The organism is Lihuaxuella thermophila (assembly GCF_900110165.1).
Lineage (GTDB): Bacteria > Bacillota > Bacilli > Thermoactinomycetales > Thermoactinomycetaceae > Lihuaxuella > Lihuaxuella thermophila.
Genome location: NZ_FOCQ01000006.1, coordinates 56,362 through 171,704, shown reverse-complemented (window position 1 = coordinate 171,704; position 115,343 = coordinate 56,362). Strand labels below are relative to the sequence as shown.

Sequence of the window (115,343 nt, the reverse complement as noted above, 5' to 3'; positions counted from 1 at the left end):
TTTCGCTAAAGAACTGGAATTTGGGCGGTTTGTTCGCTTGGGAAAAGGGGAGGAGATGACAGGGGGCCGTACCCGTCCCTCCCTTCTTGCAGATCTGTTTGAAGCATTTATCGGGGCTTTGTATTTGGATCAAGGCCTGGACGGAGTGAAGAATTTCCTGTATACCGTTGTGTTCCCCAAAATCAACGATGAATGGCTTTCCCGGATGACCGATGCCAAAAGCCAGCTGCAGGAAATGGTGCAACAGGAACGCCTCGGGCCGTTGGAATACCGGATTGTGGACATCAAGGGACCCGCCCATGACCGCCATTTTGTCGCTGAGGTTTATCTCGATAACAAAAGACTGGGACAGGGATCCGGTCGTTCCAAAAAAGAGGCGGAACAGCGTGCCGCCATGGAAGCTCTGAAACATTGGACAATCAAATAAAGAGAACAGCCACCGCCTCCAGAGGAAACGGTGGTTTTTTCTTTTCACTGCCGGGAAATTCAAGGATAATATAAACGCAATCAGATCTCGTCATGCAAAGGGGAAATCGGATAGTCATGGAAACGATCGCGCCCATTCTGTTTCAACTCTTCTCCCTGGCCGCCATTATTCTTCCCGTAACCGCAGGGGGACTGGCTCTCTACTTTTTATGGAGGATCATGAAAGCGTTGGAGGGAATGCACAAATCATTGGAGATGCTCACAGGGGAACAGAAAAAAGGGGACGAGAGTCAGTCCGTCCACCATTTGAACTGAATGAAAACGGATGGAAGATTTTTATGCAATTGACCAAGCGCAGTCAAGCATGAACGAGGGTAGAAGTCGGATACAAACCAAAAACAGCCACATCTCACAACGAGGATGCGGCTGTTTTTATTTGGCTGAAACATGCCGTCTGCCCGTTTTCCATCGGGGGAAGCAGGATTGGATACCCATGCAAATCCGGAACTGCAAGCAAAAAATGTTTTCTTGATGAGTAATTGTAGAAATTTATCACAAACTAAGTTATAATTGAAAATGAATATCATTGTCCATTGGTTGTTTCCTGATTCATCCAAGATGAGCATAACGTTAACGCATTGTATTTATAGATGAAGGTACCTTAAGGGGGATCAGAGCATGCCGGAGCTCCTGTCGAATGAACTTGAATATCTCCAACAGCACTTTCGGGTCACCACATTGCAGTCTGGTGATTGGCCGGCCTCATGCTCCGTGAAAGATCTGCTGGAGCCGGATTCATGTGAAGCATATTTGACTCATTTGTCCGATCTGCTGGACTCGCCTTCTTTAGTGGTTACCGCTTCCCAGTTTTCCAAATGGTATACCTTTATGGCCGTCCTCCCGGCATTGTATGCGATGAGCGCTTTTAACAAAGGTCTCGATGTTTCCATCGAGAATTGCCATATAGAATCGGGATATCAAAATAACAACTGGACGCCAAGGCTGAAACTTGATAACTGGTCCGCCTTCCGGCCGGAAGGAGACCGTAACGACTGGCGGGAACGGATGGTACGTGCTGTTTTTGCCGAAAACATTGCTAAAGTTTGGCGGGCACTGTCTGCCTGCACGGGTATTTCCCGTATGCTATTATGGGAAAACACCGCTGTCTATGTTTATTGGTTATATGAAAAGAAACTGGCTGAAGCGGATGAACGCACCCGCAGGCGGGCACAGGAAGATTTTCGCTACCTCATTTCCGGTGCGCCTCCGGAGTGTTTTGGTGATTGGATTCAGCCGCTCTCCAAATATTATTTCGAGAAAATGCCTCAACCTGGTTCGGAAGAGCCGATCCGCATGAGGAAAACTTGTTGTCTCTATTATCAATTGGCAGGCGCCGGAGAGTATTGCTCCAATTGCCCGAAAAAGATGCAGGAAGTATCTTGCTCATTACCATCTTTACTTGTGAAATGAATGGAACAATACATAAAACCAACATCTGCTGTTGGTCTTTTCATTTTACGGGATATCATCATGTTCAAATTTAACCACGGAGATTCCGCCCGGCCCCACTTCAAGCGTGATGGTCTCCCGTCCGTACGGCGGATTGTGGGGGCCTTCAAACGTTTCAACCTGGACTTTGACCAGGAAAGCGAAGCCGCCTTGCATCGTTCTTTGGATATCCTTGACTCGCATGTCGTAAATGCCGAAACTTTTCTCGCGTTTGCCATAGTAACCGACAATCGCATCATCGATCGCCCGGATCAGCGTTGTTTTGAACGCATCAGTGATCAGCTTCTCCCTCGATTCGTCGGGTTCAGCCCCGGCGACTCCCGGGAGGCTTAATGTGAACAAGCAAACAATGAGAACAGCAAAACCTATTTTCTTCATACCGCATGCTCCTGATCTTCCTGTTTTTTACCTGTATGGACTCAGTCATTTTTCCGAAGTTATTTTTCCGTTGCTGACGAATGGGTATTCAACAGAATGCGGATGGGGCGGGCCCGGAAAAATTAGTTTTGTTGGCCCGGTGGTTGGTCCCATCTCCATACAATTTGGTTCCATCCATCATGGTTGCGATTTTTGCGTTTGGATCTTTGTCTCGATTTTCTCGAGGAGCATTCTGGCTCTGGCGAGCCACTGTTCATCTATTTCCGCTCCTTCTGTAGGAATGGGTTTGCTGAACTGATTGACCAGCGAACTGAAGACACCAACATCCCCCGACGGATCATTTTTTGTTCTGAATTCATGTTTGATCACGAAGGGTTTGCCCAGTTCCACGATGGCTTTTCCGTCTCCGAGCTCCCCTTGGGCGGCATAGACCGGGATTCGTAAATAGTAGCGGTAGCCATGGTCTTCTTCCCAATCCAAGGGATGGTCAAAATATCCGTGATCATACGACCAGCCACCCCCGAGCACAAATCCTTCAGGAGATAGCATGTCTTGTGCTTTCTGAAAAGTGGTTTGGTATCCTTCAAGCACGGAGTCAATAGGTATCATGATGACAGCCCCTTTTCATGTAAACGATTAGGTAAAATACTCGATGGAAGCCCCGGGAAAAAAACGTTCAATTTGCTCTGTCATGTGCCGGTGCAATGCCTGCATCTGCTCCTTCTGATACACATACTTCACCCGTCCGTAACGTCCCCATTTCTTTTGCCGGTTTTCCTCCTCCATCTCTAATTTTGATTTGGGATACCGCTCTTGGATCACTCTTTTTGCCGTTTGCGTAAAACGGTGGGTGATCAGCTCAAATGTGATCCCTTCGGTATGGGGAAGCGCTTCGCTGAGATGGTTTAGCAATTGAGTGTAATCTTCTTCCCATCCCTGATACACCATCAGCGGTGCGATAATAAATCCCAGCGGGTAACCTGCCTGTGCAACCTTTGTGGCTGCTTCGATCCGTTCATGGAGGGGGGCGGTCGACGGTTCGAAATGGCGGATCACATAATCGGCATTCACACTGAACCGGAAACGAGTGTGCCCGTTGTGGGCGACGTCCAATAAGCTGTCAACATTGGAGAATTTGGTGACGAAACGAAGTCTCCCCAACTCCTGTTTCCCCATAAATTCAATGGCTTTTTTCAGTGAACCAGAGATGTGTTCGATTCCAACCGGATCAGATGTACAAGCTGCCTCAAATCGTGTGATTTCCGGAGCCCGCTCCTGGATATATCTTTTCGCTCTGGCGAAGATTTCATCCAAGTTAACATAAACCCGAATATAAGGCCGATTTCCCATCGTAGTTTGAAGATAACAATAATGGCAATGTCCCATACAGCCTGTAGCCAACGGAATGGCGTACTCTGCGGATGGCTTGGATGGCTCGAATGTCAATGTTTTGCGCACGCCCACCACCAAAGTTTTTTTGGCGATTCGATATTTTTCCAGGTCGTTTTCTCCCGGCAAGTCGGTAATCCGGTTGTGTGATGTAGTCATCCGGACCGGGATCCCAGTATGTTTGTAACGGTCATATAATTCTTTTCCCAGTGGATACTCAAGAGCCTGGGGCTCAAAATAAATCAAATCGGGTTGAAACAATTTCATGAAATTCACCTCAATATAGTTGTCTTCATCGTTGCCGGTAATATTCATGATTGAGGTGGTATCAGAAAACTTGTGGATCATTGATTAAAAATAAGGTCACCCTGTATGTGAAACAAATGGAAATGTTTTCGGTAAGCCGGATGCTGAGCGAGGATGGATTCTTGAATTCATGGAAGAACAGGCAAATGGAGTGAAGGACCGGGGTGATTCTAAGTACGTTTTTCAGCTAACTGCTTTTTTCACAAGACACGCGATAAAATTCGCACTGGCGGCATTTGCTGAGATTGACCGGAAACTCCGTTTCCTCCCCTTGCTCCACCCTCCTCATTATTTCGACGACTTGCAGCAGCTGTTGCTTGAGAGACTCGTTCCAGTAAAGGGTGTAATATCTGTTTTGGTAGCGAATTTGTCCTGTAATTTTTTTGGGACGGTATTGTTTTTCAACCAGATGCATGTAAGCCGCCAGTTGCAATTGATCGCTGTAATAGGGTTGATTGCTTTTGCAAAAACCGGATTTATGTTCCACAATCAGAAACGTCCCATCCGACAGTTTCCAGATCTCATCCGGCTTGCCCCGGATCATGAGTTCCGGATCGCTCAAAACAGTTGCGTCGCCGCTGGTGTCCGAGTAGATGAGAACGGGCGTTTTCTTTCCGGCGATCACGACGGACCCGATAAGGATCAGCAACAAAAAGAGGGCCAGTAACCAGATCATTTGATCACCGTCCACAACAGAACGAGCAGCAGAATCAGGCACAAACCTACCGCTATTGCGATCCACCGATGCAAAGGCGGCTTCACTTGAATGTTCATATGATAGTCTCTTCCTGCCTTCAAGCGGGTCAGTTTTGATGCCTGTTTCTCTTGATCCACTTCTACCGGCCTGTGTTTGTTCAAGCGTGTCAATCTCCATTGTTCGGGGCAATAACCGAACTGACTGATTTCCTTGGCGGTCAGCCACGTTTTCTTCATTCAGGGATTTCCTTTCTGCACAAGTGATATATTCTAATTATACTAAATATTTACTAAAAAATACAGAATATTAAGAAGAAATGGCGTGGGACCTTCTCCAAAAAAAGAGGGAAGTTCAAAAACGAACGTTCCCTCGCTGTCTGCTTCCCCGTATGCAAATGAAACCTGATTTTACAATTCCATTTCTTTCTTCTCCGGCGATTGCTTGACCGGGACAGAGTGTTCTTTGCCGACTTGATCCTTGAACAAGAAAAAGAAGAACAGAGCAATGGCCGCAGCCCCAAGCGCCGGATACAACCAGAACACTTTCCACTCGGAAAGTGCCGCCGTTCCTTGTGAGGTAACGGTTTGGTTAAAGAGTTGACCGGCTATCATGGCTCCTATGTACATGCCGATCCCCTGCGTAAACAAAACCAATAAGCTCTGTGCTTGCCCTTTTACTTTTTCACCAGCCTTTTTCTCCGCATAGATAAAACCGGTGACGAAGAAGAAATCGTAGCAAATGCCGTGCAAGGCGATCCCCAGATACATAAAAGCCGTGATCTCAGCAGGCGCTCCGAATCCAAACAATACATACCGGAGCGTCCAGGCAATCATTCCGACAAGCAGCATGTATTTGACACCCAGGCGGCGGAAGAAGAGAGGAACCAGCAGCATAAAAATGATCTCAGACATTTGACCGATGGTCATCACGCCGCCGACGTTCTGGAACCCGACTGCTGCCAGAAAAGGCGATGTAAATGAATAATAGGCAGATAACGGGATGCAGATGAGCATCGAGCAAATCATAAAGACCAAATAGTTTCGTTCTTTTAACATCTCAAGTGCATCCAGGCAAAGCAAATCGCGCACGGAAAGAGGTTTTCCTTTTGCCGGAGCGGGAGTATGGGGCAGGGTAAAACTGAACAATCCCAGCAAAATCGAAGCAACTGCGGCAATCTGGAAAATAACCGGGTTGTCTGAATAACCGAGCTGTCCGATGATCACGCCGGCCACGATCCAGCCGATCGTTCCGAACACCCGGATCAACGGGAAGTTTTTGGCACCGTCTTCAATATGATGGAAGGCTACGTTGTTTGAGAGGGCCAGTGTCGGCATATAACAGAGCGTATAAATGAAAAGCATCCATAAGAGAGCCGTTTCGTTTCCGGAATGGATCTGGGCCGGAATGATCGCTAATAAAATTCCGCCGACGATATGGAGAAGGCCCAAGACTCTTTCGGAAGCAAAAAACCGGTCAACAACCATCCCCAGGAAAAACGGGGCGATGATGGCGGCAATGGAACCGACGGAGTAAGCGGTTCCGATGATCGAGGACAATCCGTGTTTAGTGAGCACTAAACCCATCGTCGCATACCAGGCTCCCCAGACGAAAAACTGAAGAAACATCATGGTCGAAAGCCGGGTAACCACACGTGAATGTCCTTGCATAGACGGTGTTCACTCCTTTAATTCATGTTTTGTGTTCGTAATGAGATGGATGGTTTTAAGAGGGGGTTAGTTCTTCGCTGGAAATTACTGGATTTTATGGGCCGAAAGTCAGGTCAATCCCAGGTTCCTCCTTGTTCATTATCTATAATCTATATGAATTCATTTTTTTATTTCTATTTCCTCTATTATCGACAGATTTTAATGATGCAAATATCGAAATCTTTATTATAATTTATATCTGAATTGTGTTAAAATTTTGTTGAACATGAATAACATTCAAGGGGAGGGGCAGCCTGTGCGTACAATCAAGGTATTGGGCATGACGCTGATGTCCTTTGTCACGGTCTTCTCTTTATGGGGAAGTGTTGTTGGGGCTACATCTGCTTCTGCATCGGAAAAAGTCCGGGTATGGATCCAAACAGACCATTTGGACAAGCAAGGGCTTATGAAAAAATATGGAAAACGTTGGGATTTTAGGGAAAAAGGGTTTACCACCGATGTAACCCGTCAGCAGTTTGAACAGTTGAAAGAGCGGAAAGATATTCAGATCAGAGAAGTTCATAAGGTTTATGCCCTCGGAAAAGTCAGTGCAAAAGCTACCCGTACTTCAACACCATCCGATCCAACTCCCTGGGGAATTGAAGCGATTTACAATGATTCTTCCATTTCTGCCACGAATGGAGGGGCAGGAATCCGTGTAGCCGTATTGGATACCGGAGTTTATACGGATCATGTGGATTTAGTGAGCAATGTTGAACAGTGTAAAGACTTTACAGCACCGACAGGTTTTAAAAATGGAGTCTGCGAAGATAAAAACGGGCACGGTACTCATGTAGCCGGAACAATTTTAGCCAATGGGGGGGCTGACGGCAAGGGCATTTACGGAGTGAGCCCGGCATCCAAACTTTGGGCATATAAAGTACTTGGAAACAGTGGATTTGGTTACTCTGACGACATTGCCAACGCCATCCGTCACGCCGCTGATGAAGGGAAACGCCTGGGGGTTCATGTCGTTATTTCCATGTCCTTGGGTTCCTCTGCCAAAGACAGCCTGATCGCGGATGCTGTCACTTATGCTTATAATAACGGAGCCTTGGTGGTCGCAGCAGCCGGGAACGACGGACCCAATCCGGATACCATCGGATATCCCGGAGGACTGGTGGATGCCATAGCGGTAGCGGCACTCGAAAATGTACAGGAAAACGGCAATTATCGGGTAGCCGATTTTTCCTCCCGCGGCAATCCCAATACCGATGGTGACTATGTGATTCAGGAACGCGATGTGGAGGTTTCCGCTCCTGGTCGCGCAATCGAGTCTACATGGAAAAACGGCGGGTACAATACGATCAGCGGAACCTCCATGGCAACCCCTCACATCTCAGGGCTTGCAGCTAAAATCTGGGCGGAAAACCCTAGCTGGAGCAATGGTAATCTGCGAGCCGAGATACAAACGAGAGCGAAGAATAATGATATCAATGGCGGGCTTTATGCCGATACAGGAGACGATATTGCTTCCGGATTCGGTTTCCCGCGCGTGAAGTAAGCAGCAGGTTTTGCGAGTCCATCGATGGGCAGGTTGGAATCCATTCCAACCTGCTTCTCTCTGTAGGATCCCACATGGACTCACGGGTTGCTGAAGTTGGATAAAAAATAAGCCCATCCATTGTGCAAATGCAGAAATATCATTGGAGTGATGTTCTGGTTTACTTTCTTATCCGCCAAGACCAGGGCAATAAATAAAAATGTTGGATTGCAGCTTTCCTATCTGTTTATATAAATTATAAAATCATTATATTATAATGAAAATTGAATATAAACTTACATAATGGAAGGGAGATCCATGCATGTTAAAACGCTGGAAGTCAGTCTGCGCGCTGCTTTTCAGTCTGTTCCTTCTTTTATTTAGTGTTGCACCAGTCGTCCAAGCCCATCCTTCTGTCGCGATGAAGCAGTCATCTTCCTCCCCCGTAGCGACCGGAAACGCCGGCATGGTCGTGACCGCCCACCCGCTCGCCTCCAAAGTGGGGGCCGATGTCCTGGCCCGCGGGGGCAATGCCGTGGATGCGGCGGTCGCCATTCAGTTTGCGCTCAACGTGACCGAACCGATGATGTCCGGCATCGGGGGCGGCGGCTTTATGATGGTGTATGACGCGAAAACCAAAAAGGTCTCCATCATTGACAGCCGTGAACGCGCCCCGGCTTCCGCTCATCCCCGCATGTTTTTAGATGAAAACGGGAAGGAGATTCCCTTTGAGATTCGTTCCACCCGGGGTTATGCCGTCGGGGTTCCTGGTACGTTAAAAGGTTTGCAAACGGCACTGAACAAATGGGGCACCCGTCCGATGGCCCAATTGATTGAGCCGGCGATCCGTTTGGCGGAAAAAGGGGTTCCGGTCAATTGGGTGCTGGCCCGGGATATACACGAGTTTCAGGACAGATTGTCCCCGGAAGCCAAAAAAGTGTTCGTGCCTGGCGGTAATCCGCTGAAAGAAGGGGATTTGCTCGTACAAAAGGATCTGGCGAAAACCTTCCGCCTCATTCAGAGCAAAGGGGTGGATGCGTTCTACAAAGGCCCGATCGGCCAAGCATTGGTGAAAGCCGTCAACGAAAAAGGCGGAAACATGCAATTGGCCGACCTGAAGCGGTATCAAGTCACCGAAGATGCCCCCATCTGGGGTGAATATGAAGGATACCGGGTCGCCACCATGCCGCCGCCCAGTTCCGGCGGGGTCACCATGCTGCAAATCCTGAAACTGCTGGACAAAGTCGATGCGAAGGAAAAAGGAGTCCGTTCCGCAGATAAATACCATCTGTTCACGGAAGCGATGCATCTGGCTTACGCCGACCGCGGCGCCTATCTTGGCGATCCCGAGTTTGTGGACATGCCGCTCAAAGGATTGCTCGACCCGCGCTATATTGAAGAGCGGGCGGCACTCATCGATCCGGACAAAGCCAATCCAAATGTGAAGCCGGGGGACCCGTGGAAATATGAAGGACGCACACCGGCCAAAAAAGGAGTGCCGCAAGACCATCGACCCGGCCAAACCACCCACTTTACCGTGGCGGACCGCTGGGGGAACCTCGTTTCTTATACGACCACGATTGAACAAGAGTTTGGAACGGGTATCATGGTCCCCGGTTACGGATTCCTGCTTAACAATGAGCTGACCGACTTTGACGCCATCCCTGGCGGCCCCAATGAAGTCCAGCCCAACAAACGCCCCCGCAGCAGCATGACGCCGACCATCGTGTTTAAAGACGGCAAACCGGTCATGACCGTCGGTTCTCCGGGCGGCTCCACCATTATCGCATCGGTATTCCAGGTGATGTTTAATAAGCTGAGCTATGGAATGAGCTTGAAAGATGCCATTGAAGAACCCCGCATCTTCAGCAGCAGCTACCCCAACATCCGATGGGAGCAAGGGGTTCCCGATGAGGTACGTGCAGCATTGGCCGAAAGAGGCCACAGCTGGGAGTCTTCCCCCACCGAGATCGGAAACGTAAACGCACTCTGGATTGACCACAAAACAGGCAACTATCTGGGTGCAGGCGATTCCTCACGGGAAAGCACCGCCATCGGGTTGAACAGGAGATAGGATAGAAAAAAGCCGGCAGCATGGAAATCAGGGCTGCCGGCTTTCTTTGTTGGGAGAAAAAGTAAAAGGGTGAATATAGATAGGATGACACACAGAAGCTTTTTTTTAATAATTTAAATTTGTACGTTTATTCCATTGCAATTCAGGTCAGGGTATAATCATTATGAGAGTGAAAGGACATCAGCACTTTTTCCGAACACCCATAGCTTCGGCTCAGACCCGGGGGGTGTTCGGAAACCGGAAAAGCCAGTAAAGATAAGCGGTTTGGCGATATTGAGACGAACTGAAGGAGGGATTTTTAATGAAAAAACATGTACTAAAATGGAGGTGTTCGGAAATGAATGTCGAAAGCCTTCTTTATCAAGGGATTTGACACCCGCCGTCTCAAACGAATGCACCTCATTAAGAGGATTGAAACTACTTTCACTTTTGAGATGGACGACAAAGCTGGCGGTCTCAAACGAATGCACCTCATTAAGAGGATTGAAACGCGATTGGAACTTGCGCGGATGTGGCAAGGCCATGTCTCAAACGAATGCACCTCATTAAGAGGATTGAAACCCGCCCATCCCTTGGGAAGGAGTAGAGAATATGGCCGTCTCAAACGAATGCACCTCATTAAGAGGATTGAAACCAATTCTTTGGCGTATCTTACAAACCAGCAACAGCGTCTCAAACGAATGCACCTCATTAAGAGGATTGAAACCATCGGCGGGTATAAATATCGCCCAATGCTGCCGAAGTCTCAAACGAATGCACCTCATTAAGAGGATTGAAACTAACGAAATTTACCTTCAATAATCCGAGCAGTATAAGAGTCTCAAACGAATGCACCTCATTAAGAGGATTGAAACGAGGTTTCGATTGAACTGGAAGGAACCGGACCAGTCGTCTCAAACGAATGCACCTCATTAAGAGGATTGAAACAATCATCCTCCGTATTGTTTATCGTTCCCTCACTCTGTCTCAAACGAATGCACCTCATTAAGAGGATTGAAACTTACGACTCGCCCCGCCGTTTTTCATTTCGCGAGAGATGTCTCAAACGAATGCACCTCATTAAGAGGATTGAAACAATATAGGCAATTGCGATTACTTCCACCGATCCGTCGTCTCAAACGAATGCACCTCATTAAGAGGATTGAAACCATCGTCGCAGTAAAGATCGGGTAAGTTTCCGCGGTTGTCTCAAACGAATGCACCTCATTAAGAGGATTGAAACCCCCTTTTTCTTTTCTAACCCTACCCTTACCCTTACAGAGTCTCAAACGAATGCACCTCATTAAGAGGATTGAAACATAGAAAGAAGGGAAATTATGAGAAAGCAGAAAATCACCTTCACGTCTCAAACGAATGCACCTCATTAAGAGGATTGAAACTATTAGCGTCTATGTGCAAATACGCGGGTTCCGAACGTCTCAAACGAATGCACCTCATTAAGAGGATTGAAACTTTAATCCCGGATACTTTGCCGTCGGTCTATACTCGTCTCAAACGAATGCACCTCATTAAGAGGATTGAAACGAAGCACGTAGGATGCTAGATCCTAAATTCCAAAAAGTCTCAAACGAATGCACCTCATTAAGAGGATTGAAACTGCCGGTCTGGTTCGCAAGTCCAATGTCGCGTCCCATAGTGTCTCAAACGAATGCACCTCATTAAGAGGATTGAAACGAGACTGGTTTTTATTTTTCATCTTCATCAATCGCGTCTCAAACGAATGCACCTCATTAAGAGGATTGAAACAGACGACCGTATCCTTTTTGGTTCCGGTTTTCGAGAGTCTCAAACGAATGCACCTCATTAAGAGGATTGAAACCAGATATATTAACGAGATTAAATTAACGCAGGATCACGTCTCAAACGAATGCACCTCATTAAGAGGATTGAAACCGGGAAACATGGGAGAACGTTGTCACCGTTTGGGCGGTCTCAAACGAATGCACCTCATTAAGAGGATTGAAACGTAGTAGTTTATCGGTTGGACCGGTTAACCAGATCGTGTCTCAAACGAATGCACCTCATTAAGAGGATTGAAACAGGTTAACGGCAACGAACGAAAGGGGAAATGGTAAGTGTCTCAAACGAATGCACCTCATTAAGAGGATTGAAACATCCCCCATTGTTCAAAATAACTTGGCATCGTTAATACCGTCTCAAACGAATGCACCTCATTAAGAGGATTGAAACCTCGATGCGGTTCCTCTATCTCTGGACAGATCGACAGGGTCTCAAACGAATGCACCTCATTAAGAGGATTGAAACAGCTCTGCGATCCGAACGAGGTAGGGCTCCATCACGGTCTCAAACGAATGCACCTCATTAAGAGGATTGAAACTGCGCTTTCCATCTTCTCTTCCATCTGGTCAAGCCTGGCGTCTCAAACGAATGCACCTCATTAAGAGGATTGAAACGCCCATCGTTTTGAAAATCCGGATACCGGATCACCTGTCTCAAACGAATGCACCTCATTAAGAGGATTGAAACGTCTCGGAGATAGCCGAAGGGTGGCTTTTTGCCGGTGTCTCAAACGAATGCACCTCATTAAGAGGATTGAAACTATATTGTCGGAAGAGAATACCTTCCGGCTGGCAAGTCTCAAACGAATGCACCTCATTAAGAGGATTGAAACCGTTCGGAAACCAGACCTTTCAAGGTGGCCGATGTTGTCTCAAACGAATGCACCTCATTAAGAGGATTGTTTTACACATCCGCTCCAACTATCTGCCGGACCTTAGGAAAAATGTCAATCTATGCCCTTAATAAGATGACAATGGTGAACAGGGATTCTTGGAGATTTATGAAGGACAGGTGGTCTTAATAAACGAAAACATCCTAATAAAAAATTCTTTTCGAAAGGAACCACGCAATGAAAAAGCAAGCCCGTGTTGAACGATTGTTTGACATGATTGCCCGTTTGCTGGTTGATCCCGGCCCGCATTCGATCAAGGAAACGGCTCAACGTTACGGAGTGAGTGAGAGACAAATTCGAAAAGATATAGATGTTCTGATTAAGCTTTTAAATGAACCGAATCAAAAAGAGTACATCATAAAAAAACACGGTAAATATGAGGGCAACTTTTCGCGCAGTCTGGCAAGTCTCAACTCCGAAGTGAGACTTTATCTTTTTTTGGCATTAAAACAAGTGGAACCATTGCTTCAGAATGCAAGAGCATACGAGTCATTATTTAAGCATGCGTGTTCGGTATTATCGGAGAATGATGTCAAGTGTCTAAAAGAATGGTCAAGATTTTACCATATCAGCCGGTTTGGTTATCCTAAAAAGCGTTCTCATTTCTATCAATCATTGCATGAAGTGTTTGATGCCATTTTGTTAAGCCAGGTGATCCGATTCACACATAAGAACCAAGTGAAGTACTTAGACCCCTTTATGGTGTATTATACGAAAAGCGTATTTTACATCATCGGGAACCCTTTGTATGAACCAGATTTGGAAAATAATAAGGTTCAACTCCGGCATTACCGACTTGACCGGTTGCAGGAATTAAGGAGGTTAGTTCAATTCCGGTCACCGCTGGAAAAAGAAGGGAAATATCATGAAGTTTTAAGCTTTAAGGAAGAGCAGGCGAAAGTTTATTTGGCTCAAATGTTGGAAGCAGAATCCTATCAAGGACGAAAAGATTACAGATTATATATATTGGACGAAAAAGTATTTGAACGGATCTCCGAAAAAGAATGGCATCGAAATCAGCAAATTACACCGATTCGTAAAAAGATGAACGGCAAATATGTTTACGGTGAAATTCGAATTCCCAGAATCGCCAGCCCTACAGAATTAAAAGAATGGGTTTTAAGATGGGGGAGCGCGATGGAAGTGGTCGAGCCGATTGAATTTAAAAAGGAAATCGAGCAGGAAGTTAAATTGTTATATGAACGAATATATAAGATCGGCCCTTGGAAGTAGTCGGATTGATCCGTTGCTTGAATTTGTAAATCGGAACATCTGGGAGTTCCGATTTTTCTTTTTTAAACATTTACACTGGTTGATCATTGCTTCGATCATTCAGATAATGTTCTCAGGAGGTGAGACGAGATGGAAATCAGAGAGTTTGCTGATCAATTGCTGCTCCGATTTGCTCAGCTGCAGTTTCAGGGGGTCCGCGTGGCGGATGGAATTGCCAAATCATTCAACTATAATCCAGAGCGGAATTTGTTGGATCAATCCATGTGGGATCACATACGGTCAGGTGTGGAAGCCTTTTTGTCTCTGTACGAATTGCTGGAAAAGTACAGGCTCCCCCTGGTTGAAGAAGAGCTGAAAATAGGTCTGGTGGGTTTTGTTTTGCATGATTTGCATAAAGCCGCATCAATGGAAAAAAAGGGATCCAGCGAATACGGTTTATCCCTGCAGGACTTGGAACAAATCGGAAAAATGCTGTGTGAAGATCTCGATATTTCCCCGCCGCCGGCCGAGTTTTTACGAGTGGCAGAAGTATCTTCTTTTTCCAACAAACTGGGTGATTTCAGTTCGCTGTCGGATGAATATAGGTGGACGCATATTTATCACTGGGTGAAGCTCATGGATCGAACGGCTTCTATCACAAGCATTGCCGAGTGCCTGGAGGGGCGCACGGTACATAATTTGCACCATTTGCTGCAACAGCTTCTCCCCCCGAAACTGACAGGCGAGATGAGACTGGAGTTTCACCAACTGCAAGAAATACGCGGTATGCTCACCACTCAGCTGCATAATGGCATGGCTATCATCATGAAGAAAAAAAGCTTCTATCCATGGCTGAGGTTTGGTGACGGGACCCTTTACCTGGCGTTTGAGGCGGATCAGCTTCCTGACAAGGCCGGGCTGATGGATGAGCTGATCGAGCTGTTTTTCCAGTCTATCAACAGCAAAGCAAATGAAGTGGATTCTGAAACGCTTTTTGACCGTTCCACTTTTAAATGCCAGACGCTTGCATTTATGCTTTATTCCAAACCTGAAGATTTTGCCCGGTTGTTTCACCGGCTTTTTCTTAAAGCTTCATCCTCTGGCAAAACGTTTCCCGACGATAAGTTTGATCAGGGAAAGCTGCCTGCCTACGGGGTGAACGATTTAGAATCCCTGTACCGGAAAATGAGGGTCCAAAATCCGCTCGATGAAGATCTCAGGGAAAAGTGGTTTTATACAGCCAGATATTTTGCCGCGCTACAGCGTTTGATCCAGAGATTGGAAAATGTGAATGGAGCGGAAGCCATCACGGCATTAGCTGAACATTTGGGTTTATCGGTGACGGATATCCTCGAAGCCGTTCCCCAATCCATCCAAAGCAACAACCGCAGATTTGACGAAGCGATCTGGCTGGCTTACCGTTATTTAGATTCTGTAACCATTGATGACAAGCCTGTTGCCCATTTTTCCATCGAAGATCTTCGTATAGCAGTGAAAAAAATAGCGGTTGCCTTTCTTAATAAAAAAGTGAGCCTTGAGCGCTCGATTGAAATTGTGGACAAAGAAATGAAATTCCGCCAGGAACTTGTGAACTATTTCAATGAACAACTGGTTCTCTCCTGGGAAAAAAACCGGCATTTGAATTGGATCAACGATAAGGAGCTGCTCAAAAAGAAATCTCGCAGCCAGAAGAATATTTGCAATCTATGCAATCGTCAAATTGAATCGGGTACGGACCAGAAAGTCAGAGCTCCGGTCATACAAGATGATGTACAGGTTTTCAGCAACCGGCTTTTGCCCAAGGAAAAAAACGTTTCGGCATTACACTGGTGCGGGATCTGCGCTTTTGAATACATTTTGCGACAGGTTTTTGGAATGAGCAGTTTGGGGGAGAAAAATTTATCGCGCCGCATCTATCTGTTTGCCGTTCCCTCTTTTCAATTGACAGATGAGTCTCTGGTATACCTTCATGAGGAATTAAGCCATTTCTATGCTACCATTCAGGTTCACTTCAGAAAAGGAAGGACGACGTGGCAGGCTCCGTTTGTGGAAAAAAGGGATGTGCTGATCAGAGAACATATAAGGGAACACTTCAGGGTCTACAGCGAATATTTTCAGCTGGAGATGGCTGAGCGCGGCCGTCCCCCAAGTACAGGGGATTTGTTAAAAACGGGCATGCCCGGAAATGTGATGCTTTTTACCTATGATTGTTACAGTTCCTCTCTTGAACGGACACGGGAAGAAGCGTGGATGAAAGCGATCACCGCCGCCTTATCACTGAACAAATTATACGGATTCCGCATCATGGTGACAGAGAAGCCATTTCTATCTTTATCAGGTGTTCGCGATCTCCGCTATGTCATCCAATTGGATGCTCCTCCCTATAAAGTTGCGCAGTTGCTCGGTAAAGCGGAAGAGAGGGGAACCGTTGATTTTTCCATCCCGATCGAACAGGCAGATGACATGTTGTTTCGTCTTGCTTACTTGTGGGAAATTCACCGGACGGTTCATCCGATTGATTACAACAAGCCTACAGACAAAAGTATTTCCGAGATTTTGCACCAGCTCGAAGTCCATCCGCTCGCAGGGGCCCATTTTTTTAAACGCCATTTGACTGAAGATGCCTATGTTACTGAATCTTTCGTTCATTGCTGCCGGCAGATCAACGGATTTAAAGGAGGTTGCATGATGGGGCTTGCACGGGAAATTGCCTTGGCATCACTGACTCTTTATAAACCCAACACCAGCAGAGAAGGACGGGCTTTCCGATATGAGAACTTGTTCCGAATTGTTGTCAAAGGGATTAAAGAGGGGCGGGATAAGAGTGAGCTTCAAGGCTTAGTAATGAAAAGGCTGGAGCGGCTCATCGGCCAAGGCGGCGGATATGTACCGACTCCCATCGATTCGACAGCAATCGTTCAGTTGGTTGATTTGGTCTATGATGGTTTCTTTCAAAGGGTGTGCAAGGGCAGCTTAGCCAAACTGAATCAAAAAGAAAACCAACTGGCTGATGGCATCTATTTTGAAACTCATCTGGAAAGACAAAAAGAATTTCAAGAAAAAGAGAAAGTAACAGTCTGACAGGAGGAAACCGATATGAAAACGATTCGGGAAAGCTGGAAAGATTCTTTGGTGAAAAGTGTTTTTGACAAACATCTTCTTCAGGAAATACCCAATTCTCCGCAGCGTAATTACGCAAGTATTGTTGTGCTTCGCGAATTTTCTTCTACTGCTGTTTTGACGACAGAAGGACAAGTATTGGATGTGGAGCTCTTAAGAAGCGGGCACAAGCAACATCAGCTGATCTCACGTGTCGTGTTGCAAAAGCGAAAACAGATCGCCCCTGAACGGCGTACCGGAAGGGCATATAACCGGCAGCTGGGATGGGGGGAAAAATGTTCCTACATGAATCAGATGTGCGGAAAATGCCCGGATTGCCTGATTTACGGCTATGCTGCCACCACCGGTGAGGGAGCGCAGCGCTCACGGGTTTTGACAGATTCCGGATTTGCCATTCGTTCCTATGAAGTCATGCAACGTTCCATCACACTCAATGCGATTCAGGATACGACAAAGGGAGGAGTTGCGGGAAGCGCGTTTGCCGAGCGGGAGCATATCCGTCCACAAGTGTTCTTTCCAACCATCGAAACAGCCGTAGATGTAACTCCTAGCGAACTGGTGTATATTCTGCGCAACATTCTGACCACCTCCCGGTACGGAGCGGAAAGCAACCGTCAGGGCTATGTGGAAAACCATGTTGTGGCCTTCATCTTTGGAAATTCCGAGCTTTGCTCCAACCTGTCTTTAACACAAAGGGTTTATGACCGTTTATTCGAACAGAAAAACGAACAAATCCATGAGCTTCCTCTGGATCGTCTCGAAGTGGAAGAAGCTGTGCAAAGCGTATTGTGTGAGCTGGTTGAAGAATCTTATCTCCCCGCTCACTTGTATACCGGAGATGAATTGCAATCCCTGCTTTCCAGCCTTCGCCAACTGTGGCGCAGTGAGGAGGGAAAGAAAGAATGGCTAGAGCAGCTGGAAAAAGATCATCAAACGTATCTGAAAAACCGTTCCAAGTAATCGAAAAAAATTATGCTTACCGTGTACGGATTGAACTGGAAGATTATTTGTTCTTCTCCAGCATGGAAAAGGGGAAGGTCGCAGAGACCGCTCCCCTGATCCATAACTACGCTTTGGCTTATGCCATGGCGTGGGCGAATTCTTTCTATTATCATGAAGCGCAGGCTCCGGCTTATCAGCGCGAACTTCATCCGTTAAACGCTCAGGGCAATTACGTTTATCCGGCTGTTCCCGTTCATGTGACACATCGTGTGATGCAGTATAACACCACAGATGAATCTTTGCTGATGACCCGGGCACAAAGCATGGGCATTCCCAACTGGGGATTTATTAAATGTATCCGGCCCGGTTCCGTTTTTGAAACTTTTGTACTGACTCAAGAGCCCGTTCTCCTTCCTTCGCGCATTCGTCTGGGTAAGTGGATGAGTCAAGCGACGCTCAAGGTGGAGGAAGTGTCGTTAACAAAAGCTAAAAGACGGCATTGTCCTCATATGGTGAATATCCGTGACCTTTCTCGCCTGCCTTATTATTTTTCGGCCATGTACAACGTATTGCCCACCAGGCTCATTCAAGGGGCCGAATGGGAGGAGGATATCGATGGATATCAAGTTTATGATTTGGCTGGAGATCGAAAAGAAACAATCTTTTTGCCTGAAGCGGCATTCTGGCGGGGATAGACCATGATCCGGGTGAAAGAAGAGAAGGCGTTTACTTACGATATACCGTTTGCAGGAAAAATCAAGCCTTATGCCCATCAAGCTGTTCAGCTTCAATTGGTGGAACAAGTATTGAAGGAAAAGAAAAAGGTGGTCATCTGGAATGAAGCGATGACGGGGGCGGGGAAAACTCTGGCCAATTACAGTTATCTGATCCATGATCCAGCCCAAAAAGCTCTCGGTGTCTATCCGGTGAACGAACTGGTCAAAGATCAATTTGTTTCCATCAAAAACAGCCTGCCCCTGACTGAGTGGGATGAAGTGGCTCTCTGGACAGCGGAAGAGTTGAAAAAAACCCGTCAAGCGGGGGAAAGCAAGATCGAACAACTAAAGAGGCTGATGAGCCCTTATCACCGGGCCATTTTGTCCAACCCTGATCATCTCATGTTGATCGCCCAGGAGAGATTATATTCTTTTAAAAAAGGGGAAAGAGCATCGTTATTTTATCAGTTGGCGGAATATACCCTTCAGATTTTTGATGAATTTCACTTGTACGATATCGCCCAGGTTAATTTTCTCGTGCAGTGGATGGCATTACTGGCCGCCGCATCGCCCAATAAACCCTATGCGTTTCTTTTATCTTCCGCTACGCCGAGACAGGAGTTTTTCAGGCTGACAAGAGGTTTAGAGCTTGAGATTTGGAATGTTCAGGAGAAGATAGCGGAGTGGCTGGAAGAAGGGAAGCCGACAGTATATAATGAGCGGACATTTCTCGAATCTCTACAGCTTACCCTTAAACCAAGCCTTCTTCACAACTGGAGAACAGGTGAAGAGATTTTAAATGATTGGGATGAAGTAGAAGCTTATTTAAGCCAGTTCCCTCATGCGAAAGGTTTAATTATCCTGGATTCCATCCATGATGCGCAGATGCTGGCAAAAGCTTTAAGAGAGCAAGGCTATGAAGTGGGAGAAGTACACGGCCTGTCAGATCGCAAACATAGCCGGGAGGCACTGGCAAAGCAAATTACCGTGGCTACATCAACGGTTGAGGTCGGAGTAGATTTTCAAGGGGATATTCATAAAGATTTTCTCCTTTTCGAAGCGCGCAATGCTGGGAGCTTCATGCAAAGACTGGGGAGGATTGGCCGGGGTTCCCGTCACCAACCGGATCCCCCGCTTTATGTGTGGGCATACGTCCCTTCTTATGTGGCAGAGAGGCTGAAGGAACAGGCCGGGGCGGAGATTACGCGCCAAGAGTTGCAACGAATCGTGAGTGATTCTTATCAGTATTATCAGGACTTTTTTCCTTATATCCATAAAGTGGGAGGAATGAACCTGATCCACAGCTATTACCTGCTGAAGAATCATCACATTGAGAAAGAGGAAAATCCGATTCTGGACAATATCAAGCAAGCTGTTGAGGTCATGTATGACGAAGGGTTTGCGGAACAGAACAGACGTTATCATCAATGGAAAAAGGCAAAAATCTTGGAGCCTGTCATCAGCTTTCGGGGGCAAAATACGCTGGAACGTCATCTGTTCCGCCCATATGAAGGGAATCAGGCCAAGGAGGAGCCGGAAACTTTTTATCCGGATCTCTGGTTTTGGGATGAGACATCACCCGGGATGCCGCTGAAAAAATATGACTATCTGTTTGTCCTGCGCCGGAGACATGTTCGCTTCGTCACGAAAGAAGAGATCCTGGAGCGAGTGAACCGTCATTTCTCCGGAGCAGAAAGAGAGGATTATATTGAAGCGTTAAAAAATGACTATGTATTAGGTTACGCCATTGCAATGGGGATTCGCGAAAAGCCGGCCAAGTTATATTGGAAACTCCCGTTAACGGCTGGAAGGCTCATGGGACAGGTGACCCGCGTGGAGCGATTATTCCTGCAATCCACTGACCCGGCATTAAACGAACAATTATCCGACCTCTTTCAATTTCCGAATAAAAAATCCTGGATTGTCTTCATGGTAAATCGTTCTGTCGGTGAACTCACCGATACATTCCGCCTTCCCCCCATGTTTCGTCTCCATTCAGCAAAAACCAGGGAAGGTGCGGATTGGAGCATCGCATTTAATTCTGAAGCCTTTCAATTGTGGAGCATATGGGAGAGAGTAAAAAGCGAGGTGCTGTAAGCTTGGAACCGATGGTAGAGGGTCATGCCATCAACACATATGTCTTTTGTCCGCGGCGCTGTTACTACGAGTATGTGGAAAAGGTTTTTTATCATAATGTTTATACCATTCACGGGAAATTGCTTCATGAACATGTAGATCAATCCGGCCGGGAAAAAAGAGGGGAACGCCATCTTTACCGTTCCCTTTATCTTTCCTCTGAGAGACTGGGTCTTACGCTTCGCTGTGATCTCGTGGAAGAGGACCAAGGCAATCTTTATCCGGTCGAATATAAAAGAAGTCGTCAGGCGGATTGGGAAAATAATCAGTTGCAACTGTGCGCACAAGGACTCGTACTGGAAGAATATTTGCGCAGACCTGTCCCTTTTGGCTATCTGTTTTTTTACGGGTCATTTCAAAGAAAACGGGTTGAATTTTCCGAGACTTTAAGAAAAAGAACAACAGAAGTGATAGAAGAAATACGCCAGCTTTATGAGAGAGAAGCTCCGCCCGCCGGGATTGATGATTGGAATAAGTGTAAAAAATGCAGCATGGTTGATTACTGTTTGCCGTTGGAAAGAAGGAAGCTGAAGGGGAAAGTGTTATGGGAACGTTTTATTTAACAGAGCCCTACTGCTTTATTCGCAAAGAATCTGAAAGACTGAAAATCTATAAAGAAAGATCTTTGGTCAAAGAAATCAGGGTGAATGATTTTTCCCGGATTTATATCCACGACTCTTCCACCTTGACCACGGATGCTTTACTTTTATTGGCCGAGAAGGGAGTCGATGTTGTTTACTTTTCCGGGAACCGTATGGTCGGCCGATTTATCGGTACGGAAAATAAGAATGTTCGCCTCAGAATCGCCCAGATCGAAGCCCATTTGTCAGAAGAAAAAAGTTTGCAGATCGCGCGTCATTTTGTGCTGGCCAAACTGAAAAATACGAGAACAAGTTTACAGCGTTTTGCGCGACGACGGGAACTGGACTTGGAATCTACCGTTCATTATTTGAAACAATCGATGGAACAGTGTTTGAAGGCGGAAAATTTGGAAGAGCTCCGGGGAATTGAGGGGATGGCGGCGAAAAAATACTTTGAAATCTTTCCCGGACTCATACAAAAAAGCGGCTTTTCGTTTCAAGGAAGAAGCAGGCGACCTGCGAAGGATGCCGTCAATGCATTGTTAAACTACGGATATGCTTTGCTCCGTGCGGAAATTACAGGTTCTCTTTTTGCGGCCGGCCTTGATCCGTACATCGGCTTTCTTCATCGGGAAAGGTATGGGCGCGAATCGCTGGCACTTGATTTGATGGAAGAGTTCCGCTCTATTTTGGTGGATAATCTTGTTGTCAAGTTAATCAATCAAGGAGTGATTAAGCCAAACGATTTCGATGATATGCACGGGGAACCCCGGTTGAAAGACCACGCCCGGAAGCGGTATTTGCAGGAATTTGACCAGCGCCGCAAAGATGAAGTGACGCATGAATTGCTGCAACGAAAGATGTCCTACCGAGAGATCATCCACAAACAGGCCATTTTGTTAGGCAAGTTCTTAAAGAATGAAACCGAAGATTATTATCCGTTTTTAGTAAAATAAAGCGGGGGTTCCGGCATGAAGCGGGTCGTCAGTTATGATATCGTCGATGATCGCAGAAGAAATAAAGTGTTTAAACTGTTGAAAGATTATGGTCAGTGGATTCAATACTCCGTGTTTGAAGTAGATTGTGATGAAAAAGATTGGCTAATGTTGGAATTTCGGCTTGCTGCTCTGCTCGGCAAGGAAGATTCATTGTGTGTTTATACTTTGTGCCGGTCATGCAGCCGCAAAGTTTCTTATAAAGGAGAATTACGCTACCGTTTGCAAGAGCAGCAGAACAATATTTTATAGGGAGGACAAAAATGTTCCGATTGAATTTGGTCGTTCGATCCGATTCAAAATTTGGCGGTCCCGGAATTATCACCAGAAGGTTGCATGCGTATATTTTAAAGACCATACAACAAGAAAACCCTCAACTCTCCCAACTCATTCATGACCGCAAGGATCGACAGCTTTTTTCCACCTGTCTCAGCCAGGATGGAATTACGATCCATTCACCAAGTAAAGAGGTCATTCAATGTTTACAACAAAGGTTCGTCTTTAACGATCGGATCGACCTGGTCGATTGGAGCGGGACCATTCAAGAGATTCACTCTCAATTCTTCTCAACAGATGAAGTGTTAAAAAGATTTACGAATAAGTTTACGTTTTACTTTTTAACTCCTGCCACATTTTATCAGTATGGCCATTATTATCCTTTACCCGAGTTCAACCGGTTGTTCTCCAGTGCGGGCAAAGTGTTGGAGATGTGTGAAAATCTGGTTGTTTCCCCCGCGGAAATAGAGGATTTTGCCCGGAAAGTGAGGGTGGAGCACGCCTCTATTAGCACCAAACGGGTTGATTTCGGCAAATTTAAAGTGATTGGCTTTACCGGAACACTGACGATCAACCTCAAAGCGCTGCCTGCCCATGAACAGCACCTAGTATGGAAACTCTCTGTATACGGCTCCATGATGGGGTTTGGCTATAAAACCGCCTGGGGATTGGGGCAAACCAGACTGGAACCGTTTGCCCCAATTCTGGTTTCCGAACACCCATAGCTTCGGCTCAGACCCGGGGGGTGTTCGGAAACCGGGAAAATCCACTAAAGATAAGCGGTTTGACGATTTTGAGACGAACTGAAGGAGGGATTTTTAATGAAAAAACATGTGCTAAAATGGAGGTGTTCGGAAATGAATGTCGAAAGCCTTCCTTATCAAGGGATTTGACACCCGCCGTCTCAAACGAATGCACCTCATTAAGAGGATTGAAACTCATTAAGTTTAAATACAGTTCGTTTAGGAAGTCCGCCGTCTCAAACGAATGCACCTCATTAAGAGGATTGAAACTTTTTGCGTAGCGTCCAGCGTGAGAACCCACTTGCGTCTCAAACGAATGCACCTCATTAAGAGGATTGAAACTTGTCCGTGAGGCCATTGAGGGGTGATGACGATGGCCGTCTCAAACGAATGCACCTCATTAAGAGGATTGAAACGTGAAATATACGTCCATGAGATGGACACAGAAGACAGTCTCAAACGAATGCACCTCATTAAGAGGATTGAAACTGGTAGATGCAGCCGTAAACGCCGCAAAAAATGCGGTGGTCTCAAACGAATGCACCTCATTAAGAGGATTGAAACAATATACTAAAAGTAAATCAAGATCACGAACCGCGAAGTCTCAAACGAATGCACCTCATTAAGAGGATTGAAACGTACTGAGTCTCGAGTACCTTTTGCGGTACGCCGAGTGTCTCAAACGAATGCACCTCATTAAGAGGATTGAAACTGGTCCAGGCTAGCGACAGAGCTTTTACTTTCATGTCTCAAACGAATGCACCTCATTAAGAGGATTGAAACCGTACTCGCGCTGATGATCAGTCGCCGCCTTCTCGGTCTCAAACGAATGCACCTCATTAAGAGGATTGAAACCCGTATCGACCGCTCCGAGGACGACATTCTCTATTGTCTCAAACGAATGCACCTCATTAAGAGGATTGAAACAGCTTGACGATTCTTCCCTCGTGAAAGCGGCAGGCGTCTCAAACGAATGCACCTCATTAAGAGGATTGAAACCTTCCAACGAGTTAGCTGCCTCGATTCGTATAGGAGTCTCAAACGAATGCACCTCATTAAGAGGATTGAAACTTTTCTTGCCGGTTTCCCACTCACCAACAGTTGATGTCTCAAACGAATGCACCTCATTAAGAGGATTGAAACTTTTGAGGATACGCTAACAGAACGGCTAGAGCACGGGTCTCAAACGAATGCACCTCATTAAGAGGATTGAAACGACCACAAAGGGCAACGGTTTAGCCTATTCGGGACGTCTCAAACGAATGCACCTCATTAAGAGGATTGAAACAGAAGAAGCGATAGAATCCGCTATGCAAGGCGCAACGTCTCAAACGAATGCACCTCATTAAGAGGATTGAAACAATAACTTGCGGCGTTTCTTCTTCCTCTTCCGGTTCGTCTCAAACGAATGCACCTCATTAAGAGGATTGAAACTGTTCGTCTTCATCAGCTACCAAGTGCGCCGGGTCGTCTCAAACGAATGCACCTCATTAAGAGGATTGAAACCATATCAGTCACAGGCTCTGGTGACGGTTTCGCTACCGTCTCAAACGAATGCACCTCATTAAGAGGATTGAAACTTTCCTGCGGTTCTTTCATGCTATAAAGACTGGTTGACGTCTCAAACGAATGCACCTCATTAAGAGGATTGAAACTACCGTTTTTACCCCACCGTTGCAACGCTTCTAAACGTCTCAAACGAATGCACCTCATTAAGAGGATTGAAACATTAACGATGAGCCGGATAAAACGTACTACGCAAGTCTCAAACGAATGCACCTCATTAAGAGGATTGAAACGTCAAAAACACGCGGTATTCGGGATATGGCCGCTTTTAGTCTCAAACGAATGCACCTCATTAAGAGGATTGAAACAGGTAATTCCGGGTTTAAAACGCCTACGGGTGTTTCGTCGTCTCAAACGAATGCACCTCATTAAGAGGATTGAAACTGCAGAATCAATTCCGGTTTAGCGATTGCCGGGAAGTCTCAAACGAATGCACCTCATTAAGAGGATTGAAACTGAATGACCGGAGGTAAGATACCTTTAATCCGCTCAAGTCTCAAACGAATGCACCTCATTAAGAGGATTGAAACCCGATTAAAATGATTGACCCACCGGAAGAACAAACAAAACGTCTCAAACGAATGCACCTCATTAAGAGGATTGAAACTAAGTGAAACCTTCCTCAATGATATTTTCCGTCAATACGGTCTCAAACGAATGCACCTCATTAAGAGGATTGAAACTCCACCGTGGCATGATCACAATGTCAGATTCAAGTGGGTCTCAAACGAATGCACCTCATTAAGAGGATTGAAACCGGTTTCAATCCTTCAATCAATGACATGGGCAAAGGTGTCTCAAACGAATGCACCTCATTAAGAGGATTGAAACAAAAAGGTGATCATTGTTCCCGATAACGATGCAGCCGGAAGTCTCAAACGAATGCACCTCATTAAGAGGATTGAAACATCTGATCCCGTGGACGGGTTCACATAGATGGTGATATGTCTCAAACGAATGCACCTCATTAAGAGGATTGAAACATCGAAGCAATGGGGAAAGCATTAAACTTGGCTTTGTCTCAAACGAATGCACCTCATTAAGAGGATTGAAACAACCTTTTGAAACTGTCTAAATTGGTTGTAATAGGGTCTCAAACGAATGCACCTCATTAAGAGGATTGAAACTTCTGCTATTACCCGGACGCACGCATAAACGGCACTGGGTCTCAAACGAATGCACCTCATTAAGAGGATTGAAACCACCGTATGCGCGGTCGGTTCAGCTCTCGCATGCAGTCTCAAACGAATGCACCTCATTAGAGGATTGAGACGAGTAAACCAAGCAGAACAAAATGCAAAACTTGAAGCCTCAAACGAATACTAAACTACAAAAAACTAACAGGACTTGAATAATGGAGTTTGTTTCGCTTGCGTATATGGATAATGATTTCCTCATTTTGGGTGGGGGTCATTAATTCACTAAAACTATAATTCAAAAACAATATTTACATAAAGGCTATTTCCTGGTATTATTTCGTCGAAGAATTAATATCTGTATATTGCTGCTATTGGGGCGATTAAAAATGTATAAGAATAAGTCGTTTATTTTTTTCTATGTTCTTTTACTGGTATTTGTTTTGGCTGGATGCTCTGAGCAATCATCAGAAGAAAAATCTCAAGAAAAAGACTTGCCCAAATTGATGTTTGAGGCACAAACCATCACTTTGGATGGAAAAAATTATACGCTTGATCCACGCTTGCAACTGAATGATAAAAACGGAATAGGACAAGCGGTCGGGCTGATCTACGACACAGCCGTGGTTCATGAGATTAATGGAATTCCGGGTGAGAAGTGGCTGACTGCATCCTTTGAAGGAGAAGGTTTAGTATTTAGGGAACAAGGAAAAGGAGATTTTAATCTGTCCGACTTCGCTCCGGACAGGCTGGAAATACACAGTTTGGAAAACCCGGATCAGGTGACCAAAGAAAAAGTGGTTACTGATCGAAAAGCGATTGATGAACTGGTAAAAACGATCACAGAAAAAGAGCCTGTGCGTGTAGATACATCCGAACTTAAAGATATTCAATTGTTAAAAGAGATCACATTCCAGTCTGATCGTTATCCAAACATAGCGTATCATCTTTCGTACATAGAAAAGAATGGACGGACCTATCTGAGAGAACATGGATTATTTTTAATGGATACCTTGTATGAAGTCAGCATCAATTGGGACTCCTTGCCGTAAGGAATTAATCCCTGTAAACTTCTTTAATCAAGCTAATCTCATATTGAGCCATTTCGCTCTTTATAGGAACAGAATTGATTAGCAGAAGAGGAGCGATTGGCTCATTTTTTATCATTCGTTGATGCAATTATTTATACGCAATCCGGATTTAGTTAACTCCAGCGAAGTAAATGATACGAGAAAATAAAGAGATTTTCAGCTTGGAGTATGAGATTGTTCCCAGATGGATCGCCTTCGTTGAAATCTGTCAAATATAATAAAAGATGAAGGGATCCATATTTCTGACACGATTCCGGGCCAGGGAAATTTTCTCGCGTTCTATTTCGGGGCATCAGGAGTGAAGTGACATTTGGAAGGAAGTGAAAGAAATGATCGACGAGAAACAAGCGGACCAAATGCAGCTGCTGGAAGCTTATCGGAAGTGTTGCCAGACAAGGGACTTGATTCAGGCTGCTTTCGAAAGCGCTTACGAAGGAATTGTGATTACCGATTCCAACGGTTTTATCATGATGATGAACCAATCCTATGCAGAATTTCTGGGTGTGGATGCAAAAGAGGTCGTTGGCAAGCATTGTACGGAAGTGATTGAAAATACGCGGATGCATATTGTGGCGAAAACGAAAGAAGCGGAGCTGGCTCAGGTTCAACGAATCAGGGGAGGGGATATGATTGCGCATCGCATCCCGATTATTCAAGACGGAAAAGTGATTGCGGTCGTCGGAAAAGTGCTGTTTCAGAATGCGCGGGAGTTGCATGCCCTGTCCGCCCACGTTCTTCGGTTACAGAAGGAACTCAATTATTATCAGGGAGAGTTGCTGAAAAGTGTGGGGGCGAAATTCAGTTTCGATGATATTATCGGGAACAGTTCGAAGATTCGGTCGGTGAAGGAAATCGCCAAGCGGGTGGCGGGCAGTGACACCACCGTATTTATCAGCGGGGAAAGCGGTACGGGCAAAGAGTTGTTTGCACATGCGATTCACAAGCACAGTCACCGGAAGTTCGGGCCGTTTGTAAGAGTGAATTGCGCCGCCATTCCGGAAACACTGGTAGAGTCTGTACTGTTTGGATATGAGGAAGGTGCATTTACCGGTGCGATGAAAGGCGGAAAAAAAGGAAAGTTTGAGATGGCGCATCAAGGAACGATCTTTCTGGATGAAATTGGTGAGCTTCCGTTGACGATGCAAGCAAAACTGCTTCGGGTATTGCAGGAAAAAGAAGTGGAAAGAATCGGGGGCATGCATCCCGTCAAGGTGGATGTCCGTATAATCGCTGCCAGTAACCGGGATTTGGAGCAGATGGTGAAGAAAGGACAGTTCCGGCAGGATCTGTTTTACCGGCTTCATGTGGTTTCGCTTCATATTCCTCCCCTGCGGGAACGGCGGGAGGATATTCCTCTGTTGGTCGACTCGTTGCTAAAAATGTTATCGCACGAAATCGGCGTCTATGTAAGCGGAGTGGATGCAGCGGCGATGAATGCATTGATCCTTTACGATTGGCCCGGGAACGTACGGGAACTTAAAAACGTGCTGGAACGCACGCTTCATATGAAAGACGGCGATCTCATTCAGGTGAATCATCTTCCTGTACACGTGGTCAAAGGAGGGACGGGTAACCCTGCCCGCTATTCGCTTAAAGAAGCGCTTGAACAGGCGGAAAAGGAAGCGATTCTGCAGGTGTTAAAAGCCGCCGACAACGATAAAATCCGGGCGATCCAGATGTTGGGCATCAGCAAGTCCAGTTTTTATCAAAAATTAAAGAAACATCAAATCAAAATCTAGTTGAAGAGTTAGTGCGACATCTTTTTTTCTGTTTTTCCATAATTCTGGACTGTAGTCCTGAAATTTGTACCGCATGAAGGCAGAAGAATGAGGGGGTTTCTCTGGCGATACGACTCCTTTTTCCAATCATTTGTACAACTCATGCAATGGTTTCAGCAGAAAATCCTTGGCACTGAAATTGCATATTTGTCTCGTTAGAAGGAATCCGGCTAAAGCCGCAGACATCCGATATTGAAAGCGCTTAAAAACCAGTCGAAGCGAAGGAGGCAAATAGCAATGGCAGTATTGGGTATTTTTCTGGCCCTCGGATTACTCATGTTCATGGCTTATCGGGGTTATCCTGTGATTTTATTTGCACCGATTTTTGCTTTATTGGCGGCCGTATTATCGGGTCTTCCGCTTTTACCCACTTATACGGAAGTGTTTATGGTCAAAACAGTAGGTTATGTGAAGCTCTATTTTCCGATCTTTTTGTTAGGGGCCATCTTTGGAAAGGTGATGGATGACAGCGGGGCCGCGCGTTCGATCGCTCGCGGACTGACAGAACGCTTTGGGAGCAAGCAAGCGATTTTGGCCGTTGTCTTGACTTGTGCGGTTCTGACCTATGGAGGCGTGAGCTTGTTTGTCGTCGCTTTTGCTGTTTATCCGTTTGCAGCTGCCTTATTCAGGGAAGCGAATATCCCCAAACGTTTGCTTCCGGCCACAATCGCTTTGGGATCGTTCACCTTTACGATGGATGCTCTGCCAGGGAGTCCCCAGATTCAGAATATTATTCCTACCACGTATTTTAAAACCACTTCTTTCGCCGCGCCGACCATCGGAATCATAGGTGCTTTATTGGTGGCAGGCGGAGGCTTGTGGTGGTTAAACCGCCGCAAAAATCGATTGGTTGAGAGTGGTGAAGGCTACGGCGACCATACGATCAATGAACCGGAGATGATCGAAGGTGAAAAACTGCCGCCCATCTGGTTGTCCATCACTCCGTTGTTGCTGGTTTTAGGAGGAAACGCGCTTTTTACCTATGTCGTCCTGCCGGGATGGTATCCGGAATCGCTGCTCAAACAGTACGAAGGCCTGCAGATTGACAAAGTATTGGGGGTGTGGGCATTAATCCTGGCGCTGGTGGTAGGAATTGCCTTTGCGCTGGCCCTTCAATGGGTCTACCAGAAAAAGGATGAGAAAGAGGCGGGAACCGGTAAATCGAAAAAGTCGTTGGCCAACACATTGACCGCAGGTGCTGTCGGATCGCTCCTCGCGATCATGAATACCGCTTCAGAAGTGGGCTTTGGGAATGTGATTGCTGCTTTGCCAGGCTTTAAAACGATCGCCGATTTCCTTCTGTCCATGAAAACCAGCCCGCTGATCTCAGAGGCCTTATCGATCAATATCCTGGCCGGAATTACCGGTTCTGCTTCGGGTGGGATGAGCATTGCTTTAGATACGATGGGAGCCAAGTATTTATCGTGGGCGGTGAGTGCCGGGATCGACCCGGAGCTGTTGCACAGGATTGCCTCCATGTCAGCTGGGGGAATGGATACCTTGCCGCATAACGGGGCGGTCATCACCTTGCTGGCCATCTGCGGATTAACCCATCGTCAGTCTTATCCGGATATTTTTGCGATTACGGTAATCAAAACATTGGTGGTTCCGATTGTGATTGCCATCGCCTTGTTGACCGGGTTAGTGTAAGAATTTTTCAGAAGAGATACGATTGCAAATCATGCGGAAAAATGGAAGGAATGATTCCTTTGAACAAAACAGATCAAATGGTCTATCCCGTTTCCATGTCATGGGAGGAGTCATACCTTTATCAATTTATGAAAAAACATGAAATGAACCAATTGGATCAGCTATATGAAGCCGCTCAGAATCATCCTTCCTGGTTTTGGGGCGAAATGGAAAAAGAGGTCGGATTGACTTGGTTTCAACCCTATACAAAGGTAATGGACGACTCGCGCGGCTGGGCTTGGACCCGTTGGTATGTGGATGGAAAGATGAATGTGGCTTATGATGCGGTTGATAAGCATGCGCTGGGTCAAGCGGCCTCCAAGCCTGCGCTCCTCTGGGAAGGAGATGGCGGAGAAACCCGGATGATTTCTTATGCCGAACTCTACCGGGAGATCAATCGTTTTGCACACGGTCTGAAAAGGTTAGGGATAGCCAAGGGAGATCGTGTGGTGATGTATCTCCCGATGGTTCCCGAGACCGTCGTCGTCCTCTTAGGGGCGGCCAAAATCGGGGCGATGGTGGTTCCGGTTTTTTCGGGATATGGGGCCGAAGCGGTCGTGACCAGAGTTGTGGACAGCCAGGCCAAAATATTGGTAACGGCTGACGGTTTTTTCCGTCGCGGCAAAGAGGTTGCGATGTTACAGGAAGCGGTCCGTGTGGCTGAGAAGTGCCCGTTTCTGTCACATGTAGTAGTGGTCAGCCGCATCGGAAAGGCTGGCATCGAAGCAGGACCGATCAACCCGCACTGTCCGGTTCGGCTGATTCCCTACGATATCCTGCTTCAGGATCAATCGGATACCATGCAGGCCGAATGGCTGGACAGCGAAGATCCATGCCTGCTGATCTACACATCGGGAACCACAGGCAAACCGAAGGGAACCGTCCATGTACACGCCGGATTTCCGTTGAAAGCGGCACAAGATTTAAAGTTTGCTTTTAATTTCGGCCCGGATGATATCCTCTTTTGGATGACCGACATGGGTTGGATGATGGGGCCTTGGATGGTATATGGAGCGTTGCTCCTGGGGGGGACCGCCGTTCTGTTTGAAGGAACCCCGGATTACCCCCGGTTCGACAGGTTATGGGAGATCGTGGAAAAATACCGTGTCACTCACCTCGGGGTATCCCCTACCGTGATTCGTTCGTTGATGCCGCATGGAAGTGAATGGGCGGACAAGCATGATCTTTCTTCCCTGAAGGCATTCGGCTCGACCGGAGAGCCATGGAATCCGAAACCGTGGTTGTGGCTGTACGAAAAAGTAGGCAAAGGAAAATGCCCCATCCTGAACTATTCGGGCGGAACCGAAATTTCCGGCGGAATTCTGGGCTGCCTTCCGGGCCTCCCGCAGAAACCTTGTTCATTTAGCGGGCCGATTCCCGGCATGGTGGTAGACATTGTCGATGGGCAGGGTGAACCGGTCAAGGGATCGGTAGGTGAACTGGTCATCAAAAAACCCTGGCCCGGAATGACTCGTGGCTTCTGGCAAGATCCGGACCGGTATGAACAGGCATACTGGGATCGTTTCCCCGGTCTCTGGGCGCATGGGGATTGGGCGAGAACCGATGAAGACGGTTTCTGGTATATCGAGGGACGGAGTGACGATACCTTGAAAATTGCCGGAAAACGGGTCGGACCGGCGGAATACGAGTCGTTACTGGTCTCGCATGAGGCCGTGATCGAAGCGGCAGCCATTGGAATTCCCGATGAGATCAAAGGGACTTCTGCCGTATGCTTTGTCATCTCTGACGATACCAAACCATCTGCGGCAGACCTGGAAATGCACTTAATGGAGCTGATTGTACAAAAATTAGGGAAACCGCTGAAACCGAAAGCCATTTATCGCGTCAAGGAACTACCCCGGACGAGGAACGGAAAAATTTTGCGCAGGGTGATTCAATCCGCTTATCTCGGGAATGAGGCAGGAGAACTCTCTTCGCTGGAAAATCCACCATCGGTGGAGGAGATTCGCATGCTGGGGAAGCAGATCAAACCAACGTGAGATGAAGCCTGGTTTAGACAAGATTTACTGTTCGCCTCAATGATATCAATTGCTTGATTCTGTTTGAAAACCATGCACGTCTTCCTGATGAATTTTGAACAATAGCCTGGAGGAGTTTTTATGGTCCAAAACAAAGTGGTACTGATCACCGGGGCGGCTCGCGGGATTGGGTTTGAAATCGGAAAAAGATTTGCCGAAAACGGTGCAAAAGTGGTGTTAACGGATTTAAACGAAGAAGGAGTTAAAAACGCGGCACAACAAATAAGCGCCAAAGGTTTCGAGTGTATCGGGCTGAGAGCCGACGTCACCAAGGAAGAAGATATCATCGATGCGATCCATCAAACCATTGCGAAATATAGCAGACTGGATGTTCTGATCAATAATGCGGGACTTCAATATGTTTCGCCGATTGAAGAATTTCCCGTCGAAAAATTTGAGCTGTTGACCAAAATCATGCTGATCGCTCCATTTATCGCCATCAAACACGCCTTTCCCATCATGAAAAAACAAAAATCCGGCCGCATTATTAACATCGCTTCGATCAACGGCCTGGTCGGTTTTGCCGGAAAAGCCGCCTATAACAGCGCTAAACACGGAGTGATCGGTCTGACAAAAGTAGCCGCGCTTGAAGGTGCAGAGGACGGGATTACAGTCAACGCCCTGTGTCCCGGTTATGTAGATACTTCACTTGTCCGAAATCAGCTGAAAGAGCTGGCCAAAACGAGAAACGTTCCATTGGAAAAAGTATTGGAAGAAGTGATCTATCCCCTGGTTCCGCAAAAACGTTTGCTTCAAGTGGAGGAAATCGCTGATTATGCTTTGTTCCTGGCCAGTGATCAAGCAAAAGGAGTAACCGGGCAAGCCGTTGTGATTGACGGCGGATATACAGCACAATAATGAAAAGAATGCAAAAAAGCAACATCCGCTGATGATCTCTATTGGGCGATGTTGCTTTTTTCCTTGATCACACACACCTCTTATTCCCTATGATCGAAGGATTTGGGATATTGCGGCCAGGTGGATGCCATGAATGAGCTGGAGGATCTCCTGTGGTGTTTTTGAGATAAGTAGCATTCTCCACAAGCGGTGAGTGAATGAGGCGTCAGACGAGGGAGGGATGTTTTTTTCTCGCGAGTCTGACCTTTTTTTGTTTTCCGGAATGTTTGTTGCCTATTGTTTCACCTTGATCTGCCATCCGTTTAGGGTGATGAATTGGCAGATACAGAAAGGAGACCGGATAAATCATTTTCTCTTTGTCATGGGTATGAACAATTATTTACGGTTCACATCGCATTTTATGATATTAACTGTTTGAAAAATTTAGTTTTTCTTGTACATATTTACTGAAATTCCGGCGGAGAACGGGGATGGGGGTGACAGAACCAAAAAACTGGCTCTGGTGAGACAGGTTGGTACATGGACAAGCTTGGTCTGATCAGCAGCAGCAAATGTTTTAACGCTGCACCTAACCGGCACATTTATTTCTGCCTGTTCCGATTTCCCTGTTTGAGTCATTCCCAATGCGATGCAGAATATGACTTTCATTTTTAAATAAATTTAATCATATGATTATAAATATTACTTGAATTGGGCGAAAATATTGTTTATAGTACAAGATAGGTAGATACAACTATATGTATATACCAATTGACGGGATGAGAGGTGAGAGCGGTGTAGGGGATGGAAAACAATTCACGATGGGGTCATCCGTCCATTTCGATTGGTTTGATTTTTTTGAATCAAATGAATGTACTGAGAGCGGCTTGTGATGATACCAAAAATGGGGAGGAAATCAAAATGTGGATGACAAGGGCACATTCCAAATCTATGTCCAGGAAGACGTTAGCCATGGCCTTGGCTCTGGTGCTTCTGATCGGCATTCTGCCCGCAGGTGTTTTTGCAGCCTCCGGGTGGGCACCCAATGTTGCCTACAAAACAGGTGACATCGTCACTTACGGCGGCAGTACTTATAAGTGTCTTCAATCTCACACCTCACTTCCCGGCTGGGAACCCCCGAATGCTCCGGCTTTATGGTCACTGCAATCGCCCGGCGGCGTGGGGGATACCCAGGCGCCGTCTGCTCCGGGCAATCTGGCGTCTCCTTCCCAAACAGCCAGCAGCATTTCGCTCACCTGGACAGCTTCCACCGACAATGTGGGCGTAACGGGATATGATGTTTTCCGCGGCACTCAAAAAGTGGGATCATCCACGGCCACATCCTATACAGACACCGGTTTGACCCCTGACACTTCCTATACCTACACCGTTAAAGCCAGAGATGCCGCCGGAAACGTGTCAGCCGCAAGCAATGCTCTGACTGTGAAAACCAAAGCCGGTGATGGCGGCGGAACTCCCGGCAAAAAAATCGTGGCTTACTATCCCGGCTGGGCCACCTATGGGCGCAACTATCAAGTGATGGATATTGACGCTTCCAAAATCACCCATCTCAACTACGCATTTGCCAATGTTGTCAACGGGGAAGTAGTAGTCGGCGATACTTATGCCGATACGGACAAGTTTTTCCCCGGTGACTGCTGGGACCCGGGTTGTAAACGCGGAAACTTCAATCAGCTGACCAAGTTGAAACAGAAATATCCTCATCTGAAAACGCTGATCTCGGTGGGCGGCTGGACTTGGTCGGGCGGCTTCTCCGATGCTGCTTTAACGGATGCATCCCGTACCAAGTTTGCCGACAGTGCGGTTCGTTTCATCCGAACATGGGGCTTTGACGGTGTCGACATCGACTGGGAATACCCTGTCAGTGGCGGATCGCAGAATGGCAGGCCCGAAGATAAGCAAAACTTCACCCTGTTGCTCCAGAAACTTCGCGAAAAACTGGATGCCGCCGGCCGTGAGGACGGCAAACATTATCTGCTCACGATCGCATCCGGTGCGGGACCGACCTATCTGCAAAATACGGAATTGGGCAAAGCGGAAGACTATCTCGACTTTATCAACATCATGACTTACGATTTCCACGGCGGATGGGAAAAGACCAGCGGACATCATGCACCGTTATACGCCGATCCGGCAGACCCATTCCCCAATAAAGCCACCTTTCATGTCAACGCTGCGGTTGAAGGACACCTCCATGCAGGTGTTCCGGCTTCCAAAATCGTTCTGGGCCTCCCCTTCTACGGGCGCGGATGGACAGGCTGCAGCACGGCCGGCAACGGTCAATACCAGTCCTGCACGGGAACACCGCAAGGAACATGGGAAGCGGGCGTATTCGACTTCTCCGATCTGGAAGCCAATTACATCAACAAAAATGGATATACCCGCTATTGGAATGATGTATCCAAAGTCCCCTATCTCTTCAATCCGTCAAACGGTACCTTCATCACTTATGATGATGTCGAGTCCATTGGTTATAAAACCAGCTTCCTGAAAACAAAAGGCCTTGGCGGTGCCATGTTCTGGGAGTTAAGCTCGGACCGCAACAAAACCTTGCTAAACAAAGTTTATAACGATTTAAAATAAGCGTTTTCAAGATGAATCCCTGTCAGCAACCCCCGGGGCGGTTTGCCCCGGATTTATTTTAGAACGATTCAATCAGAAGAAAAAAAGAACAACCTTCAGTGGTTGTTCCCGATCATTTTCGTACCCCTTCACGCTAGACCCGCTTATCTCCCCCGGAGATCCGGACAGGGCATTTACCTGTAAACGGAAGCACACCGCGCAATTGCTTCGCCAATGTTTTCATCTGTTCATCCGTGATGGAGTAAGCAGCGATCACTGTGGTATCCCGGGACATGAGCTGTGCATCATACGGGTCCCGCAGCATCACCGCGATCAGAGGATAGCGGTTTTGTAGATGGTTTATCCAGCGGATCTGGGCAGGAAAGCGATGGGCATTGACCGTACAAAAAACAATCAGATCCCGGTCCTGGGCCGCCTCATTCAGCCGGGTGGGATCCCATTCTTCCTCCAGGTCAAACTCCACCAGGCGGACGTCCGGAAAGAATTCACGCAAACAGGGGTACAGGCGGTTTTTTTGTTCTCCGCTTGTATCCGCCTCAGTCAGGTTCCGCGGACGGGGCATCATCAGCAACATCCGGGCCTGGCGCTCCACAGGTAAAAGCTTGTGCGGATCGCGCAGCAGCGTGACGGACCGTTCGCTTATTTTGCGGGAAAGGTGACGGCTGTCTTCTACCGGTTTTCGCCTGTTTCGGTTATATTCGATCATTTTTTGTTTAAAAAGCAGAATTCTTGCCACAGACTGATTGATTCGTTCCTCTTTCAGCTTTCCGCGTTTCCATGCGAGCATGAGGTGGTGAAACGCTTCCTCGATCGACGATCGACCATCATGAATATATGCAATATCTCCGCCGGCCAGGATAAATTGCAACACTGCTTCCCCCGCGGAACGGGTTCCACGGATCGCTCCCATTGCCAAATCGTCGGAAATGACCAGTCCCCCATATCCCATCTTCCCGCGCAGCAGACCGGAGATCACTGTTTTGGACAGCGAAGATGGCCGGGAATCCAACTGTGAAAAAATGACGTGGGAAACCATTACCGAATCAATGTGGCGGCTCACCATTTGTTGGAAAGGCAAAAACTCTGTCCGGTAGAGAGTGGGCAAATCCGTATCATTGATTGCAAAACCTGAATGAGTATCTGTTTTTGTGTTGCCATGGCCCGGAAAATGCTTGGCGCAGCTTGCCACTCCACCCAGGCGGACTCCTTCTGCATAGTTGAGGCATTGCTCCCCGACCCGGTGAGGATCGTCTCCGAATGAGCGCACTCCAATCACCGGATTGTTGGCTTCCAGGTTGACATCCGCCACGGGTGCCAGCAGATGGTTGATCCCCATCCCGGACAGCTCCCATCCGACCACCTGTCCCTGGGCCCGTGTTAACTGTAAGTCATCGGCGGCGGCCAGCGCCATATTTCCCGGGAACTCCGTCACCAGCGAGCCGAACACGCTCAAGGTGCCCGTTTCCTGGTCGGCGGAAAAAATGACGGGCAGCTTTAAGCTGTTTTCTTCATAGGCTTGTTGAATGGATGTGGTGAGGTTCTTCACTTGTTAGCGGCTCCGGATATTCGGCCCGTTGATGCGATAACCTGCAATCGGATACTCGGTCAGGAACGCGCGAAAGTCATCCGAAAGCTCTGTCCCTTCCGCTTGTCCGACCAGCATTTGACCTATTTTTTGTTTTAATGCCAGGGACTCTAATTGCTTTTGGATCAGCTTGTTCATATGGTTGACACCCTCTTCGGCTTATCCTTTGACAGCTCCTGATGTGAGGCCTTTCACCACTTGTTTTTGGGCCAACAGGTAGATAAGGAGGACCGGGATCAGCGTAAGTGTCACCGCAGTAGCCAGCAATCCGTAGTCCGTCCCTGAGTACTGGCTGCTGATCTGGGAGAGAAGCACGTTGATCGGCCGAACTTCCGCCTGTGGAACAAAGATGAGGGCCGAGAACAAATCGTTATAAGACCATAAAAAGACAAAGATGCCAGCTGTGGAGAAAGCCGGTTTGGAGACAGGAACAATCACGCGCGAAAATACTTTCCAGCGGTTGCATCCATCCATGATGGCCGCTTCTTCCAATTCCTTCGGAATCGTGACCATATAAGAAGAGAGAACTAGGATGGTGAAAGGCAGGAAGCCTGCCGTGTGGGGCAGAATCAGGGCCCAATAGGTATTGAGCAATTCCAGTTTTCTCAAAATCTCGAAAACAGGGGCCACGGTTGCAAAAGCCGGGATCAGCAAGCTGGCTGCCAGCAAGGTTTGAATCAAACCCCTGAGGTGAAATTTGAACCGCGATAAGGTGTAGGCGGCCAATCCGCCGAACAGTAAGGTGAAAAAAACTGTTCCGCCTGACATGATCAAGCTGTTCAGATAGCTTTGACCGATATCGATCTGTTGAAAGGCTCGTTCATAGTTTTGCAGTGTCGGGCTGGCCGCCAGTGAAAATGAATCGGTAATCACTTCGTCTGACGGCTTGAATGAATTGTTGATAACCCAGAACAACGGATAAATGGTGGTCAAAGACCATGCAATTAAAAGGATATAAGTGACCATTTTCAACAGTTTGGAACGGGTGAGCGTCGACTGGAGTTTTTCCCACGGTGTTTGTTTGGTGACCATTCCTTTTCCCCCCATCCGGTCAGTAACTCACTTCTTCTCTTTTCAACAGCTTGTTGGCCATGACGGATAAAATCATGCCCAGGATGACGATGAACACCGCGATGGCAGAGCCGTATCCCCAGGCGGAGCTGACAAAGGTTTTCGTATACATGTACGTTCCGAGCACTTCCGAGGAGTTCACCGGCCCTCCTCCTGTGATGATGTAAACGAGCTCAAACACTTTCAGCGAACCGGTGATGGCCAGGATGATACACGTTTTGATGTCGCTCCAAATGAGCGGGAGAGTAATATACAATGTTTTTTTGATACCCGTCAGACCTTCCATATGAGCCGCTTCATAAAAATCATCCGGGATTTTGGAAATGGCGGTGAACAGGATGACAAAATAAAAGCCGACATACTGCCAGATCGTAGGAATTGCCACTGCGATGAGCGAGCTTTCTTCAGTGATCCACAATACTTTTTCATAGCCGAATTTCGTCAGCAGCTGGTTTAATAATCCGTTATCGTAGTTATAGAAAAGAGTAAACATGAGGCCGATGGCCGTCGCAGAAATGGCAACGGGGAAGAAAAAAGCGGACCGGAAAAAATTTGTGCCAAATTTGACCGAATCAACCAGTACGGCTAACACAATGCCGAGCCCCACCTGAAAGATAATCGCATAACACATGATTTCCAGGGTATTCAAAGTGGCCATCCGCACAACTTCATCCCCGGCCAGCTGGATGTAGTTTTCCAGGCCGATAAATCTGGATGTTAAGTATCCGTCCCAATAAAAAAAACCTTTATATACGCTGCGCAAAAAAGGGTAATAGAGAAATGTACCTGTCAAGATGATGGTCGGCAGAAGGAACAAAAAGATATATCCCTTGTCACTTGTTTGAACAGATCGTTTCATGTTTTTTTCACCCCGATCCATAACAAAGCTTCTTTTGCCTCCGGGTGGATGAAATGAAAGCTTTGCCGTTTTGGCAAGGCTTTCATTCAACTGTCGGAGTTCATTGTTGCCTTGCCTGCTTCTCCACCTTGAATGCCGCTTCCAGAACCTCTTTGGCCGTCTTTTTATCCTGAACGATATATTGAATGTTTTTCCGAATCTCGGTAAACGCTTCCGGTGAGATTTGTGCATCGATCGGCAAGCTGAGGGAGCTGGCTTCTTTCACCATTTTGTGTCCTTCCGAGGCCAGCGGAGACAATCCGTCCACCTGCACATCAGCAGCCGGGACCCCGCCGTTGGCTTCGGCAAATTTCCTGATCATCTCTTTGGTGGTCAAAAACTTGATCAGTTCAAGTGCCATCCCTTTTTTCGATTCATCTTCATAAGATTTTTTGCTCAGGTAATAACCGGAGGTGAACCCTGCCACCAGGTCTTTGGGTTGCGCTTTGCCGCCGGGCATTACCGGGAAAGGAATCACACTGGTATTTTGTTTATCCTTGATCTGGCCGACGGTCCAAGATCCGTTCACCATCATGGCTGCCTTTTTGTTCACAAACAATTGCACAGCGTCTGCGTCTTTGATCGTGTTGGCATCCCTGGGAAAGGCATTCATTTTGTAAATCTCTCTCAACTGGTTTAAACCTTGTTCCCAGGTTGGGTCCACTCCGTTTTGAAAAGCTGAATTGTGGCCATGTGCACCCCCTGCCGACAGAATGAAGTGTTCAATCAGGTAGAAGGATTCATCCATGGAACCGGCAATGGGAATGATTCCGTTTTGATTAAATACTTCGATGGCCCTCACAAACTTATTCCAGTCGGTGGGGAGCTCCACATTATATTTTTGGAACAGGTCTTTATTCACAAACAAACCTTCATAAAAACCGGTAATGGGGAAGGCGTATATGTTTCCATCCTTTTCGGTCACTTGCTGTTTGACATTTTCGGTAAGGACGGAACTCCATTCCGGGTCTTTCGCCATCAGATCGTTCAGCGGCAGAACGGCCCCCGATTTGATGATGGACGCTGCGTCCGCTCCGGTAAAGAAGAAGGTGACGTCCGGTTCGTTTCCGGAGGTGAAATCCGTCTTCACTTTTGTGCGGAAAGGGTCACCCGTGGCGGTCATCGACTCATCGATGATTTCCACGTTGGGGTGCTTCTTTTTAAAATCTTCCAAAGCTTGTTGATACACTTTGGTTGCCGGGTCAGTCCCCGCAAACATGGTCACAACCCGCAGTTTGATCTTTCCTCCGTCACTGCTCGCCGTACAGCCTGTTGCCGCAAAAACGAGGGATAAAATCATCATAACGGAGACAACTACACTCCATTTTTTACTTAAAGGCCTGATCACCATTTCATACCCCTCTTGTACATCGAATTGTATTAATGTCTATACCAATATTACGAAAAGGAATTAATTTCTGTCAATACTAAAAATAAACGCTTTCATTTAAAAACGGAAAATGTAAAATTCTCATTTCCATCCTGCCGTTTGGCTGAGTCCCATGGATTCCGGACAGCGGAAGAGACCTTGTAAAACAACAGCCCTTCGGGAAGACTCCCCGAGAGCGCAATCTGCAGTCCGCCTTTTGCGTTAGCTGTTATAATACCCGGTAGTTTCCGATGGACGACTTGTGATGGGCAGATGGAACCTGCACATTGGAAACGCCGTTAACCAGATTCACATCCATCGCCTGATAGAAGGCATTTCCGGTATCCGCGATTTCCCAGACGCCCAAAATCACGTGGTAGCCGCTGCGGTCCGTCGGGACGTTGCATGTATGAGTTACGGTATTGGGCGGCCTTTTTCCGCCGTCGTAGTAATGACAGAACAGCTCCAGATCAGCGCGTGCCAGCGGTTTGTCAGGGTTCCATCCCTTCCTGGTAATGTAATATTTCCATTCTTTTGTGGCGTGCGGGGCCGTGAGATACCATTGGAAGGTATTGTTTCCTCCCCGGATGTTCACTTTATGCCAGCGATCGGCCGTTTGCACGTTCAGCTCCGGGAAACGGCTGGTACCGGCAAGCTGGCCATCCGGAGGACCGGATTGGGGGAAAGATCCCGGTCCTTCTACGCTCTGTGGCTCCCACCGGATCTGGCCGCAGTCCTTGTTCAGGCCCTGTTTGCACAAATACGCACGGCTCGCTGGTGACTCGATATAGCCGTGAGCAGAAGCGCTCTCCGCAAACACCAATGTACAGGCTCCAACCAGCAGCATCATTCCGCAGGAAACCATCCACTTGCACCAGAAGCTTCGTTGTGCCATGATCAGGCCTCCTTCAGAGATAGAAGTAAAATATTCGATCTATGATCAGCTTAATCTTTATTTGTAATATTGTCTATACAACAGGACATTATTAAATTATTAAATATTCTTGGTTGCCAGACGTTTTTCGTGTTGATCGTCCGGCTGGTTGAGTTGGGAAAAAAGCGGGCCCATGCCTGTGGCACTAGCCCGCCGCTCCGACCGGTCACGGAGTCAGCTTCGGAAGGCTGGGGATGGTTTGGCTGCAGTCACCCGCCAGCGGCAGGTTGCGGCAGACGTATTGTCCGGCGGTGTTTTCGGTGGCTGCTCCGGTCGGGGCCGGCTGATGGACGCGTTGCTTCCAGAGTTGCCAGAGCATGAATCCGTCATAGGGTTTTCCCTTGTTTTTGATGTACTTGACCAGGGTTTCGACATTGTAGTACTGTGTGGCAATATTGTTCTGTCCGGTCAGCATATCGGCATCGTATACGGTGCCGGGCGGAGCTTCCACTTCCAGCACCGCTCCCCCCGAACCCTCGGGAGCGATCTCCATGCCGATGTTGATCGGGCCGTCGTAGATGGCGCGGTAAGACTCGTACCCTTCGCGCGGATCATAGTAATCGCCTGCGTCGTAGGACATCAGGTTGATAAAATCGATCTTGTCTCCGTGATCTTTCATAACCCGGTACATCGTCCCTCCGAACGGGGAACCCCATTGCACTTTTCCTTCCTCAAACGGTGTGCCCTTAACGTAATAGGCGCCGGTGGACCAGCCGGCAATGGAGATTTTCAGATTGACCCCGCGCGCATGGATCTCATTGTAAAGGCTGGTGATGATGCCGGCAATTTCCCCGTCCTTCGTGCATCTGAAGTTGGCGGAATCCAGTTTGTTGCAACTGCTGCTGCTGGACTCCCAGTCAATGTCGACCCCGGATGCTCCCAGATCAAGCGCCAGGTCGACCACGTGCGCTGCGTTGAAGCCGGACCACTGGCTGTCCTGGCTGTAGGCCCAGCCGCCGACGGAAATCCAGACTTCCGTGCCCCGTGCCTTCAGTGCCGCGATGTTGTGGCGCAAGTCCTGGGCTTGTTGGGGAGTGAATTTTTTCTGCCCTGTGTTGGTTGTCGCGCCTTCGACGAACTCAAAGCCGGCAATGGCTTGGTCGAACGCATAAGATCCTTTTTGATAGGCCGTGTCAGGTCGGACGAAAGCCAGGTTCACATTCGTGATGTAGTTGGGAATATTCTCCGGTTTCAGGTCGTAGATGCTGGTGTTCCACGTGCTTGCGTAGGCCACGTATCTCCGCGTGACCTCCTTGGAATCGCCCGGCAGGGTGGTGGCGCTCACCTGGTTGCTCGCCGGGGAAACGTTACCGGCCGCATCTTTGGCTTTCATGGTAAATGAATAGGTGGTGTTGGACGCCAAGCCGGTGACGGTCGCCGTGGTTCCGGTGACGCTCGAGGCAAGGGTTCCGCCGCGGTAAACATCATATCCCGTCACACTCACATTGTCGGTGGACGCACTCCAGGAAAGCGAAACGCTTGAATTGGTGGTTCCGGTTACCTTTAAGCCGGCCGGAGCAGAGGGAGCTTCTGTGTCGACCGGTCCGCTGCTGCAGTCACCGATCGTTTTCCACGGACCCCATTCGCCGCTGAGATCGGGCCGGTCCCCCTGTGTCCACCATTTGGCCTCATAGATTTTACCGTTATAAGAAACACGTGCCCCGGCCGTGTAGGCAGTCGTCGCGTTCCATGCCGGTTCCTGGCAGGCTGCTGTGGCCGCATTGACGGTGGAGGCGTTTGTGCTCATCCATGCCGGAAACAAGCCGGACAGGAGTATGGCAATGAGCAGAACGGCAAACGTTTTCCGCTTTCGTTCATTCCTGCTGTTCATGGATCCCTCTCCTTCGTTCGGTGATTTTCACCTGAAAGATGTGAGACAGACAAAAGCGGATGCCCCCTGGTGGATATCAGTATAATTATTCGTAAATAATAAAATTTTCTATCTAATTGTATTCTACTTGATGGTTGTAGAGTTGTCTATACCAATTTTTTTTGAGAACCACCACCTTGTTCAACTTGAATCACATAAAATCAAAGGGATACAACGCAAAACAAAAACTTAACAGCCCGTCCATCCTGAATTGATCTTGTTGTTTTTATATTGAAGTTGTAAGCAAAATGGAGATAAAGGGAACAGGGGAGCGATGAAAAAAAGCCGCATTTTAAGTTGTTGATGGTAATGATGTCAATGGCTCCCTTAGCGGCCTGCGGCCCAGAAACCGGGGGAGGGGTAAAATAGACTTTCAGGGGAGTTAATCTTTTAGATCCTTGCGAACGGGAAAACCCCTAAACTTTAGTTATGGGGATGATAGCGAGCTGTAGGCGAGGGAGGGGGATTTACCCCCTCGCGCCTGGCCATCTTTGCTCTCTTTTTTGCTCCTTTGATTAAATAAATATCTTGATCTGTCTTATATTTGTTTTAAAATTAGCGATAGGTGATGAATTTTGATAAAATGTTCAAAGTAATCGAAATGCCGTATATGACTGCACATATCGTAAAATTGCTACCATGACTCTTTAGGTAAGGTGAAACAACGATGACAGCATTGGAAGCGCAAAAACAGGCAAAAAAATGGATTTATATCTGTTTTTTGATGCAATTCGGGATTATTCTCTATTGGGAGATCACCCAGTACGTGGACCTTTTTCCGTTTAATGATGTGGCCGGCTTGGATCTGCGGGAAAGTTTGCGGGCCAGTTATGCCAATGATATTCCGAAAATCGGCATTATCCTTGTGTTATGGTTGTGCCTGCGCTGGATGACCCGGCCGTGGTATCTGTTTTTATTCGCTTCTTCTCTCATTTACTACATCGTGTTCCTGGGAATCCAGATCAGTATCTGGTGGCCGCGCTACATCGTTGGGGCCACCCCGGAACAGCTGAAAGAGTATAATGAGAAATTTGCCCATACGATTAAAATTCTTCCCACGTTCGGCAATCATGTGGCGGTCGATTTGCAGCACAACATTTTGCAGTTATGGACGCTGGCGATCATCATTGTCATGTTTCTCGCTCTCAAGAAACTGTTTCAAGCGAAAAGCCGTGTCGATGGTGTTTTGTTGCACCAACAAATAGAAAATGCCTGATGCAAAAGAGCCGGGGATGATTCCACGGCTCTTTTGACGGTTTGGGGGATGACCGGAGAGGTATTAAAGCGGAACATGCTTTAAAAACCAATCTGCCGCCAGCTTCTCCACAACAGGTAAATGATCCCAAAAGCCATGCCCCGCTCCGTCAATGATTTCTAACCGGGATTCTTTGGGCAGCCAGTGCATTCCCTGTTTGGTGATTTCACATAAACGGCGTTCCTCTTCATCGGCGTTCCCGTGGATCATCAATACGGGGCAGCGTACATGTTTCAATAGTCGCTCCTGATTTTCACATTCAAAATCCAACAGCATCTGCTTGTCGATGATGACGGGTCTTAAGCGCTTGACCCGATGCTCTGTAATATAGCCTTTCTCCTTTAACTCTTGCATTTGTTCTTTTGTAAAATATTCGTTCCAATTGTATTGGATCGGACCTGTGGTCCCCCCTGTCAACACCATCGCGGAAATCTGAGGGGTGTAACAGCGCAAGCAGACTCTGGTACCCAGACTGTTTCCGAAGAGGGCGAGATGGACATAACCGATGGATTTCACAAAAGACATGGCGGAGTGGAGATCATCTGCTTGTTTGGCAAGGGTGATCCGGTCATCGTCGCTTTCACCGCAACCGCTGAAATCAAAAGCCAAGACATTGTATCCGAGCTGTTGAAAAGCATGTGCAAACCTGTCAAACCGGCCTTGGGAAGATTTATCAGAAGTGAAGCCATGACACATGATGATCATGGATGCAGAAGAAGATCGGTACAGGTGTCCGGCCAGAGTCAGATTCCGGGAATTCTTAAATGTTACTCTTTCCATGGTTCTCCCCCCGTGTTTCCATGGCATTTTCCTGCTATTATACCAAACTGTATGTCCGCATCCGCCTGACAACCATAAAACCGATGAGGAGACTGGGTAAAAAATGATGAGTTCAATTTGTCAGTTCTCTTCTGCTCCCGGGGAAGGACGGGCGGGGGATGGGTGACTGGCCCATTCTGTGCGGACAAATGCACTGATCGCAAGAGCCTACATAATATGAAGAGAAAAAAGAAGGAGGTTAAGCTATGTATTATTACGATGATCAATATGTAAGTCAATTTCCTCAACCACAATATCCCCCAGCTTTTCCGCCGCAATTTACAAATATCCCGCAAAGGGTATCGGCCCTGGAAGCAACCGTGCGCCAGCTCAACAGAAGAATCAATAACCTTGAAAGAAGGGTCCTCGTCTTGGAGAGACGTATATTGCGCTTGCGGGAAGAAGGAATTGAGTCCGAAGATATGTAAGATGATTTGCCTGCTGATCGATGAAGCACCCGTCGGGTGCTTTTTTCCTTGAAGATGGAGGGATGATGTTTCATTGGATTGAAAACGGAACCCGCTCCTCAGTTGTAAAGAAACCCGTCCATCTGGTTGAGGGACGGGTGATCTGTGACAGGGATTGCCGGTTTAATCCACTTTTCCGCCAATGATCTTCCAGTTGTGGTCCACCTCGGCGTTGACCGTTCCCTTTTCGCGGATGTAGTTGGTGATGAGCTCGGAAATTTCAATATTGATATCCTTGATGACCGGTTTGCCGGCAAACATGGGGTAACCGCCGCCACCGCCGGCACGGTAATTGTTCAGAGCCACGTCATATTCTTTGTTCATATCCAGCGGCTGTCCGTTCATGTCGGTCAGCTCGACGATCCGTTCTCCTTCCGGTTTGGATACGTCAATCGTGTATTTGATTCCTTCCCACATGTCGTAATTGTAGTGCTGTTCTTTGGGAGTGATGAATTTGGGATTGACTTCCACCGGTTCCGATCCGTTGTTCTGCTTAAAGTAGGTGGTGGTCTGCTCCAGGGCTGCTTTGATATCCTGTCCTTTGACGCGGATCACTTTCAAGGTGTTGGGATAGATATAGGTACTTAAGATATCCCGGGTGGTCACGTTTTCCGGGAGTCCCGGAACGTTGTTGTCAAAGAGGGCAGTAGAGGAGATGGACGCTCCGCTGGCTTCCATTTGCACCCGGTTGATAAATTGGATCAAGGCGTTGTCATGTGTGCGCATATAATGATGGTCATGGACGGTCAGATCCCCGTTGATTTTCCCCACCGGCCGGTCTAGAAAGGCCTGGGTCTTTTCTTCATAGGAGCGGATGAGCTCCATGACTTCCGGATCTGCTTCAACTGTGGAAGCTTCCAGGAGCTTCGCTTTTTTATCGGCAACGACCCAGCGGCCTTTTCGTTTCTCCAGTTTCATATCCACCACTGACAGGTGGCTTCCCCATTTGTTTGGCTCGGTAATCAGTACCCCGTTGACCCGTACATCAGCAAGGGGCGTGTGCATATGACCGGCCAGGATGGCATCGATTCCATCCACCTGGGTTGCCAGTTGGTATACCTGGTTCTCACCGTCCGAATGGGGGAGAGGGGTGATTGTGCCGTCCGCCTCTTTTTTGTGTTCCAGCCCGCCATGATAGGAAACGAAGATCACATCCGCTTTTTCTTTTTTCTTCATGATCGGGACCCACTTTTTGGCTGCTTTCACCACATCGATAAAGTCCAGGTGAGCGATGTTTTTCGGATCTTCCCAGTTGGGCACTTTCTGCGTGGTGAGGCCCAGCACGCCGACGCGCAGGCCGTTTTTCATCTTGATGATCTGATAAGGCTTGGTATAGACTTGATCCGTTCCTTTTTTCAGTGTATTGGCGGAAAGCCAGGGGAAACGGGCTTCGCTTCTGGCTTTTTCCATCACCTGGGGTCCGTAGTTGTATTCATGGTTTCCGATGGCCATGGCATCATATTTTAAAGCATTCATCGCCAACATCATCGGATCGACGGGCTTGTTGTCGATGCGGGCATGGTAATATTCCATCGGGGAACCCTGAATCGTGTCGCCGCTGTCCAGGAGCAAGGCTTCCGGATTGCGTTGGCGTACCTGTTTGACCAGCGTTGCGATCTTGGCCAGGCCGTGGTGGGCCGGGGAATTGTCCGTATAATTGATGGGCGTGATATACCCGTGCAGATCGCTGGTCGACATGATGGTCAGCTGGTAGCTTTGCCGGTTCTTTGCTTCCGCATGAAACAATGGATAGGTGATGATGCACGAAATACACACAAGAATGGATAGAAGGGCAATCAAAAAAACTTTTCCCTGAGACACACAGAGACCTCCTCTTCAGCAAAAATGGCATGTGGCATTATCAGTCTACATAAAAGGAGTATGAAAAAAAAGAATTTTTTTCTAAGGCGAAACAGAGGGAAATCATATTGCTGAGTGAATTTTAGGCGGCTTTTGTCTGCAACAAGGAAATCTTTTATCCTTTTTTGAATAATTACCAGCATATGGTGCGGCTATGGGCTGATGGTGGAAGTCGGGTTCTGAATGGAAGATCCGCAATGTTGTTCCAAGTTGCGTTTTTGCGTATCGGGAGTCTCTCTTTTTCGCTGTTCTTTATGATAAAATATATAAGTTCACTCACTTGAAAGGAGGGTGGAAGCATGTATCTGAAACGATTGGAGATGATTGGTTTCAAATCGTTCGCCAATCGGACGGAATTGGAGTTTGTGCCGGGGATCACCGCTGTTGTCGGGCCGAACGGGAGCGGGAAAAGCAATGTCACCGACGGGATCCGCTGGGTGCTCGGCGAGCAGAGTGCCAAGTCGCTCCGGGGAGCCAAGATGGAGGATGTCATCTTCGCCGGCAGCGATTCGCGCAAGCCGGTCGGGTATTGCGAGGTCTCCATTACCTTTGACAACACGGAACGGCGTCTCCCGGTTGATTATACAGAAGTAACCGTCACCCGGCGGGTCTACCGTTCGGGGGAAAGCGAATATTTCCTGAACAAACAGGCGTGCCGCTTGAAGGATATCCATGAGCTGTTCATGGATACGGGAATCGGGAAAGATGCCTACTCCATGATCGGACAGGGAAAAATCGACGAGATCCTCAGCACGAAATCGGAGGACCGCCGCATGATCTTTGAAGAGGCGGCAGGCATCGTCAAGTACAAGACGCGCAAAAAAGAAGCGGAAAAGAAGCTGGATGGAACGGAACAAAATCTGTCCAGGATTCATGACCTGATCCACGAGCTGGAATCTCAGGTGGAGCCGCTGGCGGAACAAGCGGAAAAAGCGGGGGAATACAAAAGATTAAAAGCGGAACTTCAGCAAGTGGAAGTGGGATTGTACGTACATAAGATCGAAACGCTCCACGAACAGTGGCAGCAAGCAACCCGGGACGTAAAAAGGCTGACGGAAGAGCAGGTCTCCCTGCAGGCAGAGGTGAGCAAAAAGGAAGCCGCACTGGAGGAGCTGAAGTTTCAGTTACATGACCAGGAACAAGCCTGGGAACAGATCCAGACCGAACTCTTGACCGTGAGCGAAGAGCTGGAAAAAGCAGAAGGCCGGAAAGAGGTTCGCCTGGAACGCACCCGCAACCGCCATGCGGCCGGAATGCAACTGGCGGAGCGCATTCAGCAGCTGGAAGAAGAATGGGTCCGGTTACAGGAGGAAGAGAAGCGGGTTGGAGAAAGGCTGGAAGCAAAAAAGCAGGAGCTTGACCGTGCGGAGCGGGAATTAAGCGCCGCCAGTCAGAAAATGCTGCTCACCGGTGAAGATGCGGAGGAACAGCTGGCAGGACTCACAGAACAATTACAACAGGCGGGCAATCAGCTGGTGGCCCTTCGCAGTGAAAAGCAATATGCAGAGGAACAGCTCAAACAAATCGAAGAAAGAATGCAAGCTTTAGCCTTGCAGGAACAAAAACTCACGGAAGAAAAGGAATCACACGCCGTGCAGGCCCGTGAGATCGCCGAACAATTGCTGGCGGTGGAAGCGGAGTTGAAACAAGCGGCTGAGCAAGTTCGTTCCCTCGCCGGGACGAGGAGCGAACTGGAGCGGGAAGAAAAAGCGCTTGCCGAACGGAGCCGACGGGCTGAGCAAGAGTTAAACCGCCTGCGTTCCCAATGGGAATTATTAAAGGAGATGCAGGCGGAGCATCAGGGTTTTTTCCAGGGCGTGAAGGAAATCCTGAAAGCCAGAGACCGCGGGGTTCCTTCTTTGCAAGGCATTCATGGGGCCGTGGCCGAGCTGATTCACGTGCCTGCCGTATACGAGGCGGCGATGGAGACCGCTCTGGGTGGAGCATTGCAACATCTGGTCTGCCAGGACGAGCAGACCGGCCGCCGGGGAATCGCTTATTTAAAGGAAAAACGCCTCGGACGGGCCACTTTCCTGCCGCTCGATGTGGTGAAGGGGCGCCGGCTTTCTGCCACCGATCTGGCCGGACTAAAAGGTTTGCCGGGTTTTGTGGGCATTGCCGCGGATTTGGTGGAGACGGAGGAGCGTTACCGCCCGTTGGTTGACCATCTGCTGGGACTCACGGTTGTAGCCGAATCACTGGAGCAAGCAAACCGGATCGCCCGGCAGTTACAGTATCGCTATCGGGTTGTTACCCTGGACGGGGATGTGGTCAGTCCTGGCGGCGCGATGACCGGAGGAAGCCGCCAGCCGTCGAAGAGCAATCTGCTCGGCCGTTCCAGACAGCTGGAAGAGCTGGAAGCCAGGATCAAGGCGGCCCAGGCTGCTGCGGAGGAGCTGGCTGAAGAAGTCCGGGAACTGGAACAGCGGAAGCATCGCCTGGAGGAAGAGTGGGAAGAAGTGCGCAGACGCGGGGAAGAGCGCCGCATCAAAGAGCAGGAGCTGCGTGGCCTGGAACGGGAGCTGTCCGTCCGGCAGCGCGCGGTTCACGAAAATCTCGACCAGATCATCCGTGAACAGGAGCAATCATCGGTGAAGAGGGATGCCCTCTCAGATCACTTGCAGGCGTTGGAAAAAAAGACGCAGCAGCTCTTGCGGGAAAAGGAACAATTGGACAGGTTGGTTCAAGAATGCCAGTCCCGTTTAAAGCAACAGGCGATGACCAAAGAAGAAGTGGGCGAGCAAATCACGGAGTGGAAGGTGACCGTTGCCCGCTTGCAACAGGAAACTTCCAACCTCGAAGAAAAAGCGGAGCAGATCCGGATGGACCTGGAGCGTGTGCGGAAGCAAAAAGAGGATGCCGAAGGAGAGCTTGCCAGCCTGGAGCAAGAGCAGGAGATGAATCAGCAGGAGACGGAACAACTGGACGGACAGATTCACCGCTTGCGCCAAAAGAAGGAAGAAATCCAATGCCGGCTCAGCGAAGTGCGGCAAAAAAGGGAAGAGATGATCCGCGAACGGGATGCCGCTGAACAGGATGCGCGGCTGACCCGGCAATACCTGCGCAAACAAGAAGCGGAGCTGAAGAATCAGGAAGTACGGGTCAACCGTCTGGATGTGGAGCTCAATCATCTTCTGCAAAAGCTGGCCGAGGAATATGAAATGAGTTTTGAACGGGCGAAACAGACAGTGACCATGCCTGTAAACCAGCAAAAAGCGGAACAGGAAGTCCGCTCCCTCAAAAGCCGGATTTCCGCCCTGGGTGAAGTCAATCTCGGGGCGATTGAGGAGCACGGGCGCCTGCAGGAACGGCTTCATTTTCTTAAGACGCAGGAAGCGGATTTACTGGAGGCCAAGCAAAAGCTGTATGAAATCATCGAACAGATGGAAACGGAAATGGGCAGACGGTTTGAGGAGCATTTTGAACTGATCCGCTCCGAGTTCCAGCACGTATTTGTCCAGATGTTCGGCGGGGGAAGAGCCGACCTCCACCTGACGGAGCCAAACAATCTGCTGGAGACGGGGATCGAGATCGTCGCCCAGCCCCCCGGCAAGAAACTGCAAAATTTATCCCTGCTGTCCGGAGGAGAGAGAGCCCTGACGGCCATCGCCCTGCTCTTTGCCGTCCTGCGCATCAAACCGGTTCCGTTCTGCGTTCTGGACGAGGTGGACGCAGCCTTGGATGAAGCCAACTTAACCCGTTTCACCCGCTATATGCGCGAATTCGCCAACAAGACGCAGTTCATCATCATCACCCACCGCAAACAAACGATGGAGGGTGCTGACGTGCTGTATGGAATTACCATGCAGGAGTCCGGGGTGTCCAAGCTGGTATCTGTGAAGTTGGAAGAGTATGATGGACAGAGAGAGGTTGCGACAGCACTCGGATAGGAGGAAAGAAAAAGTGAGCTTTTTTAAACGGTTGAAAGAGAGCGTGGCCAAAAAAACCGAGTCCGTGACGCAAAAGTTTATGGCAGGCTTGAGCAAAACCAGCTCCACTTTTGTCGGGGCCGTCAATGATCTGTTCAAGGGCAGGAGCAAAATTGACGAAGACCTTTATGAAGAGCTGGAAGAAATTTTGATTGGCGCTGATGTCGGTGTAAAAACCACCATGGAATTAGTGGAGCGTTTGCGCGCGGAAGTGAAGGAGAGAAAGATCAAGGATCCGGCTGAACTGCAGCCTTTGCTTTCCGAGATGATCGGCGAAATGCTCGCCGGAAACGAAGAACGGAACAAGCTGAACATCAACGAAGACGGCCTCACCGTCATCCTGTTTGTCGGAGTCAACGGGGTCGGCAAGACGACCACCATCGGAAAATTGGCCCACCGCTTTAAAAGCGAAGGGAAAAAAGTGGTGCTCGCCGCCGGGGACACCTTCCGTGCGGGGGCCATCGAGCAGCTGGAAACCTGGGGAAAACGGGTTGGCGTCGATGTGATCAAGCACCAGGCGGGTGCAGATCCTGCCGCCGTGATCTATGACGGCATTCAGGCGGCTAAATCCCGAAAGGCCGACATTCTTTTGTGTGATACCGCCGGCCGGTTGCAGAACAAAGTCAACCTGATGGAAGAACTGAAAAAAATCCACCGCGTCGCTCAGCGGGAGGTTCCCGGTGCGCCGCATGAGGTGCTGATTGTTCTCGATGCCACCACCGGGCAAAACGCTTTGGTTCAGGCGCAGCAATTTGGCGAAGCCGTCAATGTATCCGGGATTGTACTCACCAAACTGGACGGAACGGCCAAAGGCGGAATTGTGATCGCCATCAGCCATGAACTGGGACTTCCCGTGAAGCTGGTGGGCCTGGGTGAGAAAGCGGATGATCTGCAAGAGTTTGATTCCGCTCAATTCCTGCACGCTTTATTTAAAGATGCGATCGAGGAAGAAGAGGCGGAGGCGGCGGAGAAATAACCTATCAAGGAAAATTACTTGACAGCTGCCCTGTTCTCCGCTATAGTATGTATCTGTAAAGGCTGGCGCCTTGACGGTGCATGTGAGGTGACTCCCGTGTTGGAGAAAACCACTGCAATGAACCTTCTCTATGATTTTTACGGCTCGCTCCTGACTGAGAAACAGCGGGCCATGCTGGAACTTTACTATCATGAAGACTGGTCGCTTGGCGAGATCGCCGAACACCAAGGCGTTTCCCGTCAGGCCGTATTTGAAGCCATTAAAAGGGCGCAAGCCACGTTAACCGACTTGGAAGAAAAACTGGGTTTGATGGAAAAGCATCTGAAACGGCAAAAGCTTGCCCAAGAGCTGTTGAAACGATTGGAAACCATGCCGGAAGCCCGGTCGATTGCCGAACCGTATGTAACCCGGATGGTCGATATAGATTAAACGCCGATAGGGGGAGGTGGCACCATGGCTTTTGAAGGATTGTCCGAACGATTGCAAGCCGTCATGAAGAAGTTGCGCGGAAAAGGAAAAGTGACCGAAGCGGACGTCAAAGAGGCGATGCGTGAGGTTCGGTTGGCCCTCCTGGAAGCAGATGTCAACTTCAAGGTTGTCAAGAGCTTTGTCGACCGCGTGAAAGAACGCGCGATCGGACAGGAGGTGCTGAAAAGCCTGACCCCCGGCCAGCAGGTCATCAAAGTGGTGAACGAAGAGCTGACCCAACTGATGGGGGGCGAGCAAAGCAAGCTGGCACAAGCCGGCCGTCCGCCGACGAAAATCATGATGGTAGGTTTGCAGGGTGCCGGTAAAACGACAACCTCCGGTAAGTTAGCGCGCTATTTGATGAAACAAAACCGCCGCACGTTGCTGGTGGCGGGTGACGTTTACCGCCCGGCGGCGATCCGGCAGCTTGAAGTGCTGGGGAAAGACCTGAATGCGCCTGTCTTCTCCCTCGGAGATAAGGAGAGTCCGGTAAGGATCGCCCGCGAAGGGGTGGAAAAAGCAAAACAGGACGGGTTTGACTATGTGATCATCGATACGGCCGGGCGTTTGCATATCGACGAAGCGATGATGGATGAGCTGAAGCAAATCCGCGACACCGTCGAGCCGGACGAAATCCTGCTGGTCGTCGATGCCATGACCGGGCAGGATGCGGTGAACGTCGCCGAGAGCTTCAACCGCGAGCTCGGCTTAACCGGTGTGGTACTGACCAAACTGGATGGGGATACCCGGGGAGGGGCCGCCCTGTCCGTCAAGGCGGTGACCAACTGTCCGATCAAATTCGTCGGTTTGGGTGAAAAAACGGATGCGCTGGAACCTTTTTATCCGGACCGTATGGCTTCCCGGATCCTCGGTATGGGAGACGTGCTCTCCCTGATCGAAAAAGCCCAGGAGGCAGTCGATGCGGAAAAAGCCAAAGAGCTGGAACGGAAAATGCGGACTCAGACGCTCACTTTTGATGACTTTCTCGATCAAATTCAGCAGGTTCGCAAGATGGGGCCGTTGGAAGATATGCTTTCGATGCTCCCCGGTGCGGGCCAGATCAAAGGGCTCAAAAACCTGCAAGTGGATGAGAAGCAGCTGGGGCGGGTGGAAGCCATTATCCGTTCCATGACCCCGGAAGAAAAAATGCATCCGGAGATCATCAATGCCAGCCGTCGCAAGCGGATCGCGCAGGGCAGCGGCACGACGGTGCAAGATGTCAACCGTCTCCTCAAACAGTTTGAGGACATGAAAAAGATGATGAAGCAATTTTCCGCGATGGCAAAGGGCGGAAAAAAGAAAAAACGGGGCTTCCGATTCCCGTTTATGTCATAGATCATCCAAACGAAATCCTGTTTAGGAGGTGAAAGAGATGGCAGTTAAAATTCGCTTAAAGCGCATGGGCGCGAAGAAAGCTCCTTTCTACCGCCTGGTGGTAGCCGACGCCCGCGCACCCCGCGATGGCCGTTTCATCGAGGAGATCGGGTACTACAATCCGCTCACCGAACCGGCTCAAGTGAAAATCGATAAAGAAAAAGCGCTCAAATGGCTGAACAACGGTGCACAACCGTCTGATACCGTTCGCAGCCTGTTCCGCCGTGAAGGCATTTTGCAAAACGGAGAGAAATAATCCTACATCCTGTTTTTCAAGCGTCTGACCGGAGGGTCGAACATGAAAGAACTGATTGAATTCATTGCTCGGTCACTGGTGGATCATCCCGAGCAAGTCAGCGTGAAGGAGCGGGTCACCGAACGGGCTGTCGTCTATGAGTTATCGGTGGCTCAGGAGGATATGGGCAAGGTGATCGGCAAGCAGGGACGGGTCGCCCGGGCGCTTCGGACGGTTGTCGGCGCAGCTGCGTTGAAGGAGAACAAACGTGTATGGATCGACATCGTCTGAGGTTGGGTTCATCGTACCAAAGGGAGGTTGCGGAATGAGAGCTGAATATCTGCATGTGGGACGCCTGACGGGAACCCACGGCATTCGCGGAGAAGTCCGTGTGCTTTCCGATACGGATTTTCCGGAAATCCGCTTTGCTCCCGGTAGCAAGCTGCTTCTTTTGCATGAAAAGCTGCCCGGGCCCCTTTCGTTGACCGTGGAGAAAAGCCGGCCGCACAAATCCGCACTGTTGGTGAAATTTCGGGAATGGGACAACATCAATGAAGCAGAACCCTACAAAGGAGGACAGTTGGCCGTTTATAAAAGCGATCTGGCTCCTGTCAACGAAGAGGAAGGCGAGTACTATTATCACCAGATCATCGGCTGTTCCGTGGTTACCACGGAAGGTGAAGAGCTTGGAACGGTGAAAGAGATCCTCTCTTTGCCGGCCAATGATGTCTGGGTGGTTGATTCCTCGACAAATGGAAAAGAGATTCTGCTTCCCTATATTGATGACGTTGTGAAAGAGGTTGACACCCGGAACAGGCGGATCACCATTGAATGGATGGAAGGTCTGGCATGACGGCGTCCAAAATCCGGTTTGATGTGTTAACCCTGTTCCCGGAAATGTTTCATGGCTTTTTGCATTCCAGTATCATCAAAAAAGCGCATGAAAAGGGACTGGTGGAAACCTCATTGATCAACTTCCGGGATTTTTCCACCGATAAACACCGGACCGTTGATGATACGCCGTATGGCGGCGGAGGCGGCATGGTGCTGAAACCGGAACCGTTGTTCAGAGCGGTGGATCACTTGTTGAACGGTGTGGACACACGCCCGCCTGTTCTGCTCATGTCCCCCCAGGGACAACCTTTTACACAGCGCAAAGCGGAAGAGCTTGCCCGCCATTCCCATCTGATTATCATTTGCGGCCATTATGAAGGATATGATGAGCGGATTCGCCGGCATTTGGCCACAGATGAGATTTCCATCGGCGATTATGTGCTGACCGGTGGAGAATTGCCGGCGATGGTGATTATCGACAGCGTCGCCCGCCTGATCCCGGGTGTGCTCGGCAATGAAACCTCGGCGGCCAGCGATTCGTTTTCCACCGGCTTGCTCGAATACCCGCACTACACCAGACCCGCGGAGTTCCGCGGCTACCGTGTTCCGGATGTATTGCTCTCCGGTCATCATCAGCGCATTGAAACGTGGCGCCGGCAGCAGGCTTTGCGCCGCACCTGGGAGAGGCGACCCGATCTATTAAAAACGGCCCCTCTGACCGAGGAAGACCGCGCGTATTTGCGAGAGCTGGAGAGCCGAGCTGCCCGTGACGAGTAATTGTTTTCAATCAGACCGTATGTTACAATAATCTCCGTTCACTTACCATTCTTCACGAATGGCCGGCGGAGATTTCCTGAAAGAATATTGCCATCCGAAAGGAGGTACGTGTGATGCATCCAATTCTTCGTTCTGTTACCGAAGGACAGCTTCGCCAAGACATTCCGCAGTTCCGTGCGGGTGACACCGTCCGCGTTCACGTGAAAGTAAAAGAGGGACAGCGCGAACGGATCCAGATCTTCGAAGGGGTTGTGATCCAACGTCGTGGCGGTGGCGTGTCCGAAACTTTCACTGTCCGTAAAATTTCTTATGGCGTAGGTGTTGAACGCACTTTCCCGCTCCACTCTCCGCGCATTGAAAAAATCGAAGTGGTACGCCGCGGTAAAGTACGTCGCGCCAAATTGTTCTACCTGCGTAAACTGCGTGGTAAAGCTGCGCGCATCAAAGAGATTCATGAAAACAGGTAATAAACAAGTGTCAAAGGGCTTGGACTTCAAGCCCTTTTGACGCTTGTTTCGTTTTTGGCAGGAGTTGACGGTCAGGTATCAGGAGGTTTCCATGAGCTCGTTTGCTCCGCGTTCAGAGCGATTTGGAAAAAAGAGGAAGTCGTCATCGAGAAAAAAACAAATCTGGGACTGGATCCGAGCTGTTGCACTGGCCGTGGTGCTGGCTGTGATCATCCGATCGTTCATTTTTGAACCTTTTAATGTGTCAGGCCCTTCAATGAGAGAAACGATGCACACGGGAGATCTGGTCATTGTCAATAAGCTGATCTATAAACTCAGGGATCCCAAGCCGGGAGAAGTGGTCGTTTTTCATGCGATTGAGCACAAAGACTACATCAAGCGTGTCATCGCCCTGCCCGGAGAAACCGTCGAGGCCAAAAACAATAAGCTGATGATCAACGGTAAGATCGTTGAGGAGCCATACTTGGATGAGAACACGCGAACGTTGGACTTTAACTTGCGAAAAGTTCCGCCCGGACATGTGTTTGTCCTGGGAGACAACCGTATGGACAGTACGGACAGCCGTGTCATTGGTCCCGTTCCCATCAAGGAAATCATAGGCAGAGCGGATCTTGTCTACTGGCCGCTCCGTGATTTCAAACTTTTGTGGTAGAATATACAAACAACAAGTTGAAACGGGGATAACATAAGGGCTTGATGGTTCAAGAGAAGCTTGGCGATCAAGCTCTTTTCTAAACTTACATAACCATAAACCAGAATCTTTTCCATGACTTTCTACATTAGGTTCGTAAGCAGGTGACAACGGATGAGTATACAATGGTTTCCCGGACATATGGCCAAAGCCCGCCGTCAAGTGGAAGAAAAAATAAAGCTGGTCGATGTGGTTTTTGAGCTGCTGGACGCACGTCTGCCCCTCTCCAGCCGCAATCCGATGATCCATGATCTGGTGAAACATAAACCCCGATTGCTTTTGCTGACCAAATGTGATCTGGCCGATGAACGGGGGAATCAAAGATGGATCGACTACTTCCGTTCCCAAGGAAACGCTGTGTTGCCCATTGATGCACAAACGGGAAAAGGAGTGGGACAAATTCAGCCTGCGGCGGAAACGTTACTCCAACCCCTTTTTGCCGCCCGCGAAAAGAAAGGCATTCGTTCCCGGAAAGTGCGGGCCATGGTGCTGGGGATTCCCAATGTCGGAAAATCATCACTGATCAATCGATTGGCCAAACGGTCGGCGACAGTCACAGGGGACCGGCCGGGGGTGACCAAAGCCCAGCAATGGATCCGGATCGGACAAACCTTGGAACTTTTGGATACACCCGGTATTTTATGGCCCAAGTTTGACGACCCCCAAGTGGGAATGCGCCTGGCTGCCAGCGGTGCGATCAAGGAAGAGATTTTGCCGCTGGAGGAAGTGGCTCTCTATGCGGTCGGATATTTGTCGGAGCGTTATCCCGAACTTTTGGCCGAAAGGTACAAATTAAAGGATCTTTCCGGCTTTGAAGGAGCCGAGTTGATGGCCGAAATCGGCAAAAAGCGGGGTTGCCTGCAAAAGGGCGGGGAGATCAACTTCGAAAAAACAGCGGAAATTATTTTAAATGATTTGCGTTCCGGGCGGATCGGGAGAGTGACCCTGGAACTGCCGGAAGATTGGAAGCGGGAAGAGGGAGAAACGGATGGACAAGACGATCCGGGAGATTAAAGAGTGGTTGCTTCAAGATCCCGTCCTTTCACAGGAAACGATCAATGAACTGCTTGCCGATTCGCGGGCCGGGGTTCGCAAACTGGTTCAGTCCTACCTGAAAGATCAAGAGCGAAAGAAAAAAGAAGCCGCTCGAATCGAATCGATGTGGCGTATCGAGAAGGAATATTGGGCGAAAGGATATCAGACGCTCGCCGGGGTGGATGAAGCGGGCCGGGGTCCGCTCGCCGGCCCTGTTGTCGCAGCCGCCGTGATCCTTCCGCCTGATTTTGATGCAACAGGCCTGAATGATTCCAAACAATTGTCTGCTGATGAGAGATACCAACTCCGGATACGCATTGAACAGGAGGCGGTTTCGGTCGGAATCGGAATGGTGGATGTGGAATACATAGACGAGCACAATATCCTGCAAGCCACCTATCAAGCGATGCGGCTGGCCACTCTGCAGCTCGATCCCGCACCGCAAATGATCCTTGCTGATGCTGTGCAAATTCCCGGTCTGTCCATCCCCCAATTGGGTATTGTAAAAGGGGATTCGCTCAGCCATTCCATCGCTGCTGCCTCGGTCATCGCCAAGACAGTCCGGGATGAATGGATGATCCGGGCGGCACAGAGTTATCCCGAATACGGCTTTGACCGGCATATGGGCTATGCCACATCCGAGCACATCGAAGCTCTGAAAAAATACGGCCCAACTCCCATCCACCGCAGAAGCTTTGCACCTGTTCGCGATTTGCTGGAAGCTTCAAAAAATGGAATCGGCCGCTGACGGGGGGATCATTCAACATGAGAGGAGACCGCCGCAAGGAAGTGGGACAGGCGGGCGAAGACGCCGCATGTAAATACCTGACCGGTCAAGGGTGGACGATTCTCGACCGAAACTGGACAACCCGTTTTGGCGAACTGGATCTCATCGCCAGAGATGGGGAGCAGGTCGTTTTTGTGGAAGTGCGTTCGACCAGCGGAGGGCGGTTTGGCTTTGGCTTTCAATCGGTCGACTTCCGGAAACAGCAAAAAGTACGCCGCTTGGCTTTAGCCTATGTACAACAAAAACGGTTAGAACATTTGCCCATTCGCTTTGACGTGATTTCCGTCCTCCTGAACCGGGAACGAGTTCCGTTGCAGATTGATCATATTGAAGGAGCTTTCTAGGCAAGGAAGCATAAACAAAGACTGCTGGTTCCTGATGTCCAGCAGTCTTTTCGTTGCATTCTCAAATCAATAAATTAAACAATTGCTCATCCTTATTGATCTCGATATAGGGGAATCCTTTTTTCTTCATTCGCTCAATGAGCGGTTGGTAATCTTCTTTGTGTTTCAGTTCAATTCCCACCAGAGCCGGTCCGTTATCCTTGTTGTTTTTCTTCGTGTACTCAAAACGGGTGATATCATCGGTTTTCCCCAGCACATCGTCCAAAAACTCGCGCAAGGCTCCGGCCCGCTGCGGAAAGTTGATGATAAAGTAGTGTTTCAAACCTTCATAGATCAAGGATCGCTCTTTGATTTCCTGCATGCGCTCAATATCATTGTTTCCGCCGCTCACAACACAGACCACGTTTTTCCCTTTGATTTGATCCCTGTAAAAATCGAGCGCGGCGATCGGAAGGGCTCCGGCCGGTTCGGCGACAATGGCATTTTCATTGTACAGTTTTAAAATAGTGGTACAAATCTTTCCTTCGGGAACAAGGATGATGTCGTCCAGGAGTTCCCGGCACACCTGATACGTTAATTCCCCGACTTGTTTGACGGCGGCTCCGTCGACAAATTTATCGATATGGTCCAGAGCAATCACTTTCCCGGCTTCAAAGGAGCGCTTCATTCCGGGAGCGCCTTCCGGCTCCACCCCGATCATTTTTGTCTGGGGATGGATGCTCTTTATGTAGGACGCGATGCCCGCCGCCAAACCGCCGCCGCCGATTCCCACGAATACATAATCGATCGGCTGATCCATATCATTTAAAATTTCCATGCCGATCGTGCCTTGACCGACGATGGTCCGGTAATCATCGAACGGATGGATAAAAGCCATATTCTCTTTCACGCAGCACGCCATCGCCTGATCAAATGAATCGTCAAACGTATCGCCGGTCAGAATCACTTCCACAAACGGTTCCCCGTAATGCATCACCTGGGAGACCTTTTGCCTCGGCGTGGTGGTAGGCATGAAAATTTTCCCCTTAATTCCGAGCAACCGGCAAGAGTAAGCCACCCCCTGGGCATGATTGCCCGCGCTCGCACAAACCACACCCCGTTCCAGTTCCTGTTTGGACAAGCTCCGGATCGTATTGTACGCCCCCCGGATTTTAAATGAGCGCACCACTTGCAAATCTTCCCGTTTTAAATACACATGACAGCCATAGGTTTCAGAGAGAAGCAGATCTCTCTGCAAGGGTGTTTTGACAATAATATCTTTTAACGCTTGATTAGCGATGATGATATCCTCAATTTTCACTCGATTTTGTGTTTTGACCCCGCTCATGACTCGAATCCTTCCTTTGCACCTATAATTAGTAGATTATTTTAACATATGGAGTGTGATTATGGGGACATTTGGCTGAGAAAATTTTGCCGTAATGATTCTACCTTGGCGGGATCACAGAGGAAAAAAGGGGAAACTCCTGGTAACTGTGCCATCAGGAAGTTCAGATTTCCCCGAGCCGGCCGGAGTCAGAATACAGAGGGGCAAGCAAGGGAGATCCTGAATTGGATCAACTTGAACCATTGGACTTGATGATGAAAAATCATCCTATCAATGTGATGCCTCACCTCATGAACAACAACCGAGATGAAGGTCAACACACCTGAGTCTCTGATAAAAAGCACCGTTGCATGTTTCCGGTCAACTCAAATACTTCATTACAAGACGACAAAACCATTCCGCTGCGAGAGGCAATACACTTTCATCAATTTGAAAGCGGGGATGGTGATGGGGATACACAGGCTTGTTCGGATCTCCTGCTCCTACAAAGCAAAAAGCGCCTGGAATTTCTCTTAGATAATAGCTAAAATCTTCCCCAACCATACTGGGTTTCATAACCCCTGTATGTTCAGGACCGAACACCTCTTTTGCCTATATCGAAGAAGGTATATTCGAAGAATTTAAGACCAGATTTGTGGAGCGGACCAAGCAATACCGCGTAGGCGATAAGCTGCTTGAGGATACGGATATGGGCCCGATGATCACCGAAAAAGAAGCGATCCGGGTTGAAAACTGGGTCAATGAGGCACTGGAACAAGGTGCGACCCTGTTATGCGGCGGCAAACGCGAAGGCGCCTTTTATATGCCTACGGTATTAACGGATTTGCCGGCAAGCTGTACCCTTGCCAAAGAAGAAGTGTTTGGTCCGGTTGTCACGTTGTACCCTGTTCGGGATCTGAGTGAGGCGATTCGTGAATCGAACAGTGTCAACTATGGCTTGCAGGCAGGAATTTTTACGCGGGATTTGGAGAAGGCGTTTGAAGCGATCCGACGAATGGATGTCGGTGGCATCATGGTCAACGACAGCAGTGACTACCGGATTGACGGCATGCCGTTTGGAGGAGTGAAAGGTTCCGGTTTGGGACGTGAGGGGATTAAGTTTGCGCTTCAGGAAATGACAGAACCAAAAGTTGTATGCTTCAAATTTTCCAAATAAAAATCAGGGCATGTCGATCGGTGTATGATGACGCGGGGAAAGGGTGATTCTTTTGAAAAATGGAGGACCATCATCGTATAATAATGTGGTTTTTTGGGTTTCCTCGATCACCATTCTGGTTATTGTCATCTTGGGAGCTGTTTCACCTGAAAATTTTGCGAAATACGCCTCCATTTTCTTTGATTTTACTACCATCCATTTTGGTTGGTTTTACTTGATTTCGATGGCATTCTTCGTAGCTTTCTGCCTTTTCCTTGCTTTTAGCCGGTATGGCAGGGTAAAACTCGGGCCTGATCACGAACAACCGGAGTATTCCTTTTTCTCTTGGATCAGCATGTTGTTTGCCGCAGGTTTCGGAGCGGGACTGGTTTTTTGGGGCGTCGCCGAACCGATGACCCATTTTGCCTCCCCTCCTTTTAAAGATGTTGAACCACAGACGGCGGAAGCGGCTCGCCTGGCGATGCGCTATTCTTTCTTCAATTGGGGAATCCATCAATGGTCCGTCTTTGCCGTGGCCGGGCTCGCACTCGCCTATTTTCAATACCGCAAACACAGCAACTCACTGGTCAGTTCAACCTTGACACCTCTAACCGGAAAGCCGGATCGTCGGGTTTTTAAAAATTCGATCGATATTTTGGCCGTTATTGCGACTGTCATCGGCGTCGCCACTTCATTTGGAATGGCTGTCTTGCAAATTAACGGCGGACTGAAATATGTTTTTTCCGTTCCTGATCGCACATGGGTACAGCTTGTCATCATAGCCGTTTTGTTCGCGCTCTATATCACATCTGCGATCACGGGAATCGATAAAGGGATTAAAATTTTGAGCAACATAAATATGGGCATGTGCGTGGCGTTAATGTTGTATGTGCTCTTCGCAGGTCCGACGGTTTTTATCTTAAACGGATTTACACTCGGGATTGGCGATTATATCCAGCATTTTATCGAAAGCAGCTTTTATCTAACCCCTTATGATGGAGGGACATGGGTACGCGACTGGACCATCTTTTATTGGGCATGGGTGATCGCATGGTCTCCGTTCGTCGGAGCATTCGTTGCACGTATTTCCAAAGGACGGACGATTCGCGAATTTGTTTTCGGTGTTTTAATTGTTCCCCCGTTGATTGCCATGGCCTGGATTGCCGTATTTGGGGGAACGGCGCTGCATATGGATTTGTTTGAAAACGCTTCGATTGCCCGTGCGGTCTCGAATGATGTGACAACTGCGTTGTTTGTCATGCTGAATGAACTTCCGTTCGATTCTGTGCTGTCGGTATTTTCACTGCTCCTGATCGCCATTTTTATTGTTACATCTGCTGATTCGGCCACATTTGTGCTCGGTATGATGACATCCAACGGGAACCTGAATCCGTCCATGATTGCAAAAGTGATTTGGGGCTCTCTGATGGCGGGCATTTCCGCTGTGCTCATCATTAGCAGCGGTTTAAAAGGTTTGCAAACGGCAGCTTTAGTTTCCGCTCTTCCGTTTACTTTTATATTGATCCTGATGTGTATCTCGGTTTTAAAAGCTCTGCGCCGGGATTCAATAATGATGGATCAGCAAACGGAGAATTCGAAATCCGAAAATAAAGATGTGCCGGTACGGAAGGCGAAGTTGTCCTGACTGTGCTGAAACGGATTTTGTCAAAAAGTCAAAAAGTACAGAACGAATCAAAAAGAAACGCACGTTTGCCTTGCGTTTCTTTTTGTTTATGGAGAAAACATGGATATCATTTAACATTACGCCAAATGTGTTTGGTAGTCTATAAATAGCTTCGCTCTCAAAAATTTGATTACAAATCGGAGGAGGTTTATTATGTGAAGAATCCAAATTCAAACAAAGGAATGAACAGACGTCATTTGATAAAACCAGGAGTAACGGAAACTGCTTCAACCACATTTGTTTCAACAAATTTATCCCGAAACTCCGCTCCGGCCGAACCAACTGAGCATGCAATGCTTCCAGTCCATTCTAAACTTCAATTTAACCCTGATGGAACGTTTAAAATCGTGCAGTTCAACGATTCCCAGGATGATGGGAACATCGATCCCAGAACTCTGCAGCTCATGGAAAAAGTGCTTGATGAGGAGAAGCCGGACTTGGTTGTGCATAACGGCGACATGATTGCCGGTGGCTGTGATACGCCTGATGAAGTAAGGAATGCCATTGATCACATTGCCCAACCGATGGAAAAAAAGAGGATCAATTGGGTCATTACCTTTGGAAATCATGATGAGGACCATGCCCCGACCAGCGGACTTGATGAGGAAGCGATGCTGGATATCTATCGATCCTATCCACACAATGTCAACCTTCCTGGTGTGAAAGGCATTACCGGAACCGGGAACATGCACCTGTTGATCTGGAATTGCACAGGCGGGAAACCAGTGTTCAACCTGTGGTTGCTTGACAGCGGAAGATGTGCACCGAAAACAATTGCCGGTCAGGATTTTACAGGATATCCCAAGTGGGATTGGCTCCGTTTTGACCAGGTAAGTTGGTATTATGAGACTTCGAAGAAGCTGGAAAGGCAGTTTGGACGCAAGATTCCCTCTTTGATGTTTATTCATATCCCGCTCTGGGAGTTCAGATTTATGTGGTACGCCAGTGTAGATGAGCGGAGAGATGAGAATCATGCCTATGCTGTACAAAAGCACCACATTGTCGGGGAGAGAAACGAAGATGAGAGCCCCGGACCGTTCAACAGCGGTATGTTTGCAGCCATACTGGAGAGGGGAGACGTCAAGGGAGTTTTTTGCGGTCATGACCATGTGAATACCTACGTTGGCAACTATTACGGAGTTTGGCTCGGCTATTCCGGCAGTGTCGGATTCAGAAGTTATGGACTTCCTGGCGCTGAAAAGAACAGGTTGCGTGGTGCCCGGGTCTTCCATCTGGATGAAAACTGCGATGATGTTCTCGTTGAAACACATATGGTTTTTGCCAAAGATTACGGTATCCAGTGAGAGTCTCTAAAGCTGTTGGCAATGAATCCAGTTAACTTTGCCAGCGCATCCGCCGCTTGGCGCCTGATGCGGCCTCTTTCTCCCATTGACGATTTAAGAAAAAAGCCGAAACCTGTCGAAAATTAGCAGGAGTTTTATATTTGGCACTGAAAGTATAAAAGCGGAATCATACCTACATTTACGATGGAGGAAACATCTTTGTACGCGAAGCTGTTAAGTGCCAGTGTGCTTGGAGTTGACGGATTTCTGGTCGAAGTGGAAGTCGATATCAGCAACGGGTTACCCATGTTTGACATCGTGGGTCTGCCCGATTCGGCTGTCCGTGAAGCGAGGGAACGTGTTCGGGCGGCCATCAAAAACAGCGGAGCCAGCTTTCCGCTGCAACGAATTACCACCAACCTGGCTCCGGCGGATGTGAAAAAAGAAGGCTCCGGATTTGATTTGGCAATTGCAATTGGAGTGCTGGCAGCCAGTGGCCAGTGCAAATTTGAGTCAAAAGAACCTATGGTATTGATCGGAGAACTTGCATTGGACGGATCGCTTCGCCCATTATCAGGCGTATTGCCCATGGTGATGGCTGCCAAGGGACGGGGAATTGGACAGGTGATGTTGCCTTATTCCAATGCCACTGAAGGAGCGCTCGTTGAGGGAGTTCAGATTATTCCGGTCCGCTCGCTGCAGGAAGCCGTTCAATATTTCAGGAATGAATGGCAGCCGGGCCCGGTTGAAGTCCATTCGCAGGAAGATGTTCCCTATTTTTCGGTTGATTTTTCCGACGTTCAAGGACAACAACACGTCAAGCGGGCGATGGAAGTGGCGGCAGCGGGCAGCCACAACCTGCTTTTGATCGGGCCTCCGGGCTCGGGTAAAACGATGCTGGCGCGGCGCATCCCCACCATTTTACCGATGTTGACGTTACAGGAAGCGTTGGAAGTGACGAAGATTTGCAGCATAGCAGGGTTGATTAAAGAGAGGGGGCGTTTGATTACGGAACGCCCCTTTCGTTCACCACATCACACCATCTCCACAGCGGGACTCGTAGGCGGGGGAACGATTCCGAAACCGGGTGAAGTGAGCCTCGCTCATCGGGGGGTGCTTTTCCTCGATGAGTTGCCCGAGTTTTCCAAAACCGTACTGGAAGTGTTGCGTCAGCCTCTTGAAGATCACGAAGTCACGCTGGGGCGTGCCAGAGCGGTCCTTACCTATCCGGCCGAATTTATGCTCGTGGCTTCAATGAACCCGTGTCCGTGCGGATTTTTTGGCTACGAAGAAGATCGTTCGTGCACTTGCACACCATACCAGGTGCAACGTTATCGGTCCAAAATCTCAGGCCCTCTCCTGGATCGGATCGATATTCATATCGAAGTGCCGCGAGTCGATTATAAAACACTCTCTTCTTCCTCTTCCGGGGAACCTTCCGAGTCGATCCGGGAAAGAGTGAACAGGGCCAGGGAGATTCAAAGAGAACGATTTACAGGAAAAACATACCTGGCGAACAGCGCGATGAGCACGGCGGATATCCGCAGATACTGCGCCTTGGACCCGGATTCCCGGCAAATGTTGAAACATTCGTTTGATACCCTGGGATTAAGTGCCCGGGCCCATGACCGCATTCTCAAAGTTGCACGTACCATCGCGGATTTGGCGGGGGAAGAAAAGATCCGGGCGGAGCATGTGGCCGAGGCGATCCAGTACCGGGCACTCGACCGGAAGTTTTGGGAATAGATGCCCAAAGAAAGCAGAATAAGATCCGGGGTACACATGAACAGATACAGGCTGTATCCTGGATGATAGGAAGTTTACACAATAAGGGATGCCAATGGATGCAAGGGATGGGGTTTGTGAGAACAAAACGAAAAGGAAGTGACAAAAATTGAGCGGAGAAGAAACGAAACCATCCGTGGAAGATGCACCAAAACGACAAAAGAAACCGATCAGCAAAAACAGGGCCTGGGCATACGTATGGATCGGCGGGGCGCTGGAAATCGTATGGGCTTCGGGTTTCAAATACGAAGCAGTTCCCACGATTGTGGTGGTCCTCTCTCTCCTGGTGAGTTTCGATTTGATCATCAAAGCATCCCAGGTGCTTCCCGTCGGGTCGACTTACGCTGTGTTTACAGCGATAGGCACCATCGGGACCGTTGCGGTCGAAGCAGTATTTTCCCAAGGCATCAGCTGGATGAAAATCTCCCTTGTCCTTTTGTTGCTCCTGTGCATCATCGGATTGAAGCTGACCAGCGGAGAGGGGGAACGAACTTGATGGAATGGTGGCTGTTAATTCTGGCCGGACTGCTGGAAGTGGTCGGCGTGATCGGCATCAAACGGGTGGCGGAAAACGACAACTGGACCAACAACATCCTGATGATCGTGGCCTTTGTCATCAGCTTCCAATTGCTGATGGCGGCAATGAAAACCATCTCGCTTTCCACCGCATATGCCGTTTGGACGGGGATCGGTACGGTCGGTGGAGCCATCGTGGGCATGATTTTCTTCAAAGAATCGAAACACCCCCTTCGCATCCTGTGCATCGCGGGAATCATCGGTTGTGTAATCGCATTGAAGTTCGTGGAATAAACGCTGCTTCAAAAGATTTTCCTTTTCTCCCGGTATGTTCGATCCCCTGGTGGACAGGGAGGAGAAGTGAAATGGGCGACGATCGTGCGAGTGTAACACTCGAAAGCCGTGAATCGGCTGCGTCAGTGAACAAGTTTGTGGTACAAAGAGTTGCTGAAATCGCGCAAAAAAGGAAATAATATGAAGAGAGCCGGCCGGATGAATCCGCTGGCTTTAAATTATTTTTTGGGTAAAATTCATGTTTTCGATTTTAAATGGGGAGATTGTTTTACCTGTGATGAATTTGCTGAATAGTAAATCATCATTGGGTGATTCCTGTTATAAATTGGTCAAATAATACGCAAATGATTGGGCAACTTTAACATAAAACAACGGTAGCGATCAGAAGGGAGATCCACATGAACAAGGACAGACCAAAAAAACAAGCAGATGCGATTCAAAGCAACGATTATACAACGGAATTCAGTTTCGAAATGTTTTCCGAGAGACCGGATCAGCCTGTAACGGATGCAATCAATGAATCGTATTTTCAATATGGCATCGCAAAGGACAGACAAGGGGAACAGGATAGGAAGAAAAATTGAGCGCATTTTCAACTCATTCAAACCATCCGTTGAAGCACTTGTTCTTCTCTCATTCCGACGAATCCAGCTTTTTTGAAAGGATTGAAGTCCGTGAAAAAACTATTTTTCCTTGTAGTTACACTTGCCATGGTGGCTTATTTCGTAAGTGGATGCAGCGGCCGTGAAGGCGATCGGCGGGGTGATCGGGGAAACCCAGGTGGAAGTACTTTGGAAAAGGCGGCCGGTTTCATAATCCAGGCTTGCAGTGAACGCATTTCCGCACATTCATTTTCCGCAAATTTGTAATGCTCCCTTACAATGCACTGTGAAGAAAGTAATGTGGAAAGTACTTGTTATAGACCTCAGAACACCGTATCAAACAGGGACGGATAACGGCAATGGTTTGTTATCATCCCTTTTGAATTGTGGCAACCATCACGTCCGTACTTTTTTGCCTTTACGCGTTAAAAAATATCCCCAACCGATCATCCCGACGGCAACCGCATCAAACAGCAAATCGTAGCCGAGTGGGTTGGCTGCATACTCATTCACATGATGAACTCCCAGCAGATGATGATCCACAATTCCTTCAATCAGATTAAACAGCCCGCCGCCAAGCAGAAACCCACCCCAAAATGTCCGGCGCTGCGGGGGCGCGGTTGGAGGGTCACTATGCAACACCAACAGCGTCGCCACAAACCAGACCGTGGTAACAGCCAAGTGAAAGACTCCGTCACTGACCACCTGATCCGGCTTGGTTCGATACATCACCATACTGTGCCATTGCAACAGTTGGTGAAAGATGATACCGTCAAGCATGCCAATCACACCCACACCAAACAGAAATGCGCCCAAAAAGAGTTTACGCATCCCAACACCTCCTATGAGTAAGTGTGATCCAATCCCTCAACTCTTAATCAGTACCATGAACTCGCTACAAAATGATTTGTATTTCAGGGATGAATTACAGGTCTGTTGATCAAACTAACCCAATAAATCTCTTTATTATGAATGGGGAGTGTTTGGATCATGACGGAAACAGAAATGCTCAATGAGCTTACAAAATTACGTGACGAGTTAAGTGTATTAAAAGACCGGTTATCACATTTGGAAGCGACGGTTACGGAACGAACTCAATCTCAACAAACATACCAACCAACATCGGTGCAGGAACAGTTGGCTCAAGAGATCATGTCTCGGCCGGCCAGGCCTGATCAGTCTACACAATATTCGGGAAGATAATCATTGGGGCCGCTGTCGATCGGAGAAGAGTCTGCGTACAAACTCTGACATAGGAAGACCGGACATCAGCTTATTCGGAGAGTCTCCGGTCTGACAAACCGGAGAAATTGGGATAAAGCCTGTTTGAACTGAACCATATAAACAAAGGATGAATCATATGGAAAAATGGCTGGCTACTATTTTGACGATTATCGTGGCATTGGCTCTTGCAACCGGATGTGGCGGCGGCGGTGGAGATGGCAAAACTCGTGGACACAGTGAGAGTTTACCAACTACCGGAGTCCAGTACGGAGTTGTATAATTCGGTACTTCAGCATGATGACAAACCCCGCTCTTTGATTCAAAAAGAGACGGGGTTTTGTGTATTTCTCAGCTTTGTCCAGTAAAGCCCAAGAACTCAGCTCCTTTTTCGTGAGGAGCAGTTTATACTGCGAATCGGGGGGACTTGGGATGAATAATTTTTGAGTTTTGCTTAAAATCCCACATATACTCTCTTGCGTGTCCGGTCTCCCACGGTGAGTTCGCTCAAAAAACTTTGATAAAGGGAACGGCCTATTTGATGGAACTTGTACATATATTTTATCGATCACTTCTTAAAGGGTTGTTGTCCGTATGATGTACAAAGCCGTCATCCGAATCGTTATGTACATAGCGGGTCTGGTTCTGCAATCATTGGGACTCGCTTTGATGATCGTTTCCGATTTGGGAACCGGTCCCTGGGACGGATTTTATGTGGGGATGACCCGTCATTTTGGTTTATCTGTGGGATTATGGCTGATCATCTTCGGAGTCATCTTTATTATTTTAAGTTCATATTTGATGAAATGCCGGACTGACTTCCTTTCGTTCATGACTGTATTCATCCTCGGTTTGTGTATAGATTTTTGGTTGCAGCTGATTTCTTTTCAACCAGTGGAAGCAGGTGTGAAAGTACTCATTTTTTGGCTGGGGCTATTCGTTACTTCGTTCGGAATCAGTATATACCTGCAGGGAGAAATTGCACTTACTCCTGCTGACCAATTCATGATGGCTCTTTGTGACCGCTTTGGCTTGAGCCTGATGGCCTCCAAATTTTTAGGGGATGCAGGTGCTCTGGTATTTGCTGTCCTGTTACAGGGGCCGATTGGCCTGGGAACGTTGATTTATACCTTTTTAAGCGGTCCGCTGGTACAGTTTTTTACCCCCCGGATGGAAAGGGCCGTCATTACCCGTATAAAAAAGTAAAACATGCAGGGAGCAGTGATCCATCATTTGACGGCTTGGTATGATTTTAGACCGGAAGGGAAATCCTGAAGAGTGGAAAGCAGCTCGGCCGGCCAATGAAAATAGGAAGGAGCATTCACGGTCCGGGCCTTCTCGTTTTGTTCTGACCGTTCCCCGAGGTTTCGACCGGGGACAGCAACATCACTAGGGCAGGTGTACAAGCATATGGAAAACGTTCAAGACTTGAAACAAACACTTTCTTACATCCACTCCGAATTGAACCGCATTGAAACGATGGCGGGAACATTGTCAACCATCGAAAGAGAACATTTTAACAAGCTCACCAACTTTGACCATCGTGAGTTGGTTGACATTGCCGTTGAAGAGCAAAATGCCGCCAGACAGCTTGGGACCATCAAGCAAATGTGTTTGGCAATGGCGCAACAGGTAGAAAGTATCAAAAACGCGCTGGAGCGTGGCGAATGGGGAGGGCGTTCCAAACGTGATGAAACTCATTGAGAGATGGATACGATCCGTGATCAACGAAACGGTAGATGAAGCGATTACACGGGTCATCCGGGATCAATACATAGAAAACCTGTTTGAAATGGTGCCTGTCACGAAGAAGGTAGGCCTCACCAACCTCATGGAGATTACCATGCGGGCCAATCAAGGAACTCCGGTTTCCCGCCCGCTGGGAAGCCCTGTTCATTTGTCCCCGTGGGAGAAGATCCTGTTTAATCCCGTTCACCTCTTCCGTTTTCCCACTCCTGAAAACGTCGGGATCAGCACATCCGTCACGATCGGACGCCGCGCCAGAAAACCGATGACCCTTTCCATCCCCATCATGATTGCCGCCATGTCCTTCGGCGGAGCATTGAGCAAAAAAACCAAAGTAGCCTTGGCCAAAGCCGCCACTGCCGTCGGCACGGCCACCAATTCCGGAGAAGCGGGCCTCTTGAAAGAAGAACGGGAAGCAGCCAGCCTGTTCATCGGCCAGTACAACCGGGGGGGATGGATGAATCAGCCCGACAAATACAAGCTCCTTGATGCGATTGAGATTCAATTGGGACAAGGCGCTCAGGGTTCATCCCCTCAACGGACCGCCGCCCACAATATCGGGGAAGATTTCCGGGAGGTTTTCGGGTTGCGCGAAGGGGAAGACGCCTGGATTCATTCCCGATTGCCTGAAGTCAACTCCAAGGAAGAATTTATCCGGTTGGTCAGGCGGCTCCGCGATGAAACCGGCGTCCCGGTCGGCTTGAAAATAGCCGCCACGCATCATCTCGAGCGGGAATTGCAGATTGCGTTGGAAGCGGGAGTTGATTTTATCACGGTGGACGGGGCTGAAGGAGGAACGCACGGAGGAGCGCCCATTCTGCAGGATGATGTCGGTTTACCTACCTTCTTTGCGGTGACACGGGCATCGGAGTTTCTGGCCAGAAAAAGAGCTGTTGGCGATGTCAACCTGATTGTCACGGGAGGCCTGGTTACCCCCGGGCAAATGCTGAAGGCCCTCGCCTTGGGAGCGGACGCTGTGTACATCGGCACCGCGGCCCTGATGGCACTGGTAAGCGAACAGATGGTGAAAGCCACTCCCTTTGAACCTCCTACCAGTTTGCTCGTTTACACGGGAAAAATGACGGACCGACTGGATGTTGATCAAGGCGCGATGAATCTGGTTCGGTATTTGAACGCTTGTGTGCGTGAAATGGAACTGGTTGCCATTTCCCTGGGTAAAACCGCTCTGGCCGACTTGACCAAATCGGATTTGTGCACCATCGACCCGTTTATTGCCAAGGCGACGGGCATCCAGCTGGGTTATGTCGCCCCTGAAAACCAGGATCGTTTCTTCGAGGAGACCCAAATGGTGTTTGGTGATTTCCAATTGCAAGTGAATGAGCAAACATCCATACCGCTGCAATGAGAAGTTGAGTGAAGAGCGAGCGGCTCATCTGAAGGAGTATCCATTTGGCAATACTTCACCTCCTTTTTCCGCCGGGGCCTAATTCAGGCCTCTTTCATCTTGTCAAAAGGTTCATGCATTCAGAAATTCTGGTTTCAAATACCTGTTGTCACTGTGATGGCTGACTTGGTGGAAAACCAAAGTGAACCGATCCATGCCAAGATTCCATACTGTTAACGGAAGGGAAGTAATCCAGCCATGTGGAGGTGAACATAGTGGAAATTAGCAAAATCGACACATTTCCATTGTTTTGCCGATTAACAAAACCTTACGGTGATGCAAATGGATATAAATATTATCGGTCCTGTTACTTATTCCGCATCACAACCCAATCGGGAATCGAAGGATGGGGGGAAGTTGTCGACTGGCTTCCAACCCTGGATGTTGGGTTTCGTGAACGGATCATTCCATTTTTAATTGGAAAAAAAGCAACGCAAAAAAATAAGCTGGTTCATGTCATAAAAAAGTGGAACCAGAGAATCGCATCCGGGGTCAGCATGGCTTTAACCGAAATCATCGCCAAGTCATCCCGGTTATCCGTCTGCGATTTATGGGGAGGATCGTGGAGGGATCAAGTGCCGGTATATGCTTCCTTTCAATCCTACAGCGAGGATGCGGACTGGATGAATCACTCTCTGCATCTGGTAGAGCAGAGTGTCCTGGACGGGTATAAACAGGTCAAAGTGAAAGTCGGGGGCCGTTCCTTACAGGAAGACCAAAAACATATCCGGCTCTTACAAGAAAAATTTGAAGGGAACATCCAATTGGCCATTGATGCCAATCAAAGTTACGACTACTCTACCGCTTGCCAATGGGAAAGCTTCTTTTCCGGATCGGCGAATCTGCTCTGGTTTGAGGAACCGCTTCCCCTTCATCAGACGGAGGAATACCGGATGTTAAGGAATCGCCTTTCAATGCCCGTAGCAGGTGGGGAAAATATTCAGAGCACACGGGAGTTTCTTCCGTTGTTAAATAAAAGATCATTTGATATTATCCAGCCGGATTTAAATCATCATCCTGGTGTTGATGACTTTAGGAATACGTTAAACCTGGCCCGCTCTTATGGGGTTCGTTGTTCCCCCCATGCTTTTGACGGAGCCCTCTCCCGGTTATATATGGCATTTGCCCAGTCATGCTTGCCGCCGTGGACAAAAATGGAAACTGATTCGGTTGAACCCGTTGAGTGGGATGTGATGGAAAATCCCTTTTCGCAACTGATTCCACTTCAGCCGTCAAATGGATTTCTTACTCTTCCCAAAGGGATTGGCATAGGAGTGGAGATCAACCAAGAAATCATCAAAAAATACATGTGGGATGGAAGAAGTTATTAAACATCCATCATGACGTTTGATTGTTTGCGAGGGTAGGCTGATCGTTCCGTTTCAGCGGGGGATGGATTCGGAAAGCACTTTCTATTCATTCCCATTCTCTTTTTTATTAATTTGTTGACCAGGCAAACTAAAATGTCGTTCGCCAAGGGACTGAATGGCAGGGAGCGTTGGGAGCATGGTCAGGGGACTTACGTCCGGAACTGTGAAGGTCTGATTAAAAAGATGAAGACGATATTGAAGCAGGATCCCGGTTGAAAATAGGGATCCTGTTTGTTGTTGGTTCGATTTATTTCCCCAGAATTCGCAGCAATGTATCCTTAAATGCATCCGCCGATTCCAATCCGGCCCAAAACAGTTTCATTTCCGTTTCCAGTTCATCCATGACGCCGGAATCAGAGAACATCTCATGAAGGAAGTAATTGTGATCCATCCCTTGGGCCGTGATGTTGATCAACTCTCGAAACGGCGGGGCCCACACCCGCTCATTTACCGGTTTCAGCACGGAGAGAAAATGAGCTTTCTGGCTCATCATTTCCTGTACCTCCGGCCGCAGGGCTGTTTCTATAAAGGCGAGAGCCAAGTCCTTCGACCGGCAAGTGGAGGGAATCATAAAAGCATTGGCCAACAGAAGCGTGGATTTTTGGTTGCCGAACGGAAGGGTGGCGATCCGTGGTTCAAAGGTTAATTTTTCGCTTCTCCATCCCGCCATTTCAAGAGTGGATGTAAGGACCATGGCGGATTTTTGACGAATGAACGCATCGGAATTAATCCGGTTGGGTTCTGTCTGGAAGATGGTGGCTACCCGGAATCGGTATAAAAGGTCGTGCAAAAAATTTAATGTGGCGAGCAGTCGATCTGAATCCGTTTGCGGATTTTGGAAATCTATGCCGTTTTGCAAGGCAAACACCGGCCAGCGGTGAAAGGACGAGGAGAGTGAAATTCCGTACAAATCCAGAATTCCGTCCCCGTTTGTGTCCCGGGTGAGCTTTTTCGCAGCATCGATGAAATCTTGTCGACTCCAGTCAGGGGACGGCTCCTGTACTCGAAACTTTGCAAAAAGCTCCGGGTTATAGGCCAGAAAAATGGTAGAAAAGGTGACGGGGACCGCTTTGATGGATTTTCCGCTCCGGAAGGCATTCAGCACTTTGGGAACCATCTCTCTCAAACTGTTTGTCAGTGGAGGCTTGAGGTCCATGAAAGCGTCTAAATGATCAATTTCGGCAAAATGCCGGTCCGACACCAATACGAGATCAGGTTCGAGCCCCATTTCGCTGCTGGCGCGGATCGATTCCCAAAAATAGAATGACGGCAAACTGAGCAGTTTTACATCCGCGTAAGGGTGTTCTTTTAAAAATGTTTCAATAATGACAGCCATCCCGTTATCTACAAAAAAAGAAGGAGACGGAGCCAAGATCCGCAAAACTTTTCTCCTGTTTTCCTGTATGACCAGATCGGGGGATACCATGGTTCCCTGGCCTACTTTTTTGACAATTAAGCCCTCTTTTAATAGTTCATCCAATGATTTTCGGACAGAAGTCCGGCTTAAACCGTAATATCGGCAAAGCTGGTTTTCTGACAACAGAAATTCGCCGGGTTTGATATAACCGGAAAGTATTTGTTCACGCAGGATATTGGCTAATTTCAGGTAGCGGAATTCCTGTTCACGGCGCATCTGTGTCCTCCTTTTTCAGCGAATAGTCACAATAGACAAAATATAAGATCTCTCTTATTATAGTAGAAATTCAACTATAATACAATTATGATACAGGTATTCTATGATTAAAGAAAACTAATTGACTAGTCTAAAAACTTGTGATACTTTTAATTTAAATAAAAGATACATGTAGCATACAAGTTTGATATAAGGGCAAAAAAGGAGGTTTATAGGACTATATTCCTGGTTTGAACGGGGGGATTTTCATCAAACTATGAATGAAGCGGGGGTAAAAATTGAGAAATCTGATCGCTTGTTGTTTCATCAGTGCTTTGATTTCAGGCATGTTTACGGGATTTTCCGTCCCTGTTGCAAGTGCCGCCGAAAAAACGACGGGAGGCGGGGTTCTGGCCGATTATGAAGCCGTCATCCGTGAAGCAACCCAGCGTGCCGACGGAATCCGGCATGTGGATACTCCTGCAACGATCCAAAAGTTGAAGGAGCTGCATGTCAATACGTATTACTACCTGATTTGGCACCAGCCCACCGACTGGGATGATTTGAAAAACGAATTTATTGCTGCGGCAGAGCAGGCGGGAATCAATGTCGTCGTGTATCTGGTCCCCCCTTCAGAATCAACGGGTACCCGCAAATCGTATCCTTATGTCACGGATTATATCGCTTGGGCACGGGCGATCGCGGAGCTATCGCTGGATTACCCCAATTTGATCGGATGGGCCATCGATGATTTTAATCACAATTTAGACTACTATACCCCCGAGTATATGGCCCGGATGAAAACAACCGCCAAGTCGATCAATCCTCACCTGACGTTTATGCCGCAAATCTACAGCACGGCTTTGACGGAAGATTTTCTTCAGACCAGGGGCGAGTATATCGACGGGATCATTATAGCCTACCGGGATGACCCTTACCGGAACACGCAAATTTGGTCAACGGAACAGGAGCAGATTGACGCAGCCCATAATATTTTGAAAAGATACAATATTCCGTTGTTTTGGATGGTTTACACCTCGCAGCTGACCCGGACACCGGCCAACCCTACGGCCAATTATGTGAACCAAGTCGTAAAGATTGCCCTGGATAACATGCGGCAGGGAAAACTTGCCGGCGTGATCACTTATGTGCTGGAAAAGGAATTCGTACCGGAACCGGCCGATCACAAGGCCTCGTCCGGGAAGGGTTATTTCAGCCTGTTTGTGCCGGCCGCAGCCCCTACCAATCCGGGAGACTTCACTTCTGCCACCCAGGTGATCCATCCGGACGGATCCGGGAAGTATACACTCCAGTTCCGGACGATGGACGAAGGACCTAACGTGGCAGGTTACCACTTCAAGCAGGTGCTCATCGACGAGACAGTCGTTTGGGAGCAAGATGTGGCCCAAAATCAAACGGATCTGCAGTGGGAAGAAGTGAATCTCGACTTAACTCCTTATCTTGAGGGGAAAACGAGCGCCCGGTTGACTTTCCGCCTCTATGAAAAAAACGGTGTCCGAAATTACTTCAACAATGTTGGATTTGATGCGCTACAGGCTGAAGGGTTCACAGTGGTCAACCAGGATTTTGAAAGCGGGAGCGATTGGGAAATCACAAGAAACTCCCCCGGATTGATCGGGGAAATTCTGATCTACGATCCCAACCGCCGCATCAAAGCGTTCAACTATGTGAAAGCGCTATACCTGACTTATGATTTATTCAACCAAATCTCGCAATCGGAAGTGGACCCGGGAGTTAAAAACAGTCTGGCGGTCAAAATCGACCATGCCATGACCCGCTATTTTGCCGGACAAAAAGATCTGGCTTTGAACATACTGAATGCTCTGGAAAACGAAATCCGGGCGCAGGCAGGAAAAGCAATCCCCCGGGTAACGGCGGATGAGTGGCTCCCGACGATCGGTCAACTGGATGGGTTGTATAAATAAAGCATTGAAGGAGGAGGCTCAATGAGGAGAAAGAGAGGAAGAGTTTTGGGGTTACTTCTCTCTGTCCTGATGCTGATGTTGCCGGTGATCGGCTGTTCGACAAATTCAGCCGATCAAAAGGATGGAACGATTGAGCTGGAATTCTGGACGATCAACCTGAAGAAAAACTTCTCCGATTATATTCAGGGAGCGATTGATGCTTACGAAAAAGAACATCCCGGGATCAAAATCAAATGGGTGGATGTACCGGGCGCGGATGTAACCAAAAAATTGCTGACTGCTTTATCCAGCGGCGATGTGCCTGATGTGGTGAACGAGACTAGCGCGGGACTCTCCGTTTTGCAAAGTTATCAATCGGTCTATCCCATGTCAGATCTGGTCGGCAAGGAAAAGTTGGAACCGTATATCGACGGACTGGTGCAAAGCGTAACCATTGACGGAAAAGTGATGGCCATTCCGTGGTATCACGGGGGTCCTCCCATCGGACTCATCAATGCGGAATTGTATGAAAAAGCTGGCCTTGATCCGAACCAACCGGCCAAGACTTGGGAGGAACTATTTGCCTACGGTAAGCAAATTCATGCCAAACTGCCCAATGTATACGGTTCCAACGATATTCCGACATTGGAGTCGCTGATCAGCGAAGGGCTTCCGATTTTAAGTGAGGACCGGAAAACGGCTGTCTTCAATTCACCCGAACATGTAGCCTTCGTGGAAAAGTTTGTTCAGGCGTACAAGGATGGAGCGATCGCTCCCGGAGCCGTCGTCAAGGATGACCGCCAATACCAGCAAACGATCGATAACCAGATGACCGCCCATGTAGGCTGGGCACAGGCCGCCCAATTAAACAATTACGAAAAAAATGCGCCAACCGTGTTCAACAAATTAAAAGTCGTACCTCCGGTCAGCGGGAAAGCGGGCCAGGTGGCGGTGAAAGATATTCAGTTGTTTATCGTGCCGAAAAAATCGAAACACCCCAAGGAAGCGGCGGATTTTGCGCTATATATGACAAGCGCGCAAAAACAGCTGGAATTCTGCAAATTGGTTCCTATATTCCCGTCCACGGAGGAAACGTTGAAAGACCCGTTCTTCACAAATGCCGAGGGCAACACGATCAAGGATGAGGCTCGCAAAGTGATGGTCGCAGCTTCCCCCCGCTTGACCGTCAATATTCTCGGGCTGGAGAAAGAGCAGGAGTTAAAAGAATTTTACATGGAAGAGATCCGTGCGGCCTTGATGGGCAAAAAATCCGTTAAAGAAGCCCTCGATGCAGCGGTGAAGCATTGGAATGACCAATTAGCCAAGCAATGATACAGAGATGGACGGTGGCAGAAAACATCTTTCTGCCGCCTTATCTTTCGTCTCGAAGGAAAGGAGCGGATTCCCTGTCGATGATCACCGTTTTGCGCAAAAAAACCACACTGCCGCAGCCAAAAAAGAAGAAAATCTCGTGGATGCCGTATCTCTTTCTTCTGCCGGCCATGGTCCTGTTTTTTACTTTTGATTATCTCCCGACTTTTAGTGCCTTTTATTATTCGTTTACGGAATATCATGTCCTGGCCCCGCCTGAATGGGTGGGGTTGGAAAACTACAGCCGGATGCTGGAGGACGAAAAATTCTGGACGTCGATCCAAAATTCGTTGATCTATTTTATCATCGTCGTTCCTACTCTGGTCACGTTCCCCTTATTTCTGGCGATGCTGGTCAATCAAAAGCTGCGGGGCATTCATTTGTTCCGGGTGATCTATTACCTGCCGGTCATAACATCGATGGTGGCGGTAGCCATTGTTTGGAAATATTTATATCATCCCGCCGGGTTGTTAAATGCGGTTCTGCATGGACTGGGCCTCCAGCAGGAAGCGGTCAATTGGCTGCTCAATACCGAGACAGCCCTGCCTGCGGTGGCCATACTGGAAAGCTGGAAGTCGATGGGGTTTTATATGGTCATCTATCTGGCCGGTTTGCAAGCCGTTCCCCATGATCTGGTCGAAGCGGCCAAGATGGATGGCGCAGGCCGCCTTCGTGTGCTCTGGCATATCTACTTGCCCCAGCTGAGGCCGATCTTCGCGGTGACACTGGTACTATCCACCTTGGGCACGGTACAGATGTTTACCAGTATCTATATTATGACCGGAGGGGGCCCGTTGGACAGCACCATGTCCCTGCCTCTTTATATCTACCAGAAAGCCTTTGTGGAATTGGATATGGGCTATGCCACTGCGATGGGAATGGTCTTGTGGCTGATCCTGATGATTCTTACCCTTGTTAACTTCAAGATTTCGAGAGGGGGGCAGGCAGTCGGATGAAATCGAAACGGAGCAGACGGTGGGCTCAGATGGCTAAAAAATGGTTGATGTATCTGTTGTTGACCGGAATTGCGGCAATCTTTATCGGGCCTTTTTTGTGGCTGTTGTCAACCGCTTTGAAATCTAACGGGCAAGATGTCTTTACGTTCCCGCCCAGTTTTATTCCCAGACCGCCGGTGTTGGACCAGTTCAGGGAAGCGTGGACGGTCGTTCCGTTTCCGAGATACCTGTTAAATTCATGCCTTTTAATCGTGATCATGGTTCCCGCCCACTTATTTTTGACCGCATTGACGGCCTATCCGCTGGCGCGAATGGACTTTCCCGGACGGGATTTCATCTTTTATGCGATGATCGGAACGATGTTTTTGCCTGAAGAGGGAAAACTGGTCCCGTTATTTATCATCGTGGAAAAGCTCGGAATGGTGGATTCCTGGTGGGGGCTGATTATTCCCGGACTGGTCGGAGGATTCTCCGTCTTTCTCATGAGGCAAGCTTATCTGGCCATTCCCAAAGAATTGGAGGAAGCAGCGATTATCGACGGCTGCGGGGCCTTTCGAATATGGTGGAACATCATGCTGCCTTTAACCAAACCCACCCTGGCAGCACTGAGTGTCTTCTCTTTTATTTCGGTGTGGAATTCGTTCATTTGGCCGTTGATTATTTTGAAAAACGATCAATTATACCCGCTGGCATTGGGGTTGGCTTATCTGGCCGGAACATTTGGCGATGATGTAAGGACGATGGCGGCCGGCACGGTGATTTCTCTGGTCCCGGTGATTCTGTTCTATCTCTTTATGCAGCGGTATTTCGTCTCAGGCCTGCAAGGAGCGATCAAAGGTTAAGAGGGTTTGTTGCGGTTTGGTTTGATCCGCCCCCCTCTTCGATCCTGGTAACGATAAAGGGGATGAACCATGAAACTCGGCGTAATCGGTTACGGTCGGCGGATTCGGAATATGGTGGAAGAACTGAAGAAAGTGGATGCAAGCTGTGAGGTCAGGGCCATCACCGATGTGAGAAATGAGGAAATCAAGAGAGAATGGGGAGCGGACCGTGACCAAGTGGCTTTTTTTGACCGTCCCGAACAGATGCTGGAGAGCATCGACCTGGATGGGATCTTAATCGGCACAAGATGTTCGTTACATGCCGAAATGGCCCTGAAAGTACTACCCACCGGCATCCCTCTGTTTCTGGAAAAGCCTGTGGCGACCAGCTATGAGGACCTATTCAAGTTAAAAAAAGGGTGGGAGACCGCTCGATCGGAGGTGGTAGTTTCGTTCCCTCTCCGGGTTGCCCCTCTGCTGCGGCTGGTCAAAGAAGTTGTCGATTCCGGAAAAATCGGAAGCGTGGAACATGTTCAAGCTGTCAATAACGTGCCTTACGGCGGCGTGTACTATCACCATTGGTACAGGGATGAACAGGAGACCGGCGGACTCTTTTTGCAGAAGGCAACGCATGATTTCGACTATCTCAACTATCTCCTGGATCTGAAACCCACTTGGATCAGTGCCATGGTCTCCAAGCAGATCTTCAAGGGGAATAAACCGGCCGGTTTAAAATGTGCAGATTGTGACGAGCAGGAAACATGCCCGGAGAGCACCGTCCGCACAAGGATGTTGCCCCATGAAACCCCCGCGGGCGAATATTGCTGTTTTGCGGAAGACACCGGAAATGAAGACTCCGGCAGTGCCCTGATTCAATATGAAACAGGGATGCATGTCTCGTATTCACAAAATTTCTTTGCCCGAAAAAAAGCAGCCAGCCGCGGGGCCCGTTTGCTCGGCTATAAAGGAACACTGGAGTTCGACTTTTATACCAACCGCATAAAAGTGTATCTGCATCATGCACCGGTTGTGGAAACTTACGAAATGACCGACGAGGCCGCCCATTTTGGCGGTGATGCCGTGCTGGCCCGGAATTTTATAGACGTGATGAAAGGGAAGGCCAAATCGGTAGCACCGCTGGAAGCCGGTCTCCTCAGTGCCTACATGTGCCTGAAGGCGCGTGACTCGGCGAAAACGCGTTCCTTTCAACCATTGAGGTGGGACTGATTCCGTCAGATCGATTACGGAAAAGGAGGCTGCCTGATGGCAGGAGAATTAAAAATCGGAATGATCGGGTTGGATACTTCCCATGCGCCTGCTTTTACCAGACTGCTCAATGATCCCGGCCAGGAATATCATGTCCCGGGGGGAAAAGTCACCGTTGCATACCCCGGCGGTTCTCCCGACTTTAAGCTGAGCGCCTCACGGGTGGACGGGTATACCTGTGAGCTTCGCGACCAGTTCGGTGTAAAAATCGTGGAATCGCCTGAAGCCGTTGCCGAACAATGTGATGCCATCCTGCTGGAATCGGTCGACGGGCGGGTGCATTTGGAACAGTTCGGGAGAGTGGCTCCTTTTGGCAAACCCGTGTTTATCGACAAACCACTTGCGCTCAGTTCCCGCGACGCCCAAGCGATCATCGATCTCGCTGATGAATATGCTGTTCCACTCATGAGTTGTTCCGCTCTCCGCTATGCCGGGGGATTGACTGCCGTTCTTGAACAAACAGGCAAAGGAAACATTATAGGGGCGGATTGCTACGGCCCCATGCCGCTTGAACCCTTGCAGCCGGGGTTGTTTTGGTACGGAATTCATGTGGCGGAAATGCTTTTTGCGATATTGGGGCCGGGTTGTCTCCGGGTGATGTCCGTCAGCAACGAGGATCACGAATTGGTGACAGGGGTATGGGCAGACGGGAGGGTGGGGACGATCCGGGGCAACCGCAAAGGAAACCAAACCTTCGGCGCCCTCATCCACCGGGAGACGGGGACGGATTTCGCCGATGTATACTCCGATCCGAAACCGTATTACGCAAGCCTTTTGGAGAAAGTGATGACGATGTTTACGACGGGGAAGCCGCCTGTAGATTTGCGGGAAACAAGGGAACTCATCCGCTTTCTTGAAGCGGCCAACGAAAGCCGGGCAACCGGTAAAACGGTTGAATTATAGAGCAATGGGTCCACCATCACGGCACAGTTTTCACTGACAACGACCACCTACCGGCAAAAAAGCATCCGCTCGATTCTGGGAATCAAAAACTGGATCAGCGGACCGCATAAAAAGGTGAAAATGATCGTCCCCAAACCGATTGGCCCGTGCAGCAAAAAAGCGAAGGCCAATGCGAAACATTCCCCGATCGTTTTGGAAATCATCAGACTGAAACCAAACCGCTTGGAAAGAGCATACATCAGCTGATCGACAGGAGTCAGCGCGAATTGTCCTTGCACATAGATGGAGATTCCCACGGCTGTGAACAACAGACCAACCCAGAAGATCAAAACTTGAGATTCAGCCCCGTCCGGTTCAAAGTTGAGAAAATGGAGCCAGAAATCAATGCAACAGCCCAGGATGAAAATGGTTATGATCGGGAAAAAATTGGGCTTGCTTTTGATTAAAAAAGAGTTGAAAAAGATTAAAAATATACCCAGGATGATCAACCAGGACCCCACCGTTAATCCAAAGTGGCCGGCCATACCGACATAAAAACCGTCCCACGCGCCTGTCCCCAAACGGGAACGGATGACCAGTGAGATGCCAAATGATTTAATGATTAATCCCGTCAAATAAGCGAGTGATCGGACCGTATGGCTGTTCATAAGGATCACCTGCCTCAAATGAATGGGTCGTCATCGTCAGGGATCGATCTCCTTTGTCGGAGGAGAGCCGGAAGCGAGGGAGTATACATGCTCCAATATATGTATTCGTTCGCGATGGTAGAAGACAAGATTAAAAAGGGGCGTTGAAGCAACGACAGAGCCGATTTCCTTCATTCAGGAAATCGGCTCTGTCGTCATGGAGCACTCGATGGATAAAAGAGGAGGCCGCATCGTCATTTCTTTTGGATCAGCGAGAAAAGACAAGCGGTAAATTTGCCTTGGCCTGCCCCTGGAAGTGATTTTTTCGGCTCCGACAACGGTGACCAGGCCCGCATCCATCCATTGCAATAAAATGCGATGCGTGCTTCGGACGGTGATTCCCAAAATCGTGGCAAGTTCCTGTGCCGTATAGTCCATCTTGCCGGCACGGGCCACCTGGGCCATCAATTTACTCATGTAAGCTGCTGTCATCCCTGCTTCTTTAGCCTTTTTCAGCAGCCCGGGATCGGTGACGGACAAGTCATACACCATGGGATGAGCCATCTCGACCGGTCCGATGACGCTCCGATCTTCCCTCACGATAAAGCAGATATTCCCCCCGGACTCTTTTGCCTGGAGCAACGCCAAACGGGCATGGGTTCCCGCTTCATTGGCCGACAGTCCGAATCCGACTCCCAGGCTCAACGACATATGAAAGGTTTGGTTTACTTCGCGCAACAGGGGAATGTATTTGTATCCCCTCGTAACCCGTTCAAAGGTTCCCCTGGTTGTAAAAAATAAGTATTCATCGCCGCCGAGACTGGTCAAATGTCCATCCAGCGACTCTACATAATCAAGCACCATCCGGTGAATTTCCAATCTTACTTTTTGTAGCTCGTGTTCGGAAACCCGCCTTTCCATCATCCGGTGTGAATCATCGATCGTGATCAGCCCCACCACGATTTGCGATTCTTTTCTCCGTCTTGTTTCTGTTGATAAAAGCGCTCGTTCCAGGGAAATAGTGATGTCCTGAACGGTAGGAAGAATCCATTCATTGGGTACATTCATTTCCGTCAACCGGTCGGCCACTGATTGAATGCCGGTCAATGCCGCATCGCATGCTCCCCGGTAAAAATGGTCGAGATGGAATCGAACGATTTCTTCATCCGAGGGCGCGGAAAAATAATCAAAATAGGCCGCTTCCAAGCAGGAAGTACCCAGTTCATGGACAGTTTGATCCACCATTTGTTTTGGCAGCGTGTCGATCGATACTCTTTTCAATGGGCGGATCGCCCACAACCGAAATAAAGCGCGGTACAGCCCGTTTCCCGTCAGAGGGACATAGTGAACGGGCAGTTTAAAATCCAGCTGTTCTTTTGCTTTTCGATAGGGCAAATAGCCTGAAAAAAGGAGCACTTCTGCCTGACACTGCAATTTTTCCGCTAATTCCGGAACTTCGTCTTCATGTTGATACACTTGAAAGACAGGTTGAAAGGAGGGGAAAGATTTAAGCGTTTCCCGAATCTTTTTCACGATTGGATCGGGGCCGATCACACCGATGGAGATCCCTTCTTTATTCATATACTCACGCCCGCCTTTTTTGCGTCTTCAGGACAACCACTCGGATCGGTGTCGCCTGACAAATTCATCATCGTTCAAGTGGGGGTAATCGCGGTAGATTCGGTCAATTTCAGCAAGCTGTCCGGGAGACAATTGTTCGTCCGGGTCTAAACACCAAATACCTTCAAGAAGTCCTTGGCGCCGCAGCACTTCGTGAATGCCGGGGATGCATCCTTTGAAGTCATGGGCGGGATCAAATAAAGCCGCATTCACATCGGTGATTTCCATTCCTCTTGTCAAAAGTTCCGCCGGAATGGTTTTCCTGCCGGCTACCGTATCTTTAATCTCTTGCAGCAATTCGACCGCCTTTTTTGTCCAGACCGCCCATTGCCCCAGCAACCCGCCGACGATTCTCTTCTCGACAGGCTCGCCGTCAACGATAAACCGGTAAGTGGTGAGCAAGTCGGCGACAATATTGTCGTCATTTCCGGTATAGAGCGCAATCTCATCCCGCCGTTTGGAAAAACATACGGCCCGCACCACATCCAGGGTTTGATAACGATTGAAAGGCGCGATCTTGACGGCCATGACGCCGGGAATATCGGCAAACTCCTTCCAGAATTGAAAGCTGAACGTTCTGCCTCCGACGGAAGGTTGCAGGTAAAAGCCGAAGACCGGAATGATGTTGGTGACAGCAATCACCCGGTCCAGCAATTCGGATTCAGACAGAGGATCCAGTCCCCCCATACTCAACAATCCCAAATCGTAACCGAGTTCCTTTGCCAGTTCAGCTTCGGCTACGGCCTGTGCAGTCGGACCGCAAATTCCTGCCACTTTGATAAAAGGGCGGTCCAGTTCAGCGTTTTGAACTTCCTCGGCTGCGAGCCGCAGGACGGGTTCCAGCAAATGGATGTCCGGATCGCGGATGGCGAATTGCGTGGTATGGACACCCACCGCAACCCCTCCCGCACCCGCCGCCATGTAATACCGGGTCAGTGCCCGTTGCCGCCGTTCATCCAGCCGGCGGGACTCATCTAATGCCAGCGGGTGAGCAGGAATGACCGTGCCTTCGTACAAGAGCTGTTTGACTTCCGGTTGCAGACCGTTCGGATTTTGTCCCATTTAGAATCTTCCCTCCCTCTCCTGGAAATGGGTCGGTTTTCCGAGTGATTCTCCTCCGGATTGGATCCATTCCACTGTCCACTCCATCATTTGTCTGAGTGTCACCCGGGGATAGCCAAAGAGCCGGTGTGCCTTGGAAGCATTGCTGAGCAGGGCGGTATCCCGTTCTTCACCGAGAAAGACGGGTTGGGTGCCAAACCGTTCGCCAAACCATTCGGCCAGCCAGCGGATGGAGATGGTTTCCGGTCCGGTGATGTTAAGAATTTGCGGGGGAGAGTCGCAAACAGCGAGAGATCGGATGGCCATCTCATTGGCGTCCCCCTGCCAGATCACATTGACATGTCCCATCTCGAGGTTGATCGGTTTTTCCTCCTTCACAGCGGTAGCAATGTCATGCAATACGCCGTATCTCATATCGATGGCATAATTCAGGCGGAACAGTGCGACAGGTGTCTGATGCTTGTGGGAGAAATATTCAAAAATCCGTTCGCGTCCCAGGCACGATTGGGCATATTCCCCCACAGGGCCTGCAGGATGCTCTTCCGTTACCCCTCCCAGGCCAACGGGCGTCAAAGGATAGACATTGCCGGTAGAGAAAACAACGAAGCGCGAGTTTTTAAACTTTTCGGCGACCCGTCCCGGCAGATATGAATTCATGGCCCAGGCGAGATATTCCTTGCCGCTGGTTCCAAATTTATGACCGACCATGTAAATCACGTTTTTGACCTCGGGAAGGGCCCGCAGCTGTTCTTCGTCGAGCAGATCGGCGGCGATGGTTTCGATCCCGTCTTGTTCCAATTCTTTTTGTAAACTCCCGCGGGAAAAGCGGGAAACGGCGATCACTTTTTTGTCAACGCCGGCTTGATCGATTGCATTTTTTGCCAGTCTTGCCAGAGACGGGCCCATTTTGCCCCCGACTCCCAAAATGAGCAGATCCCCGTCCAGCTTCTTGAGTTCGCTGATCAGAGATGCCGAAGGTTCGGCCAATTTTGCCTCTAAATCTTTTACCGTATTCATGTTCATTCTCCTTTTCCTTCATCTAGAATGAATAACCGGTGCTGGCGGCAAGCGAAAAAAGGTTCGACAGGCCGGCCAGCGCCAGCCGGTTGCGCCCGGAATGATATGCGTGAATGTTTACACTATTATCATAAATTAAAAGACATGTCTCTAACATGTCTTTTAATTCCTTTTTGTGAGTAAAAATCAAAAAAATTTGACGATTGCAATTAGTATTTATATAATACAAGTATAATACATGTATGATTTCCGGTTGGATTTATTCAGTTGGCAAGTCTGAAGCAAAAAACTTGACGGGTAAAGGAGAAGCTCAAATGAGAATGGCGGAGGTAGGCGTTTTGCTGGACAAAAAAGCGGCAAAACGCAGGTGGGAAAACGGCCTCAATGTGTTTCAACATTATATCGGCGAGATTTTGCAGCACGCCGGAATCCCGTTTCAATGGCTGGACGGAGCGGACGAGATCCCCCAATCAAGGCTGGATGTTTTAATGATCGCTTTAGACGCACAAGAGGAGGAGTCGGCTGCGAAGATTTGGGAATTTGCCGAAAATGGTGGGGTGGTCATTTCCTTTGGGGGGCTGAACCGTTTGGCCGTGAAGCTCGGATATGCCGCGACCGGGGCGGGGGGAAAGGGATATGCCCGGCTTCCCGGAGAGTTTGGCGACACCCGGCTTTTGCGTTATCTACATTCATATCCGTGGCGGCGGATTTCCGGGAGCGGTCATTTCATCAGAGAGACGGGAAGCATCCATCGAGAGCATCCGGAAGGCGATCCGCTGGGTCCGGCACTCATTCAATGCCAGGTGGGGAAAGGAATCATCGACCGCTGGGCGATTGGGATTCCGGAAACGGTGGTCAGCTTTCAACAAGGAACACACCCTGTCATCGAAGATGGTATTCCCGCCCTGGATGGCACGGGCAGTGTGGATGACGGCATTTTGAAAGCGGATGACGGAATGGAAATGGATTGGGAGCTGGACCGCCGTCAGACGCAGACGGGCGCTTCTTACTTCGCCTATCCTTACGCCGATCTGTGGAGGGAGGTGCTGATCGGACATCTCTTGAAGAGAACGTTGGAAAAAGGGCTCACCCTGCCGTTTCTCGACTATTGGCCGGACGGAATCTCCCAGGTGGCCACAATCTCTCTTGACAGCGACCACAATCTGGACGAATCGGCTGAAACGACATTGGATGTTCTCGAGGAATGCGGGGTTTCGGCTACATGGTGCATCATCGAGCCGGGTTACAGTCCTTCCGTTTTCCGGCGCATTGAAGAAAAAGGGCATGAATTGGCCTTCCACTACAATGCGGTTGACCATGATGGAGGAAGCTGGGAAGAAGCGGAGTTCCGGCGTCAATTGGACTGGTGGAAAACAGCGGCCGGAGCGGAGGCGCCTGTTTCGAACAAGAATCATTACACCCGGGTGGAAGGATGGGGAGAACTGTTCCGTTGGTGTGAAACATACGGAATTCTTTCCGACCAGACGAGAGGACCGAGCAAAAAGGGGAATATCGGTTTCCTGTTTGGCACTTGCCATCCTTATTTTCCGGTTGCCTGGTCTGATGAGCAAAACCGGCTGTATAACGTGTTGGAAATCGGTTTTCTCACCCAGGATCTGGATCATTGGAATCTGGCTGACAGCAGTGTTGTCGTTCCGTTTCTCGAGCAGGTAAAGCAAGTGAAAGGAGTGGCGCATTTCTTGTTCCATCCTGTCCACATTCACAATCAAGAGCCTGTCCGCAGAGCGTTGCGCAAAGTGGTGCGGGAAGCGAAACAACGCGGATTTGTCTTCTGGACCGGCAAGCAAATCAACGATTGGGAACGGATGCGAAGAAACATACGGATTGAAGGAGTGGACGAGGAGGGCAATGTTTCCATTCACAGTGAAGCTGATGTGGAGCAAGTGGTCGTCTGGATTCCGCTCCCGGATCTGAAAGGGACAAGGGAGGATTCGGTTCAAAAAATATATGGCGTGTGGTGCGCCAAAAAAGTGCTGCCGCAGGACATCAAAAGATCTTGACTTGCGATACAAGCCGGACATGGTGACGGGAGCCCCAATCGCGCAAAACATCTGTCATGAAAGGTCACCTTTGCGATCAGCCGGTGTTGAAAATAGCGGATGGATGACCCTGGCGCCAGCCGGGTGAATTCCGAAGAGCGGATCGGTTCCGCATCTTCGCCGGTCGGTTGGGCCGGGAGAAAACACGGACGATCACCGCGATGTACACATGCTTTTTTGCACAGAAAGCCCGGGAGGGAAAGGACATGAGTGAGAACCGGTTAGCCATCCACGGCGGGCCGAAAGCGAAAACGACTCCGTTTGGAACGGGGAAACGCTTCGGACTGGAAGAAGCAAAAGAACTGATGGAGGCGTTGGAACAAAATACGCTATTCTATCACTCCGGACAAAAGGTGAAGCAATTTTTGGATGATTTCAACCGATTATATGGTGTGAAATACAGTGTCGCAACTTCCTCAGGCACTGCCGCGATTCATGTGGCGTTGGGAGCGGCGGGCGTAACTGTCGGCGATGAAGTGATTACCAGTCCCATCACCGACCAGGGAACGCTGATCGGTATCCTTTACCAAAACGCCATACCCGTGTTCGCCGATCTCGATCCTCACACTTACAACCTGGATCCGGCATCGGTGGAAGCCCGAATCACCCCTCGGACCAAAGCGATTGTTGTCGTTCATCTGGCGGGAAATCCCTGCGACATGGATCCGATTATGGAGATTGCCCGGAAACATCGGTTGAAAGTAATTGAAGATTGTGCCCAGTCATATCTCACAAGGTACAAAGGGCGATTGGCCGGAACGATCGGAGATTACGGCTGCTTTAGTACCAATGATTTTAAGCACATTTCCACCGGAGACGGAGGAATCGTGACGGTCAATTCCGGTGAGGAGGAAGATTTCCGTGTGGTTCATGCATTTGCGGACAAAAACTATCAACGGTTTTCGGGCCAAGTGATGCGGGATCTATCCTATCTGGCTCCCAATTACCGCATGACTGAACTTCAGGGAGCCGTCGGGATTGCCCAGCTCAAAAAACTGCCCTGGATCTGTGAAAAGAGACACCGATACGGTGAGCGAATCACTGAGGGAATCCGCGATTTGCCGGGAATTGAACCCCACGGAGTGACCGAGGGAGGCTGGTGTTCTTACTGGTTTTACATGTTCCGGGTGAATGAAACGGCACTCGGGTGCACACGGGATGAATTTTCAAAAACGCTCACGGCGGAGGGAATTCCTGCCCATCCCGGCTATATCCCGGAAGTCGTCTATCTGAATCCACTGTTTCAAAAACGCCAGGCCTACCTGAACAGCCACTTTCCCTTTGAATTGACGGAAGTTACCTATGAACGGGGGTTATGTCCAACAGCCGAGCATATCTTACAAACGGCAGTGCGGATCGGGATCAGCGAATTCTTCACAGATGAAGACATTGACGAGATCATCGGTGGAATCCGGAAAGTGGCTGCATACTATCAGAAGTCGGTTGCGGGATGAGTGTGGACATCAGGTGAAAAGCGGGCAGGGAATCAAAAAGGTCAGACGGGCGAAGAGCGGTCCAAGATCAATCCCATGCGATTGGCAGGGAAATATGGCTAGGAGATTTTCACGATGAAACCAGCTCTCTTACTCGGAACAGCCAAAATCGACATCACTCCGCAGAAACCGGTTCCACTCGCCGGATTTGACGGTCGGCAAGGAAATTTTCTAGGTATTTTGCATCCTTTATATGCCCGAATATTTTTTTTTCAGCAGCATTGCCCCCGGGGAAACAAGCGGACCGCCCTCCTGGTTTCAGCCGATATCATCTGGTGGGACACGGAGTTGACGGGCAGGATCAAAAGGTGGTTGCACCAGCGCTTTGGGATGGAAGCATCTTCCGTCCTTCTCCATGCCACCCATACCCATTCCGCCCCCCAGACCAGCCGCCGCTTCACTCCGTCTCTCGGAAAATGGGATGATGATTATCTCCGGTTGTTGGAAGCCAGGCTGTTGGAAGGGATTGAGCAGGCGTCAAGCCACATGGATCCGGTGTCCGTTGAACGGGGAACCGGGGAGTGCCGGATCGGGGTCCATCGCCGCAAATGGGTCGGCGGGGAAATGAAAATGGCCCCCAATGAGCAGGAACCGGTTGACCCGGAGGTGAATGTTATTCGCTTCTGCACAGTCAAGGGGAAAACCAAGGCGCTTCTCGTCCATTACACCTGCCATCCGACAACCACGGAAGACAATTACGTATCATCGGAGTTTCCGGGGGTGGCGATGGAACGGGTCGAACATGCATTGGGTGAAGGGGGGGTAGCCGCTTTTTTGCAGGGCTGCTGCGGAGATGTTCGTCCCGCTCTGATCCGGGAGGGGAATTTTTACCGGGGAAATGATTCGGATGTTCGCCGATTCGGAAAGATTCTGGCGGACGAGGTTCTTTCGGTCCTTCAAAAAACGATGAGACCACTGGATTCATGCGGTCTTGTGAGCAGAAAAACAGAAATTCTTCTCCCTTTCCAGTATTTACCGAAGGAACACGACTTGAAAAAGCACAAGTATGACCCTTCGGTACTGGGGGAATGGAGCCGGTTGCTACTTGAGGAACCGGCCAGGATGAAACCGGGCATACGGCTGGAGATGGCGTTGATCCGGCTGGCTCAGGGACTTTCCTTGCTTGCGATGAATGGTGAAATCGTGACAGGTTACGGATTATTTATAAAACGAGAATTCGACGGATCGGTGTTGCCCGTTCCCTACAGCAACGGAATGATTGGTTATGTCCCTACGGCCAAGCAGGTGGAAGAGGGCGGTTATGAAGGGAAAGAATCATTTTATTACTTTGGATTGCCTGCTCCCTTTCATCCTTCTTTAGAAACGATCATTTGCAGGGCCATTCTGGATTTGGGAAAGGAGTGACACGGTTGAGGGAAAACATCCAACCGGTTCATACGGAACGGATTGATCATCTTCAGGTCCACGTGTACGCAAACAGAACACTGCTGGGAACAGCCGCAGGGATGGATGTGGCGGAGAAAATGAAGCAGCTCCTGACCGAACAGGAGCGGATTCGGATGATTTTTGCCGCCGCTCCGTCGCAAAACGAGTTCTTAGCCGAGTTGGTCCGAGCGGAAGGAATCGATTGGAGCCGGGTTACGGCATTTCACATGGATGAGTACATCGGGCTTTCAGAAGATGCCCCCGAGCGGTTCAGCCGATTTCTCCGGGAACGTTTATTTGAAAGAGTACATCCGGGAGAAGTTCATCTCATCAACAGTTCACCATCCGTTGCCGAGGAATGCAAGCGTTACGCGGACTTGATCAAGGCGGCCCCCATTGACATCGTCTGTCTGGGAATCGGGGAAAACGGCCATATTGCGTTTAACGATCCCCCGGTTGCCGATTTTCAGGACAAGCACATCATGAAGCCGGTAAAGCTGGATGAAGCCTGCCGGCAGCAGCAGGTGAATGATGGCTGTTTCCCGGATATCCGCGCGGTTCCCACTCATGCGCTGACGCTGACCATACCGGCTCTCATGTCGGGGAAACATCTGTATTGTATCGTACCGGGAGCGAGCAAACGTGCCGCCGTCGAGCGAACGCTTTATGGTCCGGTCTCGACGGATTGCCCTGCCTCCATCCTCCGCCGCCATCCTCGTGCCGTGTTGTATGTGGACACCGATTCTTACGGGAGGGCCACAGGATGACACGAATCGAAGGGATTCATTTTCAGACCGGGAAGCCGGTTTCTTTAACGATCGAGAACGGACGAATAAAGGAGATCGAGGCAAACGCAGGCCGGATGGGCGGAAATCTGCCTTGGATCGGGCCGGGATTGGTGGACCTGCAGATCAACGGCTATAACGGAATGGATTTTAATACCTTGCCGTTCGAGGAAGAGTTGGTGCATCGGGTGTCGCAATCCTTATGGAAAGCGGGGGTAACCTCCTATTTTCCAACGATTATTACCAACAGCGACGAGGCCGTCTGTGACGCCGTCCGCACCATTGCCCGTGCCTGTTCGCAAGATGGGCGTACGGCAGCGAGCATTGCGGGAATTCATTTGGAGGGCCCGTTTATCTCTCCGGAAGACGGCCCCCGGGGGGCCCACAGCAGGAAATACGTAAAACCACCAGATTGGGCGTTATTTCAACAATGGCAAGAGGCTGCACAGGGAAAAATCAAAATAGTCACATTATCGCCGGAATGGCCAGGAGCTGCCGATTTTATAGCCAAATGCACGGAAAGCGGAATCACCGTGGCCATCGGTCACACGGCCGCAACACCGGAACAGATTCGCGATGCCGTCGAGGCCGGCGCCCGCATGTCCACACATCTTGGCAACGGGGCACACCTGATGCTGCCGAGGCATCCCAATTATCTCTGGGAACAACTGGCTGATGATCGTCTGTGGGCCTGCGTGATTGCCGATGGATTTCACCTTCCCGAATCCGTTTTAAAAGTCGTTTTGCGGGTGAAAGGGAAGCAAGCCATCCTGGTCAGCGACGCCGTATATTTGAGCGGGATGAAGCCGGGCGAGTATAAGACCCATATCGGGGGAAAAGTTGTGCTGACTCCTGCGGGGAAACTTCACCTGACCGGCAATCCCGGCTTGCTCGCCGGTTCCGCGCAAATGTTGCCATGGGGAATCGCCCATCTGGTGAAAAAGAAATTATGCCGGCTGCCCGAAGCCTGGGAAATGGCCTCCATCCGTCCCTCGGAACTGGTGGATCTTCCCGGCAAGCACGGGCTGAGCACCAACGCCCCGGCGGATTTGGTCCTGTTTGAGTGGAACGGGGATCAAATCGCCATTTTGCAAACGATCAAGAATGGGCAAACCGTGTATGGTGCCGATGAGATGAAAGGAGGAGAACAATCATGGGAACTCCTGTCATGACGCAATATTTAAATAAAATCATCGAACATCTGAAGTTGTTGCATGAAGAGGAAGCCGGTGCGATTCAAAAAGCGGCCCGGATGGTCGCCGATCAGATCAAAGAGGATAAAATTGTTTACGCCTACGGACCGGGCGGGCATTCCAATCTCGGTTCACAGGAAATTTTTTTTCGAGCTGGAGGGCTCATGCACATCAGCGCCATTCTGGATGAAGGAACGCTGCTCAGCGGGGGAGCCCTGCGTTCCATGGCGATCGAACGGACACCCGGCTACGGGAAGATTGTGATCCGGGATTACGGGTTGAAACAAGGGGACTTGCTCATTCTCATCAACGCCTACGGGATCAACGCGGCTACCATTGATGCCGCACTGGAAGCCAAACGGCTGGGGGTCAAAACGATCGGAGTGACATCCGTCAGGCATGCCCTGGCGACTCCCGAAAATCATCCGGCCCGCCATCCTTCAAAAAAGAATCTGCATGAACTGGTGGATGTGGTGCTGGACTGCAAGGTGGAGGTTGGAGATGCTGTGGTGGAGATTGAAGGGCTGGATCAACGGGTTGCGGCCATGTCGACCTTCGCCAATGCGTATTTATTGAATGCTCTGGTGGCTGAAACGGTTGAGTTGATTGTGAAAGAAGGGGTGGTTCCGCCGATTTGGATGAGCGGAAACATGGCGGGCGGCGACGAGGCCAATGCCCGTTTTATCGAGAGATTCAAGGGCAGGATTAAGAAGCTGTAAGAATCTGTTTGCCGGCCATCGTCTCCGAAGGGAGAGGTGTCCGGCATTGTTGATCTTGTTCATGACCGGGATCTTGTCAACGGCCATCTTTGAGAGGACGTACGCTCTCTAAGCTGCTCTTTCATCTACTCTTTGGGATTGCTTACATAATCAGTCGGGTAGGGTTGATCCGGAGGATGATGGTTTTTAAATTGGCTTAATCTTCCGTTCCGGTGTTCCCCGCCCCGCACCTTGGCGAGCCTTTGACCGTTATTATCCGAGCGTTTCGATTGTTTTTTTCCGGACATCTCAAATCCTCCCTAGGATGATTTCAGTGCTCACGCCTATTGTTCCCGATGAGTCCGAAAAAATGAATCGAACAGCCGATTTTCCCGGATGAAGCACCTCCTTTGAATTGGCTCCTGAGCGCAGCTCCCCTCCGGCTAAGTTGCCAGTTGTGAACCGTTGATGAGGATATAGAATTCTCTGACCATGAAAGAGAGAAGTTTTCTCTGAAGATATTCCACCCATCAATCCATTCAAGCCGAATGCATGCCAAAAAAGACATCATACAATGAAAAAAGGCTCCTGCGATGTACAGGGAGCCTGAAAAAAGGATTCAGCTTACTTCCAAGCATTGATATTCGCAACCGGAACGCATGCATCCAGAATGGTTTCCATATATTTAAACTGGCATCGATTGTTGAATAAACACGCACCGCTCAAGTGCCGGGAACTTTTTGCTGACAGCATCGCCGGCTATCTCTGGCGGGATTTTTTGTTTAATTCAAATACCCTCTGCACAATCTGTCCGCGGATCTCTCCGTTCGGGTTTTGTTCTGTATGCACATTGACATAGGTTTTGCACTTTTTCATACATTCCACTAAAGAAGCAATCGATTTTCCTCTCAACGGACCAACCAGATCTCTTCTTGTGATGGTCCCGTTTACACACCCTTGGGCGACGCTGATTCCCCGTTTGACAGACCTGAAGAGATCGGCGACCACAGGGCCGTTCACGCCTCTGGCCCCGAGATGAATGTGAGCTTGGGTCATATTTCTGATATTCTCGACATTCAGCCGATAGTGAATTTTGGTTCGATCCTTGTTGACCCAGGCGATGAAGGATCCGGTTGCCGGGGTTCTGACGGGAGGTACCTCTTCCGCCCCAAGTAAAAAAGCAAAAAATTGTTTGTGCATGGTCGTTCACACCTCTTCGAAATATTTTTCTATTTATCTATACGTTGACTGCATGAAAGAGGCACAGCTTTTATCTATGATTCGAATAATTTTTTCTAAAATGAGAGGAAGTTCATTTTTATCCATAGAATTATAGGGGAAAGAGTGTTTGAATAATCCGATATTTTTTTGCAGGGCTGTTCATGATGGGAGTCTTGTTGCATCCGGATCTGGATTCCCGTATCCATTGGAAGGAAGGGGATTTATGATGAAAAAATTGATCAATCATCCGGAAAATGTGGTACAAGAGATGATTGAAGGGATGGTGCACGCCCACCCCCAACGGCTGAAGCGGGTGCCCGGAACGAACGTGTTGGTGCGCAGAGATGCTCCTGTTCGTGGAAAAGTGGCTTTGATCAGCGGGGGAGGAAGCGGACATGAGCCTTCTCATGCGGGATATGTGGGAGCCGGAATGCTGGACGGGGCCGTTTTGGGGGAAGTTTTTACCTCGCCGACACCGGATCAAATATTGGAAGGGATTCATGCCGTTAACAGCGGTAAGGGAGTCCTTCTCATCATCAAAAATTATACGGGCGACATCATGAACTTTGAAATGGCCGCTGAGCTCGCGGAGGCTGAGGGGATCGAGGTTAAGAAGATCGTCGTGAATGATGACGTGGCTGTGGAAGACAGCACCTATACCACGGGCCGTAGAGGGATTGCCGGAACCGTATTCGTGCACAAAATCGCCGGCGCTCTTGCGGAAAAAGGGGCGTCGCTGGAGGAAGTGCACCGGGTGGCGGAGAAGGTGGTCAAACAAGTGCGCAGTATGGGGATGGCTATGACTCCCTGCACGGTTCCCGCTGCGGGAAGGCCCAGCTTCGAGATTGGTGAGCATGAGATGGAGATCGGGATCGGCATTCACGGGGAACCGGGTACAGAGCGGTCCAGACTGGCTTCTGCGGATGACATTGCTTCCAAGCTTGTTGCTCATGTACTGGATGACCTGAAACCCGCCCCCGGAGACAAGGCGGCGGTGATGATCAATGGGCTTGGCGCCACTCCGTTGATGGAATTGTATATTATCCATAAAAAAGTATCGGAAATTTTAGCCGAAAAAAACATCCAAGTCATTGATACTTTTGTGGGAGAATATATGACCTCCCTGGAAATGGCAGGTTGTTCGGTTACCCTGTTAAAGCTGGATGATGAATTGACGGAGCTGTTGAACGCACCGGCAGACACGATTGCCTGGAAAAAGTAGAGGAGGGAATCCGGGTGACCTTGGATGGTACGAAGTTCGTGAACTGGATCCGTCGAGCGAACCGAAGGATTCAAGAAAATAAGGATTACTTGTCGGAGCTTGACCGGGCCATCGGGGACGGGGATCACGGGATTAACATGGCCCGCGGATTTGCCGAAGCAGCGCAAAGACTGACCGGCAGTGCCGATCAGGATCTTGGCGCTTTATGCCAGCAAGTGGCCATGGCGCTCCTTTCCAAAGTCGGCGGGGCATCCGGTCCGCTGTTTGGGACTGCTTTTCTGAAAATGGCTGGCGTATGGAAAGGAAAAGACCATGCATCTGTCCACGAATTGTCCCTCGCATTGCGAGAAGCGGTCAACGGGATCAAAATGAGGGGCAAGGCCGAACTTGGCGATAAAACGATGGTAGATGTATGGGAGCCGGTTTCCCGTTTTGTTGCTGAAAAAGCCGAACACTTGTCATGGCGGGAATTATGCGTGTTTGCCGAAGAGCAGATGGACAAGACCAAACCGCTCCAAGCGAAAAAAGGGCGTGCCGCTTACCTCGGTCCGAGATCGTCCGGCCATTTGGATCCGGGAGCAGTCTCTTCTTTCTTTCTGTTCGAAGCTCTTTGCGAAACGATGGAGGAAAGCGGGGGAGACCGATGAGTTATGTGGGAATCGTACTGGTTTCTCACAGCGTGGATCTGGTGAGGGGATTACAGGAAATTCTCTCCCAGGTTCAGCCGCAGGTTCCGGTGGCCATTGCCGGCGGCACGGATGATGGGGAGCTGGGCACCAGCCCTTTCAAGATCAAGGAAGCGATTGAATTTGCCAATTCCGGGAAAGGTGTGATCGTCCTTTTTGATCTGGGCAGTTCCTTGATGAATGCAGAAATCGCCCTCGATTGGCTCGGTGAGAACGAGCGGGTAAAAATCGCAGATGCTCCGCTGGTCGAAGGAGCATACGCCGCAGTGGTGGAATCCGGTTGTGGCAGTTCTCTGGATCAGGTCCTCCATGTTGCCCAAAAAGTGAAAACATGGCAAAAGATCAGTTGAAATCAACTGCAGAAGGGTAAAGCCTGCCTTTGATAAAAAGGCAGGCTTTACCTTTTTTGAGCAGAAGCCGGATGACGACTCACGCCAGGAAGATTTCACGCACAGTTGAGGCTAACTCAACAGTAAGAATTTGTATAATAGACAGTTTGTTTGTTAAATAACAATTATTATATTGATTCCGAAATGATTTAGTCGTATAGTAATACAAAATGGAAGCATATTTAAGGTGATGCTTACTAATCGAATCTTCTGGGAGTTAGGGCAGCAGAAATGGAGATTGCCCGGAACCGGCAGAACGGATGGCTGTCCGGCCCAAAATGGGGTTTTTCCTGGTGGTTGTCGGACTAGATCGGCTGGGTGACGGAATTTGGAAGTATTTGATCCGAAAATTGGAACGATAAGATTGAACGGGAGGGAAAGCGTTGGTATACGAGTATTCCGAGTCGACCGAAATTCCGCCGATGGAGCTCGACGAGATCGACAGAAAGATCTTAGAAGCTCTGCACGAAAATGCGCGAATTTCGTACACAGATCTGGGAAAAAAAATCGGCCTATCCCGAGTAGCAGTTCAGGCCCGGATCAGTGCTTTAATGGAGGCGGGTGTGATTGAGCGGTTTACCGTGGTGATCAACCCTGTGAAGGTGGGGATTCGGGTGTCCGCGTTTTTCAATGTGGATATCGAACCGAAGTATTTGGATGAGGTGGCTGAAAAATTGGCCAAAGAGCCAGCGGTGACAAGTCTTTATCATATGACGGGACCGAGTACGCTTCACATGCACGGAATTTTTTCCAACACCCGCGAGATGGAAAAATTCCTGCTCGATACCCTGTATAAGATGCCGGGGATCGTGCGGGTTGAAACACAGATGTTGTTAAAGCGATATAAGAGCAGAATGGGCATGAAGCTGTAAAAGGAGGGGAACGCTCTGTGCCTGAAGGAATCGGAGCTTATAAAGAACTCGTATTGGCCATGGGACGGACAGGCATCCTGGGATACGGAGGAGGCCCCTCTGTCATTCCCCTCATTCGTTATGAAGCAGTAACTAGGTATCGTTGGCTGGATGACGATGAGTTTGGAGAGATTCTCGCTCTGGCTAACACCCTGCCGGGACCGATTGCCACGAAGATGGCGGCCTATCTCGGATACAAGCAAAAAGGAGCATCCGGGGCGGTCGTTGCTGTTATCGCTCATATCCTGCCAACGAGCATTGCCATGATCGCCCTGCTCGGTATTTTGTATGCCCTGCGCCACTCCGGGATCGTGGCCGGGATGATCGCGGCCGTCCGGCCCGTCATTTTCGTCATGCTCGGATTGATGGCTTACGAATTTGCGGCTAAGGCATGGAAAGGGCTCGGCAAAGGATTTGCCGTCGGATTCGGGTTGTCGGCGTTTTTGCTGCTCTATGTGCTCAATGTCCACCCCGGACTCGTCGTAGCCGTATTTTTGGCATATGGCTCCGTGCATCTGAAGATGATTGACCGATGGAGACACCAGTTGAAAGAGAGAGGAAAGAAGTGATGAATGGGTGGGAACTGTTCTGGGGCTTCTTTGTTGCCAATGTGCTCGGGTACGGAGGGGGGCCTTCATCCATTCCCTTGATGCAGGAAGAGATCGTCAACCATTATCACTGGCTGACAAATGAAGAATTTGCCGATGTACTGGCGGTGGGAAATGCCTTGCCGGGGCCGATTGCCACGAAAATTGCCGCTTTTGTCGGTTACCGGGAGGCAGGATGGATCGGGCTGATCCTGACTACAGTCGCTACGGTCGTTCCATCCGCATTGGCTTTAATATTGCTGCTGCGAATTCTTAACCGTTTCAGGGAATCTTCTGTCGTGAAGGGAATGACGCTGTTGGTACAGCCGGTCATTGCAGTCATGATGGCCGGATTGACATGGGAGGTGGGAAAAGTTTCTGCGGCATCGATCGGCATCTGGCAATCACTGGGGATTGCCGGAGTGTCCTTATGGGCGATGACCAAAGGGAGAATTCATCCCGCATGGGTGATCGTCGGCGCTTTCGTATACGGGAGCTTGGTCTTGTCTCATCAGCTGAGCTGAAAGGAGAGCCTGAAATGAAATACGATTCGCTCTATTATCCATACCCCTCTCGCCGATCAGCGGTTTACGCGAAAAACGGGATGGTCGCCACTTCACAACCGCTCGCTGCCCAAGCGGGGCTCGAGATCCTGAAAAAAGGCGGAAACGCCATTGATGCGGCGATTGCGACAGCAGCGGCGTTGACGGTAGTGGAACCCACTTCCAACGGGATTGGCGGAGACGCATTTGCACTGGTCTGGTCCGAAGGCAGGCTGCATGGCTTGAATGCAAGCGGTCCAGCTCCGCAAAGCCTTTCCGTTGCCGTTTTAAACAAAGAGGGGGTAAGAGAAATCCCCAAATATGGCTTTATTCCGGTCACTGTCCCCGGAGCTCCTGCTGCCTGGGCAGAACTGTCTGCAAAATTCGGCAAACTTCCATTGACCGAAGTGCTGCGGCCCGCCATTCTGTACGCGGAGAACGGTTACCCGCTCACGCCGGTATTGGGAAGCAATTGGGCCAGGGCGTTCAGGACGTACAGCCAGTATTTAAAAGGGAACGAATTTAAAAGTTGGTTTGAAACATTTGCCCCCAACGGCAGGGCTCCCGGGATCGGTGAAATTTGGCGCTCGCCCGCCCATGCCAGAACGTTGCAATCCATTGCCGAAACCAAAGCCGAATCGTTTTATCGCGGGGAATTGGCAGAGAAGATCGACCAATTTTCCAAGGAGTACGGCGGGTATTTACGTGCCGAAGACTTGGCCGCGTTTCAAGCGGAGTGGGTGAATCCGATCAGAGTCAACTACCGGGGATATGATGTATGGGAAATCCCGCCAAACGGACACGGTTTAGTGGCACTGATGGCACTGAATATCTTGAAGGACTTTGAATTTACCGAGCGTGATACGGTGGATACATATCACAAACAGATAGAAGCAATCAAGTTGGCTTATGCAGACGGGAAAACATTCATTGCCGATCCCCGCCACATGTCAGTGCGAGTCGAAGATTTGTTATCGGATGCGTATGCGGAAGAGCGCAGGAGCCTGATCGGACAGGAAGCTCTCGAACCTCTCCCCGGCCGGCCCCTCCAAGGAGGAACGGTCTACTTGTGCACGGCAGACGGAGAAGGAAACATGGTCTCCTTGATCCAGAGCAACTATATGGGCTTCGGTTCCGGGCTGGTTGTGCCGGGTACCGGAATCGCCTTGCACAACCGGGGTCATAACTTTACTTTGGATCCAGCGCACGACAATTGTTTGGAACCCGGAAAGAAACCGTACCATACGATTATTCCCGGTTTTTTGACCAGAGGTGACCAGCCGGTCGGACCTTTCGGGGTGATGGGCGGTTTTATGCAGCCGCAAGGCCATGTGCAGGTGATCATGAACACCATTGACTTTCATCTCAATCCACAAGCGGCATTGGATGCTCCAAGATGGCAGTGGATCGAGGGGAAAACGGTCGAGCTGGAGCATTCCGTTCCGGCACATATTGCAGAAGCTCTGGCGCGACAAGGACATCATGTCAAATGGGCCGTCGGTTCAGGCGGGTTTGGACGTGGTCAAATCATCTGGAGAGATGAACATGGCGTTCTGGTGGGGGGAACAGAGCCCAGAACGGATGGTTCCATCGCCGCCTGGTAAAAAAGAAACGTTCCCGGCTGAAGAAGCCGGGAGCTTTTTTAACATCGAGGAGTAAATTTTATAATAACTTGTCACATTCTTTATCTTGTCTTCATCGGTCTTTCATTTAAAATGAATTAATCGAGTACTATAATAGTCGAAGGAAAATGGATCGACTTTTTTGGTTGAAGGGATGGACAAATGACGTGGGATTTATTTAACCTGATCGGGATCGCCGCTTTCGCGATCAGCGGAGCCATCGTCGCGATGGAGGAGAAGTATGATATCTTTGGAATCTATGTATTGGGTTTGGTGACCGCTTTTGGAGGAGGCATTATCCGCAATGCACTCATCGGGCTGCCGATCAGCACACTGTGGAAACAAGAACTCTTCATTTATACAGCTCTGATCGCCATTACCCTGATTTGCCTGTTGCCGAAGATCCGGATCAGTTACTGGCAAAAATGGCTTAATTTTTTTGATGCCATCGGACTGTCGGCTTTTTCGATCCAAGGGGCTTTATATGCAGCCGAAATCCAACTTCCGCTCGTAGCAGTTATTATCGCTTCGGTGATGACGGGGATCGGCGGCGGCGTGATCCGCGATGTGTTGGCAGGTCGGAAGCCGTTGGTATTTCAGCGGGAGATTTATGCGCTGTGGTCGATACTGATCGGAATCGTCATCGGACTCAAATGGTTGACACACAGCTGGGAGTTGTATGCGTTGTTCGTTGTCATAGTCGGGTTGAGACAGCTTTCCGCCTTTTACAACTGGTGCTTGCCCGGCAGACTCCTCGAAGAAAATCGTTTCAAGAGCAGTGTTTCCTCAAAATGAGCACAAGCACGAGGTATTTCATAACCAAGTGCTTTTTTGGTTATTCATTGAATCAAGGCAGGAGAAAGAAGTGATCCGCGATCGAAGGAAAAGATAAAACGTATTATTATGTTTTGATGGTTGTGATGGTCGCGTGGGGATTAAACGTCATCGCGACAAAAATTTTAGTCACCCGCTTTCCACCGGTAACCATGACGGCCTTCCGAGTTTTTGCCGCAGGGCTGACCGTCCTGTTGATTCAATGGATGGGGCGGGAATTAAGAAAGTTGTCGCTGAAAGAGACAGGATTTATTTGTTTTGTGGCCCTGTTTAATGTAGTGGGCCATCACTATTTTCTGTCGCTCGGCCTGAGTATGAGTACCGCTTCCAATGCCGGGATCATTCTGGGTCTTGTTCCGTTGGTTACAACGGTATTGGCGGTGACGTTCTTAAAGGAAAAAATGACGCTTCTCCGTTTCCTGGGTTTCTTGCTGGGATTCGCCGGCGTGATGTTGACCATGCTTCACGGGTCCCGTCACACGATTCAATTTACTATCGGGGATTTTTATGTTTTGCTGGCGGTTGTGACCCAGGCGGTTAGCTTTATCCTGATCAAGAAGTCGCCTTTGAATGCGGGAATGTTGACCGGGTGGATGTTGGTTTCGGGTGCCTCGGCACTATTTCTCATCGGTTTGTTCATCGAACCCCGTGGTTTGGATCGTTTAAGCACGGGTACCTGGAGCGATTGGCTGATTTTTTCGGCATCGGCCATCATTGCAACCGGATTGGGGCACATGACCTATAACAAAGCTCTGCAAAAAATCGGGGCATCAGCCTCGTCTGTTTTTATTAACCTGACTCCATTCTTCTCCATGATGGGGGCTTTTTTCTTACTGGATGAAGAAATTGGCTGGCTGAAAGTGACGGGTTGTATCTTTATAGTGACCGGGGTATTTCTCGGAACGGGTCTGATTGAGGAAAAAGCAAAAAAATGGCTGTCTTCCGCCAAAGTATCGCACAAAGTTCAAGGATGACCAAAAAATTTACATTCTCCATCCATTCAGCACCAGAACGGTGCTTCTTTTTTTCATTGAGCCTCTTTTCACCGGGATGGGGAGCCGCGAAACCATCCGCTTGTTGACTCTCTCTGAATAAAATAAGAAACAATACAACAGAGTAACAAAGGGAGGGGAGGTTGGGCGCTCAGACAGTTTTCGGATAATGCCTCGAAGCGGAACCTTTGAAATATCAAATTACCTGTTAATGATGCGTGAACGTAATGAAAGAAGAACTGGAACGTTATCAAAAGAGATCTGCCGGTCCACATTCATGTGCAGGTATAAATCATGCCGGGGTCGAAGATTATCTGGAACTTCCCGTATGATGCGATCGTGGACGAAAAAATCAGTTAAAATTTTACTTGGTGGAATCGTGATATGGACAAGGTTTTAATCTTGACGGAGGACGTTGGCGGGACGGGGCATTACGGGGCAGCCCGGTCGCTCAAGAAGGGACTCGAGAAGATCGCGCCTAACCTTCACGTAGAAATTGCGTTTGGGCTGTCCTTTGTAAGTAAACAGCTGGAACTCCTCACACGTACCTCCTATCTGAGTGTGTTAAAGTACGCTCCGTCCTTGTGGGAAAAAGCTTACGCCAGAGAAGAGTCCATCAGTCAACTCTTTCAAACGCCTTTGGGAAAGATGCTCGCGATCAAACTAAAACATTTAATTGAACAGATTCAACCGCGAGTGGTCGTATGTACTCATGTTCTTTGTATCAGCGCGTTGGCACATTTAAAGGAGAAAACGCATCTTGACTTTCGTTTGGGCGTTTCGATCACCGACTTTGATGTGAATGGATTTTGGATTCATCCTAAAGTCGATTTTTACCTGGTTGCCCATCCGGCATTAAAGGATAAAATCCGTAAACGTCACATCATCCCGGAGGAAAAGATCTTTTGTACCGGGATTCCCATTGATCCTGCTTTTTCGGTTGCAGGCTCTTCGAAATACAAATTAAGAGAAGATCTCGGTTTTGACCCTTCCCGCTTCACCGCATTGGTGATGGGAGGCGGAATGGGCCTGGGGCCCGTGGAAGAATGCATCTCGATGTTTCGTCAGCATATGCCGGAAGTTCAATTGATCGTCATCACCGGCAAAAATCAGCGGTTATATGACCGGTTGCGCCTGGGATACCAACAGGACAGGCATGTGCGACTATTTGGCTTTATTGATGGCATGGTGAACATGATGAGGGCAGCCGATATCGTGGTTTCAAAAGCGGGAGGATTAACCAGTTCAGAAGCTTTGGCAAGTGGACTGCCGATGTTGATCTGCAGGCCGATTCCCGGCCAGGAGGAAAGAAACAGCCGTTTTTTGCTGGAGCAGCAAGTGGCCATCAGGCAAGATCAGCCTGAAAGCATTCCCCGTGATTTAACTCCTTTTATCGAGGACCAAGCCTATTTACAGAAATGGAGCCGACACGCATTGAGCATCGGAAAACCGTTTTCAGCTCTGCACGGAGCGGAAGTCATTGTGAATCACCTCTAACACGGGAAGGAAACAGCCAATGCTGATTCAGCAGGAAAGCCGAACCTTTGCCTTGACCCGTCCCGATGCCTGAATGGCCATCAGCCGGCGGGCGGGGCAATGAAACCAGCATCCAACACCGGGTGGTACAGCATGTGGGTTAAACTCAAATGTGGCCTGCTGAAAATTGGCCTCCCCCGGTCCGAAGGCGGGGACTTTTCGCTAACCAGGTAAAAAAGCCGCACCTTCCGAAGAGGGCGCGGCTTACATATATGATGAACGGGAAATCAAGCGGTGAGGTTTTCTTTTTCCTGTGAGGAAGCGGGCTTTTTAAATCCGGCATAAAGGGTGAGAGCCGCAAAGATGAAATGAAGCACGTTGGTGCCGGCCGTGGACATGAACAGCCCGAAGATATTATCCATGAAGAGTCCCAGAACAGCTCCCAAAAGGTAGATGGCCCCGAAAATCCTTGCCACCCAGAGGCTGTATTTTTCATAGTTGCTGACGGCAAGGAACACAACTCCCGAGATCAGGTGAACGAGGTTGTGGGGCGTTGTCAGATGCAGGACGCCATGAAGCGGCAGGAAGAAGCCGAGTACGCCGAGCAGCACAAAGATTCCTCCAAGTACTCTCATCATGGTTTGAAGCATAAAAAGCACCTCCTTGGCTTTGGAAAATGATTATCTGGTAATATATTATCGCATGTTTTGTAAAAAATGAACCAAAAATTGGATATTTTTCCAGTTCAATCTATTCGGATGTTGCTGGATGCGGTTGATAGAACAATATGTACGATTTGAATATTTCTATTGAAACGAATGGCAGGCCGCCCTAAACCTAAATAAAACAGCCCCTTCGACAAACACGGAAGGGGCTGTTTCTTGTTTAATTGAAAAGGAGATCGGTTAGATAGTTGAGTGTGGAACGAAGTCCTTTGGACTCGGACGAGGTGTTGGAAGCATCCAGCTGTTGCCAGTCGTACGGGATGGCGTTGTCAACATCCAGTTTGATTGTCGCTTTGCCTGTCCCGTCTGCATTCATCGTCAGCAGGCTGCTTTCGCCCCCCTCGGCTGAGTTCTTGGTGAATGCGATCTTCTTGCCGTCTTCCGACCAGAGCGGGCTGGATACCGCATCTTTGATTTCTTTCGTCAAATTGACCGGCAGGGATCCGTCAGCATTCATCACATATACGTCCGAGTCGCCCCGGTAGGAGCTTCCGTATACGATTTTCTTGCCATCCGGTGAAAAATGGGCGCTGTATTCGGAAGCCTCTTTGTTTTTCTTGCCCGTTAACTGTTTGACATTGGATCCATCGGCATTCATGACGAAAATGTGACTTTGACCGGTGCGGTTGGAGTGGAAGACGATTTTGGACCCGTCGGGAGACCAGTCGGGCTCTGAATTGATGACCGTTTCATCCGTGTTGGTCAGGTTGGTAAGATTTTTGCCATTCGCGTCGATCACGTAGATGTTTCCATCGCTGCGGCTGAACACGATTTTGGTTCCATCGGGAGACCAGCGGGGAGAAGAGTCATAGACGGGGAACCGGCTATGGGTCAAACGGATGGGATGTTTTCCGTCCGCTCCGGAGACATACAGGCTGTCCTGCTTGATAAACGCCAGTTTCTTGCCGTCAGGTGATACATCCACAAACATCCCGTCAGCGACCCGCGAGACTGCTGTCGTATCTTCATTCATTTTGTAAATGCCCGGATTATGTAGCGAACCGCCGCTAAAAAGAATTTGCTCGGGAACAGCCGCGTCTGCTCTGCCGGGTACCAGGAAGCTAGCAGATAAAATAAGAGCACATGCCATATGATTTGCCTTTTTCACCTAAGTGCCTCCTTTCAAAAGAGTTTGCAATAGTTATTATAAATCATTTTTGTTTATGTTTTGAGCATGTAGTTTAAAAAATTGCAAACTGTTTTTTTGAACAAAAAAACCAGCCCCAAGCTTGAGCGGGACTGGTTGAAACTGTATTTCTCACGGATGGGAAACGATCCAACGGGCTTTTCCGTTGAGGCGGAAAAAGGGAAGGGTAGCCGGAAGGATGAAAAAGTCGCCTTTCTTAAACGGGCAGGTGCATGCTCCGGTTTGAATTTCTCCCTCGCCGTCGATGACGCTGCACAGGAGATAATCGCCCGGGCGTTCCAGCTCATCCGTTTTCCCGTCAATCTTCCATTCTTGCACCGTAAAGAATGTTTCGGAGACAAATTGTTGAATCATAAGACTCCTTTGCTCAATGACAGAAGGAGTCACGGTTGATTCTTCATCCGGGACATTGGTCACCGCGATGGATTTTTCAATGTGCAGGGGGCGTTTGTTGCCTTCCGCATCGGTCCGGTCATAATCGTAAACGCGATAGGTGATGTCCGAACTCTGTTGTGTTTCCAAAATCATGATCCCTTTGCCTATGGCATGAATGGTGCCGCTTTTCACATAATAAAAATCGCCGGGTTTCACAGGTACCCGCTTCAGAAGGGCCTCCCAGTTGCCTTCATGGATCATCCGGGCCAGTTCTCCTCTGCTGGAAGCATGATGGCCGAGAATCAGCTCCGCCCCTTCTTCGCAATCGATAATGTACCAGCATTCCGTTTTGCCCAGGGGGTAGTTTTCCAGTTTCATCGCCAGTTCATCATTGGGGTGAACTTGTACGGACAAATCATCCTGGGCGTCGAGAATTTTGATGAGCAAGGGAAAATATTCCCCCGACCGGCCGGCAAACAGCTCCGGATGTTGTTGCCAGACTTGGTCCAGTGTTCTCCCTTTGAGCGGACCGTTCTTGATTGTGCTCAAGCCTTCGGGGTGACCGGAAATTCCCCAGCATTCGCCCGTGTGATCGGAGGGAATGGAAAAACCGAACTCGGTTCGCAGCTTGTTGCCGCCCCAGATTCGTTCCTTAAACACAGGTTCCAGAAAAATGGGTTCTTGGTACATCCTGGACACTCCTTTAAAAAACGGGTAAAAAGGGACCGAAGTCCCTTTTAGTCACATGGTTTGAATCAGTGAGACGATTTCATCTTTTGTTTTGGCGTGCAAGAGGGAATCACGGAAAGAATCATCCATCAGTTTGCGGGAAAGGGCCTGTAAAATCTTCAGGTGTTCATTTCCGGCCTGTTCTTCGGGTACGGCGATCATGAAAATCAACTTGGCTTTTTCACCATCCATACTGTTCCAGTCGATACCTTCCGGTTTGCGGCCGAACGCGACGCGGGGTTCGATAACACCGGCTGATTTTCCGTGCGGAATGGCGATTCCAAAGCCGATTCCCGTGGTGCCCTGTTCTTCCCTTTCATAAAGGGCTTTTACATATTCTTCGCGATTGCGGAGGGCCCCCGCCCTTTGCAGTCGATCGACCAGTTCTTCCATGACTTCATCTCTGGTAGAGCCCTTCAGATCGGGGATGATGAGATCTTCTGTCAACAAGTCTGATAATACCATATAGAAGCACTCCTTAGGAAACGGGTTTTTTCAGCAGATTGACGAGGATGGCTGTGACCAGAGTTCCAACTGCGATGGCGGCAAAAAACATCGGGACATTGCCGACTGCCTGGAACACGGCGACAATTGGGCCTCCATGGGGAACGCTGTCCGTCACCTGGCTTGCCATCGCGATGACCGATGCGGTGATAGAGCCGACCATAATGCTCGGGATGACGCGCAAGGGATCGGCGGCTGCAAACGGAATGGCCCCTTCGGTGATGCCGACCAGGCCCATGGCCAGCGCTGCTTTACCGGCTTCTCTCTCTTCTTTCTCGTATTTTTGCCTGGACAGCAGGGTGGCGAGTCCCATGCCAAGAGGAGGAGTACATATGGCCGCAGCCAAGGCACCCATGATAAAGGTTTGGCCTTCCCCGATCATGGCTGCGCCGAACATAAAGGCAACTTTGTTCACAGGACCGCCCATGTCAAAGGCAATCATCGCCCCCAGTATCATGGCCAGCAATATTTTGCTCGAGCCCTGCATGCTTTTGAGGAAGTCCGTCAAACCGGTCATCAAATCAGCAATCGGTGCACCCAGCACGTAGATGAAGAGCAGGGAGACCAATACCGATGAAACGATCGGGATGACCAAAATCGGCATAATGGGTTGAAGCATTTTCGGAACTTTCAGCGATTTGATCCATTTGGCCAGGTATCCGGCTGTAAAACCGGCGATGATTCCGCCGATAAAACCGGCTCCCGCTTCACTTCCGTAAAAACTGCCGTTGGCGGCGATATATCCGCCGATCAGACCCGGTGCCAATCCCGGGCGATCAGCAATATTGTAAGCGATAAATCCGGATAAAATCGGTACCATGAATAAGAAGGAAGCTTCACCCACTTTTAAGAGCGGGTACCAGAAGGAGTTTTCCGGCACCATTAAGCCTTTGGCGGTAGGTTCACCACCGATTCCGAGCGCGAGCGCGATTAACAGGCCCCCGATGACGACAAACGGGATCATGTAGGAAACGCCGTTCATCAAGGAGCGGTAAACCGGATGTTGAGAGCGTGGTTGCCGTGGAGAGAATTCTGTCTTCTCTTCTTTATTGCCTGCGGAAACAGGTGGATAGACAGGGACATTCCCTTCTTTAAATGCCAGGATCAGTTCTTGCGGTTTTTTGATGGCATCGGCAACCGAACATTCCAGAACCGGCTTTCCCACAAAGCGTTCTTTATCGATTCCTTTGTCCGTTGCCAGTATAATTCCGTCGGCTGCGGCGATCTCGTCCGGGGTCAGCACATTTTCCGCACCGATCGATCCCTGTGTTTCCACTTTGATTTCAATACCGAGCTGTTTTGCGGTCCGTTCCAGTTTTTCCGCGGCCATATACGTATGAGCGATCCCCGCGGGACAAGCGGTTACGGCTAAAAGTTTCATGGATTGGTTACACCTCTTTCGTTTGCAGGGTCCGGATAAAATCATCCGCTTGGTTCTGTTGGAGCAGTAGATGGAGGCGGGCCTCATCTTCAACCAGATCAGCCAGTTCTTCAAAAAACGGCTTCATCTTCTCTTTATCCGAAAGGGAACAGGCGATCATCCATACCAGGGATACTTGATCATCCCCCCACGAAACGGGGGAATCGAGCCGTGCCACTGCCAGTGCTGATTTTTTTACCAATGAATAAGGGGCATGCGGAATGGCGATTCCTCCGCCAATCGCCGTGCTGGATATCCGTTCGCGTTCCAGGGCGCTGAGTTTGTACCCGGGTTCGACATACCCGCGTTCTGCCAGTTGGTCGGCCAGAAAGGAAATCAGATCCGCCCGGTTTTTCGCGTTTACGTCTAAGAATATGAGTTCGCGTTTCAGCATTGCGAGCAGCGTCGGATAGAAGCTTTCGTTGTCCTGCTTTGAAGATGGTTGACGGATGAGTGATTCGATCAGTTCCTGCTCTTCTTTGCCGATGATCGGTGTGACCAGTGCGGAGGGCACACCGGGAATTTGAATCGGAACGGTACTGATGATGAAATTCGGCTGCCAGTGTTGGACCGCTTTTACCGCTTCATAGGTGGAAACCGTGTCAACGATGCGCACAGATGGAAAGAGGCGCCTGATTTTGGCGGCCAAAAGCTGTGACGTTCCCAGACCGGTCGTGCAGACCAGGAGTACCTTTTTTTCTTCCTGTTGCTCGTTCATTCTCTCCAGAGCTGCTTGAAAGTGAAGGGTGAGGTATGCGGCTTCTTCTTCCGGGAACTGAAGTTTCAAATCTTGCTCCAATGGCGGCAACACCGATAAGATTGTTTCAAACATATAGCGGTAGGTCTCTTTGATTTGGCCGAGCAGCGGATTAGAAAGGCGCAACCCGTGCCGGAGGCGGTTGAGTGCAGAATGCAGATGCAGGGCCAGACCAAGCGTTAAAGTTTGATCTTGATCTAGCGGAAGCTCGAGCAGATGAGAAACCGTCCCGATCAATCTTCGGGTCACGTCCAGGGCTTCCTCGTCCACCTGTTCCAGGGAGTGCTCGATCTCTTCGCCGCTCTCCCGGGAGCTTTGCCTCACTTTGGCTCCCATGAAGTGGATGGTGAGATACCCCAGTTCGGATTCGGGGATTTTGACGGCAAAAGCTTTTTCCAAATCATGAGCCAGTTCCCGGGCGAAGCGGTATTCGGGCTTGCTTTTCAACCTGTTGAGTTCAGCCGGGTTGATGGCGATGGTTTTTCTTTGTTTGATCCGCTTGAGGGCAATGGCGATGTGGATGACCAGATTGGTGAACGCCTCTTCACTGAACGGATGGGGCAAAGACCGTTCGATCATCCGAACCCGGTGTTCAATGGTGGGAAGCTCCGGAAAATCGAACACGGCCTGATCCAGCCACTGGCTTGTGGGAAAAGGAGAGCGGGCCAGTTGTTCGGTGATGTCAGAGAGTGCGAGACGCCAGTTTTTTTCATCTCCCGCCACCTGAACGCCCAGGTTGGATTTGCGCACTAATTGAAGTCCATGCTGAGCCAGCCACTTCTCGACTTCAATCAGATCCGCATAAATGGAAGCTTGGCTCACATAAAAGAGGGTTGCCAGTTGCCGGATGGTCACCGGTTGGTCTGCCTGGAGCAGGTAGCGGATGATTTGCAGTTTTCGCATCTGCGGATCGTCAAAGGAATGTGCGGGCCTGGAAACTTGTTGCAGTTGTTGTAGCGCCCGCCTTTTTTCTTCTTCTGTTCCCGAGATGTACACACCGACACCGGGCCTTCGGATCAGCTTCAGCTCTCCCTCCACTTGCAGCCACTTGGATATTTCTTGCAGGTCGTTGCGGACCGTTTTTTCCGAAACGCGAAATTTCTTGGCTACATCATGTCCCGAAGTAATTCTGTTGGTTTTTAACAAATATTGAAGAATGTTGATCTTGCGTTCGTCTAACAAAGCTATCATCACCACTTCACTTACAGCGGAAAGCGCTTTCCGAATTCTAGTATAACAAGGATGCTCGTCTTCGTTTTTTAGATTTGTTTCCGCAATATGCGGTAGTATGCTGAAACCATAGAAGAACCAACCGTTCGGGTGAATCGCCCGGTTGGTTCTTCCCCTATAACTTTACCTTACTTTTCGTCCCGATTCCTGATATACGGAGTTGTTTGGCAGATCCGGCTGGCGACCATCGGTTCCGAAAAGGCCTGCCAACGGGTGTACAAAAAGTGATATCATCTAATATCCGATTCGATCTTCACGGGTTCCACGTACAGCTGAGTCAATACTCCATGTGTCAGGAAATCCCAGGCCTTTGGTCGGGTGCACGCAGAATCCCGTCAGCCGTTAAAATCGGCACTTCTCTCCTTTCCTTTTTCAACGTAAAAGAATTCAGAGCCGATCGGGTGGTTGTTCCCTGCGGCTCTGATTGCGGATTTTGATTTCACGGCTTGCTGTAACCGTTGGTCATCGCTGATCTTCTTGTTTGGGAACAAAAGAGATGGCGATCAGAGAAATCATTCCGGTAAGAACAATATACAACGCTACCGGTACCCAGGAATGGTTGTATGTCTCCAGCAGGGCCGTGGCGATCAACGGAGCGGTTCCGCCCGCAATCGCAGCACCAAGCTGATAGCCGAGCGTCACGCCCGTGTAACGAACATGGGTGGTAAAAATCTCAGAAAAGAGCGTGCCGAGAACGGCGGTGACAGGTGCCCACAGAATTCCCAGCCCGATGACGGTCGCGATGATGAGCAAGAAAGGCGATTTTGTCGATAACAGATAGAAATAGGGAATGGCATATAATATGATCGCAACTGTTCCCCAGACATAGAGAGGCTTCCGTCCAACCCGGTCGGACCACTTGCCCATGAGCGGGATGGCAAGGGTTGCGACCAGTGTGGCAATGGTCACCGCATTCAATACGGTTGTTTTGGGGAAGCCCAGCTGGCTGGTTCCGTAAGAGATGATAAACGTGGAGAAAATGTAGAACGGACCTGTTTCCACCACTTTGCCGCCCACTGCCAGCAAGACGGATTTCCATTGATAACGAAGCGTTTCAAACAGAGGAACCCTGGCGATTTTTCCGCTCTTTTGCGCTTCTTTAAATTCAGGCGTTTCGTCAATCCCGTTCCGGATCCACAGTCCGATGAATACCAGAACGGCGCTCAAAATAAACGGAATCCGCCAACCCCAGGCCATAAACTGGTTGTCCGGAAGCCGGGACATCAGGCTGATGGACAGGGTCCCGAGCAACATCCCGATGGTCACCCCCATCTGGGGCACGCTTCCGAAAAAGCCTTTCCGTTCTTTGGAGGAGTATTCCACGGCTAGCAACAAGGCGCCGCCCCATTCGCCGCCGATCCCCAGACCCTGGATCAGGCGCAGGATCGTAAGCAGGATGGGGGCCCACACACCAATCGTGTTGTAATCAGGGAGCAAGCCGATGCAAACGGTTGCAATACCCATCAGCGAAAGAGTGAGGACCAGTGTTTTCTTGCGCCCGATTTTATCACCGATATGGCTGAAAATAATTCCGCCGAGCGGCCGGAAGAAAAATGGAATACCGAAGGAAGCATAAGATAAGAGCAGTCCGACAACCGGATCAAAATGGGGGAAAAAGAGCTGGTTAAATACGAGCGAGGCGACGGTTCCATAAAGGAAAAAATCATACCACTCGATGGAACTGCCGATCAGACTGGCCATCAATACTTTGGTTTCCTGCTTTTTCATGTTTCTTAAAACAACCTCCTTTTTCCAATGATGAAATAGAATCAAAGATATACTATACATTCGGGATAAAAATCTTTTTACCTGCCAACGGTTTTATTAGTTTAAATTATAAAATACTATTTTTGATAAAAAATATCCGGACCGGTTTTGCCGCGGAATTGAATTGATTTCCTCCGGCTCATCGGCTAGACTGTGTACAGACGGATTGAATAAAGGAGGAACGCTCCAAACAGGCCATTTGTTTGGAACGGCTGATCGATGATGAAGATCCATGTAACGGGAGTCGATCCCGCTTTTTATCGCGATATAGAACTCATTGCCGGGTTGTTCATGGAAGAAGTCAAGGTGTCGGACGAACCGGATGGGGCCGATTTGCTGTTGCAGTTTAACGTGGAGGATGGCCGGCCCGTCCGAGCCCGGGTGACGATGACGGAGCCCGGCGGGAGCCGGGTGTGGCGGGCCGAGCACCAGCGGGAAGTGAAGCCGGATGAGCAAGGAAAAGAATATCGCAAACGGGTGAAGCAGGCGGTCAGTCACGTGCTGCTTTCCGTACTGCAGGAATCGACCGGCATCATTCAACCCTGGGGGATTTTGACGGGGGTGCGCCCGACCAAGCTGCTGCATACCCTGTTGTTGGCTGGAAAGTCGATGGATGAAGCGGAGCAAATTTTGTTGCGCGATTACCAGCTCCGCCCCGAGAAAGTGGAGTTGCTCAAAGAAATTGTGCATCGCCAGACTGCGGTTTTGCCGGACTTGTATGAGCTGGACAAAGAGGTCAGCCTGTATATCGGGATCCCGTTCTGCCCGACCAAATGCGCTTACTGCACATTCCCTGCCTACGCGATTCAGGGACGGACCGGATCGGTGGAACAGTTTCTGGCCGGCCTTCATGAAGAGATCGATGCAGTCGGAGCCTGG

General features: G+C 49.2%; 99 protein-coding genes, 2 pseudogenes and 2 CRISPR repeat arrays (2 of these 103 only partly in view). Of the genes and pseudogenes, 70 read left to right on the top strand and 31 right to left on the bottom strand.

Annotated elements, in window-relative coordinates:
• The 3 genes from rnc to BMW55_RS08535 form a co-directional block, all read left to right on the top strand.
• A protein-coding gene (gene rnc / locus BMW55_RS08545) for a ribonuclease III (RefSeq protein WP_089967329.1) crosses the window boundary here: on the top strand, positions 1-427 show its 3' portion. Its footprint begins 263 nt before the window's first position; only the last 427 of its 690 coding nucleotides appear in the window; its start codon lies beyond the left edge, outside the window; it ends in the stop codon at positions 425-427.
• A 116-nt stretch (positions 428-543) separates the two neighbouring features.
• On the top strand, positions 544-741 hold the full coding sequence (locus tag BMW55_RS08540; protein WP_089967325.1) for a hypothetical protein: 198 nt from the start codon (positions 544-546) through the stop codon (positions 739-741).
• Positions 742-1,104: 363 nt separating this feature from the next.
• Positions 1,105-1,896 (top strand): IucA/IucC family C-terminal-domain containing protein, encoded by a 792-nt coding sequence (locus BMW55_RS08535; protein ID WP_089967590.1) that lies wholly within the window; start codon positions 1,105-1,107, stop codon positions 1,894-1,896.
• 45 nt (positions 1,897-1,941) lie between these two features.
• On the opposite strand, the gene BMW55_RS08530 is transcribed toward BMW55_RS08535, so the two are convergent.
• The 6 genes from BMW55_RS08530 to BMW55_RS08510 all read right to left on the bottom strand — a co-directional run bounded on the left by BMW55_RS08530 (position 1,942) and on the right by BMW55_RS08510 (position 6,372).
• Complete coding sequence (locus BMW55_RS08530) at positions 1,942-2,313, bottom strand: DUF3888 domain-containing protein (protein WP_089967321.1); 372 nt, start codon at positions 2,311-2,313, stop codon at positions 1,942-1,944.
• 177 nt (positions 2,314-2,490) lie between these two features.
• Positions 2,491-2,922, bottom strand: a complete 432-nt coding sequence (locus tag BMW55_RS08525; protein ID WP_089967318.1) for a YugN family protein — start codon at positions 2,920-2,922, stop codon at positions 2,491-2,493.
• 27 nt (positions 2,923-2,949) lie between these two features.
• Complete coding sequence (splB, locus tag BMW55_RS08520) at positions 2,950-3,969, bottom strand: spore photoproduct lyase (RefSeq protein ID WP_089967586.1); 1,020 nt, start codon at positions 3,967-3,969, stop codon at positions 2,950-2,952.
• 226 nt (positions 3,970-4,195) lie between these two features.
• On the bottom strand, positions 4,196-4,684 hold the full coding sequence (locus BMW55_RS08515; protein ID WP_170839825.1) for a CRISPR-associated protein Cas4: 489 nt from the start codon (positions 4,682-4,684) through the stop codon (positions 4,196-4,198).
• Positions 4,681-4,941, bottom strand: coding sequence for a hypothetical protein (locus BMW55_RS19340; RefSeq protein WP_170839824.1), 261 nt, complete (start codon positions 4,939-4,941; stop codon positions 4,681-4,683). Before BMW55_RS19340 ends, BMW55_RS08515 begins: the two co-directional genes overlap by 4 nt.
• A 171-nt stretch (positions 4,942-5,112) precedes the next feature.
• On the bottom strand, positions 5,113-6,372 hold the full coding sequence (locus BMW55_RS08510) for an MFS transporter (protein WP_089967311.1): 1,260 nt from the start codon (positions 6,370-6,372) through the stop codon (positions 5,113-5,115).
• 304 nt (positions 6,373-6,676) lie between these two features.
• Between BMW55_RS08510 and BMW55_RS08505 the strand changes: the two genes are divergently transcribed.
• The 17 genes from BMW55_RS08505 (at position 6,677) to BMW55_RS19820 (ending at position 36,121) form a co-directional block, all read left to right on the top strand.
• The gene (locus tag BMW55_RS08505; RefSeq protein WP_425283831.1) at positions 6,677-7,915 is read left to right on the top strand and encodes a S8 family peptidase; all 1,239 of its coding nucleotides are present in this window, start codon (positions 6,677-6,679) and stop codon (positions 7,913-7,915) included.
• Between the two features lie 301 nt (positions 7,916-8,216).
• Positions 8,217-9,968: a gamma-glutamyltransferase gene (gene ggt / locus BMW55_RS08500; protein ID WP_089967308.1), complete on the top strand. Its 1,752-nt coding sequence runs from the start codon at positions 8,217-8,219 to the stop codon at positions 9,966-9,968.
• 381 nt (positions 9,969-10,349) lie between these two features.
• A CRISPR array of direct repeats spans positions 10,350-12,673; the repeat unit is 37 nt; unit sequence GTCTCAAACGAATGCACCTCATTAAGAGGATTGAAAC.
• 164 nt (positions 12,674-12,837) lie between these two features.
• Positions 12,838-13,893: a helix-turn-helix transcriptional regulator gene (locus tag BMW55_RS08495; protein WP_089967305.1), complete on the top strand. Its 1,056-nt coding sequence runs from the start codon at positions 12,838-12,840 to the stop codon at positions 13,891-13,893.
• Between the two features lie 129 nt (positions 13,894-14,022).
• Complete coding sequence (cas10d, locus tag BMW55_RS08490) at positions 14,023-16,953, top strand: type I-D CRISPR-associated protein Cas10d/Csc3 (protein ID WP_089967302.1); 2,931 nt, start codon at positions 14,023-14,025, stop codon at positions 16,951-16,953.
• A gap of 15 nt (positions 16,954-16,968) precedes the next feature.
• Positions 16,969-17,952, top strand: coding sequence for a type I-D CRISPR-associated protein Cas7/Csc2 (cas7d, locus tag BMW55_RS08485; protein WP_089967299.1), 984 nt, complete (start codon positions 16,969-16,971; stop codon positions 17,950-17,952).
• Complete coding sequence (gene cas5d / locus BMW55_RS08480) at positions 17,895-18,629, top strand: type I-D CRISPR-associated protein Cas5/Csc1 (protein ID WP_089967296.1); 735 nt, start codon at positions 17,895-17,897, stop codon at positions 18,627-18,629. Before cas7d ends, cas5d begins: the two co-directional genes overlap by 58 nt.
• Before the next feature lie 3 nt (positions 18,630-18,632).
• Complete coding sequence (gene cas3, locus BMW55_RS08475) at positions 18,633-20,747, top strand: type I-D CRISPR-associated helicase Cas3' (RefSeq protein WP_089967293.1); 2,115 nt, start codon at positions 18,633-18,635, stop codon at positions 20,745-20,747.
• A gap of 11 nt (positions 20,748-20,758) precedes the next feature.
• Positions 20,759-21,349: a CRISPR-associated protein Cas4 gene (gene cas4 / locus BMW55_RS08470; protein ID WP_244527506.1), complete on the top strand. Its 591-nt coding sequence runs from the start codon at positions 20,759-20,761 to the stop codon at positions 21,347-21,349.
• On the top strand, positions 21,331-22,323 hold the full coding sequence (gene cas1 / locus BMW55_RS08465; protein ID WP_089967287.1) for a CRISPR-associated endonuclease Cas1: 993 nt from the start codon (positions 21,331-21,333) through the stop codon (positions 22,321-22,323). Before cas4 ends, cas1 begins: the two co-directional genes overlap by 19 nt.
• A 15-nt stretch (positions 22,324-22,338) precedes the next feature.
• The gene (gene cas2 / locus BMW55_RS08460; protein WP_089967285.1) at positions 22,339-22,614 is read left to right on the top strand and encodes a CRISPR-associated endonuclease Cas2; all 276 of its coding nucleotides are present in this window, start codon (positions 22,339-22,341) and stop codon (positions 22,612-22,614) included.
• 11 nt (positions 22,615-22,625) lie between these two features.
• On the top strand, positions 22,626-23,363 hold the full coding sequence (gene cas6 / locus BMW55_RS08455; protein ID WP_089967281.1) for a CRISPR system precrRNA processing endoribonuclease RAMP protein Cas6: 738 nt from the start codon (positions 22,626-22,628) through the stop codon (positions 23,361-23,363).
• Between the two features lie 176 nt (positions 23,364-23,539).
• A CRISPR array of direct repeats spans positions 23,540-26,149; the repeat unit is 37 nt; unit sequence GTCTCAAACGAATGCACCTCATTAAGAGGATTGAAAC.
• A gap of 323 nt (positions 26,150-26,472) precedes the next feature.
• On the top strand, positions 26,473-27,135 hold the full coding sequence (locus BMW55_RS08450) for a hypothetical protein (RefSeq protein WP_089967279.1): 663 nt from the start codon (positions 26,473-26,475) through the stop codon (positions 27,133-27,135).
• A 368-nt stretch (positions 27,136-27,503) separates the two neighbouring features.
• A complete protein-coding gene (locus BMW55_RS08445; protein ID WP_342027745.1) occupies positions 27,504-28,913 on the top strand; it encodes a sigma-54 interaction domain-containing protein in 1,410 nt (469 codons plus the stop codon).
• Between the two features lie 270 nt (positions 28,914-29,183).
• A complete protein-coding gene (locus BMW55_RS08440) occupies positions 29,184-30,602 on the top strand; it encodes a GntP family permease (RefSeq protein ID WP_089967577.1) in 1,419 nt (472 codons plus the stop codon).
• 59 nt (positions 30,603-30,661) lie between these two features.
• Positions 30,662-32,641 carry an AMP-binding protein gene (locus tag BMW55_RS08435; protein ID WP_244527498.1) on the top strand — a complete coding sequence of 660 codons (1,980 nt, stop codon included), beginning with the start codon at positions 30,662-30,664 and terminating at the stop codon, positions 32,639-32,641.
• Between the two features lie 120 nt (positions 32,642-32,761).
• Entirely contained in the window at positions 32,762-33,538 is a 777-nt protein-coding gene (locus BMW55_RS08430) for a 3-hydroxybutyrate dehydrogenase (RefSeq protein ID WP_089967276.1), read from the top strand.
• Between the two features lie 900 nt (positions 33,539-34,438).
• A complete protein-coding gene (locus BMW55_RS19820) occupies positions 34,439-36,121 on the top strand; it encodes a glycosyl hydrolase family 18 protein (protein WP_280139760.1) in 1,683 nt (560 codons plus the stop codon).
• 133 nt (positions 36,122-36,254) lie between these two features.
• Here the strand turns inward: BMW55_RS19820 and BMW55_RS08420 are convergent, their stop codons facing one another.
• The 7 genes from BMW55_RS08420 to BMW55_RS08395 all read right to left on the bottom strand — a co-directional run bounded on the left by BMW55_RS08420 (position 36,255) and on the right by BMW55_RS08395 (position 43,809).
• Positions 36,255-37,667: a glycoside hydrolase family 3 protein gene (locus tag BMW55_RS08420; RefSeq protein WP_089967272.1), complete on the bottom strand. Its 1,413-nt coding sequence runs from the start codon at positions 37,665-37,667 to the stop codon at positions 36,255-36,257.
• Between the two features lie 3 nt (positions 37,668-37,670).
• A complete protein-coding gene (locus BMW55_RS19335; protein WP_170839822.1) occupies positions 37,671-37,844 on the bottom strand; it encodes a hypothetical protein in 174 nt (57 codons plus the stop codon).
• A gap of 21 nt (positions 37,845-37,865) precedes the next feature.
• On the bottom strand, positions 37,866-38,738 hold the full coding sequence (locus BMW55_RS08415; RefSeq protein WP_089967270.1) for a carbohydrate ABC transporter permease: 873 nt from the start codon (positions 38,736-38,738) through the stop codon (positions 37,866-37,868).
• A gap of 19 nt (positions 38,739-38,757) precedes the next feature.
• Positions 38,758-39,636: a carbohydrate ABC transporter permease gene (locus BMW55_RS08410; protein ID WP_089967568.1), complete on the bottom strand. Its 879-nt coding sequence runs from the start codon at positions 39,634-39,636 to the stop codon at positions 38,758-38,760.
• A gap of 100 nt (positions 39,637-39,736) precedes the next feature.
• The gene (locus BMW55_RS08405) at positions 39,737-41,026 is read right to left on the bottom strand and encodes an ABC transporter substrate-binding protein (protein ID WP_089967267.1); all 1,290 of its coding nucleotides are present in this window, start codon (positions 41,024-41,026) and stop codon (positions 39,737-39,739) included.
• Between the two features lie 247 nt (positions 41,027-41,273).
• Positions 41,274-41,939: a lytic polysaccharide monooxygenase gene (locus BMW55_RS08400; RefSeq protein ID WP_089967265.1), complete on the bottom strand. Its 666-nt coding sequence runs from the start codon at positions 41,937-41,939 to the stop codon at positions 41,274-41,276.
• A gap of 205 nt (positions 41,940-42,144) precedes the next feature.
• On the bottom strand, positions 42,145-43,809 hold the full coding sequence (locus BMW55_RS08395) for a fibronectin type III domain-containing protein (protein WP_089967263.1): 1,665 nt from the start codon (positions 43,807-43,809) through the stop codon (positions 42,145-42,147).
• 706 nt (positions 43,810-44,515) lie between these two features.
• Here BMW55_RS08395 and BMW55_RS08390 point away from each other — a divergent pair.
• Positions 44,516-45,064, top strand: coding sequence for a hypothetical protein (locus BMW55_RS08390; RefSeq protein ID WP_089967261.1), 549 nt, complete (start codon positions 44,516-44,518; stop codon positions 45,062-45,064).
• A 63-nt stretch (positions 45,065-45,127) separates the two neighbouring features.
• Here the strand turns inward: BMW55_RS08390 and BMW55_RS08385 are convergent, their stop codons facing one another.
• Complete coding sequence (locus BMW55_RS08385) at positions 45,128-45,883, bottom strand: alpha/beta hydrolase (protein ID WP_170839821.1); 756 nt, start codon at positions 45,881-45,883, stop codon at positions 45,128-45,130.
• Between the two features lie 245 nt (positions 45,884-46,128).
• Here BMW55_RS08385 and BMW55_RS08380 point away from each other — a divergent pair, with 245 nt between their 5' ends.
• A complete protein-coding gene (locus BMW55_RS08380) occupies positions 46,129-46,350 on the top strand; it encodes a hypothetical protein (RefSeq protein ID WP_089967257.1) in 222 nt (73 codons plus the stop codon).
• A 162-nt stretch (positions 46,351-46,512) separates the two neighbouring features.
• Here the strand turns inward: BMW55_RS08380 and BMW55_RS08375 are convergent, their stop codons facing one another.
• Positions 46,513-48,210: a bifunctional metallophosphatase/5'-nucleotidase gene (locus BMW55_RS08375; protein WP_244527497.1), complete on the bottom strand. Its 1,698-nt coding sequence runs from the start codon at positions 48,208-48,210 to the stop codon at positions 46,513-46,515.
• 338 nt (positions 48,211-48,548) lie between these two features.
• Between BMW55_RS08375 and smc the strand changes: the two genes are divergently transcribed.
• The 13 genes from smc (at position 48,549) to BMW55_RS08310 (ending at position 60,166) form a co-directional block, all read left to right on the top strand.
• Positions 48,549-52,139 (top strand): chromosome segregation protein SMC, encoded by a 3,591-nt coding sequence (smc, locus tag BMW55_RS08370; protein WP_089967255.1) that lies wholly within the window; start codon positions 48,549-48,551, stop codon positions 52,137-52,139.
• Positions 52,140-52,152: 13 nt separating this feature from the next.
• Positions 52,153-53,154, top strand: a complete 1,002-nt coding sequence (gene ftsY / locus BMW55_RS08365) for a signal recognition particle-docking protein FtsY (protein ID WP_211663661.1) — start codon at positions 52,153-52,155, stop codon at positions 53,152-53,154.
• Positions 53,155-53,250: 96 nt separating this feature from the next.
• The gene (ylxM, locus tag BMW55_RS08360; RefSeq protein WP_089967250.1) at positions 53,251-53,583 is read left to right on the top strand and encodes a YlxM family DNA-binding protein; all 333 of its coding nucleotides are present in this window, start codon (positions 53,251-53,253) and stop codon (positions 53,581-53,583) included.
• A gap of 24 nt (positions 53,584-53,607) precedes the next feature.
• Entirely contained in the window at positions 53,608-54,957 is a 1,350-nt protein-coding gene (gene ffh, locus BMW55_RS08355; protein ID WP_089967246.1) for a signal recognition particle protein, read from the top strand.
• Between the two features lie 37 nt (positions 54,958-54,994).
• The gene (gene rpsP, locus BMW55_RS08350; RefSeq protein ID WP_089967244.1) at positions 54,995-55,252 is read left to right on the top strand and encodes a 30S ribosomal protein S16; all 258 of its coding nucleotides are present in this window, start codon (positions 54,995-54,997) and stop codon (positions 55,250-55,252) included.
• A 42-nt stretch (positions 55,253-55,294) separates the two neighbouring features.
• Positions 55,295-55,522: a KH domain-containing protein gene (locus tag BMW55_RS08345; protein ID WP_089967242.1), complete on the top strand. Its 228-nt coding sequence runs from the start codon at positions 55,295-55,297 to the stop codon at positions 55,520-55,522.
• A gap of 34 nt (positions 55,523-55,556) precedes the next feature.
• Complete coding sequence (rimM, locus tag BMW55_RS08340; protein WP_089967240.1) at positions 55,557-56,084, top strand: ribosome maturation factor RimM; 528 nt, start codon at positions 55,557-55,559, stop codon at positions 56,082-56,084.
• On the top strand, positions 56,081-56,842 hold the full coding sequence (gene trmD, locus BMW55_RS08335; protein WP_425283829.1) for a tRNA (guanosine(37)-N1)-methyltransferase TrmD: 762 nt from the start codon (positions 56,081-56,083) through the stop codon (positions 56,840-56,842). Before rimM ends, trmD begins: the two co-directional genes overlap by 4 nt.
• Positions 56,843-56,955: 113 nt before the next feature.
• Positions 56,956-57,309 (top strand): 50S ribosomal protein L19, encoded by a 354-nt coding sequence (rplS, locus tag BMW55_RS08330; protein WP_089967238.1) that lies wholly within the window; start codon positions 56,956-56,958, stop codon positions 57,307-57,309.
• Between the two features lie 91 nt (positions 57,310-57,400).
• Entirely contained in the window at positions 57,401-57,961 is a 561-nt protein-coding gene (gene lepB, locus BMW55_RS08325) for a signal peptidase I (RefSeq protein WP_089967236.1), read from the top strand.
• Positions 57,962-58,114: 153 nt separating this feature from the next.
• Positions 58,115-59,014, top strand: coding sequence for a ribosome biogenesis GTPase YlqF (gene ylqF / locus BMW55_RS08320; protein ID WP_089967234.1), 900 nt, complete (start codon positions 58,115-58,117; stop codon positions 59,012-59,014).
• Entirely contained in the window at positions 58,989-59,783 is a 795-nt protein-coding gene (locus BMW55_RS08315) for a ribonuclease HII (protein WP_089967232.1), read from the top strand. Before ylqF ends, BMW55_RS08315 begins: the two co-directional genes overlap by 26 nt.
• Before the next feature lie 17 nt (positions 59,784-59,800).
• Positions 59,801-60,166, top strand: a complete 366-nt coding sequence (locus BMW55_RS08310; RefSeq protein WP_089967230.1) for a YraN family protein — start codon at positions 59,801-59,803, stop codon at positions 60,164-60,166.
• Positions 60,167-60,227: 61 nt separating this feature from the next.
• Here BMW55_RS08310 and ilvA read toward each other — a convergent pair whose 3' ends face one another.
• Entirely contained in the window at positions 60,228-61,493 is a 1,266-nt protein-coding gene (ilvA, locus tag BMW55_RS08305) for a threonine ammonia-lyase IlvA (protein ID WP_089967228.1), read from the bottom strand.
• 360 nt (positions 61,494-61,853) lie between these two features.
• Positions 61,854-62,075, bottom strand: coding sequence for a M20/M25/M40 family metallo-hydrolase (locus BMW55_RS19865; RefSeq protein ID WP_342027744.1), 222 nt, complete (start codon positions 62,073-62,075; stop codon positions 61,854-61,856).
• 37 nt (positions 62,076-62,112) lie between these two features.
• Here BMW55_RS19865 and BMW55_RS08295 point away from each other — a divergent pair.
• The 6 genes and pseudogenes from BMW55_RS08295 to BMW55_RS08270 form a co-directional block, all read left to right on the top strand.
• Positions 62,113-62,649, top strand: a pseudogene (locus BMW55_RS08295) (aldehyde dehydrogenase family protein); the annotation flags it as partial.
• Positions 62,650-62,701: 52 nt separating this feature from the next.
• The gene (locus BMW55_RS08290) at positions 62,702-64,273 is read left to right on the top strand and encodes a BCCT family transporter (protein ID WP_089967558.1); all 1,572 of its coding nucleotides are present in this window, start codon (positions 62,702-62,704) and stop codon (positions 64,271-64,273) included.
• Between the two features lie 221 nt (positions 64,274-64,494).
• Complete coding sequence (locus BMW55_RS08285) at positions 64,495-65,616, top strand: metallophosphoesterase (RefSeq protein ID WP_089967555.1); 1,122 nt, start codon at positions 64,495-64,497, stop codon at positions 65,614-65,616.
• 198 nt (positions 65,617-65,814) lie between these two features.
• Positions 65,815-67,341 carry a YifB family Mg chelatase-like AAA ATPase gene (locus BMW55_RS08280; protein ID WP_089967223.1) on the top strand — a complete coding sequence of 509 codons (1,527 nt, stop codon included), beginning with the start codon at positions 65,815-65,817 and terminating at the stop codon, positions 67,339-67,341.
• A gap of 148 nt (positions 67,342-67,489) precedes the next feature.
• Positions 67,490-67,876 (top strand): DMT family transporter, encoded by a 387-nt coding sequence (locus tag BMW55_RS08275; RefSeq protein WP_244527495.1) that lies wholly within the window; start codon positions 67,490-67,492, stop codon positions 67,874-67,876.
• Positions 67,876-68,190: a DMT family transporter gene (locus BMW55_RS08270; RefSeq protein ID WP_089967220.1), complete on the top strand. Its 315-nt coding sequence runs from the start codon at positions 67,876-67,878 to the stop codon at positions 68,188-68,190. Before BMW55_RS08275 ends, BMW55_RS08270 begins: the two co-directional genes overlap by 1 nt.
• Before the next feature lie 998 nt (positions 68,191-69,188).
• On the opposite strand, the gene BMW55_RS08260 is transcribed toward BMW55_RS08270, so the two are convergent.
• A complete protein-coding gene (locus tag BMW55_RS08260) occupies positions 69,189-69,623 on the bottom strand; it encodes a DUF2243 domain-containing protein (protein WP_089967216.1) in 435 nt (144 codons plus the stop codon).
• A gap of 159 nt (positions 69,624-69,782) precedes the next feature.
• Between BMW55_RS08260 and BMW55_RS08255 the strand changes: the two genes are divergently transcribed.
• The 6 genes from BMW55_RS08255 (at position 69,783) to BMW55_RS08235 (ending at position 74,495) form a co-directional block, all read left to right on the top strand.
• A complete protein-coding gene (locus BMW55_RS08255; protein ID WP_089967214.1) occupies positions 69,783-69,995 on the top strand; it encodes a hypothetical protein in 213 nt (70 codons plus the stop codon).
• A gap of 157 nt (positions 69,996-70,152) precedes the next feature.
• Positions 70,153-70,296, top strand: a complete 144-nt coding sequence (locus BMW55_RS19330; RefSeq protein WP_170839820.1) for a hypothetical protein — start codon at positions 70,153-70,155, stop codon at positions 70,294-70,296.
• A 311-nt stretch (positions 70,297-70,607) separates the two neighbouring features.
• The gene (locus BMW55_RS08250) at positions 70,608-71,219 is read left to right on the top strand and encodes a YczE/YyaS/YitT family protein (RefSeq protein WP_089967213.1); all 612 of its coding nucleotides are present in this window, start codon (positions 70,608-70,610) and stop codon (positions 71,217-71,219) included.
• 204 nt (positions 71,220-71,423) lie between these two features.
• The gene (locus BMW55_RS08245; protein ID WP_089967211.1) at positions 71,424-71,717 is read left to right on the top strand and encodes a hypothetical protein; all 294 of its coding nucleotides are present in this window, start codon (positions 71,424-71,426) and stop codon (positions 71,715-71,717) included.
• Positions 71,704-73,125, top strand: a complete 1,422-nt coding sequence (locus tag BMW55_RS08240; RefSeq protein WP_244527494.1) for an FMN-binding glutamate synthase family protein — start codon at positions 71,704-71,706, stop codon at positions 73,123-73,125. The genes BMW55_RS08245 and BMW55_RS08240 overlap by 14 nt, the downstream gene beginning before the upstream one ends.
• A gap of 254 nt (positions 73,126-73,379) precedes the next feature.
• On the top strand, positions 73,380-74,495 hold the full coding sequence (locus BMW55_RS08235) for a mandelate racemase/muconate lactonizing enzyme family protein (protein ID WP_089967206.1): 1,116 nt from the start codon (positions 73,380-73,382) through the stop codon (positions 74,493-74,495).
• 286 nt (positions 74,496-74,781) lie between these two features.
• Here BMW55_RS08235 and BMW55_RS08230 read toward each other — a convergent pair whose 3' ends face one another.
• Positions 74,782-76,167: an extracellular solute-binding protein gene (locus tag BMW55_RS08230; protein WP_089967204.1), complete on the bottom strand. Its 1,386-nt coding sequence runs from the start codon at positions 76,165-76,167 to the stop codon at positions 74,782-74,784.
• A gap of 278 nt (positions 76,168-76,445) precedes the next feature.
• Between BMW55_RS08230 and BMW55_RS08225 the strand changes: the two genes are divergently transcribed.
• The 6 genes from BMW55_RS08225 (at position 76,446) to BMW55_RS08200 (ending at position 83,388) form a co-directional block, all read left to right on the top strand.
• Complete coding sequence (locus BMW55_RS08225) at positions 76,446-78,092, top strand: hypothetical protein (protein WP_089967202.1); 1,647 nt, start codon at positions 76,446-76,448, stop codon at positions 78,090-78,092.
• A gap of 21 nt (positions 78,093-78,113) precedes the next feature.
• Positions 78,114-79,403: an ABC transporter substrate-binding protein gene (locus BMW55_RS08220; protein ID WP_089967199.1), complete on the top strand. Its 1,290-nt coding sequence runs from the start codon at positions 78,114-78,116 to the stop codon at positions 79,401-79,403.
• A 14-nt stretch (positions 79,404-79,417) separates the two neighbouring features.
• A complete protein-coding gene (locus BMW55_RS08215) occupies positions 79,418-80,398 on the top strand; it encodes a carbohydrate ABC transporter permease (RefSeq protein ID WP_170839819.1) in 981 nt (326 codons plus the stop codon).
• The gene (locus BMW55_RS08210) at positions 80,395-81,240 is read left to right on the top strand and encodes a carbohydrate ABC transporter permease (protein WP_211663660.1); all 846 of its coding nucleotides are present in this window, start codon (positions 80,395-80,397) and stop codon (positions 81,238-81,240) included. The genes BMW55_RS08215 and BMW55_RS08210 overlap by 4 nt, the downstream gene beginning before the upstream one ends.
• Before the next feature lie 69 nt (positions 81,241-81,309).
• A complete protein-coding gene (locus BMW55_RS08205; RefSeq protein ID WP_089967195.1) occupies positions 81,310-82,446 on the top strand; it encodes a Gfo/Idh/MocA family protein in 1,137 nt (378 codons plus the stop codon).
• Positions 82,447-82,482: 36 nt separating this feature from the next.
• Positions 82,483-83,388 (top strand): Gfo/Idh/MocA family protein, encoded by a 906-nt coding sequence (locus tag BMW55_RS08200; protein ID WP_089967192.1) that lies wholly within the window; start codon positions 82,483-82,485, stop codon positions 83,386-83,388.
• A 47-nt stretch (positions 83,389-83,435) separates the two neighbouring features.
• Here BMW55_RS08200 and BMW55_RS08195 read toward each other — a convergent pair whose 3' ends face one another.
• The 4 genes from BMW55_RS08195 to BMW55_RS08180 all read right to left on the bottom strand — a co-directional run bounded on the left by BMW55_RS08195 (position 83,436) and on the right by BMW55_RS08180 (position 87,713).
• The gene (locus BMW55_RS08195; RefSeq protein ID WP_089967189.1) at positions 83,436-84,035 is read right to left on the bottom strand and encodes a YczE/YyaS/YitT family protein; all 600 of its coding nucleotides are present in this window, start codon (positions 84,033-84,035) and stop codon (positions 83,436-83,438) included.
• 174 nt (positions 84,036-84,209) lie between these two features.
• Positions 84,210-85,595: a GGDEF domain-containing protein gene (locus BMW55_RS08190; RefSeq protein WP_244527493.1), complete on the bottom strand. Its 1,386-nt coding sequence runs from the start codon at positions 85,593-85,595 to the stop codon at positions 84,210-84,212.
• A 27-nt stretch (positions 85,596-85,622) separates the two neighbouring features.
• Positions 85,623-86,696, bottom strand: coding sequence for a dihydrodipicolinate synthase family protein (locus BMW55_RS08185; RefSeq protein WP_089967187.1), 1,074 nt, complete (start codon positions 86,694-86,696; stop codon positions 85,623-85,625).
• The gene (locus tag BMW55_RS08180) at positions 86,697-87,713 is read right to left on the bottom strand and encodes an NAD-dependent epimerase/dehydratase family protein (RefSeq protein ID WP_089967185.1); all 1,017 of its coding nucleotides are present in this window, start codon (positions 87,711-87,713) and stop codon (positions 86,697-86,699) included.
• A 314-nt stretch (positions 87,714-88,027) separates the two neighbouring features.
• Here BMW55_RS08180 and BMW55_RS08175 point away from each other — a divergent pair, with 314 nt between their 5' ends.
• From BMW55_RS08175 to BMW55_RS08150, 6 genes are all read left to right on the top strand, one after another.
• Positions 88,028-89,734 (top strand): polysaccharide deacetylase family protein, encoded by a 1,707-nt coding sequence (locus BMW55_RS08175; protein WP_089967183.1) that lies wholly within the window; start codon positions 88,028-88,030, stop codon positions 89,732-89,734.
• Positions 89,735-89,979: 245 nt separating this feature from the next.
• Complete coding sequence (locus tag BMW55_RS08170) at positions 89,980-91,227, top strand: DegT/DnrJ/EryC1/StrS family aminotransferase (RefSeq protein ID WP_089967181.1); 1,248 nt, start codon at positions 89,980-89,982, stop codon at positions 91,225-91,227.
• 114 nt (positions 91,228-91,341) lie between these two features.
• A complete protein-coding gene (locus BMW55_RS08165; RefSeq protein ID WP_089967179.1) occupies positions 91,342-92,631 on the top strand; it encodes a neutral/alkaline non-lysosomal ceramidase N-terminal domain-containing protein in 1,290 nt (429 codons plus the stop codon).
• A 5-nt stretch (positions 92,632-92,636) separates the two neighbouring features.
• Positions 92,637-93,419 carry a glucosamine-6-phosphate deaminase gene (locus BMW55_RS08160; RefSeq protein WP_089967178.1) on the top strand — a complete coding sequence of 261 codons (783 nt, stop codon included), beginning with the start codon at positions 92,637-92,639 and terminating at the stop codon, positions 93,417-93,419.
• Positions 93,416-94,609 carry an N-acetylglucosamine-6-phosphate deacetylase gene (locus tag BMW55_RS08155; RefSeq protein WP_089967176.1) on the top strand — a complete coding sequence of 398 codons (1,194 nt, stop codon included), beginning with the start codon at positions 93,416-93,418 and terminating at the stop codon, positions 94,607-94,609. Before BMW55_RS08160 ends, BMW55_RS08155 begins: the two co-directional genes overlap by 4 nt.
• Positions 94,591-95,349 carry a sugar isomerase domain-containing protein gene (locus BMW55_RS08150; RefSeq protein ID WP_089967174.1) on the top strand — a complete coding sequence of 253 codons (759 nt, stop codon included), beginning with the start codon at positions 94,591-94,593 and terminating at the stop codon, positions 95,347-95,349. The genes BMW55_RS08155 and BMW55_RS08150 overlap by 19 nt, the downstream gene beginning before the upstream one ends.
• Positions 95,350-95,474: 125 nt before the next feature.
• On the opposite strand, the gene BMW55_RS19325 is transcribed toward BMW55_RS08150, so the two are convergent.
• On the bottom strand, positions 95,475-95,636 hold the full coding sequence (locus tag BMW55_RS19325; RefSeq protein ID WP_170839818.1) for a hypothetical protein: 162 nt from the start codon (positions 95,634-95,636) through the stop codon (positions 95,475-95,477).
• 451 nt (positions 95,637-96,087) lie between these two features.
• Complete coding sequence (locus tag BMW55_RS08145; protein WP_089967172.1) at positions 96,088-96,528, bottom strand: CHRD domain-containing protein; 441 nt, start codon at positions 96,526-96,528, stop codon at positions 96,088-96,090.
• A 247-nt stretch (positions 96,529-96,775) separates the two neighbouring features.
• Between BMW55_RS08145 and dhaK the strand changes: the two genes are divergently transcribed.
• The 10 genes from dhaK (at position 96,776) to BMW55_RS08095 (ending at position 105,831) form a co-directional block, all read left to right on the top strand.
• Entirely contained in the window at positions 96,776-97,771 is a 996-nt protein-coding gene (gene dhaK, locus BMW55_RS08140) for a dihydroxyacetone kinase subunit DhaK (RefSeq protein ID WP_089967547.1), read from the top strand.
• A 14-nt stretch (positions 97,772-97,785) separates the two neighbouring features.
• A complete protein-coding gene (dhaL, locus tag BMW55_RS08135) occupies positions 97,786-98,418 on the top strand; it encodes a dihydroxyacetone kinase subunit DhaL (RefSeq protein WP_244527492.1) in 633 nt (210 codons plus the stop codon).
• Positions 98,415-98,807 (top strand): dihydroxyacetone kinase phosphoryl donor subunit DhaM, encoded by a 393-nt coding sequence (gene dhaM / locus BMW55_RS08130; RefSeq protein ID WP_089967170.1) that lies wholly within the window; start codon positions 98,415-98,417, stop codon positions 98,805-98,807. Before dhaL ends, dhaM begins: the two co-directional genes overlap by 4 nt.
• Before the next feature lie 422 nt (positions 98,808-99,229).
• Positions 99,230-99,718: a chromate efflux transcriptional regulator ChrS gene (chrS, locus tag BMW55_RS08125; protein WP_483099582.1), complete on the top strand. Its 489-nt coding sequence runs from the start codon at positions 99,230-99,232 to the stop codon at positions 99,716-99,718.
• Between the two features lie 17 nt (positions 99,719-99,735).
• A complete protein-coding gene (gene chrB / locus BMW55_RS08120; protein ID WP_280139758.1) occupies positions 99,736-100,326 on the top strand; it encodes a chromate efflux transporter ChrB in 591 nt (196 codons plus the stop codon).
• Positions 100,326-100,868: a chromate efflux transporter ChrA gene (gene chrA / locus BMW55_RS08115; RefSeq protein ID WP_089967168.1), complete on the top strand. Its 543-nt coding sequence runs from the start codon at positions 100,326-100,328 to the stop codon at positions 100,866-100,868. Before chrB ends, chrA begins: the two co-directional genes overlap by 1 nt.
• A 14-nt stretch (positions 100,869-100,882) precedes the next feature.
• Positions 100,883-102,490, top strand: a complete 1,608-nt coding sequence (locus tag BMW55_RS08110; RefSeq protein WP_089967165.1) for a gamma-glutamyltransferase family protein — start codon at positions 100,883-100,885, stop codon at positions 102,488-102,490.
• Positions 102,491-102,670: 180 nt separating this feature from the next.
• Positions 102,671-103,303: a trimeric intracellular cation channel family protein gene (locus BMW55_RS08105; RefSeq protein WP_089967164.1), complete on the top strand. Its 633-nt coding sequence runs from the start codon at positions 102,671-102,673 to the stop codon at positions 103,301-103,303.
• A 116-nt stretch (positions 103,304-103,419) separates the two neighbouring features.
• Positions 103,420-104,316, top strand: coding sequence for a DMT family transporter (locus BMW55_RS08100; protein ID WP_089967162.1), 897 nt, complete (start codon positions 103,420-103,422; stop codon positions 104,314-104,316).
• A 402-nt stretch (positions 104,317-104,718) separates the two neighbouring features.
• A complete protein-coding gene (locus BMW55_RS08095) occupies positions 104,719-105,831 on the top strand; it encodes an MGDG synthase family glycosyltransferase (RefSeq protein ID WP_089967160.1) in 1,113 nt (370 codons plus the stop codon).
• Between the two features lie 266 nt (positions 105,832-106,097).
• On the opposite strand, the gene BMW55_RS08090 is transcribed toward BMW55_RS08095, so the two are convergent.
• From BMW55_RS08090 to BMW55_RS08065, 6 genes and pseudogenes are all read right to left on the bottom strand, one after another.
• The gene (locus BMW55_RS08090) at positions 106,098-106,460 is read right to left on the bottom strand and encodes a DUF4383 domain-containing protein (RefSeq protein ID WP_089967158.1); all 363 of its coding nucleotides are present in this window, start codon (positions 106,458-106,460) and stop codon (positions 106,098-106,100) included.
• A gap of 235 nt (positions 106,461-106,695) precedes the next feature.
• The gene (locus BMW55_RS08085; RefSeq protein ID WP_089967155.1) at positions 106,696-107,643 is read right to left on the bottom strand and encodes a TolB family protein; all 948 of its coding nucleotides are present in this window, start codon (positions 107,641-107,643) and stop codon (positions 106,696-106,698) included.
• A gap of 150 nt (positions 107,644-107,793) precedes the next feature.
• A complete protein-coding gene (gene manA / locus BMW55_RS08080) occupies positions 107,794-108,747 on the bottom strand; it encodes a mannose-6-phosphate isomerase, class I (RefSeq protein WP_089967153.1) in 954 nt (317 codons plus the stop codon).
• A gap of 51 nt (positions 108,748-108,798) precedes the next feature.
• Positions 108,799-110,671, bottom strand: a pseudogene (locus BMW55_RS08075) (fructose-specific PTS transporter subunit EIIC).
• 7 nt (positions 110,672-110,678) lie between these two features.
• The gene (locus tag BMW55_RS08070; protein ID WP_342027743.1) at positions 110,679-112,661 is read right to left on the bottom strand and encodes a BglG family transcription antiterminator; all 1,983 of its coding nucleotides are present in this window, start codon (positions 112,659-112,661) and stop codon (positions 110,679-110,681) included.
• Between the two features lie 498 nt (positions 112,662-113,159).
• On the bottom strand, positions 113,160-114,425 hold the full coding sequence (locus BMW55_RS08065) for an MFS transporter (protein WP_089967149.1): 1,266 nt from the start codon (positions 114,423-114,425) through the stop codon (positions 113,160-113,162).
• A 261-nt stretch (positions 114,426-114,686) separates the two neighbouring features.
• Here BMW55_RS08065 and BMW55_RS08060 point away from each other — a divergent pair, with 261 nt between their 5' ends.
• A protein-coding gene (locus BMW55_RS08060; protein ID WP_170839832.1) for a coproporphyrinogen III oxidase crosses the window boundary here: on the top strand, positions 114,687-115,343 show its start. It continues 858 nt past the right edge of the window; only the first 657 of its 1,515 coding nucleotides appear in the window; it begins with the start codon at positions 114,687-114,689; its stop codon lies beyond the right edge, outside the window.

What these genes read in the sequence shown, in the direction of transcription:
- BMW55_RS08540 (WP_089967325.1), top strand. Translation starts at nt 544, where the DNA reads ATGGAAACGATCGCGCCCATTCTGTTTCAACTCTTCTCCCTGGCCGCC.
- BMW55_RS08535 (WP_089967590.1), top strand. Translation starts at nt 1,105, where the DNA reads ATGCCGGAGCTCCTGTCGAATGAACTTGAATATCTCCAACAGCACTTT.
- BMW55_RS08530 (WP_089967321.1), bottom strand. Translation starts at nt 2,313, where the DNA reads ATGAAGAAAATAGGTTTTGCTGTTCTCATTGTTTGCTTGTTCACATTA.
- BMW55_RS08525 (WP_089967318.1), bottom strand. Translation starts at nt 2,922, where the DNA reads ATGATACCTATTGACTCCGTGCTTGAAGGATACCAAACCACTTTTCAG.
- splB (WP_089967586.1), bottom strand. Translation starts at nt 3,969, where the DNA reads ATGAAATTGTTTCAACCCGATTTGATTTATTTTGAGCCCCAGGCTCTT.
- BMW55_RS08515 (WP_170839825.1), bottom strand. Translation starts at nt 4,684, where the DNA reads ATGATCTGGTTACTGGCCCTCTTTTTGTTGCTGATCCTTATCGGGTCC.
- BMW55_RS19340 (WP_170839824.1), bottom strand. Translation starts at nt 4,941, where the DNA reads ATGAAGAAAACGTGGCTGACCGCCAAGGAAATCAGTCAGTTCGGTTAT.
- BMW55_RS08510 (WP_089967311.1), bottom strand. Translation starts at nt 6,372, where the DNA reads ATGCAAGGACATTCACGTGTGGTTACCCGGCTTTCGACCATGATGTTT.
- ggt (WP_089967308.1), top strand. Translation starts at nt 8,217, where the DNA reads ATGTTAAAACGCTGGAAGTCAGTCTGCGCGCTGCTTTTCAGTCTGTTC.
- BMW55_RS08495 (WP_089967305.1), top strand. Translation starts at nt 12,838, where the DNA reads ATGAAAAAGCAAGCCCGTGTTGAACGATTGTTTGACATGATTGCCCGT.
- cas10d (WP_089967302.1), top strand. Translation starts at nt 14,023, where the DNA reads ATGGAAATCAGAGAGTTTGCTGATCAATTGCTGCTCCGATTTGCTCAG.
- cas7d (WP_089967299.1), top strand. Translation starts at nt 16,969, where the DNA reads ATGAAAACGATTCGGGAAAGCTGGAAAGATTCTTTGGTGAAAAGTGTT.
- cas5d (WP_089967296.1), top strand. Translation starts at nt 17,895, where the DNA reads ATGGCTAGAGCAGCTGGAAAAAGATCATCAAACGTATCTGAAAAACCG.
- cas3 (WP_089967293.1), top strand. Translation starts at nt 18,633, where the DNA reads ATGATCCGGGTGAAAGAAGAGAAGGCGTTTACTTACGATATACCGTTT.
- cas4 (WP_244527506.1), top strand. Translation starts at nt 20,759, where the DNA reads ATGGTAGAGGGTCATGCCATCAACACATATGTCTTTTGTCCGCGGCGC.
- cas1 (WP_089967287.1), top strand. Translation starts at nt 21,331, where the DNA reads ATGGGAACGTTTTATTTAACAGAGCCCTACTGCTTTATTCGCAAAGAA.
- cas2 (WP_089967285.1), top strand. Translation starts at nt 22,339, where the DNA reads ATGAAGCGGGTCGTCAGTTATGATATCGTCGATGATCGCAGAAGAAAT.
- cas6 (WP_089967281.1), top strand. Translation starts at nt 22,626, where the DNA reads ATGTTCCGATTGAATTTGGTCGTTCGATCCGATTCAAAATTTGGCGGT.
- BMW55_RS08450 (WP_089967279.1), top strand. Translation starts at nt 26,473, where the DNA reads ATGTATAAGAATAAGTCGTTTATTTTTTTCTATGTTCTTTTACTGGTA.
- BMW55_RS08445 (WP_342027745.1), top strand. Translation starts at nt 27,504, where the DNA reads ATGATCGACGAGAAACAAGCGGACCAAATGCAGCTGCTGGAAGCTTAT.
- BMW55_RS08430 (WP_089967276.1), top strand. Translation starts at nt 32,762, where the DNA reads ATGGTCCAAAACAAAGTGGTACTGATCACCGGGGCGGCTCGCGGGATT.
- BMW55_RS19820 (WP_280139760.1), top strand. Translation starts at nt 34,439, where the DNA reads ATGTGGATGACAAGGGCACATTCCAAATCTATGTCCAGGAAGACGTTA.
- BMW55_RS19335 (WP_170839822.1), bottom strand. Translation starts at nt 37,844, where the DNA reads ATGAACAAGCTGATCCAAAAGCAATTAGAGTCCCTGGCATTAAAACAA.
- BMW55_RS08415 (WP_089967270.1), bottom strand. Translation starts at nt 38,738, where the DNA reads ATGGTCACCAAACAAACACCGTGGGAAAAACTCCAGTCGACGCTCACC.
- BMW55_RS08410 (WP_089967568.1), bottom strand. Translation starts at nt 39,636, where the DNA reads ATGAAACGATCTGTTCAAACAAGTGACAAGGGATATATCTTTTTGTTC.
- BMW55_RS08405 (WP_089967267.1), bottom strand. Translation starts at nt 41,026, where the DNA reads ATGGTGATCAGGCCTTTAAGTAAAAAATGGAGTGTAGTTGTCTCCGTT.
- BMW55_RS08400 (WP_089967265.1), bottom strand. Translation starts at nt 41,939, where the DNA reads ATGGCACAACGAAGCTTCTGGTGCAAGTGGATGGTTTCCTGCGGAATG.
- BMW55_RS08395 (WP_089967263.1), bottom strand. Translation starts at nt 43,809, where the DNA reads ATGAACAGCAGGAATGAACGAAAGCGGAAAACGTTTGCCGTTCTGCTC.
- BMW55_RS08390 (WP_089967261.1), top strand. Translation starts at nt 44,516, where the DNA reads ATGACAGCATTGGAAGCGCAAAAACAGGCAAAAAAATGGATTTATATC.
- BMW55_RS08385 (WP_170839821.1), bottom strand. Translation starts at nt 45,883, where the DNA reads ATGGAAAGAGTAACATTTAAGAATTCCCGGAATCTGACTCTGGCCGGA.
- BMW55_RS08380 (WP_089967257.1), top strand. Translation starts at nt 46,129, where the DNA reads ATGTATTATTACGATGATCAATATGTAAGTCAATTTCCTCAACCACAA.
- smc (WP_089967255.1), top strand. Translation starts at nt 48,549, where the DNA reads ATGTATCTGAAACGATTGGAGATGATTGGTTTCAAATCGTTCGCCAAT.
- ffh (WP_089967246.1), top strand. Translation starts at nt 53,608, where the DNA reads ATGGCTTTTGAAGGATTGTCCGAACGATTGCAAGCCGTCATGAAGAAG.
- rpsP (WP_089967244.1), top strand. Translation starts at nt 54,995, where the DNA reads ATGGCAGTTAAAATTCGCTTAAAGCGCATGGGCGCGAAGAAAGCTCCT.
- BMW55_RS08345 (WP_089967242.1), top strand. Translation starts at nt 55,295, where the DNA reads ATGAAAGAACTGATTGAATTCATTGCTCGGTCACTGGTGGATCATCCC.
- rimM (WP_089967240.1), top strand. Translation starts at nt 55,557, where the DNA reads ATGAGAGCTGAATATCTGCATGTGGGACGCCTGACGGGAACCCACGGC.
- trmD (WP_425283829.1), top strand. Translation starts at nt 56,081, where the DNA reads ATGACGGCGTCCAAAATCCGGTTTGATGTGTTAACCCTGTTCCCGGAA.
- rplS (WP_089967238.1), top strand. Translation starts at nt 56,956, where the DNA reads ATGCATCCAATTCTTCGTTCTGTTACCGAAGGACAGCTTCGCCAAGAC.
- lepB (WP_089967236.1), top strand. Translation starts at nt 57,401, where the DNA reads ATGAGCTCGTTTGCTCCGCGTTCAGAGCGATTTGGAAAAAAGAGGAAG.
- ylqF (WP_089967234.1), top strand. Translation starts at nt 58,115, where the DNA reads ATGAGTATACAATGGTTTCCCGGACATATGGCCAAAGCCCGCCGTCAA.
- BMW55_RS08315 (WP_089967232.1), top strand. Translation starts at nt 58,989, where the DNA reads ATGGACAAGACGATCCGGGAGATTAAAGAGTGGTTGCTTCAAGATCCC.
- BMW55_RS08310 (WP_089967230.1), top strand. Translation starts at nt 59,801, where the DNA reads ATGAGAGGAGACCGCCGCAAGGAAGTGGGACAGGCGGGCGAAGACGCC.
- ilvA (WP_089967228.1), bottom strand. Translation starts at nt 61,493, where the DNA reads ATGAGCGGGGTCAAAACACAAAATCGAGTGAAAATTGAGGATATCATC.
- BMW55_RS08285 (WP_089967555.1), top strand. Translation starts at nt 64,495, where the DNA reads ATGAACAGACGTCATTTGATAAAACCAGGAGTAACGGAAACTGCTTCA.
- BMW55_RS08270 (WP_089967220.1), top strand. Translation starts at nt 67,876, where the DNA reads ATGGAATGGTGGCTGTTAATTCTGGCCGGACTGCTGGAAGTGGTCGGC.
- BMW55_RS08260 (WP_089967216.1), bottom strand. Translation starts at nt 69,623, where the DNA reads ATGCGTAAACTCTTTTTGGGCGCATTTCTGTTTGGTGTGGGTGTGATT.
- BMW55_RS08255 (WP_089967214.1), top strand. Translation starts at nt 69,783, where the DNA reads ATGACGGAAACAGAAATGCTCAATGAGCTTACAAAATTACGTGACGAG.
- BMW55_RS19330 (WP_170839820.1), top strand. Translation starts at nt 70,153, where the DNA reads ATGGAAAAATGGCTGGCTACTATTTTGACGATTATCGTGGCATTGGCT.
- BMW55_RS08250 (WP_089967213.1), top strand. Translation starts at nt 70,608, where the DNA reads ATGATGTACAAAGCCGTCATCCGAATCGTTATGTACATAGCGGGTCTG.
- BMW55_RS08245 (WP_089967211.1), top strand. Translation starts at nt 71,424, where the DNA reads ATGGAAAACGTTCAAGACTTGAAACAAACACTTTCTTACATCCACTCC.
- BMW55_RS08240 (WP_244527494.1), top strand. Translation starts at nt 71,704, where the DNA reads ATGAAACTCATTGAGAGATGGATACGATCCGTGATCAACGAAACGGTA.
- BMW55_RS08230 (WP_089967204.1), bottom strand. Translation starts at nt 76,167, where the DNA reads ATGCGCCGTGAACAGGAATTCCGCTACCTGAAATTAGCCAATATCCTG.
- BMW55_RS08220 (WP_089967199.1), top strand. Translation starts at nt 78,114, where the DNA reads ATGAGGAGAAAGAGAGGAAGAGTTTTGGGGTTACTTCTCTCTGTCCTG.
- BMW55_RS08210 (WP_211663660.1), top strand. Translation starts at nt 80,395, where the DNA reads ATGAAATCGAAACGGAGCAGACGGTGGGCTCAGATGGCTAAAAAATGG.
- BMW55_RS08205 (WP_089967195.1), top strand. Translation starts at nt 81,310, where the DNA reads ATGAAACTCGGCGTAATCGGTTACGGTCGGCGGATTCGGAATATGGTG.
- BMW55_RS08200 (WP_089967192.1), top strand. Translation starts at nt 82,483, where the DNA reads ATGGCAGGAGAATTAAAAATCGGAATGATCGGGTTGGATACTTCCCAT.
- BMW55_RS08195 (WP_089967189.1), bottom strand. Translation starts at nt 84,035, where the DNA reads ATGAACAGCCATACGGTCCGATCACTCGCTTATTTGACGGGATTAATC.
- BMW55_RS08190 (WP_244527493.1), bottom strand. Translation starts at nt 85,595, where the DNA reads ATGAATAAAGAAGGGATCTCCATCGGTGTGATCGGCCCCGATCCAATC.
- BMW55_RS08185 (WP_089967187.1), bottom strand. Translation starts at nt 86,696, where the DNA reads ATGGGACAAAATCCGAACGGTCTGCAACCGGAAGTCAAACAGCTCTTG.
- BMW55_RS08180 (WP_089967185.1), bottom strand. Translation starts at nt 87,713, where the DNA reads ATGAATACGGTAAAAGATTTAGAGGCAAAATTGGCCGAACCTTCGGCA.
- BMW55_RS08175 (WP_089967183.1), top strand. Translation starts at nt 88,028, where the DNA reads ATGAGAATGGCGGAGGTAGGCGTTTTGCTGGACAAAAAAGCGGCAAAA.
- BMW55_RS08170 (WP_089967181.1), top strand. Translation starts at nt 89,980, where the DNA reads ATGAGTGAGAACCGGTTAGCCATCCACGGCGGGCCGAAAGCGAAAACG.
- BMW55_RS08165 (WP_089967179.1), top strand. Translation starts at nt 91,342, where the DNA reads ATGAAACCAGCTCTCTTACTCGGAACAGCCAAAATCGACATCACTCCG.
- BMW55_RS08155 (WP_089967176.1), top strand. Translation starts at nt 93,416, where the DNA reads ATGACACGAATCGAAGGGATTCATTTTCAGACCGGGAAGCCGGTTTCT.
- BMW55_RS08150 (WP_089967174.1), top strand. Translation starts at nt 94,591, where the DNA reads ATGGGAACTCCTGTCATGACGCAATATTTAAATAAAATCATCGAACAT.
- BMW55_RS19325 (WP_170839818.1), bottom strand. Translation starts at nt 95,636, where the DNA reads ATGTCCGGAAAAAAACAATCGAAACGCTCGGATAATAACGGTCAAAGG.
- BMW55_RS08145 (WP_089967172.1), bottom strand. Translation starts at nt 96,528, where the DNA reads ATGCACAAACAATTTTTTGCTTTTTTACTTGGGGCGGAAGAGGTACCT.
- dhaK (WP_089967547.1), top strand. Translation starts at nt 96,776, where the DNA reads ATGAAAAAATTGATCAATCATCCGGAAAATGTGGTACAAGAGATGATT.
- dhaM (WP_089967170.1), top strand. Translation starts at nt 98,415, where the DNA reads ATGAGTTATGTGGGAATCGTACTGGTTTCTCACAGCGTGGATCTGGTG.
- chrA (WP_089967168.1), top strand. Translation starts at nt 100,326, where the DNA reads ATGAATGGGTGGGAACTGTTCTGGGGCTTCTTTGTTGCCAATGTGCTC.
- BMW55_RS08110 (WP_089967165.1), top strand. Translation starts at nt 100,883, where the DNA reads ATGAAATACGATTCGCTCTATTATCCATACCCCTCTCGCCGATCAGCG.
- BMW55_RS08105 (WP_089967164.1), top strand. Translation starts at nt 102,671, where the DNA reads ATGACGTGGGATTTATTTAACCTGATCGGGATCGCCGCTTTCGCGATC.
- BMW55_RS08100 (WP_089967162.1), top strand. Translation starts at nt 103,420, where the DNA reads ATGGTTGTGATGGTCGCGTGGGGATTAAACGTCATCGCGACAAAAATT.
- BMW55_RS08095 (WP_089967160.1), top strand. Translation starts at nt 104,719, where the DNA reads ATGGACAAGGTTTTAATCTTGACGGAGGACGTTGGCGGGACGGGGCAT.
- BMW55_RS08090 (WP_089967158.1), bottom strand. Translation starts at nt 106,460, where the DNA reads ATGCTTCAAACCATGATGAGAGTACTTGGAGGAATCTTTGTGCTGCTC.
- manA (WP_089967153.1), bottom strand. Translation starts at nt 108,747, where the DNA reads ATGTACCAAGAACCCATTTTTCTGGAACCTGTGTTTAAGGAACGAATC.
- BMW55_RS08065 (WP_089967149.1), bottom strand. Translation starts at nt 114,425, where the DNA reads ATGAAAAAGCAGGAAACCAAAGTATTGATGGCCAGTCTGATCGGCAGT.